Raw genomic sequence first — 110,127 nt, 5'->3', positions numbered from 1 at the left:
GGGACAGATCGTGGCTTGCATCCCTCCCGTCTTTCGAGGATAGATCGGCCGTCAGAAACCCCCAGGAGGAGATCCATGATGTTCAAGACCTACCCCGTCTTCGGCGCGACAGCCGGCGCCGCCGGCGTCGATGTCGACCGCCCGTCCGGTACCGCACGCCACGGACAGGCCGACGCGCATCAAGGATTTCCGACATCCGGGGGAGATAATGAGCTTCTTTGTGTCACTGGGCCGGGGGCCCAAGCTTTACGTTGAGCTGGCGCGCTGGGCCTCCCTGCCGCGCGGCCTTCAGGTCCGCCGGGAGAACGGGGAGTTCCTCGTCTGGCTCGGGCGCCTCCATCTGATCTACACCCCGGCCCGCTGGCGGCCGGTGGCGAGAGGACCGACGGACTATGGCCGTACCCATCAGGGGCGCAGACTGGCGTCCTGAAGCGCTCGACCCGCTGGTCAGGGTGCTGGAGGAACTCCGCACCCTCGACCCGGACCTGCCCATCCAGTACGCGCTGTCCTTCCTGACGATCGCCCAGAACGAGGGGCTGTCGATCCGGGACCTGTCGGAGCGGCTGGGCATCGCCCAGTCCTCCGCCTCGCGCAACGTGGCCGCGCTGTCGCGCTGGCACAGCTTCGGCAAGGAGGGGCTGGACCTCGTCCGCGCCGAGGAGGACCCGCGCGAACGCCGGCGCAAGATCGTGACCCTGACCGAGAAGGGCCGCGCCCTGGCCGGCCGCCTCGCCGACCTGCTGCACCCCACCGCCCCGCAGCGGATGACCCTGCGCAGCGCGTGAGGGGGGGCGGGACGCGACGCCCAGTCCGGGGCACAACGGTCTATGGATGGCGGGGCAGTCGTCGGCTATCGTCATCCGATACCCGATGGTCACGCCCAGAACCGGAATGAAAGCCGTCTTCACGACCAAGGTCGAGCCGACCTACGACGACCTGCCCGAGTTCCGGTATCACTTCCCCCGTACATACTTGAATGTGGCGGAAGCCGCGGTCGGCGATTGGATCATCTACTACGAACCCCGTCGGGCCAGCGGGGAGCTGTCCAGCAGGGGGGGCCGGCAATCCTATTTCGCCACGGCGCGGGTAACGCAGATCGTGCCGGACCCAACCGTGCCCGACCATTTCTATGCCTTCGTGCGCGATTACCTGCCCCTGCCGCGACCCGTGCCGTTCCGGGAAGGCGAGCACTACTACGAAGCCGCCTTGCGCCGGCAGGATGGGCAGACGAACAAGGGGGCTTTCGGCCGGGCGGTGCGCCCCCTTTCCGATGCCGAGTACCTGGAGATCCTGACCGCCGGGATGGCAAGGCTCCTGGATCTGGCCGAGCCGGCCGGATTGGCTGCCGATCCGGCTGCGGCGGTGGCCCCGTTCGCGTTCGCCGACGAACCGGCGGCGTTCGAGCGCCCGATCATGGAGCGGTTGGTGGCCCGCCCGGTGCGCGACGCCGCCTTTGCCGCCGCCGTGAAGTCCGCCTACCATGAAACCTGCGCCGTCACGGGACTGCGCCTGATCAATGGCGGCGGCCGGTCGGAGGTGCAGGCGGCCCACATCCGCCCCGTCGCCGCCGACGGGCCGGACAGCCCGCGCAACGGTCTGGCCCTGTCCTCCACCGTCCACTGGATGTTCGACCGCGGCCTGATCTCCGCCGCAGACGACCACTCGCTGCTTGTCGCCGAGAGGCACGTCCCGGATAGCGCGCGCCGCCTGTTCCTACCCACCGGCAGGCTGCTGCTGCCCGAGCGGAGCGACCTGAGACCGCATCCCCAGTTCCTGAAATGGCACCGGGAGAACGTGTTCAAGGGATGAGCATGGCGTTCGCCCAGGGCGGCGGATATCCCCTCCCGCCCAGAGGACGACGGATATGATCGGAGCCGCCCCGGTTGCCCCCCAGCGCGGGCGGACCGGGATCACAGCAGCCTGTCGAGCGTGACCGGCAGGTCGCGGATGCGGCGGCCGGTGGCGTTGTAGATCGCGTTGGCGACGGCGGCGCCGGTGCCGGTGATGCCGATCTCCCCGATCCCCCGGGCGCCCAGGGGGGCGTGCGGATCGGGGATGTCGGTCCAGATCACGTCGATCTCCGGCACGTCCAGATGCACCGGGATGTGGTACTCGGCGAGGCTGGGGTTCATCACCCGGCCCGTGCGCTCGTCGAACCGCGTCTCCTCCATCAGGGCGAGCCCCAGCCCCATGATGATGCCGCCGCGGAACTGGCTGGCGGCCGTCCTGGGGTTGAGGATGCGGCCGCAGTCGAACGAGCCCAGGAAGCGGCTGACCCGCGGCTCGCCCGTGACCGCATGGACGCGGACCTCGCAGAACATCGCACCGTGGCTGTGCATCGACCAGTGCCGGGTCTCCTGCGGTTCCGGGGCGGATGCCTCGACGGACACGCTGTCGCGCAGGGCGCGCCCGAGGATGGAGGCGTAGCTCTCGTACCGGCCGGGCTCGGCGAGCGCGCACAGGCCCCCGTCGCGGCTGCCGACCTCGTCCGGACCCAGCCCGGCGAGCGGGGAATCGTTGCCGGCCAGGGCGAGAAGCTCGGCCAGCAGGGCGCGGTGTGCCGCCATCACCGACGCACCGATGGCGGCCGTCTGCTGCGAGCCGCCGGCCAGCACCACCCCCGGCAGGGTTGAGTCGCCATAGGTGAAGGTTACCGCCTCCGGCGGCAGGGCCAGCCGCTCGGCGGCGATCTGGGTCTGGACGGTCGCCGTGCCCATGCCCATCTCGTGCGCCGCGATCTCGACCACCGCGCGCCCGTCGCGGGTCAGGGTGAGCCGCGCCGCCCCGCCCGGCATGCGGTAGTAGGGATAGGTCGCCATGGCGCAGCCCATGCCGACCAGCCAGTCCCCGTCGCGGGTCGCGCCCGGCACCGGGTTGCGCCGGCCCCACCCGAACCGCTCCGCCCCCGCCCGCCACGCCTGGACGATGTGGCGGGACGAGAAGGGCAGCCCCGATACCGGGTCCGTCTCCGGCTCGTTGCGGAGGCGCAGCGCCACCGGGTCGATGCCGAGCGCCTCGGCCAGTTCGTCCATCGCCCCTTCCAGCGCAACGGTGCCGACCGACTCACCCGGCGCGCGCATGAAGGTGTTGCTCAGCATGTCCAGCTCGACGACCTGCACGTCGAGCTTCATCGCCGGGGTCGCATAGGCGCTGCGGGTCGGCAGGATGAACGGCTCCGGCATCACGTTGAAGGCCGTCTTGGGCGTCGTCCCCTCGTGGATCAGCGCTGTCAGCCGCCCGTCACGGTCGGCGCCCAGCGCCACCCGCTGTTCGGTCGGGGAGCGGCCGCCGACGATGCGGTAGACGTCCGCGCGCGTCAGCACCAGCCGCACCGGACGGCCGACCAGCCGGGCCGCGGCGGCGGCGATGACCTGGTGCTGCCAGAGGCACTTGCCGCCGAACCCGCCGCCGACGAAGGGCGAGGTGACGACGACCTGCGACTCGTCGATCCCGAACATCCGGGCGATGGACCAGGCCGAATGCGCCACCATCTGCGAGGCGTCGTGGACGCGCAGCGTGTCGCCCTGCCAGGCGCAGGTGACCGCGTGGGGTTCGATCGCATTGTGATTGTGCCGCGGCGTGCGGTAGACGACATCCACGGTGACGGGGGCCGCCGCCAGGGCCGCGTCGGCGTCGCCGACCTCCACATGCAGGGGCCCGCCCATGAACTGCCCGTCGCGCGTGCCCCGAGCCTTGGCCTCCGCGAAGCGCGTCACCGCCGCCTCGGCGTCGTAGCGGACGCGGACCAGGGACGCCGCATGGGCCGCCTGTTCGTGCGTCGCGGCGAGGACGACGGCGACCGGCTGGCCGTTCCAGCGCACGCGGTCGTCCTGCATCACCGGCAGATCGTCGCCGGCCGCGGCCTTGGGCGCGGAGAGGAAGACCGGCGGCGGATGCAGCCGCGGGCAGGTGCGGTGCGTCATGACCGCGACGACGCCGGGGGCCGCCTCGGCCGCGCCGGTGTCGATGACGGCGATGCGGCCCCTGGCCACCGTACTGCAGACGAGCGCGGCATGGACCAGGCTCGCCATCGGGATCTCCGCCGCGAAGGGCGCCCGCCCGGCCACCTTCAGCGGCCCGTCGATCCGCGCGACGGGGCGGCCGATCTGGCCGTGCTGCCGCGGACGCAGGAGCGGGTCGGGGGCGACCGCTCCGGCCCCCGGTTCCGTGCTGCCGGTGCCGCTCATGGCGCCTCTCCCGCAAGCTCTGCGAGCGCCGCGACGATCGTCCGCCGCGTCAGTTCGATCTTGAAGCCGTTGTCCTTCAGCGCCCGGGCGGCGGTGAGTTCGGCGTCCGCCGCCGCGCGGAACGCGGCCGCGGTCGCCGGCTGCCCGCGCAGGGCCTGTTCCGCCCGCCAGGCCCGCCACGGCGTGGGCGCGACCCCGCCGAGGGCGAGGCGCACCTCCCGGACATGGCCCGCCTCGACGGTGAGCACGGCGGCGACCGAGACAAGCGCGAAGGCGAAGCTCGCCCGGTCGCGGATCTTGCGATAGGTCGAGCGGCTTGCGGACAGCGGCGGCGGCAGCTCGACCGCGGTGATCAGCTCGCCGGGGGCGAGCACCGTCTCGATGTCGGGCCGGTCGCCGGGAAGCCGGTGCAGCTCCGTCAGCGGCAGGCTGCGGGCCCCGGCCGCGCCCTCCAGCCGGACGGTCGCATCAAGGGCGGCAAGGGCGACGGCCATGTCCGAGGGATGCACGGCGACGCAGGCGTCCGAGGCGCCGAGGATCGCATGGTTGCGGTTGAACCCGTCGATCGCGTCGCAGCCCTGGCCCGGCGTGCGCCGGTTACAGCGCGACCCCGCGTCGTCGTAGAAATAGGAGCAGCGCGGGCGCTGGAGCAGGTTGCCGCCGACCGTCGCCATGTTGCGGATCTGGGCGCTGGCCCCGGAGAGGATGGCGCGCGCCAGCGCCGGATAGAGCGTCCGCACCAGCCGGTGCTCCGCCACCGCGGTGTTGCGCGCCGCCGCCCCGATGCGGAGACCGCCGTCGGGCAGCACGTCGATCCCGTGCGACAGGCCGGTCACATCGACCAGCGCCGCCGGGCGTTCCACCGTCTCCCGCATCAGATCGACAAGGTTGGTGCCGCCGCCGAGATACTTCGCCCCGGGGCCTGCGGCACGGCGCACGGCGTCCGCCGCATCGGCGGCCCGCGCATAGACGAACGGGGTCATGCCGCGGCCTCCGCGACGGTTCCGGCGATGGCGGCGATGATCCCGTTGTGTGCGCCGCAGCGGCACAGATTGCCGCTCATCCGCTCGCGCAGTTCCTCGGGGGTGGGCGCGATCCTGTCGGCCGCGAGGTCCGCCGTCACATGGCTGGGCACCCCGCGGCGCAACTCCTCGATCATTCCCACGGCCGAGCAGATCTGGCCCGGCGTGCAGTAGCCGCACTGGAATCCGTCCTGCTCGATGAAGGCCCGCTGGAGCGGGTGCAGGGCATCGGGCGTCCCCAGCCCCTCGATCGTCGTGATCGACCGGCCCGCATACTGGACCGCCAGTGCGAGGCAGGAAACGATGCGCTCCCCGTCCGCCAGCACGGTGCAGGCCCCGCAGGCGCCCTGATCACAGCCCTTCTTGGTCCCGGGCAGCCCGAGATGATCGCGCAGCAGATCGAGCAGGGAGACGCGCGGATCGTCGGGCAGGCCGACACTGACACCGTTGACCGTCATGCTCATGGAAGACCCCGTGGTCGTCTGGTCCGCCGGCAGGGCCGGCGCCACTCTCAACCAGGGCGGGGCTGCTTTGTGCCGCCGGAAACACCGATCCGCCGCCAGAGGCGGAAGAACGGCGATGGCCCGGACGGCGGGGGCCCGGACGGCGGGGGCCCGGACGGCGGGGGCCCGGACGGCGGGGGCCCGGACGGCGGGGGCCCGGACGGCGGGGGCCCGGACGGCGGGGGCGGCCCCGCGGCACCGGAACGGCGCCGCGGGACCCCGTCGGTCGGGGATCAGGCCGCCTTGATGGCGGCGAGGAAGCGTTCGACCTCCTGCTTGAGGGACTCGGACTGGCGGGCCAGGTCGCCGGCGGCACCCAGCACCTGGGTGGCAGCGGCGCCGGCCTGCCCGGTCACCTGCGTCACCTGACCGATGTTGGCGGAGACCTCCTGCGTGCCGGCCGCGGCCTGGGTCACGTTGCGGCTGATCTCGTTGGTCGAGGCACCCTGCTGCTCCATCGCCGCGGCGATGGTGGCGGAGATGCTGTTGACCTCCTCGATGATGGTGCCGATGGACTGGATCGCGGTCGAGGTTTCGCCCGACACCTTCTGCACGGCGGCGATCTGGGCGGCGATCTCCTCCGTCGCCTTGGCGGTCTGGCCGGCCAGGTTCTTCACCTCGCTGGCGACGACGGCGAAGCCCTTGCCGGCCTCCCCGGCGCGGGCCGCCTCGATCGTGGCGTTCAGGGCCAGCAGGTTGGTCTGGGCCGCGATCGCCTGGATCAGGGTCACCACCTCGCCGATCTTCTGCGTCGCCGCGGTCAGACCCTCGACCGTGACGTTCGTCTCCCGCACGCTCTGCGCCGCCCGCTGGGCCACGCCCTTGGCGCGGTTGACCTGCCGGTTGATCTCCTGGATGGAGGCGGCCATCTCCTCCGCCGCGGCGGCGACGGTCTGCACGTTGGCCGTGGTCTGCTCCGCGGCCGAGGCGGCGGAGGTGGCCTGACGGCTGGTTTCCTCGGCGATGGCGGCCATGCTCTGGGCGGTGGCGTCCAGTTCGGTGGCGGCGGCGGAGACGGCGCGCAGCGACTCGCTGGAGGTGCCGTCGAAGGCATGGACGAGCGAGTCCACCCGCGCGGCGCGGGCGGCCTTGGCCTTCTCCTCCGCCTTCTGGGCGGCGGTCAGGCGCTCGGCCTCGATCAGCCCGTCCTTGAAGACCTGCACGGCGCGGGCCATGGCGCCGATCTCGTCCTTGCGGTCGGCGCCGTCCACCGGCGCCGTCAGCTCGCGGCGGCTGAGCCGGTTCATCGTATCGGTCAGGCGCAGCGTCGGCCCGGCCACGGTGGCGACGGTCGTCAGACCCGCGGCCACGGCAAGGGCGGCGGCGACGATCAGGGCGATGACGGTGCCGACCATGGCGCTGCCGGTCGCGTCCACGATCATGTCGCCCGCGTCCTTGCCGGCATGCTCATTGATCTCGACCGCTTCCTCCAGCGCGGCGATGGCCTCGTCGATGGCGATGCGCGACGGGCCGTTGTAGATCGCCAGCAGGTCGGCGCGCTTGCCGTCGCGCAGCAGGGTCTCGATCTCCGCCGACATCGGCAGGAACCGGGCCCAGGCCCGGTCGAACTTGCCGAACGCCTCCCGGTCACTGGTGATCAGGACCTCGTAGGCCTGACGGCTGGCCGCGATCTCCGCGATCTGGCCGGCCAGAAGCTCCCGGCGCTCGGCGATCACCTCCGGGTCGGTGTTGAGCAGCATCGCCGCCTGATGGCGGCGGTAGTTGAGCACCCCCTTGAGGATGCCGTTGCTGCCGACCACCGAGGGCAGCGAGTTGCCCGCCACCACGTCGGCCGCCCGGCTGATCGTGGCGAGCTGGGCCAGCCCGAACCCGCCGAGAGCCAGGGTCACCAGCAGGACCAGCCCGAAAGCAGCGAAGATTCGGACGCGTATGGATATATCGACCAGACGTGGCATGGCGCATTCCTCCATTCCGGTGACCAGGAAGCGATCACCTGGAACGAGCTTAGAATGGCGACGAATTCGATGAAAATGCCGAACTTCAATAAACGGTCATCAATAGCGAGATAAAACAGCGCGCCGCCCCAATTCCGGGCGCACGTTTTCACGCAATGAGCATTCTAACATTCATTAGTATGCTAATAATTTACTGTATGAATATTATGTATTAGCGATTAATTATTGATAACTTGTTAACAATCCCTGCCCAAGGCGCACAGGAGCGCAGCCGACCGGGCCTGATGTTTCAGGCATGGCAAATCCGGGCATGACGCCCCAGGGTATGGCGACCGGCTCCTGCGGCCCGGTCCTCGGGGAACGCCGCCCCGACGGGCGGCCGACGGAACAGGGCCCCGGGTGATGCCCAAGGGGGCACCCGCCCGCGGAACAGAACGCAGGAAGGGGGGGATCAGGCGGGAAGGCGGATCGGCAGCCGGCCCGGCGGACCGGTCAGGCGGCGACGTGCGGCGAGGCGCCGAGTTCGGCATCGGGGACGGTCCGTCCGTCCCGCTCGATCAGGCCCACGGTGACGAGCACCTGCCCATCGGCGTGGACGTTCTTCTGGTCGCGGCCCCGCCGCCGGACAAGCACCCGGACGCCGGCTCCCGCCGCAGGTCATCCAGCAGCGCGACGCGGCGGGGCGTGAAGATGGCGGCGACGCCGGCCCGGTCGGCGAAATACAGCCGGTCGGACGGCTCGGCCGGACCGCCCGCCTCCGCCGCCGTCCAGGCCTCGACGAACCCGGCCACAGACGCGCGCGCGGGCATCCAAAGGCAGCAGAAACTTAGCGCCCTAAACAACCATGAGGCGGAAAAGTTCAGATTCCCTGCCGATTTTCTGCATCGCATCAAACATAAGCTCGCCGAAGAGCTTCGAATCGGACATGAGGTTATGAAAGGATTCTCTATCTTCAAATCTTTCTTCGAGAGGAGTTTCCGACTCTCCCGTATTCACCAGAAATTTATCGTACTGAATCAGCAGCCTCTCGATAGTGTCGCGAGATTCGCGAATGCCGTCAACAGTCAACAGGAATTCTAGGCGCTCCGTTGGCGTTTTCTCGGTCATCTTTATCGCGTCTTTTGGCGATACAGTTCCATTTTCCTTAAAAATCGCAAGAAGGTAGAGAAGAGCGGAATAGCATGTGAGCATCCTGCTATGCTTTAACTTATAATTCTTTACTTTTCCGCTTATTTTGTTTTTTTCCGGGATTGTTTTTCTTCGCGCCTCGTAATTAACACAGAAAGTTCTCCAGAGACGCAAAATGTCATTTGCCAGAAATGCAGGTGCAAAATTCTCCTTGTGATCCTCGTAGTCTCTCCAATATGCAGCGGTTACGTCACTTATTACATCAGAATAAACAGAATTGCCAAGCAATGGGCGACTTTCAAGAAACAACAACAAACGCCCCGTCAGGGCATTAGTTGAGTCGTCATCAGGCGCGCCAAGGGTTTTTACAAATGCATCTACAGAATAGTGACCAAGATACTTTCCATCGCCATCAAAATCCGGGATATTAAGCTCACGAATTGCTTTGATCAAATCAGCCTTAATACAAATTTCGTCAAGCCTCTTTAACTGACTTTTCTTAATGCCCTTTTCGTCTTCCTGGTCCTCTTGCGATCGAGCAACAATAAATAAATCAAGATCACTTCTGGAGCTAGCTTCCAATCTTCCAAACGAGCCAGTGGCATAAATGCAAGCCACGTTTCCCAGTAGAGCATTGGCCCCACTAAGCTTGTTCTTTAAGTCACTTGTTCTCGTCAAAGTATATTCACGTCGCTTCTTGATTTCATTCAACACAACGCGCTCATTCATTACAATCTCCATTCAAATACCTTGGCAAAAACCTCTGCCTGCTCGATGGCGTCATCGACTGCATGATGCGTGTGGATACGCTCAGAGCGAAGAGAAGTCGGCAACCGCGATCTACCAGCATGAACAATCGGCAATCCGGTTTTTACCGCAACTGCCGTCTTTATGTCAAAACATTGCGAATACCCAAAGGGCGAGCCGTTTTTCGAAAACCGAATGAAGTACCAGTAGAGCCATGCCCAATCAAAACTCAGTGGGTATGCAACAAGAATTGGCTTTCCATTTTTGGATAAATTCTGCACCCATTCATATGCTTCGTTCATAGCGTCAATGGGATTTGCACCGCGCTCCATTAAGGCCTGGCGATTTAACCCATTAACCTTAAGCGCCTCTTCTTGGTACTGTTCAGATATTGGCTTTAGCTCTTTGTAAAAGTACAAGTCGTATGATTTTGGTTTATGGAATGACACGCCATTATAAGACCCTGCATACACGAGGGCAAAAGACAGAATCGAATATGGCCCAGGAATGGGTCCATCAGTTTCGATGTCTGCCGAGAAATAAATGTCCACATTCCGCTCCGCTTTGCGATACACATCGCTTAATATGGGATCTTTATATGCTCACTGTCCGAGGCCGCAAGCGAGAGGCAACTTAATGAGCTATGGCAAACTGGGCAACGGGGCATTGGTATCTATGCACTCCTCGGCTCCCATGACAGATCCGCATATATTGCACCCCGGGGGAATATTAGATGATTTAACCTTAAAGGAATGCACAGTCATATAGGACGCCAAACGCGCCCCATAGACATGGCCCAAATAATTTTGGATAGCATGCTTAGAATCGCGAATGCCGCCAAGCTTACATCTTGTTGCAGACCACAGTCAAAATTTCCCCCTCACACGTCCAGATTGGCGACCTTCAGCGCGTTCTCCTGGATGAAGTCGCGGCGGGGTTCGACGAGGTCGCCCATCAGGGTGCTGAAGACCTCCTCGGCCTCGTCGGCATGGGAGACCTTGACCTGGAGCAGAGTGCGGTTGGCCGGGTCCAGGGTGGTTTCCCAGAGCTGGTCCGGGTTCATCTCGCCCAGGCCCTTGTAGCGCTGGATCGAGAGGCCGGCGCGGCCCTGTTCGATCACCGCGTCCATCAGGCCGGCCGGGCCGGCCACGGCGGCCAGCCGCTTCACCCGGTGGGTCAGCACGCCCGGCGTGTCGTAGACGGTACGCAGCGCCTCGGCCATGCCGTCCAGCCGGCGGGCCTCCACGCTTTTCAGCAGATCGATGTCCAGCACATGGCGGTGGGTGACGCCGCGGCGGCGGCGGGCCAGCACATAGCCGCCCACCCCGTGCGGGCCGTCCTCGATCAGTTCCGCCGTCCAGCCGCCGGCCGGCACGCCGTCCGTGCTGCCGGTGCCGCTGCCAGTGCCGCTGCCGCCGGCTGCGCTGGCGCTGCCGGGGCTGCCGTCGCCCTCGGCCGCGACGGGGCCGCCGGCCGCCTGGAGCGCCGCCGCGGCCTGCCGCACGGCAAGGTCGTTGAGGCGGCGGGCCACCTCTTCCGCCAGGGTGCGGGCGAGGTCGGGGTTGTCCAGCAGCCGCGGCGTCAGCGCCCCACTGAGGGCGGCCTGTTCCACCACCTCGCGGCTGCCGGCCTTGCGGGCCAGGGTGGTCAGCGCATGGCGGGCAACGCGGGCCTGTTCCACCAGAGCGCGGAGATCGTCGCCGCTGCGGGTCGTGCCGTCGCCCAGCGTGAAGGTCACGTCGTCCGTGCCCTGGGCGATCAGGTAGTCCTCAAGCTGGCGGTCGTCCTTCAGGTAGCGCTCCTTCGCCGTGCCGCGCTTCACGCGGTACAGCGGCGGCTGCGCGATGTAGAGGTAGCCGCGCTCGATCAGGGCCGGCATCTGCCGGTAGAAGAAGGTCAGCAGCAGGGTGCGGATGTGGGCGCCGTCCACGTCCGCGTCGGTCATGATGATGATCTTGTGATAGCGGGCCTTGTCGGGATCGAACTCCTCCCGCCCGATGCCGGTGCCCAGGGCCGCGATCAGGGTGCCGATCTCCGCCGAGGAGAGCATCTTGTCGAAGCGTGCCCGCTCCACGTTCAGGATCTTGCCGCGCAGCGGCAGGATGGCCTGGAACTGGCGCGAGCGCCCCTGCTTGGCGGAGCCGCCGGCGCTGTCGCCCTCGACGATGAAAAGCTCGGAGAGCGCGGGGTCGCGCTCCTGGCAGTCGGCCAGCTTGCCGGGCAGGCTGGCCATGTCCAGGGCCCCCTTGCGCCGGGTCAGCTCGCGCGCCTTGCGCGCGGCCTCACGGGCGGCGGCAGCCTCCACCACCTTGCCGACGATGCGCCGGGCATCGGCCGGATGCTCCTCGAACCAGGTGGCGAGCGCGTCGGCCACCACCGTCTCGACCACCGGCCGGACCTCGGAGCTGACCAGCTTGTCCTTCGTCTGGCTGGAGAATTTCGGGTCCGGCACCTTCACGGAGAGGACGCAGGTCAGGCCCTCCCGCATGTCGTCGCCCGACAGCGCCACCTTCTCCTTCTTCAGGATGCCGCTCTCTTCGGCGTACTTGTTGATGGTGCGGGTCAGGGCCGCGCGGAACCCGGCCAGATGGGTGCCGCCGTCGCGCTGGGGGATGTTGTTGGTGAAGCACAGACAGCTCTCGTGGTAGCTGTCGTTCCACTGCAACGCCACCTCCACCGTCACGGTGGTGCCGAGGTCGGAGACCCGCTCCCCGCGCATGGCGATGGAGGGCTTGTGCAGCGCCGCCTTGGAGCGGTCGAGATACTGCACGAAGGCCTCCAGCCCGCCCTCGTAGAACAGCTCCGTCACCTTCGGCTCTACGCCGCGGGCATCGGTGAAGACCAGCAGCACGCCGGAATTGAGGAAGGCCAACTCGCGGAAGCGGTGCTCCAGCGTCTGGAAATCGAACTCCGTCTTCGTGAAGGTCTGCTTCGACGGCAGGAAGGTGACCTCCGTCCCCGTCAGCGGCTGGCCGGCGCGCGGACCCGACGCCACCACGGGCGCCGCCCCCACATCCGCCAGCGGGGCGACGGCGTCGCCATGGCGGAAGGTCATCTCCCACACCCGGCCCTTGCGCCAGACGCGCAGGAAGAGGTTTTCGGAGAGCGCGTTGACGACGGAGACGCCGACGCCGTGCAGGCCGCCCGAGACCTTGTAGCTGTTCTGGTCGAACTTACCGCCGGCGTGGAGCTGGGTCATGATGACCTCCGCCGCGGAGACGCCCTCCCCCGGATGGATGTCCACCGGGATGCCGCGCCCGTTGTCCCGCACGGTGACGGACCCGTCGGCGTTCAGCGTCACCTCCACCCGGTCGGCATAGCCGGCCAGGGCCTCGTCGATGGCGTTGTCCACCACCTCATAGACCATGTGATGCAGGCCCGAGCCGTCATCGGTGTCGCCGATGTACATGCCGGGGCGCTTGCGCACCGCGTCCAGGCCCTTGAGGACCTTGATGGAGCTGGCGCCGTATTCCTCGGCGGCCGAAGCGGGCGGGGTATCGGGGAGAGCGTCCTGTGCCATCGCGGGAGTTTACCAGATCGGGCGGGAAAGACGTCTGAAAAGAGGGCGGACCATACTAGATTTTGGCGGGGGCGAGACGGGAATCCTCCACCCGCACATGGCTGGCCGCCGCCCCCAGGCCGGCGAAGACCTGGGCGTCGGTGCCGGTCATCCAGGCCTGCGATCCCGTCGCCAGGATCTCCGCGAACAGGGCGGCGCGGCGGTCGGCGTCCAGGTGCGCCGCCACCTCGTCCAGCAGCAGCAGCGGGGCGGTGCCGGTCTCGGCCCGCATCAGCCGGGCGTTCGCCAGCACGATGGCGATCAGCAGCGCCTTCTGCTCGCCGGTGCTGCCCAGCTCCGCCGGCATCTCCTTGGCCCGGTCGGTGACGCAGAGGTCGCTGCGGTGCGGGCCGATCATCGCCCCGCCCGCCTCGGCATCGCGGCGGCGGCTGTCGCGGAGCGCGCGGCGCAGCGCATCCTCCGCCTCCAGCGCCGGGCCGGCGGCGACCAGATCGTCCACCCCGCCCGCCATCGCCATGCCGGGGGCGGGGAACGGCCCCACCCCCAGGGCCGCGGCGGCGGCCAGCCGCGCCACCATGTCGGCCCGGGCCGCGGCGACGGCGACGCCCAGGGTCGCCATGCGGTCCTCCAGGGTGGCGAGCCAGGCGGGATCGGCCGGCCCCTCGCGCAGCAGCCGCGCCCGCTCGCGCAGGGCGGCCTCGTACTGCGACAGGCGGCCGGCATGGGCGGGATCGAAGCCGAACACCAGCCGGTCCAGGAAACGCCGACGGCCGGACGCCGCCTCCAGGAACAGCCGGTCCATCTGCGGCGTCAGCCAGACGACGGCGACATGCCGGGCCAGCGCGATCTGCCCCTTGGCCGGGCGCCCGTCGATCTGCACCAGCCGGCGCTCACTGTCCGGGCCGGCGGCGGGATCGCGGCCGGTGCCGATCTCCACCGGGCCGGCCGGGGTCTCCAGCGTGGCGGCGACGGCCCAGCCGGGTCCGGCCCAGCCCTCGGCCGGGCCGATCCGCTCGATCTCCGCCAGCCGGGCGCGGCGCAGGCCGCGGCCGGGGGCGAGGAAGCTGACCGCCTCCAGCAGGTTGGTCTTGCCCGCCCCGTTCGGCCCGGTCAGCACCACCGGCCGGGCATCGCAGTCCAGCCGCGCCGTCGCGTAGGAGCGGAAGCGGGTCACGGTCAGCCGGGTCACGGCGAGGCGGGCCGGCGTCGGGTCGGAAGACCGCGGGTCCGGGCTGGAAAGGACCGCAGGCGTCAAGACGGAATCCAGGATGAACGGGCGGCCCGTGGCGGGGCCGCCGGACGGGCGGAATATGGGCGGGGCGGGCCGCGAAGGGAAGGCCGGCCGGGCCGGTCAGAGCCCCGGCCCGCACCCAGACCACGCCCTGCCTGCGCCCAGGCCACGCCCGGCCCGGACGGCCGGAACCGGCCGGTCAGACCCGCATCGGCATCAGCACGTAGAGCGCGCTGGCGTCGGCCACGTCGCGCACCAGGGTGGGGCTGCCGGCATCGGCCATGGTGAAGCGGGCGCCGTCGCCCTCGATCTGCTGGGTGATGTCCAGCAGGTAGCGGCTGTTGAAGCCGATCTCCAGCGCCGAGGCGTCGTACACCACCTCCAGCTCCTCCGTCGCGGAGCCGGCCTCCGGCGAGGAGGCGGAGAGCGTCAGCACGCCCCGGTCCAGGCTGAGCTTCACCGCCCGCGACTTCTCCGTGGAGATGGTGGCGACGCGGTCCACGGCGGCGGCGAACAGGCGGGGATCGACCTCCAGCACCTTGTCGTTGCCGGTGGGGATGACCCGCTCATAGTCCGGGAAGGTGCCGTCGATCAGCTTCGAGGTCAGGGTGATGGCGTCGAAGGCGAAGCGCACCTTGGTGTCGCTGAGCTGCACCTCGATACGGTCGGCCGCCTCGTCCAGCAGCTTGCGCACCTCCAGCACCGCCTTGCGCGGGATGATGACGCCGGGAATGCCGGCGGCCCCCTCGGGCAGCGGCATCTCCACCCGCGCCAGCCGGTGGCCGTCGGTGGCGACGGCGCGCAGCACCGGCGTCTCGCCGCCCGCCCCGCGCGAGGTCGAGGCGTGCAGGAAGATGCCGTTCAGGTAGTAGCGCGTCTCCTCCGTGCTGATGGCGAACCGGGTGCGGTCGACCAGCGCCTTCAGGTCGGCGGCGGAGAGCGAGAAGCGGTGGCCCATGTCGCCGCCGGACATGGCGGGATAATCGTCCACCGGCAGGGTGCCCAGCTTGAACTGCGACCGGCCCGAGCGCAGCGTCAGCAGGTCGCCGGTGGAGTCCAGCTCCACCTGGCTGCCGTCGGGCAGCTTGCGGGCGATGTCGTAGAGGGTGTGGGCGGGAGCCGTGGCGGAACCGGGGCGCGCGATGTCGGCCGGCACGGATTCCACGATCTCCAGATCCATGTCCGTCGCGGTCAGCGACAGCTCGCCGTTCTCGGCGCGCAGCATGACGTTGGACAGGATCGGAATGGTGTTGCGCCGTTCGACGACGCTCTGCACATGCCCGAGGGATCGAAGAAGGGCCGCACGCTCGATCGTGATCTTCATCGCGGTATCGCGTTCCGTCTCTTTTTCCGCCTCGCGGCCGCCCGTGCGGGGCGTGCGTGCGCCGTCGGGTGCGGCGCGGCGGGTGTTGCACTTTCTCGCCTCCCCCGCGGAGGGCCGACACCATAGCATAGACCGGGCGCGGGGACAGCGCTTCGTTAACTGCCGGCCGGGCAGGTGGCAGGATCGGCGGCGGATCAGCGGTCCGGAGCGCCGGAACCGCCGGTTGAACGGCGAAGACCTCAGCCATCCGCGCCCGCCCTCCCCCTCTTGCCGCAATGCAGCATGGGGTGGCGCCGTCCCATATGCCGGCCGCGCCCACCGCAGGGCGGGCGCTCCCGGTCCGCGGGCGAGTCCCGCGCCGACCAGGGTCCCCAGCAGAAGGATCGACGCCGCCATGGCTGCACAGAACCAGACCGACGCCCGCACCACCGCCGGTACGTCCCGGACCGACGCGCCGCGCGCCGGCCAGTCCCCGCAGCGCGAGGGCGATGCCCAGCACGACACCCGCAGCACCGGGACCGCCCGGAACACGGCGGAGGATGCCGGGCGCGAGAGCACCGACACCTCCCGCCGGACGGCCCGCGAGGTGGCCGACCGCGTGGCCGACACCGGCCGCGATCTGGCCGACGCCGGCGCCACCATCGCCCAGCGCAACTCGGAGACGACGCGGACGGCCGCGCGCTCCGCCACGGACGCCGGCTCGTCCGTGCTGCGTCAGGTGTCCGAGCAGATGAACCGCATGGTCGATCTCTCCACGCCCGAGGCGCGGGACGCGGTGGAGCGGACCTCCCGCAACATGCGGGTCGTCGCCCGCTGCGGTACCGCCGTCGCCGAGCGGTCGCAGCCGATCGTCCAGGAACTGGTCGCCTATTCGCAGCAGGCCGCCCAGGTCCAGCTCGACGCCCTGAGCCGGATCAGCCGGGCCCGGACCCCGGTCGAACTGGCCGCGGCCCAGGGCGAGTATCTGCGCACGGGGCTGGAGCTGTGGTTCCGCAGCGGCCGCCGCATCGGGGAGGAGATGCTCCGGCTCGGCGAGCAGGTGGAGCAGATGATCCGCGAGGAGGAGCGCGCGGAGGAGCCCCGCACCGGCACGGCGGGCTGAGCACGGGTCCCCTCCGGGTCTGCCGCCGGACGCCTGGAACGTCGGAGCCCGCGGCCCGGCGTTTCCGGTCCGGGGCGACCGGGTCAGAGCCGCTCCACCGTCAGTTCGAAGACGGTGCCGCCGTCGCTGTAGAGGCGGTGGCGACCGCCGACCTGGCGGACCAGGGCGTCGATCAGGGTCATGCCGACGGCGCCGCTGCGGGGCGGGTCCGCGGCCAGACCGGGGCCGTCGTCGCGGATGCGCAGGAACAGGCCGGGAGCGTCTCCGGCACCGTTTCCGGGACCGGCCCCGGAAGCATCCGTCCCCTCGCCCCCGCCGCGGCGCAGGGTGATGCCGATGCGCCCGCCGCGGCCGTCGGCGAAGCCATGCTTGAAGGCGTTGGAGACGACCTCCGACAGGATCAGGGCGAAGGGCACCGCCTTTGCCGGGTCGATCTCCAGCGGCGTCAGGTCGAGGTCGAGCGCGATGCCCCGCTCGGCGGCGCCGTAGGCATCGGCGAGCGCACCGCCCAGGCGCCGGATGTAGCCCGCCAGATCGACCCGCCCCCCCGTGTCGGACTGGTACAGCACCTCGTGCAGCAGGCCGATCGACTGCAAACGCTCCTGGGTGTCGGCGAAGGCGGCCCGCACGGCGGGATCGGTGAACCGGCCGGCCTGGACCATCAGCAGGCTGACCGTGACCTGGAGATTGTTCTTCACCCGGTGGTGGATGTCCCGCACCAGCAGGTCGCGCTCGGCAAGGGCGGCGGAGAGGCGCCGGCCGGCGGCCTCCGCCTCCTCCAGGGCGCGCTCCTCCCGCGCGGCCAGACGCAGCCCGACGATGCCGAGCCCGGCCGTGACGGCGGCGATCACCCCCAGCAGCAGGACGCTCCAGCGCAGGCTGGTATCGAAGGGGGCCAGGATTTCGGCCAGCGGCAGGCTGGCGGCCACCACCACCGGCCAGCGCTCAAGCCGCCGCCAGGAGACCATCATCTCCCCGCCCCCTCTCGGCGGGGCGAAGACGGCCGTGCCCTGCGCCTCCGTCAGAACGGCGGGCGGCAGCAGGTCCGCCGCCGTCAGGCCGAGCTGGTCCGCGGTCAGGCCGGTGCGGGCGATCAGGCGGCCGTCGTCGCCGATCAGGGAGAGCACCAGCCCGCGGCCGACATCGCTGCCCAGCGAGACATCCTGGATGAAGGCGGGGCGCACGGCGACCTGGACGATGCTGTCCAGCGCCCCGCCGGCCCCCCGCACGGCCCGGGTACAGGTGAACAGGATCTCGTGCGTCATGCGGCTGAGGATGGCCTCGCCGATATGGCTCTCCCGGTCGCCTTCGGTATGGGCCCGGAACCAGGGGCGGTCGGAGAGATCGACGGCGGGCGGGACCTCCCAGGCCGAGCCCGCGACCGGCCGGCCTGCGGGATCGACGATCATCAGATAGTCGTTGTTGGCGGTGCGGGCGGCAAGATCGCTCAGGAAGCGGGCCGTCTCCCGGGCTGTCTCCGGCCGGGCGGCCAGCACCTTCGCCCCGCCCTGGGCGGCGACATGATCCACCACGTCCTCGACCACCAGCTCGTTCACGTCGAAGGTGCGGGCGGCGTATTCCTCCAGCACATGCGCCATGTCGCGGGTGGCGGCGGCCCCGTGTTCCAGGGCCTGACCGTATTCGTACCAGAGGAAGGCCGCGCGGGTGGTCACGGCGGCGATCATGAAGAACGCGGCAGTCACGCAGATGACATGCCTTGTCCGCCAGCGCCGATGATCCATCAGGGATGTGCTCCGACAGAACGGAGGGTCCGTTTAGACCAACGGCGAAGCCAACGTCAATCAAACCGACAGAAAAAACACAAATGACACAACCCGAAAGAGAGTATTAGCCGGGTCGGACCGGCCCCTCATCCGATCCTGTCCACGACGACGTCGATCCGGGAGACGGACACTCCGGCCAGATGGGCCAGCCGGCGGCGCAGCGGTCCCAGTTCCCGCCGGGCCAGCTTCTCCAGCGGCTGCACGGTGACGCTCCAGCCCGCAGCGGTGCGCCGGTGCGTCCAGGTCGCCACCACCCGGCCCTGGCGCAGCACCACGGCGCTGATCCAGCCGGCCGTGCGGTAGACCGCCTTGCGGTGACGGTCGTCCAGATACTGCCCGGTGTCGGCATGGGCCAGCAGCCAGGGATCGAACAGGGGCAGCGCCGTCAGGTGGCCGGGCTCCGGCTCGGCCGTGCGCAGCGCCGCTTCGTCCGCGGCCAGGACGAAGGCGCGGCGCCCGGCCAGATCGACGGGCAGCAGCTCCGGCGCCAGATCGGCGAAGGCCTGCGGCACCGTCGCTCCCGGCAGGCCGGTGAACTTGCGGAAGTCGGCCACGCCGGCGGGGCCGTAGACGGCGAGGTAGCGGCGCAGCAGGGCCGCCATCGCCACCCGCCCCTCCGGCACGGGCGGCAGGTCCACCCAGCGCGGCAGGCTGACGAACAGCGCCTCCACCCCCGCCTCCCCCTCGGTCCGGGCGGGGCCGTGGCAGACATGGCCGAGCGCCGCGGCCAGCTTGATGATGCCGCCCCAGCTGTGCTCCAGCCAGGGCCGCGCCCACTCGCCCAGCCGCGGGGTCAGCAGGCGGGACAGGTCCATCCGGCTGTGCGGTCCCGCCGCCACCGCCTCGGCCACGGCGGCGACCAGCCGCTCCACCTGGTCCGGCTCCAGCCCCTCGCGCGCGTACCAGCGATGGTAACCGCCGGAATAGAGGCGGCGCAGGGCCAGGATCAGCCCGAGATCGTCCCGCGCCGTCAGATGGAGGGTGGAGCGCTGCGCCCACAGCTTGACCAGCGTGCGGTCGGCATAGAGCGCCCGCTCCACCGCCGCGTCGGGAAAGCCCGCGGTGCGGGCGCGGAGCTGGAGCACGGCCGCCGACTGCACCTGCGCCTGCGCCCCCAGCAGCGTCCGTGCCACGGCGACAGGATCGGCGGCGGGCGCCACCAGATGCTGGCGGGCGAGGCGGAAGGCCAGCGCCTGCGGCAGCCCGACGACGAGAGGAACGGCGGGGGGACCCTGGGGCGGGGGGGCATCCTCGGACATGCCGGGATGTTGCCTGTCCGTTCAGGTTCTGGCAAGGCGCCGCAGCCGGTGCAGCAACCTTGAAATGCAGCGGGCGGCGGGTCAGAATCCGCCCGTCATGTCCGTATTCGCTCCGGGGCCGGGTTCCCGGCGCCTGGACCGTATCCGGGGAGAGGCCGTGCTGCGGACATCGTGGCTGCAAACCGCGCCGAGGGAAGTGGCCCTGCGGGTCACCGCCATCTATGTGGTGGTCGGCGCCCTCTGGATCGTCGGGTCGGACTATGCGGCCGGGACGCTGCTGGCGCATGCCGTGGCCCCGGATCTGGTGCAGACGGTCAAGGGCCTGCTCTTCATCGCCGTCTCCGCCGGCTTCCTGTTCCTGGCCGTGCGCCACTGGGTCGGCCAGATCGCCGACCGCTCCTCCGCCTCGCTGGCGGAGACGATCCGGGCCGAGCACGCGCAGGAGCGGGCGCGGCTGGAGGCGGAGGCGCTGGCCCGCGCCAAGTCGCAGTTCATGGCCAGCATCAGCCACGAGCTGCGCACCCCGCTGAACGCCGTGATCGGCTTCGCCGAGCTGATGGAGACCATGGCCGGGCAGATGACGCCGGAGCAGATCCGGGACTATGCCGCGGAGATCGGCGTCGGCGGCCGCGGCCTGCTGGCCCTGGTGCAGGACATCACCGCCGTGGCCGAGGCCGATGCCGGTCAGGCCATGCGGATGGAGTCGGTCAACCTGCTGGAAGAGGTGGAGCGGACCCTGCGTCTGGCCGTCTCCCGGCATACGGCCGAGCGCCGGCCCGTGACCGTCCACATCGACCCGGAGACGGTGCTGCGGACGGACGGGACGGCGTTGCGCCAGATCCTGTTCGCGCTGATGGACAACGCCATCCGGCACACGCCGGTCGGCACCGCCGTCACGGTTTCGGCCGTGCCGACCCCCGGCGGCGTCATGCTGGTGGTGGAGGATACCGGCCCCGGCCTGCCGACGGAGGTGCTGGCCCGGCTGGGCGAGCCGTTCCTGCGCGGCGGCGACCCGCTGATCGCGGGGCGCGGGCTGGGGCTGGGGCTCTATCTGGTCTGCCGGCTGTCGCGCCAGCTCGGCGGCGGATTGCAGGGCGGCAACCGGCCCGACGGCGGCGGGGCGCGGCTGACCGTGGTGCTGCCCGACGGCCCGGCCGGCACCCTGCTGAGCCCGCCGCCGCCGGCGATCCCGCCCAATCTGTAGCAGGCCGCGCCGCGGCAGCGCGGCAGGCCCGGGAGTTGCCGGCCGGGGCAGTGTAGCCGGCCGGAGCGGCGTCAGCCCTCCAGCATGCGGCGCAGCAGTTCCACGTCCTCAGCGAAGGCCGGATCGGTGCCGCACAGTTCCTCCACCTTGCGCACGGCGTGCATCACGGTGGTGTGATCGCGGTCGCCGAACTTGCGGCCGATCTCCGGCAGGCTGCGCTGGGTGAGCTGCTTGGCGAGATACATCGCCACCTGCCGCGGCCGGGCCACGGCCCGGGCCCGGCGGGCGCTGCTCATGTCGGAGAGGCGGATGTTGAAGTGCTCCGCCACCTTCTTCTGGATTTCCTCGATCGTCACGCGCCGGTTGCTGGCCCGCAGCAGGTCGTGCAGCACCTCCTGCGTGGATTCCAGCGTGATGGCGCGGCCGACCAGCTCGGCATGGGCGACGATGCGGTTCAGCGCCCCTTCCAGCTCGCGCACGTTGCTGGTGATCTTGTGGGCCAGGAACTCCAGCACCTTCTGGGGGATCTTGGCCCCCATCTGGTCCGCCTTCTGTTGCAGGATGCCCAGGCGCAGCTCATAGGTGGTGGGGTGGATGTCCGCCACCAGCCCCCAGCCCAGGCGGGAGCGCAGCCGCTCCTCCATCCCCTCCAGGTCCGACGGGCTCTTGTCGGCGGAGATGATGACCTGCCGGTTCTGGTCCACCAGGGCGTTGAAGGTGTGGAAGAACTCCTCCTGCGTGGAGTCCTTGCCGCTGATGAACTGCACGTCGTCGATCATCAGCACGTCCACGGAGCGGAACTGCTCCTTGAACGCCATCGTGTCCTTGAAGCGCAGGGCCCGGATGAACTGGTACATGAACTTCTCGGCGGACAGGTAGATCACCCGCCGCGAGGGGTCCTTCCTGCGGATGTGCCAGGCGATGGCATGCATCAGGTGGGTCTTGCCGAGGCCGACCCCGCCATAGAGGAACAGCGGGTTGAAGGTCACGGCGGAGGCGTCGGCCACCCGGCGGGCGGCGGCGAAGGCCAGCTCGTTCGGCTTGCCGACGACGAAGTTCTCGAAGGTGAAGCGGGGATCGAGCGGGGCGGACAGGTCCTCCCGCTCCTCCGACGCGGCCAGGGCGGCCGCGGGCGCCGGCTCCGCCTCGGCGTAGGCGGGGGCCAGGGTCGCGGCAGCCGTCGCCGCACCGTCCGGCATCGCTTCCCCGCCGGCGCGCGCAGCGGCCCGGGGCCGGGCGGCGGCCGGGGTTCCGGACGCCCGGGACCCGGAGGCAGCGATCCCGGAGTCCGGGAGGGCAGAGGTGTCGGCCCCGGCCTTCTGGGGGCCGGGCTTCTGGCTTTCGGACTTCTGGCTGGTGGCGACGACGATCTCCACCGACTGCACGCCGGGATTCTCACCGGACCAGAGGGCGCGGATGCGGTCGGCGTAGTGGGTCCTGATCCAGTCGCGCATGAAGCGCGTGGGCACCATGATGCGGACCTGCCCGCCGTCGAAGTCCCCGACCGTCAGAGGCTTCAGCCAGCTCCGGTAGGCGGTTTCCCCGACTTCGTCCTTGAGCCGCCCGCGGACCTTGGCCCATTGCTGATCGAGCGATCCCTGCTGAACCGACATCTACCCCGCTCCCGCAAGTCCCCTGCCCCGCCCGGCCGCGCGCAGCGCGCGCGCCGGACCAGGGCATCCTACCCGTGCCCCGATACGCAAACGTCAAATCCCGCTGTGACGGCCCCGGCCGGGGTCCGCCCCATGGGATCGCAGCCCTGTCAGTTGCCGACCGGCCACACGATGGAAAATGATCCGCCCCAGGTCATACAGACAGATCAAAGGCTGCCCGACGCCCCTTTTTCAAGGGGCGGCGAATGTCCATGAATACATTTGTAAATCAGAGGAAGAGCGGGATCGCCAGCACTTCAGGATGAAGCCGAATGATCATTCCAGGTCTGCTTCCCAGCCCTTCAGCACAGAAGAGACGAAGGATTTTCTTCGCTTGCGTTTAGCCCCTTCGCGCGTCGGGAGATGCTAGTCGCCCGGCTCCGGACTCGCAACAGGATCGAAAAGGGAACGGCATAAAAAGCAAAAATCGTGCGCCCGGCGGCGGAGTCGCGGACATGCCGGGACTCGCGGCCGGGGCGGCGGGACCTTGCCGCCACCATGCGGGCACAACAAAGGCCGCGCAGCGCAGGACTGCGCGGCCGTCGCCGGGACGGACCCGGTCCGCCGGAGCAGAGGATCAGGCGCCGAGCGCCTTGATCCGCTGGTTCAGGCGGGAGAGCTTGCGCGAGACCGTGTTGCGGTGCAGGACGCCCTTGGTGGCGCCGCGCATCAGCTCGGGCTGGGCCTCACGGAAGGCCTCGTTGGCCGCCGCCTTGTCGCCGCTGGCGATCGCCAGCTCGACCTTCTTCACGAAGGTGCGGATACGGCTGATGCGCGCCCGGTTGATCTCGGTGCGCTTCTTGATCTGACGGATACGCTTTTCAGCGGACTTATGATTTGCCATAGGAGACCCTTCGCGGACACGCCGGTGCCGTTGGAAGCGGCGCTTATAGTTCGGGGACGGGGTGCGCGTCAAGCGAGTCAGAGCGGGGGGCTGCGCACCCGTCCCATGTGCCGCAGCCCCTTGCGGCGGAAACTGATTTCAGCGGTCGCGGAAGTTGGGCTGCCGCTTTTCGACGAAGGCGCTCATGCCCTCCTTCCGGTCCTCCAGTCCGAAGGTGGAATGGAAGACACGCCGCTCGAACAGGATACCCTCGGCCAGGGTCGATTCATAGGAGCGGTTGACGCATTCCTTGGTCATCATCGCCACGGGCAGCGACATGGACGCGATGCGGTCGGCGATCTTCAGCGCCTCGTCCAGCAGATCGGCGGCCGGCACCACCTTGGCCACGAGGCCGGCGCGCTCCGCCTCCTCCGCCGTCATCTGCCAGCCGGTCAGACACATCAGCATGGCCTTGGACTTGCCGACCAGCCGGGTCAGGCGCTGCGTGCCGCCGGAGCCCGGGATGGTGCCGATGGTGATCTCCGGCTGGCCGAACTTCGCGGTGTCGGCGGCGATGATGATGTCCGCCATCATCGCCAGCTCGCAGCCGCCGCCGAGGGCGTAGCCGGCGACGGCGGCGATGGTCGGCTTGCGGCAGGTGCCCAGCCGGCCCCACTTGCGGGTGATGAAGTCGCCCAGATAGGCGTCCATGTGCGACTTGTCCGCCATCTCCTTGATGTCGGCGCCGGCGGCGAAGGCCTTCTCCGACCCGGTGACGACGATGACATGGATCTCCGGATCGTCCTCGAAGGCGTCCAGCGCCGCCTGGAGGTCGGTGACCAGCCCGTCGGACAGGGCGTTCAGCGCCTTGGGCCGGTTCAGCCGGACAAGGCCGACGCGGCCCCGCGTCTCCACCTGGATGTTGTCGTAAGGCATTGTCGCTTTCCTCTCCGGGTTGGATCGTCAGTTCCTGTCCTGCGGCGCCAGGGTGAGGCGCACCAGGGTGCGCCCCTGGGCCCGGTCCAGCCGCAGCTCCAGCCGTTCGCCCTCGCGCAGCCAGCGCCCCGCCCCGGCCGGCTTCCAGCCGAGCTGCGGCAGGGTGCCGTCGTAGAAGGCGCGGACCTCGGCCAGCGGTGCCGGCCCGGCCGCCACCGCCTGGACGATGCGGCCGCCCGGCTTGTCGAACACCACCGTCTCGTCCGCCAGGAGGACGAAGCCGGGCATCAGCGGCAGGTCCTCCGTCCCCGCCACGAAGGCCCCGTCCGCCGCCTGTCCCGTCCGGGTCCAGGGCGCCGGCAGGGCCACCAGACCCGCCAGCAGCACGGCCGTCAACAGCAGGGGGCGGGCGGGGGCGGGCGGACGCATGGGGCTGTCCTACATCAGCGCTGGTGGCGGGGACAATAGAAGGTGGACCGTCCGGACTGGACGATCCGGGCGATGCCCCCGGTGCGGACAGGGTCGCAGTCGCAACCGGGGCAGGGCTCGCCCTCCCGGCCGTAGACCTTGAAGCTGTGCTGGAAGTAGCCCAGTTCGCCGTCCGACTGTACATAGTCGCGCAGGCTGGAACCGCCGGCGGCGATGGCCTCGGTCAGCACGTCGCGGATCGCCGGAACCAGCCGCGCGGCCCGCCGGCCGGCCACCGTATGGGCCAGCCGGCGCGGGCTGATGCCGGCGCGGAACAGCGATTCGCAGACATAGATGTTGCCCAGGCCCGCCACCACCGTCTGGTCCAGCAGCGCCGCCTTGATCGGCGTGATCTTCCCCGCCAGCCGGCGCGACAGCTCCAGGGCGTCGAAACCGTTGCCCAGCGGCTCCGGCCCCAGGCAGGCCAGCATCGGGTGGCTCTCCAGCAGCGCTTCCGGAAACAGGTCCATGAAGCCGAAGCGGCGCACGTCGTTGTAGGTGACGACCCAGCCCTGCGCCTCGCCGGGCGGGGGATCGGTCTCGAACACCAGATGGTCGTGCGGCCCCGGCGGCCCCGGCGGCCCCCGGCGTACGACCAGCGTGCCGGACATGCCCAGATGGACCAGCCAGACCAGCGGCCCCTCGGCGCTGCCCTCCAGCCGGATCAGCAGGTACTTGGCCCGGCGGAACAGCCCGGCCACGCGCAGCCCCGTCAGCCGGGCGGCGAAGCGCTCGGGCAGGGGAAAGCGCAGGTCGGGCCGGTACTGCGCCACCCGCACCAGCACCCGGCCCGCAATCTTCATCTCCAGGCCGCGGCGGACGGTCTCGACTTCGGGCAGCTCGGGCATCGGGACTTCCTCGGGGACGGCGCGGGCGGCATCAGGCAGGCGGCATCAGACGAAGACCGTCTGCCAGCCGGGCCCCGCCGCCGTCAGCAGGGTGACGAGGCCGGCCGTCTCCACCCGCAGATCCGGGCGGGTCGGCGGGGCGGCGTCGTGGCCCAGGCTGCGCCAGCCCAGCTCGCAGGCGATGACGCGCACGCCCAGGGCGCCGCAGGACTCCACCAGTTCCGCCAGGGTGGCGAGGCCGCGCTCCGCGAGATACCGCTCGCGCTCCACCGGCGGGGAGCCGTCGTCGGCCGGGTCCAGGGAATGCCAGCCGGGGTCCGGCGTCAGCACGGGCAGGGCGCGGCCGGTGACGAACAGGATCGCCGGCCGGCCGATGGCCGCCGCCGCCGCGGCCAGGGCGAAGGCGTAATGCACCCGGTCGAAGCCGCCGGACTGCACGACCAGCGCGATCCCCGGGGGGGCGATACCGGGGGGGGCGGTTCCATCAGCCATGGGGGGGCTGCCCCTGCGGCGGCAGGGCACCCGGCAGGTGGTGCGACAGGTCCCGGTAGACGGGATCGCCGCCACAGAGCGGGCAGCCCGGATCGCGCCGGACCCTGACCGTGCGGAAGCTGGTCTCCAGCGCCGCGACCAGGAGCAGCCGGCCGGACAGGCTCTCCCCGATGCCCAGCAGCTCCTTCAGCACCTCGATCGCCTGCATGGAGCCCATCATCCCCGGCAGCGCCCCCAGCACCCCGCCCTCCGAGCAGGAGGGGATGGTGCCGGGCGGCGGCGGTTCGCGGAAGAGGCAGCGGTAGCAGGGATGCGGCTCCCCCAGATGCGCCTTGAAGACGGAGAGCTGGGCATCGAAGCGCAGCATGGCCGCACTGACCAGCGTCCTGCCGGCGAAGAAGCAGGCGTCGTTCAGCAGGAAGCGGGTGGCGAAATTGTCCGAACCGTCGGCCACCACGTCGTAGCGGGAGACCAGCCCCAGCACGTTGGCCGGGGTCAGCCGCTCGGCATGCGCCTCCACCCGCACGTCGGGATTGAGGGCGGCGATGCGGGCGGCGGCACTCTCCACCTTCGGGCGGCCGACCGAGGCGCCGTCATGGATCACCTGCCGTTGCAGGTTGGAGAGATCCACCGAGTCGTGGTCGATCACGCCGATGCGGCCGACGCCGGCGGCGGCGAGGTAGAGCAGCAGCGGCGAGCCCAGCCCGCCGGCCCCCACCACCAGCACGGAGGAGGCCAGCAGCCGCTCCTGCCCGCGGCCGCCCACCTCCTTCAGCATGATGTGCCGGGCATACCGCTCGATCTGATCGTCGGAAAGGGGGCTCGCGGGCGTCATGGCGCGGGATGATAGCGGGGACGGAAAGGCGTGGCGAGGCCCCGTTGCCGACCCGGCGGCCGGGGGCATATAGTCGTTCGGACGAGAAGGGAGGCCGGCATGGCCGTTCGCACGAAACTGCTCCGGTCGAACAGCCGGCAGGCGGTCCGGCTGCCGAAGGAGATCGCCTTTCCCGACGGCGTGCGGGACGTGATGATCCTGAAGCAGGGCGCCGCCCGGCTGATCGTCCCGGCAACGGGAGCCTGGGACGATTTCTTCGATGCCCCGGGCACCGACCTGCCGGAGCGCGGGCAGCCGGGCGAACAGAAGCGGGAGAGCTTCTGAGTGCTTCGTTTCATGTTGGACACGAATGTCTGCATACGGGTCCTTCGGGACCGGCCGCAGGGCGTGCGCCAACGCTTCAACGACGAGGCTGGCAGCCTCTGCATTTCAGTCGTTACCCTGGGCGAGCTTCTGCATGGTGCCGCCCGGTCGGCCCGTCCGGCAGCCGTCAGAGAGGACGTGGAGCGGTTCGCCGAGCGTCTTGATGTTCTGCCCTTCGATGCAGACGCGGCCGGGCATTTCGCGGATATCCGGGCGTCGCTCGAACGAAATGGCCAAGTGATCGGGCCCTATGACCTCATGATTGCGGGACATGCGCGCAGTCGAGGGCTTACGGTCGTGACTGGCAATCTCGGCGAATTCCGCCGCGTTGAAGGACTGATCTCGGAAGACTGGCTGACACCCGAGTAAAGAAGCGTCGCTTCCCGCCCGCCCGCGACCCAGGAGGGACCGCGGGCGGGCGTCAGTGTCGCGTCATTCCAGCCCGTCGAACAGGGCGGTGGAGAGGTAACGCTCGGCGAAGCTGGGCAGGATCACGACGATCAGCCTGTCCTTCATCTCCGGCCGCGCCCCCACCTCGAAGGCGGCGGCCAGGGCGGCGCCGGAGCTGATGCCGACGGCCAGCCCCTCGGTCCGGGCGGCGTCGCGCGCCAGCTCGAAGGCGCGGCTGTTGGAGATGCGCAGCACCTCGTCGATCCGGTCGCGGGCCAGCACGTCGGGCACGAAGCCGGCGCCGATGCCCTGGATCTTGTGCGGCCCCGGCAGCCCGCCGGAGAGCACGGGGCTGTCCTCCGGCTCCACCGCGACGACGCGGAACTCCGGCCGGCGGGCCTTCAGCACCTCGGCCACGCCGGTCAGCGTGCCGCCGGTGCCCACGCCGGCCACCAGCACGTCCGCCCGGCCGGCGGTGTCGCGCCAGATCTCCTCCGCCGTGGTGCGGCGGTGGACGGCCGGATTCGCCGGGTTCTTGAACTGCTGGAGCATGTAGGCATCGGGGGTGGAGGCGACGATCTCCTCCGCCCGGGCGATGGCGCCCTTCATGCCGTTGGGCGCCGGCGTCAGCACCAGCTCCGCCCCCAGCAGCTTCAGCATCTTGCGGCGCTCGACCGACATGCTCTCCGGCATGGTCAGGATCAGCCGGTAGCCCTTGGCCGCCGCCACGAAGGCCAGGGCGATGCCCGTGTTGCCCGAGGTCGGCTCGACCAGCACGGTGCGGTCGGGGGCGATCAGCCCGTCGGCCTCCGCCGCCTCGATCATCGCCTTGCCGATGCGGTCCTTCACGCTGGAGAGCGGATTGAAGAACTCGCACTTGGCGACCACGTCGGCCACCACCCCGTGCTTCGCGGCCAGCCGCGAGAGGCGCACCAGCGGCGTGGCGCCGACCGTGTCGAGGATGCTGTCATAGATGCGGCCGCGGAATTCCGCGGTGCCGTCGGAGTCCGGGGCGGCGGCGAGCGGGGCATCGAGGGCGGGCATTGCACACCTCCATCACTGTGAATAGCGAGAATTTCGCGGTCACAGATGTATATAAGCCCGGATGCCGCCGGCTCAAATGGAGAAATCGAGCTTCGTCTGCGCCTCGCTGCGGATTCCCTCCTGGTGGGCGCGCAGGCAGAGATCCTCGATGCTGGTGCGGTCCAGCCGCTGCATCACCTCCTCCTGCAACTCGGCCCAGAGGGGACGAACGACGCGCATGCCCAGTTCCGACCCCGCCGGTTCCTCGATCGGATCGGTCGCCTGCTCCAGCGAGCGGACGACGCGCACGATCTCGCCCACCGTGATGCGGCGGCGCTCCTTCGCCAGCCGGTAGCCGCCGCGGGGGCCGCGCACCCCGGCCAGCACCCCGGCCCGCACCAGGGCCTGGAGGACCTGCTCCAGATAGCGCTTGGGAATGCCCTGGCGGGCCGTGATCTCCGCCGACTGCACCGGCGCGGAACCGGCGTTGTAGGCGATGTCCAGCACCGTCTCGATGGCGAAGACCAGTTTCTTGGAAAGGCGGAGCATGGTCAGCGGACCTGAACGTCGGGGCGGAGGCGGAAGAGAGGGAAGAAGGGTCTTCGGAGCGGAGGCCGATCGGCCGGATCTGTCAGACCATACCCAAAATCGGATGGCGGGTTGATGCAGAGATTGGAAGCGGGCATCGCGTCGATCGGGCGGTCCTTGCCGGGGGCCGTCGCCCCCATTCCTTTCAGGGCGTCAGTCATTCCAGGGATTCAGCAGCCCAGGGATTCAGCAGCGGCACACCCGTCGGCTCGAAGTCCCTGACGTTCCGTGTCACCACCGTGAGCCCATGCACGAGCGCCGTGGCAGCGATCAGCGCGTCCCGCTCCGGCCGGGGGTCGGGACTGTGGAGGGTGGCGGCCCGGCGGGCGACGGCCAAGTCTACCGCCAGAACCGGATAGGCATCCACGATCCTGTCGATCCACGCCGACAGGCGATCCCCCTGGGCCGCGTCCCGCCGCGCCACCCGCAGCCGTCCAAGGTCGAGTTCCAGCACCGTCACGGCCGACAGGCGGCAATCGGCGACCGGCAGCCGGCGGGCCCAGTCCTGCACGGCGGCGGGCTGCCGTGCAAGCGTCCGCAGCGCGGATACCGTCACGGTGTCCAGAAGGTACATCAGCCGAGGTCCGCCGACCGGAGGCCCGGGGAGACCGCCCCGGGCTCGAAGTCGATGTCGTATCCGGCCGGATCGTCCAGCACGTCCGCCACGCTGCGGCCGGCGCCCGCGAGACGCTGAAACGTCTCATAGGTCATCAGGACGTAGGCCGGTGCGCCCCGATCCGTGACGATGACCGGCCCCCGTTCGGCCAATGACTTGGCGCCGCCGATGTCGCGGTTGAAATCCCTGCCGGTGAGACTGGTCACAGGTTCCATCCGACCCTCCCGGAAGCACTTGTCGTATCAGTACGACATACGCCGCGATGGCGCAAGAGACGGACGTAGTATCGATCAGACAAACGCGGGCGGCGGTGCCGGTTCATCCCCGCGTCCCCGTCGAGCCGAAGCCGCCGCTGCCGCGGGCGCTGGCGGGAAGCGTGTCCACCATGTCCCAGCCGGCGCGGGCGTAGCGGGCGATCACCATCTGGGCGATGCGCATGCCGCGCTCGACCGTGAAGGGCTCGGCGCCGAGGTTGGCGAGGATCACCCCGACCTCGCCGCGGTAGTCCGCGTCGATCGTGCCGGGGCTGTTCAGCAGGGTGATGCCGTGCTTCAACGCCAGCCCGGAACGGGGGCGCACCTGCGCCTCGTAGCCGTCGGGCAGGGCGATGGCGAGGCCGGTGGGGATCAGCCGCCGCTCCCCCGGCTGAAGCGTCACGGGCGCCGCCACCGCCGCCAGCAGGTCCATGCCGGCGGCATGTTCCGTGGCATAGGCGGGCAGCGGCAGGTCGGCCCCGTGGGGCAGCCGGGTGACGGCGATGCGCAGATCGGTCATGCGGGTATTCCGGGCTGGAAGGTGTCGGCGCCGGCGGCCGGGGCAGCGGGCGCGAAACGGGCGGCGACGGCGCGGGCCAGCCGCCGCGCCACCTCCGCCTTGGCCAGGGGCGGCCACGCCTCCTCCCCGCCGTCGCGGCGGATCAGGTGGACCGTGTTGCTGTCGCCGCCGAAGGTGCCGGTGGCGGGGGAGACATCGTTGGCGACGATCCAGTCGCAGCCCTTGCGCGCCAGCTTGGCCCGCGCATAGGCCACCACATCGTTCGTTTCGGCTGCGAAACCGATCACCAGGTGCGGGCGGTCCGGGCCGGCGGCGGCAAGGGTGGCGAGGATGTCCGGGTTCTCCGCCAGCCGCAGCGGCGGCGGCAGGCCGCCATCCTTCTTCAGCTTCCGGTCCGCCTCCCCCGCCACCCGCCAGTCGGCGACCGCCGCCGCGGCGACGAAGATGTCGGCCGGCAGGGCCCGGCGGCAGGCGGCCAGCATCTCCGCCGCCGTCTCCACCTTGATCGTTTCGATACCGGAAGGATCGGACAGGGTCACCGGGCCGGTAACCAGGGTGACGCGCGCGCCCAGATCCGCCAGGGCCGCGGCCACGGCATGGCCCTGCTTGCCGCTGGAGCGGTTGGCGATGTAGCGCACCGGGTCGATCGGTTCGTGGGTGGGGCCGCTGGTCACCAGCGCGTGCCGGCCGGCCAGCGGCTTCGGCGCCGCCTGCGCCGCGAAGAAGTCCGCCAGCGCGTCCACCAGCTCCAGCGGCTCGCTCATCCGGCCGGGGCCGAACTCGCCGCAGGCCATGGCGCCATCGTTCGGGCCGACCAGCACCACCCCGCGGGCGGCCAGGGTGGCGAGGTTGGCCTGCGTCGCCGGGTGGTCGTACATGCGGACATTCATGGCCGGGGCCGCCAGCACCGGCTTGTCGGTCGCCAGCAGCACCGTGCTGGCGAGATCGTCGGCCAGCCCGTGCGCCATCTTCGCCAGGAGGTTGGCGCTGGCCGGAGCGACCAGCAGCACGTCGGCCTGCCGGGAGAGCTGGATGTGGCCCATCTCGCTCTCGTCCGTCAGGTCCCAGAGGTCGCGGTAGACCTTGTCCTCGCTGACCGCCTGGAGCGCCAGCGGCGTGACGAAGCGCGCGCCGCCGTCGGTCAGCACGCAGCGCACGGCGCAGCCGCGCTCGCGCAGGCGGCGGACCAGCTCGGGCGTCTTGTAGGCGGCGATGCCGCCGCTGACGATCAGCAGGACCCGCCTGCCCCGCAGATGGGAATGGTCGGCCACCGGGCCCCCTGAACCACGGTCATGGAATGTGAAATCTAGATAATCGCCCCGCCCCGCCAGCGCAAGCGGACCCTCCCGCATGGCCGCATGGCCGCGGGCCGGACGGGCAGGGAACCGGGCGGCGGGGGCGCGGCCGGATCAGGCGGTGAGGTTCAGCGCCTCACGCGTCAGTTCGTCCGCCGCCTCGAAGACGCGGAGATTGGCCTTGTAGGCGTCCAGCCCCTGGGTCATGGCGACCGTCTCCCCGACCAGATCGACATTGGGGGCGGCCACCATGCCGTCACCGTCGGCGAAGGGGCTGTCGGGGGAGAATTCCGGCACGAAGGCCGGCTGGGTGGCGCGGAAGACGGCGCGGGTGCCCATCCCCTGCCCGTCCGGGCCGGTGACGGCCGCCTGGCCGGAACTGACCGGGGCATAGGGCCGCGGCGCATCGGCACCGGCAGCAGCAGCCCCGGCACCGGCCGCCCCGGCACCGGCCGCAGTGCCGGGCAGCGCGCCGGTGCTGCGGGCATTGGCGATGTTGTCCGCCCCGGCGGCCAGACGCCGGGCCTGGGCTGTCATGCCGCTGCCGGCGATGGCGATGGGATCGACCATGGTTCCGTCCTCTTCCGGACGGAGTATCGGTCCGGACCGCTTCCGGTGCAACTGGCCCGGAGGATAGGGACCTTTGCCGGTCCCCGGCTTCCGGGCCGGGGCGTTTTCCGGTAGTATCGGCGCTTCACCGCGAGGGAAGCGACCATGGTCGAGACACGCCCCACCCTGCCGGGGTCGCCGCGCACCGGCGGTCCGATCCCCGACGGGGAGCGCCGCGCCGGCACCGTCTCCCGCGCCGAGGCGCCGGCCCCGGCCGTCGCCCGCGGCCGGCCCGGCAACCGCTGGCCCAGCGCGCGCGAGCTGGCGGCGCTGATGGTGGACGGCATCCTGCGCCTGCCCGCCCGCTACCGCCGCGGCATGTTCCTGGACGTCATCGTCTGAACCGGCGGCCCGGAGCGGGGCCGGGCCGTGGTCGTTTGACGCCTCCCCTCCCCAGGCCGGCGGCGCTGGGCTAATTTCGCCGGCCACGGAATCCGGAACAGGGGAGGCGACATGGCGATCGAGGTTCCACCGGGATACGAGCCGCTGGGCGAGGAGAAGGTGGCCGCCTTCCTGGCCGCGGTGCCGGCCGTGCCGGAGCGGCTGGGCGGCGGCCCGGCCGACTGGTCGGTGCGGGAGGTCGGGGACGGCAATCTGAACTATGTCTATCTGGTGGACGGGCCGCACGGGTCGGTCTGCGTGAAGCAGGCCCTGCCCTATCTGCGGCTGGTCGGCGAGGGCTGGCCGCTGGGCCTGCAACGGGCGCATTTCGAGCAGCTTGCCACCCATGTGGTGGCGCCGCATGTCGGCCGCGCCGTGCCGCAGATCCTGCACTACGACCCGACGCTGTTCGCCATCGTGATGGAGAAGCTGTCGCCGCACATCATCCTGCGCCGCGGCATGGTGGCGGGCATCCGCTATCCCCGCCTTGCGGCGCAGATCGCCGACTACATGGCGAACAGCCTGTTCCACACCAGCGACCTGGCCCTGCCGGCCCGGCGCAAGAAGGAGCTGATGGCGGAGTTCTGCGGCAACTGGGAACTGTGCGGCCTGACGGAAGAGGTGATCTTCACCCAGCCCTACATGGTCCACCCCCACAACCGCTGGACCAGCCCGCAGCTTGACGCCACCGCCGCCCGGGTGCGGGGCGATACCGAGTGGAAGCTGGCGGCGGCGCGGCTGAAGCTGAAGTTCCTGGCCTCGCCCGAGGCGCTGCTGCACGGCGACCTGCACACCGGCTCCGTCATGGTGACGGCGGACGACACCCGGGTGATCGACCCCGAATTCGCCTTCTTCGGCCCCATGGGCTTCGACGTGGGCGCCATGCTGGGCAATCTCTGGATCAACTTCTTCGCCCAGGACGGCCACGCCACGGCGGAGAGCCCGCGGGCGGAGTACCAGGACTGGGTGCTGGAGACGGCGGAGGCGGTCTGGACCGGCTTCCGCGAGCGCTTCCTGGCGCTCTGGCGCGGCGGCGCCACGGGCGACGCCTACCCGGCCGCGCTTTTCGACGGCGATCCGGACGCCATCCGGGCGCTGGAGGCGGAACGGCAGGCCTACATGGACCGGCTGTTCATCGACTCCCTGGCTTTCGCCGGGGCGAAGATCACCCGCCGCATCCTGGGCATCGCCCACAACATCGACCTGGAATGGATCGCCGACCCGGACCTGCGGGCGCTGTGCGAGACCCGCTGCCTGACGCTGGCCCGCCGGCTGATGCTGGAACCGGGCCGCTTCCGCGGCATCGCCGACGTCAGCGCCGCCTGCCGCTCCATCCGGTCGGAGGTGCGGACGGTGGGGCTCTGAGAGCCTGTTTGAGAACGTCCCTAGATCACCATAAGTAGCATATCGTACGTTGAACGTCGCACTATATGCTGGGCCATATTCCAGTTTTCAAACGGACTCTGAGGGGCGGGGCTCTGAGGGGCGGGGTCCGGGCAGTCCGGCTGCGGCCGTCAGTTCAGCCGGGTGCGGAGCTGCTGCACCAGCGTCGCCGTCTGGTGCAGCAGCTGGGAGGAGGCGCCCAGCCGGCTGCCCAGGTCCATGAAGGTCTCGAAGGCGCGGATGGCGGCGGACAGGTTGCCCGAATGGGCGTTCAGCAGCCCCGCCTCCCGCCACAGGCCGGGATGATCGGGGGCGAACAGCAGCATGTTCTCCACCACCTCCGCCGCCTTGTCGGCGCGGTCGTTGCGCAGGTGGCGGAGCTTCAGGTTGTTCTGAAGCCGCAGCAGCACCTCGCGGTTGGAGACGGTGGCGTAGTGCTCGGGCGTCAGCTCGGCATCCAGCCCGGCGGTCTGCTTCAGCAGCTCGCGCAGGGCGCGCGGCTCCTTCGGCTCGCCCTGGTTGAAGGGGTCCAGGATCACCCGTTCCCCGTCATGGTCCAGCCGCATCAGGAAATGGCCGGGGAAGTTCAGCCCGACGATCTCCCAGCCCTGGGCGCGGGCGGCGTGGATGTAGAGGATGCCCAGCGCCACCGGCAGCCCCCTGCGGCGGTCGATCACCCGCATCAGGTTGGCGTTCTGCATGTCCTCGTAGGTTTCGGTGTCGCCATGATAGCCGTGGCGGTCGGCCAGGACATGGCGCAGCACCTCGACCCGCTGCGCCAGCGTCAGCGGCCGGCCGCTCATGTCCGCCACCTCGGCCGCCAGTTCGGCCAGATGCTGGTGGTAGGGCTCGAAGCCCGCCTCCGGCCGATCGAGCGCCGCCAGCGCCAGCGCCGTTTCGGCGAGGTCGATACGGTCGTCCGGCAGGCGGCCGACGGCGCGGAGAATCTCCAGGGCCTTGGGGCGGGTATTCACGGGCTCCTCGCGGGGGTCCATGACGGATGACGCTCGGGCAGACCCGACATAGCGCAGGATCGCGCCGGGTGTCGAGAGGGGCGGGCGTTCTACCGGCCCGAGCGCCGCACATCTTCCAGATGGACGGGCCAGCGGCCGGGCAGCACGGCCATCAGATCGTAGCGGATGGCGTGCCCGGCCAGCCGCGGCCGGGCGGCGACGTAGCCCTGGGCGGCGCGGGCGATGCGGCGCCAGTCGGCCTCCGTCACGGCGGCGCGCGCGGCCTCCAGGCCCGGCCGGGCCTTCACCTCCACCACCGCCAGCACGCCGCGCCGTTCGGCCAGGATGTCCACCTCCCCCGCCGGGGTGCGCAGCCGGACGGCCAGGATGCGGTAACCCTTCAGCAGCAGCGCCAGCCGGCAGAGCCATTCGGCCCGCCGGCCCAGCCGTTCGGCCGTGCGGTAGTCAGTCCTGCTGCGGACCGGGGCCATGGCCCGCCCCCGGCCGCCGCCCCAGCTCCAGGGCGCGGGCATAGACGGCCTTGCGCGGCAGGCCGGTGGCCGCGGCGACACTGGCAGCGGCGTCGCGCACGCTCATCCCGGCCAGCGCCTCGGCCAGCAGCGCGTCCAGGTCGGCCCCGGCCGGGGCTTCCTCCGGCGCGGGCGGGCCGATCACCACCACCACCTCCCCCTTGGGCGGGCCGGCCTCGGCATAGTGCGTCGCCAGCCCGGCGAGGTCGCCGCGGCGCACCTCCTCGAACAGCTTGGTCAGCTCCCGGCTCACCGCCACCTCGCGCGGGCCCAGCACGGCGGCCGCATCGGCCAGCAGGTCGGCCAGCCGCTGCGCGCTCTCGAACAGGATCAGGCTGGCCCGGACGGGCTTCAGCTCCTCCAGCGCGGTGCGCCGGGCCGCCGTCTTCGGCGGCAGGAAGCCCGCGAAGAGGAAGCGGTCGCTGGGCAGGCCGGACAGCACCAGCCCGGTCAGCGCGGCGCTGGCGCCGGGCAGGTGGGTGACGGCGAGGCCCTGTTCCCGCGCCTCCCGCACCAGCTTGTAGCCGGGATCGGAGACGAGCGGCGTGCCGGCGTCGGAAACCAGCGCGATCGCCTCTCCCGCCGCGACGCGGCCGAGCAGGACAGGCCGCATCCGCGCCGCATTGTGTTCGTGATACTGGAGAAGCGGTGCTGCGATGCCGTAACGGTGCAGCAGCTTGCCGGTGATGCGGGTATCCTCGCACGCCACCGCATCCACGCCGCGCAGCGTCTCCAGCGCGCGCAGGGTGATGTCGCCGGCATTGCCGATCGGGGTGGCGACGACATAAAGCCCCGGCGGCGGGCGCACCGCGCCCGGTTTACGGGCCGGGTCGCTGCCGCTAGGCTCGGGTCCGGTCCCGGAAGCATCGCGGCCGGAATCACCGCTGCCGGAATCGTCGCTGCCGGAATCATCCGTGTCCTGGGGGAGAGGCATCATCGTGAGCAAGGCCAGTGTGAGGCGCGAGGGAGCGGAGCACGGAGAGGCGGCGCGCAAGCAGACCGCGGTGACGCGGGCGGGACGGCTGATCGCCGCCCTTGTCCTGGCGGGAAGCCTGGCCGCCTGCGCCAGCCCGGCAACCGTAGCGCCCCCGCCGCCCCCGCCGCAACCCCAGGCCGCGGCCCCCGAGCCCGTGGCCCCGCCGCCCCCCGTGGCGGTGGACGACGGCAAGGTGCGGGTGGCCCTGCTGGTGCCGCTCAGCGGGCGCGGGGCGGCGATCGGCCAGTCCATGCTGGACGCGGCCCAGCTCGCCGTCTTCGACGTGGCCGACGGGCAGTTCCTGCTGCTGCCGCGCGACACCGGCGGCACGCCCGCCGGGGCGGAGGCCGCGGCGCGCGACGCCGTGACGGCCGGCGCCCGGCTGATCCTGGGGCCGTTGTTCAGCGCCGATGCCGCCGCCGTCCGCACGGTGGCCGCCCCGGCGGGCGTGCCGGTGCTGAGCTTCTCCAGCGACCGCACGGTCGCCGGCGGCGGCGTCTGGGTGCTGGGCTTCCAGCCGCAGGAGCAGGTGGCCCGCGTCGTCGGCTTCGCCACCTCCCGCGGGATCACGCGCTTCGGCCTGCTGGCCCCGGCCACGCCGTCGGGCGAGGTGGTGCAGCAGAGCCTGATCGACGCCGCCCGCCAGGGCGGCGGCACGGTGACACGGATCGAGCGCTACGGCGCCGAGCAGCAGGACCTGACCGACGTGGTGCGCCGCTTCGCCCAGCGTCAGCCCATGCCGGCGCCGGCCGCCGCAGAGCCGGGCGCGGCCGCGACCGGCCTGCCGTTCCAGGCGGTGATGCTGGCGGACGGCGGCGGTCAGCTCCGCACGCTGGCGACGCTGCTGCCGTTCTTCGACGTCGATCCCGGCCCGGTGGCGTTCCTGGGCACCGGCCAGTGGGAGGAACCGGGCCTGGGCCGCGAGGCCGGTCTGGTCGGAGGCTGGTTCGCCGCCCCGCCGCCGGAAGCCCGGCAGGTCTTCGAACGCCGCTACGAAGAAACCTACGGCCAGAAGCCGCAGCGCCTCGCCACCCTGGCCTACGATGCCACGGCCCTGGCCGCGGCCCTGGTGCGCAGCGGTGCCCCGGAGCCGCTGCGGCCGGAGGCGCTGACCGACCCGCAGGGCTTCCTGGGGGCGGACGGGCTGTTCCGGCTGTTGCCCGACGGGCTGACGGAGCGCGGGCTGGCAGTGCTCCAGGTGACCCGCACGGGCTTCGCCACGGTGGACCCCGCACCGCAGACCTTCCCGCCCCGGCCCGATCCGGCGGCCGGTCAGGTGCCCGTGTTCTGATACCCGCCTCCGCCCCCCCTGCCCGTGAGGAAACCCCGTCGCCCGCAGGGGCACTGTCCACAGGGGCGCCGCCCGCAGGGGTGCCGTGCGCAGGGGTGCCGTGCGCAGGGGTGATGCTGGGCGGAACGCGACATCGACCTACATTGGTGGTAGGTTGTTAAGATTCGGATCGTAAGATCGTGTGATGAACATACCTTCGTCGCCAATCCGGCCTTCGTCGTCACTCCAGACGATGCGGACGCACCGTTTTCTCCTGTCCCTGGCCCGACCGGTTCTGCTGGCATTCGCGCTGGCGGTGCTGCTGTCCGGCGCCCTGCCGGCGGGCACCGCCCTGGCGAGCGGCGGCGGGGGCGGCGGGGAGGTGTCGCGCAATATCCGGCTGACGCCCTTCAGCCTGCCGGGCAAGGACCGCTTCTCCTATGTCCAGCTCGTCGCGGAGCTGGTGGTGCGGGAGGGCGACGAGGCCGCCGTCGAGGTGCAGCAGGTGCAGAACCTGCGGCCGCGCATCATCGGCCGGCTGACCGAGGCGCTGTCGTCCGAACGCTTCATGTCGCGCAGCGTGAGCGCGGCGGAGGTGCTGCACCTGAAGGAGCGGCTGCGCGAGCTGGTCAACGACGCCATCGGCACGCCGATGGTCGAGGACGTGCTGATCGTCAGCCTGGTCCTGAGCTGAGCCGCCCGGGCTGATCGTCCCGGGGCGCTGCCCCGGGGCCCGGTCCGGTCAGCCGCGGCGGGCCAGCGCCGCTTCGGTGTCCGCCATGGCCCGGTCCAGCGCATCGCGGCACGGCCGGGCGGAGTCCGCATCCTGCGCCCGCAGCACCAGATCGAGCTGGGCCGCCGCCAGCGACAGCCGGTTCAGCCCCAGATTGGCGGCGAACCCCTTCAGCGCATGGGCGGCCCGCCGCGCCCCCTCCAGATCGCCGCTGGCCAGCGCCCCGTCCACCCGGACCAGCTCGGCCCGCGCGGAATCCGGCACCAGACGCAGCACATCGTTCAGCGGACCGGGGCCCATGGCGGCTTCCAGGTCCATGATCTTGCGCGAATCAAGCACAGGTTGTTCAGGAAACGACCTGTCAGCGGCTTCGGTTGTCATCCGTCGGTCCCCGCATGCTGATGGCTGCACGCTAGCATCCGGAATGCCGTGCCGGCGCGTTCAAAAGGTCAGGGTCGGAGCGGCCCCGGCGCCTCCGCCGCGGCCGCCCGCCACGGCCCGGCAGAGGGCCGTAACACCCTGTTCCGTAAAGACTTTCCGGCCCCGTCCGGACCGGGCCGACGGCCGTCCGCCGCCAGGCCCTGCGACGCCCCGCCGCCGCGGGATGACCGGGCGCGGCGGCGGCGCGGGACGGGAGGCGCTCAGTCCAGGAACAGGTCGGGGAAGAGCGGCTGCGACGGGTCGATGGCATAGGGGCCGAAATCCGTGACGCCCGCCGCGCGCAGCACATCCTCGTCGATGAAGAAGTTGCCCGTGGTGGCCCGCGAGTCCGAGGTCAGGATCAGGTGGGCGGCATCGGCCATGATCGCCACGTCGCGGCAGCCCGGCGGCACCTCGCCGCCGCCCAGCATCCGCATCGCCGCGGTGGCGATGCCGGTGCGCGGCCACAGCGCGTTGACGGCCACGCCGCGGCTGCGGAACTCCTCGGCCATGCCCAGGACGCACATGCTCATGCCGTACTTGGCCATGGTGTAGGCGACATGGCCCTTGAACCATTTCGGGTCCAGGTTCAGGGGCGGCGAGAGCGTCAGGATGTGCGGGTTCGGCGCCGCCAGCAGGTGCGGCAGGCAGGCCTGGGAGCAGACGAAGGTGCCGCGGGCGTTCACCCCCTGCATCAGGTCGTAGCGCTTCATCGGCGTGTCCAGCGTGCCGGTCAGGCTGATGGCGCTGGCATTGTTGACCAGGATGTCGATGCCGCCGAACGTCTCCACCGTGCGGGCGACGGCGTCGGCCACCGCGCCCTCGTCGCGGATGTCCACCTGCAAGGCCAGGGCACGGCCGCCCGCCGCCTCGATCTCGGCGGCGGTGGAGAAGATCGTGCCCTCCAGCTTGGGATGCGGGTCCGCCGTCTTCGCCGCGATGGCGACATTGGCGCCGTCGCGCGCGGCGCGCAGGGCGATCGCCTTGCCGATGCCGCGGCTGGCGCCGGTGATGAACAGGGTCTTGCCGCTCAGGCTGCGGTTCTCGGCCATTCTTCTGCGTCCTCCCGTTTCGGAACGGCGGACGCTAGCCCATCCCCCGCCGCCCCTCAACGCCCGCCATCCGCCCGTTCGGCCTGCGGTCACGGCCCGCCGCGACCGGAGCCCGGGGCGGGCCGGGGGGCGGGCCGGGGGGCGGGCGGCCCTGCGGCCCCGTGGCGCCCCTGGCCGGCCCCGGACGGGCCGTGGTCGGGGCTGTGCAACGGCCCGATCTGTGCTATATGCCCCCCGCCGGACCGATGCCCCGGCGCCGGCCCGCAGCGTCCCCGTAGCTCAGCCGGATAGAGCAAGCGTTTCCTAAACGCTAGGTCGGCGGTTCGAATCCGTCCGGGGACGCCACTTCTCCGCCCGCCGGTCAGCGCAGATCGGGGAAATCCTCCTCCCAGAACTCCTGCGGGTGGCGCCCGTCACCGGCCGCGCGGGCCTGCTCCTCACGGCGCAGCTCGACCCTTCGGATCTTGCCGGAGATGGTCTTGGGCAGGTCCGCGAACTCGATGCGGCGGACCCGCTTGTAGGGCGGCAGCGTCGCGCGGATGTGGCGGAAGATGTCGCGCGCCAGCTCGCCATCCGGTTCGTAGCCGGCGGCCAGCACCAGGAACGCCTTCGGCACCGCAAGCCGGACGGGATCGGGCGATGGCACGACGGCGGCCTCGGCCACGGCCGGATGCTCGATCAGGGCCGATTCCAGCTCGAACGGGCTGATGCGGTAGTCGCTCGCCTTGAACACGTCGTCGGCCCGGCCGACATAGGTCAGATACCCGTCGGCGTCGCGGCTGGCGACGTCGCCGGTCCGGTACCAGTCCCCGGCCGGCGGCTGCACCGGCTCTCCGGCAGCGCTCTGGTATCCGGCCATCAGCCCGGCCGGGCGGGACGCCAGCCGCAGGGCGATCTCGCCCTCCTCCGCCTCGTTGCCGTCGGCATCCAGCAGCACGACGTCGTAGCCGGGCAAGGGGCGCCCCATGCTGCCGGGCTTCACCGGCTGGCCGGGGCTGTTGCCCACCTGGGCCGTCGTCTCGGTCTGGCCGAAGCCGTCGCGGACGGTCAGGCCCCAGGCGCTGCGCACCTGCTCGATCACCTCGGCGTTCAGCGGCTCGCCCGCCCCCACCACCTCGCGCAGGCGCACGGGCCAGGCCTTCAGGTCCTCCTGGATCAGCATGCGCCAGACGGTCGGCGGGGCGCACAGCGTCGTCACCCCGTGCCGGACCAGGACGTCCAGCACCGCCCGCGCCTGGAACCGGGCGTAGTTGTAGACGAAGACCGTCGCCTGCGCGTTCCAGGGCGCGAAGACGTTGCTCCAGGCATGCTTCGCCCATCCGGGCGAGCTGATGTTCCAGTGGACATCCCCCGGCCGCAGCCCGATCCAGTACATGGTGGAGAGGTGGCCGACCGGATAGGAGCGGTGCGTGTGCAGCACCAGCTTGGGCTTCGCCGTGGTGCCGGAGGTGAAGTAGAGCAGCATCGGATCGTCGGGCCGCGTCTCCCCGTCCGGCACGAACTCGGCGGAGGTGCCGCGCGAGTCCTCATAGGCGATCCAGCCGGGCGGGGCGCCGCCGACGGCGATGCGGGTGACGCCGTGCAGATCGGCGAACCGGCCGCACTGTTCGGCCGCGACGACGACGAAGCGGGCGCCGCCGCGGTCCACCCGGTCGCGCAGCTCCTCCCCGGCCAGCAGGGTGGTCGCCGGGATCACCACGGCCCCCAGCTTCATGGCGGCCAGCATCACCTCCCACAGCGGCGGGATGTTGGGCAGCATCAGCAGGATGCGGTCGCCCCGCCGGACGCCCAGACCGCGCAGCCAGGTCGCAGTACGGGCGGACCGGGCCGCCATCTCGGCGTAGCTGACCGTCTCCTCGCTCCCGTCTTCGGAAACCACGCGCAGGGCAGGCTGCGGGTTGTCCCGCGCGACGACATCGAAATAGTCCAGCGCCCAGTTGAAGGAGCCGGTTTCCGGCCAGCGGAACTCCCGCCGTGCCCGGTCATAATCGGTTCCGGCCGCCAGCAGGATGTCGCGGGCGGCCATGAAGGCCCCGGTGCCGTCTGTCATTGGTGGTCCTCCCGGCCATTGTCGTTGGGGACGACGATAGCCCAGGGCGGGCCACCCTGTCGAAAGCGACGGCGGGGCAGGCACAGCGGACCGCCGACCGGAAGGGCGGGATTTCTCCCGTCTCTCGCGCCTGCGCCCGCGCGGCGGTGCTGTCTGGACGGCGCGCCCTGTTAGGGCCAAGCTGCCGGTCTGACAGGCAGCATGCAGAGGGTCCATGAGCACCGGATTGATCGCCCTGCTGGACGACGTGGTCGGACTGGCCAAGGTGGCCGCGGCCTCCATCGACGATGCGGCGGGGCAGGCCTCCCGGGCCGGGGCGAAGGCCGCGGGCGTGGTAGTGGACGATGCCGCCGTCACGCCGCGCTATGTCACCGGCTTCAGCGCCGAGCGCGAGCTGCCGATCATCGGCCGCATCGCCGTCGGCTCGCTGAAGAACAAGCTGCTGTATCTGCTGCCGCTGGCGCTGCTGCTCAGCCTGGTGGCGCCCTGGGCGATCACGCCGCTGCTGATGCTGGGCGGCGCCTTCCTCTGTTACGAGGGGGCGGAGAAGGTGTACGAGGCCGTCTGGCCGCATGCCGGCGCGCACGGACCCGGCGGCGCCGTGGCCGCGACGATCCAGGACGCCCACGCGCTGGAGGAGGAGAAGGTCAGCGGCGCCATCAAGACCGACTTCATCCTGTCGGCCGAGATCATGGCCATCACGCTGAGCACCGTGGCGGCGGAGACCACCTCCTTCTGGGGGCAGGCCGTGGTGCTGGCCGTCGTCGGCATCGGCATCACGCTGGCGGTCTACGGCACCGTCGCCCTGATCGTGAAGGCGGACGATGTGGGCCTTGCGCTGGCGCGCAATCCCCGCCCCGTCTCCACCCTGCTGGGCCTGCGCCGCGCCGCGGCGGCAGACCCGACGGCGACAGACCCGACGGGCGCCGACCCGACGGGGGCCGACCGGGCGCTGGCCGGGCTGACGCAGGGGCTGGGCCGCGGGCTGGTGCGGTTCATGCCCGCCTTCCTGAAGCTGCTGGGGCTGGTCGGCACGGCCGCCATGCTCTGGGTCGGCGGCGGCATCGTCCTGCACGGGCTGGAGGTGTACGGTCTGCCCGCCCTGGGCCACGCGGTCCACGCCGCCGCCCATGCCGCCGGCCACGCCCTGGAGGCGACGTCCACCGCCCTGGCCGCGACGCTGGAATGGCTGGTCGGGGCCGCCGGGGCCGGGCTGTTCGGGCTGGCCCTGGGGGCGCTGCTGATCCCGCTGGTGCACAAGGGCATCGCGCCCCTGGTGGCCCGCCTGCGCGGTCGCACCGGCGCGGGTCAGGAGCCGGCGGCTCCCTGACGCGACGCCCCCACCGGCCGCGTGGCCGGGCGACCCCGGAGCGAGAAGAAAAGCCCATGCCCCACGACCTGTCCGCCGGCCCCGATCATCCCGGCCCCGATCATCCCGGGCATGACCATGCCGGACCCGGCCATCACGGGCACGACCATGCCCCCGTGCAGGATGCCCGCCCGGCCGGCGCGGGAGACGGCTTCCGGCCGCCGCCCTGCGCCGCCGCCCCGGTCCGGACGGCCGCGCCGGGACACGGGCACGGGCATGACCATTCCCACGGACATGGGCATGGTCATGGACATGGGCATTCCCACGGGCTGGAGCCGGGCGGCGGCAACGAGGCGCGGGTGCGCGCGGCGCTGCTGCTGACCGGCGGCTTCATGCTGGCGGAAGTGGTGGGCGGCCTGCTCTCCGGCTCGCTGGCGCTGCTGGCCGATGCCGGCCACATGCTGGCGGACACGGCGGCGCTGGCACTGGCCTGGTACGCCTTCCGGGCCGCCCGCCGGCCGGCCGGAGCCGCCCGCACCTATGGCGGGCACCGCTTCCAGGTTCTGGCCGCCTTCATCAACGGGGCGGCGCTGCTGCTGCTGTCGCTCTGGATCATCGTGGAAGCGGCGCGCCGGCTGTTCGAGCCAGTGCCGGTGCTGGGCGGCCCCATGCTGGCGATCGCCGCCCTGGGCTTGGCGGTGAACATCGCCTCCTTCACCATCCTGAACGGCGGCGACAAGGCGAACCTGAATGTCCGCGGGGCGGCGCTGCACGTCCTGGGCGATCTGCTGGGGTCCGTCGCGGCGCTGGCCGCGGCCGCGGTGATCCTGACCACCGGCTGGACGCCGATCGACCCGATCCTGTCGGCCGTCGTCTCTCTGCTGATCCTGCGCAGCGCCTGGGCGCTGGTGACGCCGGCCTGGCACGTCCTGATGGAGGGAACGCCCGAGGGGCTGGACCTGGACCGGCTGCAACGGTCGTTGCAGGCCGTGCCGGGCGTGGCCGACATCCACCATGTCCACGCCTGGTCGCTGACGCCGGAGCAGCCGCTGCTGACCCTGCACGCCACCGTGGCCGAGGGGGCGGAGCCGGACAGCGTGCTGCGCGCGCTGACCCGCACCCTGCGGGAGGAGTTCGGGATCGGCCACGCCACCATCCAGGTGGAACGCCACCCCTGCGCCGACGGCGCCGCGACACCCGCGGCCTGAGCACGCCGGCGGACGACTGCCCCCCCGGACGCCGCGTCTCATGGACGGGAGGGGCGAAGTCTGCTGCACTGGAACAGGTCCGGCCGCACCGAGGGGGAGAGAGCGGCCGGGCGGAGCGCCGCCGGCCGGCTTCGGGGGAGGCCGCCGGCGGCGTCTCCATGCGCCGGCGCCGTCTCGGCCGAGTCGGGATGCCGCAGATCAGGCGGCCGAGGTCTCCCGGTTGGCGAACAGCGTCAGACCCGGCGGGCCGCCGCCGGCCGGACCGCCGGTGAGGGCCGAGCGCACCGTCACCACGGCGGCGACCAGATCGGCCGGGGAGAAGGGCTTGTGCAGCACCCCCAGCGCATAGGCCCCGACATGGTCGGGCACCTCGGCCAGACCGGTCACCAGCAGCGACGGCACGGCATGCCGCTCCAGCAGCATCTGCGCCAGCATGAAGCCGCTTTCGCCATAGCCCAGCCGGGCGTCCAGCAGGGCGAGGTCGAACTGGATGCGTTCGGCCAGTTCCAGCGCCTCGTCGGCGCCCGACGCCGTCAGGATCTCCGCCCCCGTCGCCCGCAAGGTCTGCTCGACGTCGAGCGCCGTGATGGCATCGTCATCGACGGCCAGGATCTTCATGGGTTGTCTCCCTTTCCGCACCGGCCCGCGCCGCACCGGGAGACTAGCGGCTGGGCCGGCGGCCTGCCGCTGTTCATTGGTGGCATCGGGGATGCCCCCCGATGATCCGGCTCCCTATACCGAAGGGAGAACGTCACCGGCAGCGGACGGGGGTGCGGGCAGGAAGAACGGCGGAGATCAGGCCCGCTTCAGGCGGCGGACCGAGGCCCACAGCTCGGAGGCGTTGCGGTCCAGGTCGGACATGCTGGTCGAGCGCGGGTCGAGGCCCTGGCGCGCGCATTCCAGGATGAAATGGTTGGCGTTCGCCGGGTCCAGGCCGAGCTGGTCGCAGGCGGTCACGAAGGCGATGTTCTGTTCGGTGGTGGTCATGATAGCCCTGTTCTACTGGCCGCGCCGGCGCCCGCACCCGGGCGCCCGGCTGGAGGAAGGAGGACCGCGCGGGTCATCTCCCCCAACAGCGGTTGCTACCATATATCGCAGCGCAAAATGGCCGCAATGCGGCATCGCCCGGTCAGCCCTGTGAAAAAAGGGCGGAACATCCTGGTTTTGCAGCGCAAGCGGTCCGCCCGCGAGAGACCACCACGCCGTCCCTTGCCGCCCTGCAGCATGGAGGGCGTGCCGTCCGGCGGCTGAGGCGAGGCCACCGGCCCCCGGATCGCCCCTGATGGTCCGCGCGACACGCGGCGCCCCGCAGAAACTCGGGGTAACCACTCCGGGGCGAACTGAAGCGCTCTACACCCTTTAAAAGATTCTTATTGCGCGACATTCCATTAACGATCAGAATTTGCGCTGCCGTGCACGGCTTTTTACGCATCGTGCCTGGCAAAAATCAACCAGAATGGGGAAGGAAGATATCATGGAAACCAAAAAGTTCGAGAGCAAGAAGACGGGCATTCTGAGCTACTATGATTCCACCGAACTTTTGTATTCGGCCGGACTGCCGAACGGCATCATTGTTGCCGGCCGCTGCTCCTCCTCCACCACCACCACCTGCGCGGCGACGCTTCAGCAGCAGAAGTAGGACCGTTTCAGCGACGGCATAGGCGGCACCGCCTATGCCGTCTGACTCGGCGTGCTTTTCAGGAGCGGGGGATTCGCGTGAGCAATGGAAATTTTCCTGTCCATCGCATTGATCCACTCGTCGAATGGAATCGACTCGACAATCCTGACAGAATACAGATCCGATTCCCGGATGGCAGTCACATAACATTTGATCTGCATGCAACGGAAATTGCAGAGGCCCTAAGCAGGCTCAGCTCCTCTTCCCCAGGTGAATTCGCAATTGGCGAAATTGACAGGGCACTTGTAGCGCTTCTACAGGCGCGGGGAGCGTTATCTTCCGCCCAAGGCGCCGGGCTTGATTGGGCGGTCGATATGTTGGACTATGTGATGCGGCAGGGCAAAGTCGGCGCCGGACGCACCAGTGTAGAGGTGGCGCGGGCAACACCCGTTGCGATTGTCGGCGGGGGATGGATGCGCGATCGGGTGGAAGCTGCCCTGGATGCATCGTCCATGACGGTTCGATCGGCGCAGGAGGATCTGACGCCAGACAGCCTGATCGTGGCCTGTGCCGATCTGCCGGATCTGACCCTGTTTGCCGAGGTGAACGCGACGGCACAGCACCATGGTGTCCGGTGCACGTTCATTCACCGCATGATCTCGAGACTTATCGTCGGCCCGCTGGTGATCCCCGGGGAGACAGCCTGCTTCAACTGTTATCTGGAGCGGCGCAAGGCAGTCCTTTCCTACCCGGATGAAGACGCCGCTCACCTTCGGGCCGTTGCGGAGAGACTGCGGAGCGGCATCACTCTGCCCAGCCGCCTTGCCGCCGGTCTGGTGGAGAGCCTTGCGGCACGCCATCTCATGGCCGCCGCTGCCGGCGCCTATGATGTTGCCGAACCCGGTGTCCTGCAAAGCATGGACCTGCTGACATTGGCGAGCAGCCGGCAGCCGATACTGAAACTGCCCCGTTGCAGGATCTGCGGCCGGAGCGCCAGCAGACCCGCCCGTGCTGTCCGCACGCTCGCCTGAAGGAGCGTCGGGTATGTCTGCCACCAGACTCCACCATCTTCTGTCAAGGATTCACGATCCTGAGATAGGACTCATCCGCCATATCGTAGAGATTCCGATACAACCCAGCGAACCCGATGTCTTCATCGCCGTCGCCGATGTCCAGGATCCGACCCGTCTGCATCCCCGCAATCTGGCCCCAGGCAACAGCACCACCGCGACACAGGGGAGCGGCGCTGCTCTGGACCGCCTGGGCGCTCTCTGGGCGACGGTAGGAGAGGCGCTAGAGCGGTATGCGGTGCAGGTTTACGATCCTGACAGCATCGTCTATGCCCGCGCCCTTGATCTGGACGGTCCTGTTCTGCTGCCGTCAAGCCTGATCCTCTTCGCGCCGGAGCAGTATGCGGCTCCGGACTTCCCGTTCGCATCCTTCGCCCCCGACAGGCCTATAGGTTGGGTTCAGGGGGTGGATCTCGGCTTCGAGCAACCGGCCTGGATCCCGGCATCCCTTACCTATATCGGCTATCACCATCGTGACCGACATGAGTATTTTGACAGTGGGTACAGCACAGGAACCGCAGCGGGACCCGATTTTGCTTCGGCCGTTCTGTCCGGCCTTCTGGAAGTAATTGAGCGGGATGCATTCGCCCTGCACTGGTATCTGCGGAAAACTCCATTACGCGTTGATGTCAACGGGTTATCGGCAAGAATATCGCCAGAGTTAATGAATATTCTGGAAAGAAGCGCGATCAATCTGGATTTCCGGAACATCACTACTGATCTTGGTGTTCCCGTCGTACTGGCCATAGCCCGCGCATCTGGTTCCGGTGGACTGGCAATTGGCGCGGCCGCACGCTTCAGCCCGGCTGCCGCCTTGGAGAAAGCGGCGATCGAAGCGTTCCATACATACAACTGGATCCTGGATATGCGCCGTAATGGGGTTGGGCCGACGGCACCGCATGAGATAGCAGGGTACAAGGACCATGTCCGGCATTACCTGGACCCGGCAATGATCTGCAAGGCTGAGTTTCTCATGTCCTTCGCCCCTTCAGATCTGATCCAGCCGTTCGCCGGAGGGAATCAGTCCGATTCGAAAAGCTCTCTCAGAAATCTTGTATTACACCTCAAGCAATTCGGACTTGACTGTTATGCCGTTGATTTAACTCCGCCGGAGCTGGATGGACTTGGGATTTTCATAGCGCGAACCTTCATTACAGGTCTTCACCCGCTTGGCTGTGGTCATGGGCGACAGCATCTGGACGACAGGCGCATCAGGCAGTTCCTGACAAATGTCGGCAGTACGCTTCCGGACGCGCTGAACCTGGATCCTCATCCTTTCCCATAACCCGACCAGAAAGGAAAAACGGTGGCGATCAGCAGGAATTCAGATGAATCAGGCTCTTTATGTGAACTGGAAGCGCACATCCGCAAGATCGGCTGGGAAGCTCCGGAGCTTACTGAGATTGAAATTTTCCATGAATTGACCAAACTCCGCCGTTCTTCGATCAGGAAAATGGGGCGCCGCATCGGCGGATACCTTAATGATCCCCGTGCGCTGCGAGAAACGGCTGCCAATTTCAAAACCTACGCCGGAGCGGAGAAGGTTGTCCTGCCGCCCCCTCCGCGACTCACGGCTGCTTTCGATCAGGTGCTTTCGGATCGGCGCTCGACCCGCCTTTTCGATGGCCGCCCGCTGACGGCAGAAGAGGTTTCGGCCGTTCTCTCGTCCTGTCGCGTCACACGCCGTGCACAATCAAGTCTGGCACCGGACCTGGAACTGCGTTTCCGCCCCTACCCGTCTGGCGGCGGGCTGTATCCAACGGAAATTTATGTCGCGCTGACAAATGTGACGGGTCTGCCCGCCTGCCTTGCCCATTATGGCGCTAACGAGCATGCGCTGAGTGTTCTGGCGCCGCTGCCGCCGCTTTCACATCTGGCCGGTACGCTGGGAGACCACAACGGTCATACCGGCGGGATCGGAATGATCGTCTTTGTCTCCATTCTGCCGGAGCGGACCGTTGTGAAGTACGGCTACAGAGGCTACCGGCTGGCGATGATGGAAGTCGGCATGGTTCCTTTCGGTCTTTCACTGGCGGCCACTGCCGCCGGCTTAGCCAACCTGCATTGGGGCGGTTACTTTGACGACGAAGTAAACAGCATGCTGAACCTGGACGGCGTTACTGAAACCGTTTCCGCCTGCTTGTTCATCGGCCGGAGTCCCGAGCATGAATGATCGCCAGTCCCTGCAAGATCACCTCGTGGAGACGGTGCAGGCTTTTCTGAAAGCCGCGAACAACGATGCGAGCGAGGCCAGAAAACTGCTGTCCGGCCTTGCGCCAGTCTTACGGGGACGGGTCCTTTTCGATACCCTGGCAGATGTCGTCTCTGGTGATCGCCATCTGCATTCATTGGCTGCAAATCTTCATGTCATCGGCCCTCTGTCGGAGAGGGGCAATGAAATCCTGGTAGACACCCTCTCCCGTATAGCAAAATTTCTAGACAGGAAATCCCCTTTTATCATTGTCAATATTGGCCAAGACGGAAAACCTGCGCGAATCATACAAGAAGTTGCTGGCATTTCCCTGATCGAATTTTCACCACAGGATCTGTCCGACCCTGGAACGGTCGCCCATGAACTGGCGCATGCCTTCGCCTTGTCTGACCACAGGGCGCTCGATGAAGGATTTGCAACATATGTCGAGTATCTGGTAGCTACCGGCAGCCACGATGCAGCCTGCGCAGAGTTGTCGCGGTCAGCAGCGGAGGCTCCATCTCTGGACAGCCTGCTTGCCCACAGATGGCGCGATCGCCCCTGTTTTGAAGGAATGCCGGGCAGCCACGCTCTGGCCGGATTGTTGGCCGGACGGTTGCTTGAGCGGATGGGCACTTCGGCGTTTCTACAGATGATATCCTCTGTTCGGGAGGCGAAGGTAGAGGATGCGCGCCCCTTGATCGCGAATTCGCTCGGCATTCCGCTCCACGAATTATCCGGGCTATTGGCGTCGGTAGCGACAACAGGGCGGCACGGCACAAAAATCCGACCATCCCCCCTACAGTTCCACAGGATCAGAACATCATTTCTGCTCGGCCAGACGGATGGTCTTGCAGCCGAAATGGGGCCCTGGCGAGAGTATGTGCTGGCAAATCCAGATGATGACGACGCGGCAGTCCATGCCGTGATGCTTGCCCTTCTCGCCCGGACTGTTCCGGACCAGGCGGAAGAGGCTGCCCGCTTTCCGCTGGAAGCGGTCCTGGACGGGCTGCGGCGCCGGCTTCCCCATGACCCCGTGATCTTCGCCCTCTGCCTGGCCTGGGAAGGGGCAAAAGCGCAGACATCCACGTCCTATCTGGCGCTTCGTGACTGTTTCGCCCGCGCTCGTGCCATTGCCGAAGCGGCGTTGGACCAGTTCCCCCGAAGCTGCGATGTCCTGGTGGCCGTTGCAAAGCTGGAGCTACAGACCCCTGTCGAGTATGGCGGCAGCCGGGGACGGGCGGCAAACCTGCTGACCCGGGCCGCAGCCGTGGCTCCCTGGCCGGATGTTGCGGCGATCCTGGCCGGAACGGCGGAAAGGCTGGCATCTCCCCTGGAGATCTCATGAGCGCTCTCCCGACGTCGATGACACCCCTGACAGTCACCGTCGAGCGGCTCTCCGTCACGGGGCGAGAGGGCTTTCGTCTCGATGTGCCTTCGCTTTCGTTTGAGCCGGGAACCATCACTGCCATCATAGGGTGCAACGGTTCTGGCAAGAGCACTCTTCTTGACGCGATCCTGGGGCTTCGTCCGGTTACCGGCGGCTGTTGCAGGATCGCCGGCATCGACCTGGGCAAAGCGGCCCCGCATCATCCGGTACGGCGTCTGCTGGGCGCCCAGATCCAGGGGGCGACCTGGAATCCCGCCATGCTGGTCCGGGAGATCCTGTCGGTCCACCGGGTGGTGTATCATACCCAGAACGCAGCGATACTGGATGCGCTGGGGATCGGCGCGATCTGGCAGCGCTCCTATCGCAGGCTTTCGACAGGGGAGCGACGCCGTGTCGACCTGGCGGTTGCTCTGGCTCATCTGCCGCAAGTCGTTTTCCTGGACGAGCCTGCTTCGGGTCTGGACAGTGCGCGCGAGAAAGAATTCCATCAGATACTTCTGAATGTCCGTCAGCGCGGCGGCATTGTCATCATGGCAAGCCACTCCCCGGCCGATCTTGCGCTGTCGGATCGGATCATCTGGCTGGCAAAGGGGCGGATCGAACGGGACAGCAGTCTTCACGCCCTGCTGATGGATCTGATCGGAGACGTGGTCGGCCAGCTGGAACTGTCGGATGATGCTGACATCGCCTCTGTCCGGAGCGCGATCGGCCCCCTGGCCCGGAGTCTGGTGCAACGCGGCCAGACGCTGATCGTGTCAGGGGGCAGGGAACTCCGGGAGGCGCTGACATCGGAAACCGTCAGCCGGAAAGCCGTCAGCCTGAGCATCCGCCCGTCCACCGCCGCTGATCTTCTTGCCCTGGTATCGGCTGACAGCGCCTCCGCAGATGAGCGATGATCTGGAGTCTTCGATGAATCCACAGCCATCTCCCGCAGACCGCCGGGCCGATCTGAAGCATCAGAATTCGTTTTCCGGACACTCGGAAATCGTGGATTGGCTGAGATGCCTGATCCAAATCGCCTACATTGAAACTGCTGCCTATCTACGCGACAGAACGGCGCTGTTCTGGACATTCCTGTATCCGATCGCATTGCTTGTGCTGCTGATGTCCTTGTTCGGAGCAGGATCGCCTCGTGTCGTCATCGATATTGCGGACGGGACGGGGGCGGGGGCTGCTGTCGTCACCGCGCTTGAGCAGCGCGTCTCCCGGATCGAAGGGGTGGAGGTGGCGTTCAGGCATGTGCGTCCCGACGAACAGACACCGCGGGGCCGCGTGCGGATCGACATCCCGGCCGACTTCGCCTTGGACACAGACCGGGTCAGCAGCATCAGGGTGAGCCTTGACGGCCCACCAGATGCAAGCAGCGGGGCGATGATCGCGCTGGTCGGAGAGACCGTTGAGAGAATAAACCGCGTCCACTCACAAGCGCCTGAGATTGTCCGCCTACAGTATGATATCCGGAACGGTCAGGAAGGACCCCAGAACAGCGATTCCAGCGCCGTATATTTCATTGTCGGGCTTGCCGTTCTGACCGTTGTCTCAACCGCACTGTTCGGTTTCACCGCACCTCTGATAGAATTACGCGCTGCCGGCGGAGTCAAGATGATCAGCATCCTGCCCCTGCGCAGGAGTGCGTTTCTGGCGGGGTTCGCCGTCTGCCGCCTGGTGATCCTGACCGTTTTCGGGCTGTTGTTCATCGTGGGCGGTTTTGCCTTGTATGCAGACATACCTGCGATCGGGCTTCAGGGCTGGCTGACTACAGGCGTTCTTCTGCTGACCGGGTCTTCCGCATTTCTGGCAGCGGGACTGTTTCTGGCGGGAATGACGACAAAGTCCAGTGTGGCAGCCGCGGTCATAAATCTTATCAATCTTCCGATCATGTTCCTTTCCGATCTTTTTATTCCCATCGCGCAGTTACCGGATGCGGTGGCCGCTCTGGCGGAGTTCAATCCGGTTTATTGGCTTGTCGTGGCCATGCGCGATGCCGTGACTGTCGGGTTGACATCGTGGGAACTGGCAACCAGCGCGGGGTGGTTTCTTGCCCTGACCGTGATCGGGCTGAGTCTTGCAGCCCTGACATTCCGCTGGCTCCCCCAGCCCTGAGTTCCGTTCAGGAGGACGTCATGGATTCCGCACGCCACCGCATCATCGGTGTACTGACTGCCGGTGCGCTGATCTTCCCGGCAGGACCTGTCGGCGCGGAAGAGGCCGTGCAGGAGCCCGCAGCCGTTGTCGTCCGGGTAACCGGCATCAGGCACCCGGCAGGCATGCTGTATGTCGGCATCTGCAGCGCCGCGACGTTCCTGAAGCCGACCTGTGATGCGAACCAGGGGCAGCGCGTTGATTCGGTTTCCGATCATGTCTTCCGTTTTGAAGACCTGCCAAGCGGAACATACGCTGTCCAGGTACTGCACGACACGAATGGCGATGGAAAAATGGAACAGGATCAGTGGGGAGCCCCCCTTGAGCCGACAGGTTTCAGCCGGGATGCGATTGGATATTACGGCCCTCCGGATTTTGAGTCGGCCGCCTTTGCATTCGATGGAAAAGAAATCGTGATTTCCGTAAAAATCCGATGAAACATCCGAATTGATCATAGTTCTTGAACCCTTAACGGAGTAAACAGAAAATGCCGGTCGGTTTGTTGTCTCCTGGGACGGGATCGCCACCGATCGAAGTGGGCGACGAGAACATTCTCATCAAAGCTGAACTGGCTCCTGAGATTCTTTCTGTTCCCGACCGCGGGCTGGGCGAGTGGATAGCCCGCCGGTATCTGAAAGAAGTGCGGGACGATCTGCTTCATGCAGATCGCCTGATGCGCAGCTTCGTCCCAGGAAGCCACCGCCCCCCCATCGCCACTTCCTTGATCGAAGATTGCGAGCAGGTCGATCCCACTGCGTTGGTGATCAGCGGCCAACAGGTTATGCAAAGCTGGGAAAGGCCTTACATGGAGGCAATGGCCAGAGAAGCGGGGCGGCAGCGGGGAGATGTGCTTGAAATCGGATTCGGGATGGGAATTTCAGCAACATTTCTACAGGAATACGGGGTGCGATCTCACACGATCGTGGAGTGCCATCCTGATGTGTTGCGCAGAGCAGAATCCTGGCGCGAAAATTATCCGAACCGGAACATAAGCATCATTCCAGGAACGTGGCAGGACACCAGATGCAATTTCGGCGAGTACGACGCAATACTGTTTGATGCCTACCCCTTGACCGAGGGCGAGCAGTTTTCTCACTATGTCAATGATGTCACTTACGCCGCACATTTTTTTCAGACTGCCTCAGAGCATCTCCGGTCGGGGGGAGTTTTCACCTACTACTCCAATGAAATTGACAGCATCGGACGCGGGCACCAGCGGAGTCTGATGAAGTGGTTCCGCCGTGTATCGGTTGAGGTCATCAAGGATCTCACCCCACCTGAAGATTGCCATTACTGGCAGGCCGACAGGATCCTTCTGGTGGTTGCTACGCGATGAGCAGGATGCTTCAGAGATGAACCGGGATAAAACGCATCCAGACCCGCTGCGATGCGGCGGGACGACCGCCCGGCCCTGACAGGCCAGCCTGGCCGGTCAGCCGTCCGGACCACGGCACAGAGGCGCGTTCCGCGGATCGGCCGTCGGCGTTCACAGATACCTGTCTCCGCTGAGCGGCGCCCCTGCCCGCCGTCCACGACATGTCCGGGCGTCGGCTCTGCCGGCGCGGTGTCCAGATCCGGGGCGCAGGCATTCTCACGCGGTCCTGGCCCACGCGGTCCCGGCTGCCCCTGACCCTCTGGATATACCCTTACATTCAACTGGATTTTAACTGTCTTCGATCCAGTCTTCATGCGGTGCGTGGCCTTGCCTTGATTACGGCAGGTCTGGTGCGCACAGCACGGGATGCGTGCCGGAAGCGGGGAGCCTTTCCCTGTCCTTCGCATCCCTGTCTCTGCATCGGGGCGGACGGACATGAAGATCAGATCGCTGCAAATCAAGATCGCCTCGCTGGCGGGCCTGTGCGTCGCCGGCACCATCGCGGTGCTGGTGGGCTTCGGCATCGTCTCGACCAACACGACGAACGCCTTCGTCGGACAGACCGTGTCGAGCATGCTTGAGAAGAAGACGGAACAGAGCATCCAGAACATGGCCTCCACGCAGGCCGGGCTGATCCGCTCCGAATTCGAGACGGCGCTGAATGCCGCCCGCACCATGGCGCACGCCTTCGCCACGATGGTCGATCCACAGAACCCCGGCGCCGTCCCGGTCGAGCAGCGCCGCGAGGCGCTGAACGGGCTTCTGCTGAACGTGCTGAAGAACAATGAGCTGTTCAACGGCACCTACACCGCCTGGGAGCCCGACGCGCTGGACGGCCGCGACGCGGCCTTCCGCAACAGGGCGGACACCGGCACCGACGCCACCGGGCGGTTCATCCCCTACTGGAACCGCGACCAGCGCGGCCACATCGCCATGCAGCCGCTGGTAGAATATGACAGCCGCGACCTGCACCCCAACGGGGTGATGAAGGGCGGCTGGTACATCGGCCCGAAGGAGAACGGCAAGGAGAGCGTGCTCGATCCCCTGCCCTACATCGTGCAGGGCCAGCAGGTCTTCCTCGCCACCCTGTCCGTGCCGATCATGGTGGGGGGCCGGTTTCAGGGCGTCGCCGGGGCGGACTTCAACCTGGACTTCGTGCAGAAGCTGGCGACCCAGGTCAGCAAGTCGATCTTCGACGGCCGCAACGAAGTGGTGATCGTGTCGAACATGGGCCTGATCGTGGCGCACAGCGCCAAGCCCGACCTGATCGGTCAGTCGATCTCGACGATCACCCGCGACTGGGAACAGGATCTTGCCATCGTGCGCTCCGGCCAGCCGAAGGTCGAGACGGACAGCGACGCCCGGATGATGCGGACCTTCGCCCCCATCCAGCTCGGTCAGACCGGCAAGCCCTGGGCGGTGCTGATCCAGGTGCCTCAGGACGTGGTGCTGGCGGACAGCGTCACCCTGGGCGCGGCGCTGGACGAGCGGGCCGGCTCCAGCGTGCTCTGGCAGGCCGGGATCGCCCTGCTGGTCGCGGTCGCCGCGGTGGGCGGCATGTGGGTGATGGCCGGCGGTGTCGCCCGGCCGATCCGCGCCTGCGTCGCCTTCGCCGAAGGCATCGCCGCCGGCCGCTTCGATCAGGCGCTGGAGGTGCGGCAGGTGGACGAGGTCGGGGTGCTGGCGGACTCGCTGCGCACGATGCAGGCCGATCTCGTGCGCCGGAACGCCCAGCGGGCGGAGGACCAGAAGCGGGCCGAATCGGAACGGCGGGCGGCCATGCTCCAGCTTGCCGACGATCTGGAATCCCGCGTGATGAGCGTGGTGGAAGGCGTGGACGGCGCCGCGCGGAGCATGGGCGGCACCGCCCAGAGCATGACGAACACCGCGACCCAGACCAGCCAGCAGGCGACCATCGTCGCGGCGGCGTCGGAGGAAGCCAACGTGAACGTGCAGACGGTCGCGGCGGCGACGGAGGAACTGTCGGGCTCGATCCGCGAGATCGGCCAGCAGGTCAACCGCTCCGCCGAGATCGCCCGCACCGCCGTGGAGGCCGCGCAGCAGGCCAACGGGCAGGTCCTGGGCCTGAACGACGCCGCCATGAAGATCGGCACCGTGGTCCAGCTCATCCAGTCGATCGCCGCCCAGACGAACCTGCTGGCGCTGAACGCCACGATCGAGGCGGCGCGGGCGGGCGAAGCCGGCAAGGGCTTCGCGGTCGTCGCCGGCGAGGTGAAGAACCTCGCCACCCAGACGGCCAAGGCCACGGAGGAGATCGCCGCTCAGGTCAGCGACATGCAGCGCGTGACCAGCGAGACCACCACGGTCATCAAGGGTGTCGGCAGCATCATCGGGCAGATCGACGAGATCTCGACCACCATCGCGGCGGCCGTGGAGCAGCAGAATTCCGCGACGCTGGAGATCGCCCGCAACGTCCAGCAGGCGGCCAACGGCACCCAGCAGGTCACCTCCAACATCGACGGCGTGCGACAGGCCGCAAGCGAGGCCCGGGAATCCTCGTCCCAGGTGCTGAAGGTCTCCGGCCAGCTCGCGGACGAGTCCACCCGGCTGCGTGATGTCGTGACCGCCTTCCTGGCGAAGGTGCGGGCGGCGTGACCGCCGACGGCGCGGAGACCGGGCCCTGTGTCCGGTCCCGCGCCGCGAACGCCCGGCGGCGCCGATGTCCGTACGGCACCTGCATGGCGCCGGGCTTCAGGGGGAATTCCGCGAACACTTTCTCCCAGGAGGCCAGATGGCCGTCCGGCGCGTCGCTGGCGGGGGCGAAGCGGCGGGACATTTTCAAGTCCTGGACCGCCGACAGTCGGGCACAAAGTCGATGCGAGATGTTCCGATGATCGGGGGCCACCCGCGCTGCGGTTGACCGCAGAGCGGCGCTTGCCGGGGCGGGGAAGCTGGGGTCTGCTTGCCGGTGGCGGCCGCACCGCCGCGGCAGGGGCGCCGGCGACAGAAGCGCCCCCTGCGGGACCACCCGGCCGGGACCGGGGAAGACCGGCGCGGCCACGGGGGATGGACACGCCAGGGGAGAAGCCCATGCAGAGCGCCGCCACGGTCCCACCGCCGCCGGGGGAGCCGCCGGGGGGAATCGACGTCACCACGCCCGACCTCTATGCCGACGAGGCGAGGCTGCACGCCACCTTCGCCTGGATGCGCGCCTACGACCCGGTGCGCTGGATGGAGCCGGAGGGCTACAGGCCCTTCTGGGCCGTGACCAGACGGGCCGACGTGGTGGAGATCGAGCGCCAGCACGGCCGCTTCCTGAACGCGCCGCGTGCCATCCTGGCGCTGGAGGAGGTGGTGGAGGCGGTGCGCGCCTTCACCGGCGGCAGCCCGCACCTGGTCCGCACCCTGGTCCACATGGACGAGCCCGAGCACCGGGTGATGCGGGGCCTGACCAACGCCTGGTTCCTGCCGGCCAATCTGAAGCGGCTGGTCGAGCCGAAGCTGAAGGCGCGGGCGCGGCAGAGCGTGGACCACATGCTGGCGCTGGGCGGTGCCTGCGACTTCGTCCGCGACGTCGCCATCTGGTATCCGCTGCGCGTCATCATGGACGTGCTGGGCGTGCCGGAGGAGGACGAGCCCCGCATGCTGAAGCTGACGCAGGAGCTGTTCGGCAACACCGACGCGGAGACCCGGCGCAACCTGGGCGAGGCCGGCGACCTGATCGCCGTCGTGCTGGACTTCTACCAGTATTTCCGGGCGCTGACGGAGGACCGGCGGCGGCAGCCGCGCGACGACCTCGCCAGCGTCATCGCCAATGCCCGCATCGACGGGGAACCGATCGGCGACATCGAGGCGATGGGCTACTACACCATCGTCGCCACCGCCGGGCACGACACCACCTCAAGCTCCACCGCCGGGGGGTTGCACGCCCTGGTGCAGCATCCCGACGAGTTCCGCCGGCTGCGCGACGACCCGTCGCTGATGCCGCTGGCGGTGGACGAGGCGATCCGCTGGGTCACCCCGGTGCGCCACTTCATGCGCACCGCGACGGAGGATTACGACCTGCGCGGCCGCCGCATCCGGGCCGGCGACGACCTGATGCTGCTCTACCCCTCCGCCAACCGCGACGAGGAGGCGTTCGAGGAGCCCTTCCGCTTCAAGGTGGACCGCAGCCCCAACCCGCATGTCGGGTTCGGCTACGGCGTGCATCTCTGCCTGGGCCACCTGCTGGCGAAGATGGAGATGCGGGCGCTGTACCAGGAACTGTTCAGCCGGCTGGACTGGGTGGAGCTGGACGGCGAGCCCGCCTGGGTCGCCAGCAGCTTCGTCGGCGGGCTGAAGCGGCTGCCGATCCGCTACGGCCTGCGCCCGGCCGCGGACTGACCCCCGGCCGGGGGCCGGTCCCCCCGCCCCCGGCGGGGAGGGGGGCCGGTCCGGAAGAGACTGCCGGGAAGCCCCTCAGGGGGCCGGCAGGGCGTCGATGCGCTTCTGGATCTCCGCCCGGGCCGGAGCGTCCTCCGGCAGCAGCCCGATCAGACGCTGCCAGGAGGCGCGCGCCCGGGCCGTGTCGCCGGTGCCGGCCGCGGCCTCGCCCCGGTGCCAGAGGGCCTGGAGATTGTCCGGCTCGATCGCCAGCACCCGCTCCAGCGCCGCCAGGAACTCCGGCGACGGGGCCGCCTTGTCCTCCGGCGCCAGGGTGCCGGCATAGGCCAGCCAGACATCGGCGCGGTCCGGGGCCAGCCCGGTCGCCCGGCGCAGCGCCTCGCGGGCTGCCTCGGGCTCACCCAGCACCTGCCGGGCGCGGCCCAGCCGCAGCCAGCCCTCGACATCGTCGGGCTGCTGCTCCAGACGCGTGGTCAGCGAGTCCACCATGGTGCGGACCATCTTCTCCTGTTCTTCCGGAGAGAGGGCCTGCATCTGGTCCATCTGTTCCTGCGTCAGCGCCGGGGCGGCACCGTCGGCGCCCGCGCTGCCGTCGGCGCTGCCGGCCGGGGGACCGGCGGGGGGCAGCGGCTGCGGCGTGACGGTGGCAGGGTCGATGCCGATCTGCTCGGCGGCGCGGGTGATCTGGCTGATCACGACGCCGACCCAGGGCGCGTCCGCCGGGCTGTCCTTCAGCAGCTCGCCCCAGCGGTCGATGGCGCCGCGCACGTCGCCCGCCTGCAAGCGGGCCACGGCCAGGAAGTAGCGGGCGCGCGGCTCCTTCGGGCTCTTCTCGACGGCCGCCTCGAAGGCGCGGCGGGCCTCCTCGCTGACCACACCGCCGGCAGCGTAGGTGAGCTGCTCGCCGAAGGCGGCCGTCAGCTCGGCGTCGCCCTGGCTCAGCCCGACGGCACGGCGATACGCCTCCGCCGCCTCCGCATTGCGGCCCATGGCGGCGTAGGTGGAGGCCAGCAGGGCCCAGCCGCGCAGGTCGTCCGGGTTCTGCTCCAGGTTCCGGGCCAGTTCCTCGGCGGCCTGGAGCACATTGTCGGGGATCTCGTTGGCGGCGAGATCGGTGCGCGAGGCGAAGGGCTGCGACGGCAGGTCGGGCCGGCCGAGCGGGATGTAGATGGCGAGCGCGGCCACCGGCAGCAGCAGGGTCACCACCATGGCCAGCCGCGGGCTGGGCTGCGCCACGGCGGGCTTCGCCTTGGCCTTGTCGGCCTCGGCGGCGGCGCCCAGCAGGCGGCGTCCGGCCTCGGCCCGGGCGGCCCGGGCCTGATCGGCCGTCAGCACGCCGCGGGCGAGGTCGCGCTCGATCTCCGCCACCTGGTCGGCATAGACGCGGCGGGTGTGCTCGGCGGCGCTGCCGACCAGCCCCTGCGTCGGCCGCGTCAGCGGGCGCAGCAGCATGCCGACGGCGATCGCCGTCAGTACGGCGGCGACGAGCCAGAAGACCATCATGCCCATCAGGAACCCTTCCGGCCGGGGGCGGCCTTATCTTCTTCGGACAACAGGGCCGCGAGCCGCGCCTCCTCCGCCGGGGTCAGCCCGGTCGAGGGGGAGGCGTCGCCGCTCCGGCCCCGCAGATAGCGGGCGGCACCGATGCCGCCCAGCAGCAGCACGACCGCCGGGCCGAACCAGAGCACCCAGGTGTAGGGCTGCACCGGCGGCCGCAGCAGGACGAAATCGCCGTAGCGGTCGTGGACGTAGTTCAGCACCTGGTCGTCATTGTCGCCGGCCACCAGCCGTTCGCGCACCAGGATGCGCAGGTCGCGGGCCAAGGGCGCGTTGCTGTCGTCGATCGACTGGTTCTGGCAGACGACGCAGCGCAGTTCCTTGCTGATCTCCCGCGCGCGGGCTTCCAGGGCGGGGTCCTTCAGCTTCTCGTCCGGCATCACGGCTAGCGCCGGGCCGGCCAGCAGCGCCAGGGACAGGGCAAGGGGGGCGAGCTTCTTCACGGGGGTCTACTCCGCCGCCGGTGGGATGTCGCGGGGGCGGCCGGCGCAGCCGCTCCCGTCTGTCGGGGCCGGCTGCCCGGCCCGGTCGGTCCGCGCTACTTCGACAGCTCGCGCAGGAGCGGCAGGATCTCCTTGTCCACCACCGCCGGCCCCAGCGGGCCCTGGTGGCGGTAGCGGATGCGGCCCTGGCCGTCCAGCACGAAGGTCTCCGGCACGCCGGTCACGCCCAGCTCGATGCCGGCGCGGCCGTCCTGATCGACGCCGATGGTGGTGAAGGGGTTGCCGAACTGCTCCAGGAAGCGGCGGCTGTCCTCGGGCTTGTCCTTGTAGGCGATGCCGCGCACGACGATCCCCTCCTCCTTGGACAGGCGCATCAGCACCGGATGCTCGATCCGGCAGGGCGTGCACCAGGAGGCGAAGATGTTCACGAGCTGCGGCTTGCCCTTCAGCTCGGCCGCACCGATGCCGGGCTGCCCCTCATGGAGGGGGGGTAGCTCCAGCGCCGGCATCGGCCGGTCGATCAGCACGGAGGGCAGCAGGGTCGGGTCGTGCTGCTGGCCCGTGATCTCGGGCTTCAGCACCAGCAGATAGACGAAGACCCCCGCCAGGGCGGCGAACAGGATCAACGGCAGGGCGATGAGGAGGCGCGACATGCGGTCTTCACTCGGCAGGCTGGGCGGCGGCACGGCCGCCGGCGGCGGGGCTGGCGCGGCGGACCGGCACGCCCAGGCGGTAGCGGCGGTCGGACAGGCTGATCAGCCCGCCGATCACCATGACGACGGCACCGAACCAGATCCAGGGCACCAGCGGGTGGTAGTAGAGCCGCACGGTCCAGCCGTCGCCCTCCTCCGTCTTGCCGCCCAGGGCGACATAGATGTCGGAGACGAAGGTGGTGTGGATGGCGGCCTCGGTCGTCGTCATCTTGGCGACGGGGTAGAAGCGCTGCTCGGGATGCAGCGTCGCCACCGCCTGACCGTCGCGCGTCACCGTGACGGTGCCGCGCTGGGCGGCGTAGTTGGCGATCTGCGCCGGCTCCACCGACTCCAGGCGGAACTCGTAGCCCGCGAGGCTGGCGCTGTCGCCCGGCCGCATGACGCGGACATCCTCGCTCATCCAGGCGCTGGTGCCGACCATGCCGGCGATGGAGATGCCCAGGCCGGCATGGGCGATGGCCGCCCCCCAGGCGCTGCGCGGCAGGCCCGCGGCGCGGGACAGGCTGTCGCCCAGCGGGATGCGGAACAGCCGGACGCGCTCGGCCAGCTCGGCGAAGGCGCCGAAGAAGGCCCAGGCCGCCATGCCGATGCCGACCAGCGCCATCACCGGGCGGAAGCCGTGCGCCCACAGCGCCCAGAGCACGCAGACCACGACCAGCACGGCGGCGACCCAGAGCCGGCCGATCGCGCCGGGCAGGTCCGCCCGCTTCCAGGCCAGCATCGGCCCGACCGCCATGGCGGCGACCAGCGGCACCATCAGCGGCACGAAGGTGGTGTTGAAGAAGGGGGCACCGACCGAGATCTTGGAGCCGCCCACGGTGTCCAGGAACAGCGGGTAGAGCGTGCCCAGGAACACCGTGGCGCAGGCCGTGGAGAGCAGCAGGTTGTTCAGCACCAGCGAGCCTTCGCGGCTGATCGGGGCGAACAGACCGCCGGCCTTCAGCGACGCGGCGCGCATCGTGTAGAGCAGCAGCCCGCCGCCGGTGGCCAGCGCCAGCAGCAGCAGGATGGCAACGCCGCGCTCCGGGTCCACCGCGAAGGCGTGGACCGAGGTCAGCACGCCCGAGCGGACCAGGAAGGTGCCCATCAGCGAGAGCGCGAAGGTCAGCACCGCCAGCAGGATGGTCCAGGTCTTCAGGGCGTCGCGCTTCTCCACCACGATGGCGGAGTGCAGCAGCGCCGTGCCGGCCAGCCAGGGCATCAGGGAGGCGTTCTCCACCGGGTCCCAGAACCACCAGCCGCCCCAGCCCAGCTCGTAATACGCCCACCAGCTCCCCAGCGCGATGCCCAGGGTCAGCGAGGCCCAGGCGACCAGGGTCCAGGGCCGCACCCAGCGGCCCCAGGCGGGATCGACCCGGCCCTCGATCAGGGCGGCGATGGCGAAGGAATAGGCGATGCTGAAGCCGACATAGCCCAGATAGAGGAAGGGCGGGTGGAAGGCGAGGCCGGGGTCCTGCAACAACGGGTTCAGGTCGCGCCCGTCCGCCGGCGCCGGGTCCAGGCGCAGGAAGGGGTTGCTGGTCAGCAGCGTGAACAGCAGGAAGCCGACGCCGACCAGCCCCTGCACGCCCAGCACCCGCGCCTTCAAGGTCGGCGGCAGGTTGCCGCCGAAGGCCGCGACGGCGGCGCCGAAGGCGGCCAGCATCAGGACCCAGAGGACCATCGAGCCCTCATGGTTGCCCCAGACGCCGCTCACCTTGTAGAGCATCGGCTTCAGCGAGTGGCTGTTCTCCACCACGTTCTGCACGCTGAAGTCGGAGACGACATAGGCCCACATCAGGGCGGCGAAGGCGACCGTCACCATCAGGAACTGGGCGTAGGCCGCCGGGCGGCCCACCTCCATCCAGGCGGCATTGCCGCGGGCCGCCCCCAGCAGGGGCAGCGTGGCCTGCACGGTCGCCAGCAGCAGGGCCAGCACCAGGGCGTAATGGCCGATCTCGGGGATCATGGCTTCCTCTCGCCGCTCAGGGCTTCGTAACGGGGCCGGGGGCGGCCGGCATCGCGTCGATCAGGTCGGTGGTGTCGTCCTGGTAGGGGACGGCCGGCTCCGGGCAGTGCTCCACGCGCTCGGGGCGGCCCCGCTTCGCGCGCGTGTCGCTGACGTAGCATTCGTCGAAGACGGAGCAATAGCAGAGTCGGGACTGGAGCTGGACCGCGAATCGGATGATCGGCAGCCGCCAGGCTTCGGAGTCCGAGGGCGTGATCGAGAGCAGGGCGCTGTCCTCCCGCGCCCCGATCACGGTGCCGACGAGGCTCCTGGCCTCCAGCCGGGCGGACAGCGAGGGGATGGCGGGCTTGCCCGCGGTCGCCAGCGCGTCGATCAGGGCGCGCGCGTCGGACAGCGGGGTGCCGTCGTGCCAGATCTCCAGCGTCTCCAGCCGGGCCGGACCGACGCCGGTGTTGGAGACGGCGATGCCGAGACGCGCCGTTTCCGGCACGCCCTGGTCGCCGACGGTGACGTTCGCCTCCAGGTTCGGCCAACTGGCGGCCGCGACCATCTTCTCCATGGTCTCGCCATGGTGGACGGCGACGTAGAGCGAGATGCCGGACACCAGCAGGGCGGCGCAGGCCATGGCGATGTCCAGCCAGCGGTGGCCGGTGTGTCCGGCGTGCGGCGCGTGTACTTCGGGGGAGTCCAAGGATGCCTGCCTGGGTCTGACTGCCTGGGGGGGTCCTGCGGGGGCCGGCCCTGCCCGGGCCGCGGCGGGAGCCACGCCCCCGCGGCATCCCGGCGCTAGGGCTTCAGCGTGGTGGTCGCGTGGACCTTGTCGTCCGAGTCCGCCGGAGCGTAGATGGAGCGGCCGGGCACCTCGGTCTTGACCGCGCCGGCACGTTGCAGCGCATCGTGGACCTCCGGCGGCATGTAGTTCTCGTCGTGCCGGGCCAGCACCTCGCGGGCGACGAACACGCCGTCGCCACCCATCCGGCCCTCCGCCACCACCCCCTGGCCCTCGCGGAACAGGTCGGGGACGATGCCCTTGTAGGTGACGGGGACGGTGTTGGCGGTATCGGTCACGCGGAAGGTGATGGTCAGGCCGTCGGCCTGCTTCTCGACGCTGCCGTCCTCGACCAGACCGCCCAGCCGCACCGAGCGGTCGCCCGGCGGCTGCGCCACCAGATCCGAGGGGCTGTAGAAGAAGACGATGTTCTCCTCGAACGCCGACAGGGTCAGCGCCGTGGCGGTGCCCAGGCCCAGCAGCGCGAGGCCCAGCATGTAGAGGCGACGCTTCTTGCGGGTCATGCCGCCCCCCCTTCCCCGGCGGCCTCGCCGGCGGTCAGCGGCAGGGCGCCGGCGGCACCCCGGGCGCGGCGGCGTTGCGGCCGCGCCTGCTCCAGCGCCTTCAGCATCGTCTCGGTGGAGCGCAGGTAGCGCATGCTGGCGACCAGGATGCCGACCAGCACGATCAGCGCCAGCCCGTAGCTGCCCCAGACATAGGCGGCATAGCCGCCCATCGAGAAGAACTCGCTCATCTCCCTATCCCATCCGCCCGGCTGTCATTGTCTGCCGACTCTGCCCGGTCGCCCTCTGCCGGTCACCGGACCGGGTTACCCGGTCCGGTCGGCTGGCGCTCCGGCTGCCCCGATGTGGCCCGCCGGACGGCCGTTGTGAAGACCGTCCGGGACCCATGCCCGTCGATCCCGCCCCATGGCGTCACTCCGCCGCAGCGGCCGCCTGGGTCAGCCGGATCGCCTGGATCTTGCGCGCCGTCAGCTCGCCGCGCATGCGCAGGATCAGCACCACCACGAAATAGGCGTGGAAGGCCCCGGCCATGATGAAGAGGGGCCACAGCATCTCCGACGAGATCGTCGGCCCGTCGGCCCGGAAGACGCTGGCCGGCTGGTGCAGCGTGTTCCACCATTCGACGGAGAACTTGATGATCGGCACGTTCACCGCGCCGACCAGCAGCAGCACGTTGCCCGCCTTCGCCCCCCGGTTGGGATCGTCGAAGGCGTTCACCAGCGCCATGAAGCCCAGATAGAGGAAGAACAGGATCAGCACGCTGGTCAGGCGCGCGTCCCAGACCCACCAAGTGCCCCACATCGGCTCCCCCCAGAGGGAGCCGCTGACCAGGCACAGGAAGGTGAAGCCCGCCCCGATGGGGGCCGCGGCCCGGGCATAGACCTCGGCCAGCGGATGGCGCCAGACCAGCGCCACGAAGGCCGTGATCGCCATCGAGCTGTAGACGAACAGGGACATCCAGGCCGCCGGGACGTGGATGTACATGATCCGGACCGTGTCCCCCTGCTGGTAGTCCGGCGGGGAGGCGACGAGCGCGAACCACAGGCCCACGGCGAAGGCCAGGACGGTGAGGCCGATCGCCCAGGGCTGGACGATGCTGGCGATGCGCAGGAAGCGCGCAGGATTGGCGTAGCGGTGCATGGCCGGGGAATTTAGCATGGGGCGCCGGCGAATCACACCCGATCACGGCGCCGCACCGGCACGGCCGCACGATTTGACCCAGATCACGGGCCGCGGGTCCCGGCAGGGCCGGGACCCGGACAGCAGCAGCCTAGCGGACGCCCCAGAGCCGGGTGCGCGGCGGCGTCGGCGGGGAGTCCGGCTCCGTTCCGTCCGCGGCCGGCGGCGCGCCGGAAGCCGGGGCGGCGGGCTCCTCCTGCTCGTTGGCGGCGACCGGCGGAACCTCCGCCTCCGGGGCGGCGGCGGCCGGAGCTTCGGCGACGGGGGGAACGGCCGGGGCCGGGGCCGGAGCCGGCGCGACCGCCTGCGGCTCCGGACGGGGCTCGGGAGCGGCCGGGGCGGGCGCATGGATCACGGCCGGACGGCCCGGCTGCGCCGGAGCGGGAGCGGCCGGGGCGGGAGCCGGCGGCGTGGGGGCGGGCAGCGCCGCGGGCGGGGCCACCTCTTCGCTGCCGCGGCGGCGGACCGTGCCCTCGAACAGCGCGCCGGGGGAGATCTCCAGCGACGCCTGCACGATGTCGCCGATGGTGTGCGACCCGCTCAGCAGGAACACCTCCTCGGCCCGGATCGACCCTTCGACCCGGCCATGGACGCGGACCGATTCCGCGCTGACGGCGCCATGCACGGCGCCGGTGGCCCCGACGACGAGGCGCGCGCAGGAGACGTCGCCGTCGATCCGACCTTCCACATGGACCTCGCCCGGGGTGGCGAGATTGCCGGTCACCACCATGTCCGGCCCGATGATGGAGGGCATCCCGGGCGCCGTCGGCGGCGGGCCGCTGCGCCGCTGCGGTGGCCGCGCGACCGGCTCGACGGTTTCCTTACCCTTCGCAAACATGCCGCCCTCTCTCCATGAAACGCAGCGGGTTGACCGGGCGCCCGTCCACGAGCACCTCGTAATGCAGATGCGGGCCCTGGCTCCGGCCGGTGTTACCCAGCGTGCCGACAGTATCGCCCTGATTGATGCTTTGTCCCGCTTTCACCATCACCTTGTCCAGATGGGCGTAGCGGGTGTTGATCCCGAATCCGTGGTCCACCAGCACCATGCGGCCGTAGCCGCCGCTGTCCCAGCCGGAGAAGACGACCTCTCCCGGTGCGGTGGCGGTGACGGGGGACCGGAACTGGGACACCAGATCCAGGCCGGTATGCATGGCCCATTCATTGGTGAAGGGGTCGAGCCGCTTGCCGAAGTTGCTGGAAACATAGAAGTCGTTCAGCGGGGCGGCGAGCGGCAGCAGGGTGAACAGGGCGCGCAGCCGGGCCTGCCGGTCGAGCAGGCCCTCCAGCCGGCTCATGGCCTCACCGGCCGCCGGGGCCATCGCCAGGGCCGCCGCCTCGGGGATGTCCACCAGCGGACCGCCGCGACCGAAACGGTCGCTCTCCAGATCCGCCAGCACGGCGTTCAGGTCGATTCCGGTCTCGCGCAGCACCGACTCGATCTCGCCGATGCGCAGCTCCGCCCGTTCGCTGAGCTGGCCGATCAGGGCCACCTGACCGTCGGTCACGGCGGCCATCCGGCGCTCTGTCTCCGCGGTCTTCTGCTCGGCCTCGTCGCGGCGGGCATCGGCCACCGCGACCGCCATGCGGAGCTGGCGGACCTCCGCCCGCGTCTCCGCCAGCACGCTCATCAGCCCGCCGTCGCCGACCGTGCCGTCGCCGGTCGTGGCGCCCAGCCGGTCCGCGGCGGCCATCTCCAGCGCGGTGAGCGCGGCCTGGGCGCGGCGGGTGGCGGCCTCCAGGCTGGCCTGACCGACCTGCTCCAACGAGCGGCCGGCAGCGGCGAGGTGTTCGCCCGCGCCGAGGGCCAGCGGCTCCAGCCCGGCGCGCGCGGCTGTCAGGGCCTGGCGCAGCCCCTTCCCCGTGGGGTCGGCGGCGGCGGTGTCCAGCGTCGCCAGCACGGTTTCCAGCGTCCCCCGGAGTTCCGCATCGCCGGCCAGAACGCCGGCCAGCGCCTCGCGCGCCGTGTCCAGCTCCCCGCCCAGGACGGCCAGCCGGGAGCGGCTGTCCGCGAGCTGGGCCGCCAGAGTATCCCCGGTGTCCGCCAGCATGGCGACGCTGCGCCGGGTGTCGCGCAGTTCCACGACCGTCAGCAGCCAGCCGGCCAGCAGACCGACACAGACCGCACCGGCGGCGGCCAGATGAAGAGCAGGTCGCAGCCGCTGCTGCGGACCGATGACGACGGACCGGACACGGTCGTCCTCGACGATGATGATGCGTTCGCTTCGGGTGATGGAACTCAGCACCGCGCCCCCCGGACAGTCTCCCCGATCCCGTCGGAACCGCATGAATCCAACGGGTTAGATGAACTTCTTCATACGGCGGGAGAATTATTCCCACCGCGGAGAATAAACCTCCAGTTGGAGGCGAATTTCTCCTCAATTCGAGGTAAATCTTATGGTATCCGGGTCCGAGCGACAAGTCATGATTCACGGCGGGGACATTCAGGCGTCCGACTTCAACCGCGGCGAAGAGCCACGGTGACCGTCGGTAACGTCAGAAAAGCGCCAGAAGCATTGCTGCGAATGCGTTGCTCAATCCAGAGCGGTGCGCAGCGCCGCGGCCGAGGCGAACGGGGCCAGGGTCACGCCCGCGGCCAGCAGACCGCCCAGCAGCAGCAGGTGCGGGCGCGGGCTGAGCCCGGCCAGCGAGGCGTCGATCGCCGCCGCGGCGAAGATCAGCACGGGAATGTAGAGCGGCAGGATCAGCAGCGGCAGCAGCACGCCGCCACGCCGCGCGCCCAGCGTCAGGGCGGCCCCGACGGCGCCGATCAGGCTGAGCAGCGGTGTCGCCAGCACCAGCGTCAGCAGCAGCACGCCGAAGGCCCCGGCCTCCAGGTTCAGCAGCAGCGCCAGCAAGGGCGCCGCCAGGATCAGCGGCACGCCGGTGATCAGCCAGTGCGCCGCCACCTTGGCCAGGGCGACCGCCTCCAGCGGCAGCGGCGACAGGGCCAGCAGCTCCAGCGAGCCGTCCTCGTGGTCGGCCTGGAACAGCCGCTCCAGCGACAGCAGCGAGGCCAGCAGCGCCCCGACCAGGATCACGCCCGGGGCGATGCGGGCCAGGATGTTCGGCTCCGGCCCGACGCCGAAGGGGAACAGCACGACACAGAGCACGAAGAACAGCACCGCGGTGGCGGCATCCGCCCCCTGCCGCAGGGCGAGGCGCAGGTCGCGGCGGATCAGGCGCAGGAAGATGCTCATGCCGCGGGCTCCTCCGCGTCGTCGGGCGCCACGGCGAAGCGCGAGACGTCCAGCACGACGGGATCGGTCAGGTCCAGGTCGGTGTGGGTGGACAGCACCACCATGCCGCCGTCGCGGCGGTGACGGGCGATCTCCGCCGCCAGCCGGGCCACGGAGGCGCGGTCCAGCGCGGTCGAGGGTTCGTCCAGCAGCCACAGGGCGGCCGGCGCCAGGGCCAGCCGCGCCAGATTCACCCGGCGCTTCTGCCCGGCGGAGAGATATCGGCCCGGCACCTCGGCCAGATGCGCCAGATCCCAGCGCTCCAGCGCGGCCGCGGCCACCGCCATGGGATCGGCGGCGCCGTGCAGCCCGGCCCAGCCGGCGAGGTTCTCCTGCGCCGTCAGGGCCGGCTTCACCGCGTCCAGATGGCCGACATAGCGGACCCGGCCGCGATGCCCGTCCGGATCGTCGGCGACCGGCCGGCCGTCCCACAGCAGGGTGCCCGCGAACGGCCTGGACAGGCCGGAGAGCAGCCGCAGCAGGCTGGACTTGCCGCTGCCGTTGGGCCCCACGAGCACCAGGGCGCCGCCGGCCTCCAGCCCGAAGCACAGGCCGGAGAAGACGACGCGGGCGCCGCGCAGGCAGATCAGATCACGACCTTCGAAGAGCATGGGGCCGAGGGGATTGGAGGGCCAGGGAGCGTGGACGCCGGACAGGCGCGCGGCGGGGCCGCACCATGCCACGCCCGACCGGCGCTGTGAACCGGGCACGACCCGGCCGGCAGGCCGCAGGCCACGCCGCTTTGCCGCAGGCCGGATGATCGGCCCGCATGGCGCGTTGGTGACTGTGATTCCGTCACCGGGATCCGATGCGAGGATGAAGGGAGCAGGCCCCCGGGGCCGGCACAGAAAAAAACGGTCCCCGCGGCAGGCTGGCTGCGGGGACCGGAAAAAAGAAACGGCCACCGCGGGGGGCTGGCTGCGGTGGCCGTAAAATCCGCCAGCCGGGGCAAGGCTGGCCGGGGTGTCCGTCATCGGGGCCCCTGGAAAGGAAACCCCGGGAGAAGGACCGTGAGACGGGGAGTCTCGTGCGCACCGTGGCGACCCCTGCGAAGGATGAAGCCACCGTCCTATGTCCTAATTTGACCGGGAAAGTGGCAAAAATGTGATTTCGGCCTGCGGTGATTTGACTGTCCGCCGCCCTCCGGGTCCCTGCCGGTGCTGCCGACGACTTCGGTTTTCCTGGAGAGGCCGGCATCAGATTCTGGACCCCGGTCCGCACCGCGGACCCGGCGCTCCGCGCAGGGTCCGTCTGCGCTGCCGTAGCCGAAAAATCCCTTTTGCGCCGCCGGGGCTTGCCCTATATAGCGCGCAGTCGCAGCGCACGTGCCTATGGCCCCCACTCCCGCCCCCGCAACGGGCGGCGCCGTCAGCCCGGTGGGGTTATGCAACGACGCAACGCGTACCCCCGACCGTCCCTTAAACAAGGCGGCGAATTGGAGGCTACGATGGTTGATGTTGTTGTCGGTGGGCCGGTCGCGCCCGCCTGTCTGCTTTATCCCGCCTTCCTGTCTTTCCATCTCCAGCCCGCACCGACGGGCTCCGCAGGTCAGTCTCCGGATTCCGGCAGCAAACCCTGTATGTGACCCGCTCCGGCCCGCCGTAAGGCCTGCCTGAGCGATCCCGGGCCCGCGAGGCCCGGCGTTTCCCCGTTTCCCTCACATCCCGGCCGCCTGCCGCCTCGGAGTCCTGAGATGACCGAGAAGATCGCCCGATTCTTCGCCGAGAACCGTCCTGCCACGCCCTGCCTCGTGGTCGATCTGGACGTCGTCGCCCGCAATTACGACCGGCTGTCCGGCGCCCTGCCGGACGCGAAGATCTACTACGCCGTGAAGGCCAACCCGGCGCCGGAGATCCTGCGTCTCCTGACCGGCCTGGGCTCGTCCTTCGACACGGCCAGCGTGCCGGAGATCGAGGACTGCCTCGCCGCCGGCGCCACGCCCGACCGGATCAGCTACGGCAACACCATCAAGAAGGCCGCCGACATCCGCCGCGCCTACGAGCTGGGCGTGCGCCTGTTCGCCTTCGACAGCGAGGCGGAGCTGGAGAAGATCGCGGCCAACGCCCCCGGCAGCCGGGTCTTCTGCCGCATCCTGACCTCCGGCGAGGGGGCGGACTGGCCGCTGTCGCGCAAGTTCGGCTGCGAGCCGGAGATGGCGCACGACCTGCTGCTGCGCGCCGCCGCCCTGGACGTGGTGCCCTACGGCGTCTCCTTCCATGTCGGCAGCCAGCAGCGCGACGTCGCCCAGTGGGACGCCGCCCTGGCCACCACGGCCGCGATCTTCCGCGACCTGGAGGAGAAGGGCGTGGCGCTACGCATGGTCAACCTGGGCGGCGGCTTCCCGACCCGCTACCGCAGCGACGTGCCGGGCGCCGAGGACTACGGCTTCGCCATCGACGAGGCGCTGCGCCGCCATTTCGGCAACCGCATCCCGGAAACCATCGTGGAGCCGGGCCGCGGCATGGTGGGCGATGCCGGCATCATCCAGTCCGAGGTGGTGCTGATCTCCCGCAAGTCGGCCAACGACCTGCGCCGCTGGGTCTATCTCGACATCGGCAAGTTCGGCGGGCTGGCCGAGACGATGGACGAGGCGATCCAGTACCCGATCGAGACGGAGCGCGACGGCGGCCCGGCCGAGCCGGTGATCCTGGCCGGCCCGACCTGCGACAGCGCCGACGTGCTGTACGAGCGGGCGGAGTACCGGCTGCCGGTGGATCTCCGGATCGGCGACCGCGTGGCGATCCGCGCTACCGGGGCCTACACCACCAGCTACTCGGCCGTGAACTTCAACGGCTTCGCGCCGCTCCAGGCCTACTACATCTGACCCCGGCCGGGGGACGGTCTCCGCACCGTCCCCCTGCTGCCACGCCTTGCCGCACGCCCTGCCGCCGCCCCTCCGACGGGCCGCGGGCGCAACCGGGAGCGGTGCTTCCGTGCGGATTGCGAGCGATCCGCATTATCAAGACAAAGCCCGATGAAGACGCCCGGCGGGCCGCTTCCCGCGGGACCGGCGCCGTAGCCGGCTGAACTGGCGCTGCCCGATCTGGCTGCAACTGCGTATTTTTTCTGCAACACTTCTGCGCAAAGTCACACCGGACGTCCCCTGCGTCAGGGCAAACCCTTGCAAATCAGACGCTTCGGCGGCTTCATCAGCGCGGACGCCGCTGGCACCCTTGTTGCTGCGGCGCAGAACACAAAAAAAGCCTCTTCGAAACGAATAAGCCTCAAAGGAGCGGTTCCATGCGTATGAGCCGGTTGTTCGCTACCACCGCCGCCGCGGCCCTGCTGTTCGGCGCCGCCGCCGCCCAGGCCCAGGATGCCCCGTTCACCATCACGGGTTCCGCCGCCCTGACCACGGACTACGTGTTCCGTGGCATCAGCCAGACCGACGAGGGCGTCGCCGCCCAGGCCGGCCTGAACCTGGAGACCAACTACGGCGTCTTCGCCGGCATCTGGGGCTCCAACGTCGATTTCAACGACGGTGACGAGGCCAGCGCCGAGCTGGACTACTTCATCGGCTACACGAACACCATCGGCAACTTCGGCTACACCGCCCAGGTTCTGTACTACACCTATCCGGGCGCCGACAGCGACCTGGACTACAATTACTGGGAAGTGGGTCTGAACCTCGAGTACACCATCGGCAAGTTCACTCCGAAGGCCTCGGTCTACTACTCGCCGGAGTACTTCGGCAACACGGGTGAGGCCTGGTACATCTCCGGTGGTCTGGCCGCCGCGGTCACGGACAACCTGGGCGTGGACGTCAATGTCGGCCTCCAGACGGGCGAGGCCTGGAACGACGACGTGGTCGACTGGTCGTTCGGCGTGACCACCAGCCACTTCGGCCTGGACTTCGCCCTGCGCTACCACGACACCGACCAGAACGCCGACCTGTCCGACGAGCGCGTCGTGTTCACGGTGTCGAAGTCCTTCTGATCCGGTCCCCATCCGGTTCGTGCGACGGCCGGCGCCCCAGGCGCCGGCCGTTCTCATATCCGGCCTGCATTTCACCGGGCCTGCCTTCATCGGGGCCGCCTTCATCGGGGCTGCCGGATCAGGCGCTGTCCCCGGTGCCGGGCGCGAGCGCCTCCAGGGCCGGCACCAGCCGCGCCATCGCCGCGTGCAGCCGCTCCGCGGAGCTGGCGAAGCACAGGCGCAGATGCCCCTCCCCGCCCGGGCCGAAGGCGCAGCCGGGCGCCAGCCCGACGCCGCAGCGGTCCAGCAGATCCTTGGCGAAGGCCAGCGTGTCCGTCACCCCCGGCACCGCCAGGAAGGCATAGAAGGCCCCGGCCGGCGGCAGCAGCCGCACCCCCGCCAGCGGCGCCAGCGCCGCCATGACGATCCCCCGCCCGGTACGGCAGCGCTCCAGCGTCGCCGCCAGGAAGTCCTCGCCCCGTTCCAGCGCCGCCAGCCCCGCCATCTGGATGAACTCCGGCGTGCCGGAGGTATTGATCTGCACCAGCTTCTCCAGCACCCGTCCCAGCTCCGGCGGGGTCACCAGCCAGCCCAGCCGCCAGCCGGTCATGGCCCAGTTCTTGGAGAAGCTGTTGAGGACGATCAGCCGGTCCTCCGGTCCCGCCAGTTCCAGGAAGGACGGCGCGACGGCGCGCTGCCCCGGCGCGCGGTCATAGACCAGACGGCCGTACACCTCGTCCGCGATCAGCCAGATCCCCGTCCGCCGGGCCAGCGCCCAGAGGTCGCACAGGCCGTCGCGGTCCAGCACCCAGCCGGTCGGGTTGCTGGGCGAGTTGACGAACAGGGCCTTGGTCCGCGGCCCGATGGCGGCGGCGACCCGGTCGGGGTCCAGGCGCCAGCCGTGGGGTCCGGGCTCCAGCGGCACCGGCACCACCACGCCGCCCAGCAGCGCCACCGCCGACATCACGTTCGGCCAGACCGGGGTGACCACGACCACCTCGTCCCCCGGCCCGACCAGCGCCTGCAAGGCCAGCATGATCGCCTGCATGCCGGAGGAGGCGACGGTGATCCGCTCCATCCCGACCGCCGCGCCATGGTTGCCTGAAAGATAGGCAGCCAGCCCCTCGCGCAGCTCCGGCAGGCCACGCTGCCAGGTGTAGAAGACCCGGCCCTCGCGGATGGCACGGTCGCAGGCCTCGCGGATGAAGTCGGGCGTGGGCACGTCGCCCTCCCCGACCCAGAGCGGGATCAGCCCCTCCCGCCCGCGGCCGTACTGGACCATCTGGACGATGCGGGTCTCCTCCAGCCCGGCAACGACGGGGCGGAGACCGGGGAGGTCGTGCAGGATCGGCATGGCGGGCTTCCGGGCGGTGGCGGCCCCGGCGGAAGAGGCGCGGGGCACGGCGGGGCAGGCACCGCCACGATAGCATGCCGCCGTCGGAGCGGAAGCCCGCGCCCGGGAAGCCCCGTGCAGGGAAGCGCGTGCGGGGCTAACCCCGCACAGGGCAGGGTGCGTGCGGGGCTAGCCCCGCAAAGGGCAGGGGGCGTGCGGGGCTAGCCCCGCACGTCGGCCAGATCGGCGGTCAGCAGCCGCGACGGCGGCAGCCGCAGGGTGGCGGTGGTGCCCTCCCCGAACACGCTCTCGATCGAGAGCTGGCCGCCATGCAGCTCCGCCAGCCCGCGCGACAGGGCCAGCCCCAGCCCGGTCCCCGGATTGATCCGGGCATAGATGTTGTCCACCTGGTTGAAGGGGATGAAGACCTTCTCCAGATCCTCGGCCCGGATGCCGATGCCGGTGTCGCTGACGGCAATGGTCAGGCCGCGGGCCGGGTCGGCCTGCACCTTCACCCGCACCGAGCCGCTGGGGGCGGTGAACTTGATGGCGTTGGACAGCAGGTTCAGGACGATCTGCTTGAACTTCACGTCGTCCACCAGCACCGGCGGCAGGCCCGGCGGCACCTCCAGCCGGAGGTCGATGCGCCGCTCCATGGCGCGCGCGCGGACGATGCGCTCGCAGCCGGCCAGCAGTTCGCCCGGATCGCAGATGCGCTCGCGCAGCTCGACCTTGCCCGCCTCCATCTTGGAGACGTCCAGGATGTCGTTGATCAGGTTCAGCAGGTGCCGGCCGCTGGCGGCGATGTCGCTGGCATAGCCGGCCTTGGCGATCGGGCTGCCCTGCTGCTTCAGCTCGCTCTCCAGCACCTCGGCGAAGCCGATGATGGCGTTCAGCGGCGTGCGCAGTTCGTGGCTCATGTTGGCCAGGAACTCGCTCTTGGTGCGGCTGCCCAGTTCGGCCGCCGCCTTGGCCTGCTCCAGCAGGCGCTCGGCCTCATGGCTGGCGATGGCGATGGCGGCCAGATGGCTGGCCCGCCGGGCCATCTCCATCTCCCGCTCGTCGGGACCGCGGGCGCTGGTGTGGTAGACGGCGAAGGCGCCCAGCGGCTTGCCGTCCGCCGTCAGGATCGGCAGCGACCAGCAGGCCCGCAGACCCGATCCGGCCAGGGCGGGGCGGAAGCTCTGCCAGTTGGGATCGGCCTCCATGTCGGTGGTGACGATCGGCCGCCGGTCATAGATGGCCGGACCGCAGGAGCCGACGCCAGGACCGACGGCGACTCCGTCCACGGCGGCCAGGAAGCCGGTCGGCAGGTGCGGGGCGGCGCCGATGCGCAGATGGATGCCGTCCGGCTCCAGCAGCATGATGGAGCAGGCGCTGCCCTCCACCTGCCGCTCCACGCCCTCGCAGACGCTCTGGAGGATGCGCTCCTGCGGGGCGCGGCTGGCGGTCAGCTCCAGGATCTCGCGCTCCACCGTCAGCATCCGCTCGGCGCGCTCCCGTTCGCGGTTGTCCACCGCGAGCTGATGGGCGTTGCGCTTGAAGACGGAAACGGCCCGCGCCATCTCGCCGATCTCGTCATGCCGGTCGGGGACCGGCACCTCCGCCTCCAGATCGCCGTCGGCAAGCTGGCGCATGCTGCGGGTCAGCCGCACGATCGGGGCCAGCACCCGGAAATGCACCACGCCGACGGCGATCAGCGTGGCCACGAAGGCGGCCAGCATCTCCAGCGCCGACATGCCCAGCAGGCGCACCGACTCGGTCTGCCGCGCCAGCGCCGCCTTGTCGGCGCGGTCCATGGCGGCGCTCAACAGGTCGGTGACGGCGTTCAGCCCGGCGGTGGCCGCCGCCGGCAGCGTGCCCGGCTCGCCCGGCACCTGGGCCAGAAGCCGGGCGCGTTCCGCGAAGTAGCTGGTCAGGAACAGATTCTGCGCCCGGTCGAAGGCATCGGCCAGCAGCGGATCGCCGGTCTGTTCCACCAGTTCGCGGGTGCGCTCGAAACGCAGGGTCAGGCGCTGGCCGGCCTGATCCAGGGCGGCGCGCCGGTCCGGCGTCAGGATCGGCGGAAGGGCTTCGGCCCGGATCAGGGTCAGGATGTCGCGGCCGGCCTCCTCACGCAGGCGCAGCCCCTCCGCGATCAGCAGCTCCAGCGGCACGGCCTGGCCGCCGCGGGCCAGCGCCGGCTGGTTCAGCGCGATCAGGATGCGGTGCATGGACTCGGCCTGGGCGTTCACCGACTCCAGCCAGATATCGCGCAAGCCCGGCTCGCGCTCGGCCGCCGGCAGGGTGATCGCCGCATCCAGGCGGCGGCGCACCGCCTCCACCCGCCCGAAGGCTGCCGCCAGCTCGTCCGCCAGCGCCGGCACGGCGCCGTCGGTACGCTGGCGGAGCTGCGACAGCGCCTGTTCGATGTGCAGGTTGACGATGCTGCGGTGGTCGGCCAGCGTCCGCTGCACCTCGGCCGACACGGGGTCGGGCGAGGTCAGGGCCGAGAGACCGACCGAGCGCTCCAGGGCGAAGTCGCGGATACCCAGCAGCAGATCGGTGCTGATGCGTTTCAGCTCGATCACCGACCGCGCCGCGCGCCAGTCCCGCAGCTCCGCCTGGATATCGGACCCCGTGCCGATGAACTGGAGCGTCGCCAGCATGATCAGCGCCCCGAACAGGGCTGCGCGCATGCATCCCTCCTGACCGGTCCCCGGATTTCCCCACCCGGCCGGACCGCCCCTTGCAATAAAGCCACCCCGAATGACCAACCAATTTAGGCGACAGCACCCCTGTTCTGCAAACGGAAGAATGAAAAATATCGGAGGGATATATTCGGAACATTGGAGAACCGCCCCTCCGACCGCCGTTCGATGAATATTCAACAGTTCAAGCGCATGCAGAGGGGGACGCGGAGGGTCGGAATGTCCTATCCTTAAGTTGGGATTGCCCCCCGACGCCACCGCAGCAACCTTTCAGCGATGACCGACAGCGACGCTTCCGCAACCCCCGGTACCGCCGAGGACCGGCCCGAGGACCGTGACGGACTTGTCTTCGACGACGAGTCGCGGGACGCGCTGCACATCCTGCCGCTGGGCATGCTGCCGATCGCCACGCCCGGCCTGCGCCGGGCCAAGCTGATCAAGAACGCGCGCCTGGAAACGGTGGTCGAGCTGTTCCACGACCGCCAGTCCGGCAGCGGCCAGGTCAGCACCGACCATCTCGGCTCGCTGTTCCCCACGCACAAGAAGGAGCTGCGCACCGATCTGGTGCAGGTCGGCAAGCTGGTCCGGCTGAACAGCTTCGACATCTACACCCTGCGTAAGGAGCTGCGCCGGATCGGCATCCCGGTCAACGACGAGCGGCACCTGCGCCTCTCCGAGAGCAAGCGGTCGGAACTGACCGGCTACATGAAGCATTTCACCCGGCCCTTGTTGCAGCAGGTCTATGGCGGCGAGGAGCGGAGCATCGACGACGTCTCCGACATCCTGAAGATGCTGGCCAACCCCGACCGGGACGAGGCGCTGCGGAACCTGCGGATGCTCTCCGACAAGCTGAAGGTCGGCTTGCAGGACATCCCCGACTTCCTGGAGGAGTACGGCGACACCTTCCTGTCGCTGGCCTATTTCCGGAGCTGCCTGGACGGTATCGTGCCGGACGTGCAGCGGTTCATGAAGTGGGCCCTGGACGCGGCGGACAGCGAGCTGATCTCCCGCGACCGGCAGATGATGAAGATGCTGTCGGAGGTGCAGTCGAAGCTGACCGGCATCACCACCTCCATCACCGGCCGGTTCGAGGCGTTCGACCGCCGCAGCAAGGATTTCTGGACCGACATCAGCGCCGACAGCTTCCGCACCGTGCGGCACCAGATCGAGAGCCACCATGTCACCATCGGCGGCGTGCTCTGCGGGCTGGCGGTGAAGATGGCGCTCTGGCGGGACCGCTTCCCCCACGGCGGCGGCGGCCCGCAGAAGCGGGTGGAGTTCGTGCGCTCCGAGATCCTGCCGGGCCTCGACCACATCAACGCCATCGAGCGCAGCGCCGGCGCGGCCTGATCCGGCCCGGCGGCGGGGACGGCCCGGCGCGCCGGACGGCTCGGGCGGCCCGTTTTGGTCGTTGCGTATGAGAATAATTATCACTATAGCCCCTGCCGTGAGGCGGGCGGCCGCAGCCCCCGCGTCGATCCAGGAATGGACGATCCGAGAATCCCGGAGGGGGAGAGATGCAGAAGACCTGGTGGCTGGGCGCCGCGTTGGCGGTGCTGGCGGCGTCGGCACCCGCGTCGGCGCAGGAGACGGCGGCGACCGGACAGGACAGAGCGGCCGACCGCGCGATCGACGAGATCATCGTCACCGGCGCACGCCAGCGCAGCGGTGCCGCGACCAAGACCGACCTCCCCGTGATCGAGACGCCGCAGCCGATCAGCATCGTCCCGGCCGAGCTGTATCAGGCGCAGGGCGCGCTCTCCGTCGCGGACACGCTGCGCTATGTCGCCGGCGTGCAGGCCAATCCTTACGGGCCGGACAGCCGGGTGGACAGCGGCTTCATCCGCGGCACCAACCCGTTGCAGTTCCGCGACGGCATGCGCGACCTGTTCAGCTACTACGCCAGCATCCGCGCCGACCCCTACACCTTCTCCCAGGTGGAGGTGGTGCGCGGCCCGGCCTCGGTGCTGTTCGGCACCACCTCGCTGGGCGGGCTGGTCAATCTGGTCTCCAAGACGCCGCGGTTCGAGACGGGGGGCGAGGTGTCGCTGCGCTACGGCTCCTTCGACCGCAAGGAGGCGCTGGCCGACGTGACCGGGACGCTGGCCCCCGGACTGGCCGGGCGGCTGGTGGCCCGCGTCCGGGAGTCGGGCACCCAGACCGACCATGTGCCCGACGACCGCACCCTGCTGGCGCCGTCCGTGCGCTGGCAGCCGGGGCCGGACACCGACATCACCCTGATCGGCCTGTACCAGGAGGATGACGGCGGCTCCACCTCCCAGTTCCTGCCGGTGGTCGGCACCCTGCTGCCGAACCCGAACGGCCGGCTGCCGGACAGCCTGTTCATCGGCAAGCCGGGCTGGGACCGCTATGACGGGCGGCTGCGCCAGGGCACCGGCATCGTGGAGCACCGCTTCACCGACCGGGTCCGGATGAACCTGCGCGCGCGCTACGTGGACAGCGACCTGACCTATCTGACCCACTATCCCGACAGCTACGCCAACCCGACAAACCCCTACCTGGACCCCGCCCGGCGCCTGATCGGGCTCTATGCCGACGGCAGCAGGGCGCGGATGGACATCTTCTCCACCGACAACAATCTGCGCGTCGATTTCAACACCGGCGCGGCGGTGGAACATGTCGTCCTGGCCGGCGTGGACTACAGCTGGAACCATGTCCGCAAGACGGGCGGCTACGGCTACGAGATCATCGACATCTACGCTCCGGACTACGACGCCCTGTCCGACTTCGGCGGCGGCCTGCCCGCCTCCGACAGCCGCGAGGACGTGGCGCAGAAGCAGCTCGGCTTCTATGTGCAGGACCAGATCCGGCTGTGGGACCGGGCCTCGGTCGTGCTGGGCGGCCGGCGCGACCGGGTCCGCACGAGCAACGCCGGCAGCCCGACGGAGGAGGCGGAGGCCACCTCGCTGCGCGCCGGGCTGATCGTGGAGGTGCTGACCGGCGTCTCCCCCTTCGTCAGCTACACGGAATCGTTCGAGCCGATCTCCGGCACCGCCAGCGACGGCGGGGCCTTCGATCCCAAGCGCGGCCGCCAGTACGAGGCCGGCATCAAATTCCACCCCGACGATGCCACCCTGCTGACCCTGACCGGCTACCACATCAAGGAGAGCAACCGGCCGGTGGACGATCCGACGACGCCGGACCCATTCGACCAGACCCAGGCGGGCTCGCTCACCTCCAAGGGCTTCGAGGTGGAGGCGAGCCGGCTGCTGCCGGGGAACTACGAGATCATCGCCAGCTACAGCTACACCAAGGCGGAGATCGAGGAGGAAGGCACCCAGCTCGAAAACGTGCCGAAGCACAACGCCTCGCTCTGGGCGACGAAGACGCTCGACCTCGGCAACGAGGCCAGCCTCCGGCTGGGCGGCGGCGTGCGCCATTCGGGCGCCAGCCGCTCCTACGGGGCGGCCTTCCCCGACGGCCTGCGCACCCCCTCCTACACGCTGGTGGACGCGCTGGCCGAGGTGACCTGGCGGAACTGGCAGCTCTCGCTGAACGCCACGAACCTGCTGGGCAAGGACTACTATTCGTCCTGCCTCGCCCGCGGCGACTGCTTCATGGGGGCGGAGCGGACCGTCTTCGGCACCCTGAGCTACCGGTTCTGAGCGGGCGGACGGCGGCCCGCCGCGGGGCCGCCGCTGTCCGGCGCCCGCCTCACGCTGTCGGGGCGGCGGGCGCCACCGTGCGCGGCAGCAGCAGCCAGTAGCGGCCCGGGCTCTTCATGCGGCCGGCGCGCAGTTCCGCCTCCGCGCCATGGCCCCAGAAGACGTCGCCGCGCACGGGGCCGCGGATGGCGCCGCCGGTGTCCTGCGCCACCAGCAGCCGTTGCAGCCGCCGGGCCGGGTCCAGCGGGTCCTCCGCATCCAGCCAGAGCGGCGTGCCGTAGGCCACGAAGCTGCGGTCCACGGCAAGGCTGCGGCCCGGCGTCAGGGGCACGCCCTGGGCCCCGACCGGGCCTTCCCCGTCCAGCAGGCGGAAGAAGACGTAGGAGGGATTGCGGTTCATCACCTCGGCCGCGCTGGCGGGGTTGGCCTCCAGCCAGGCGCGGATCGACTGCATGGTGACCTCGTCCTTCGCCATCGCGCCGCGCGCCACCAGCTCGCGCCCGATGGCGACGTAGGGATGGCCGTTCTGCCCGTCATAGCCGACGCGCAGTTCCGTCCCGTCCTCCAGCACCACCCGGCCGGAGCCCTGGATCTGGAGGAAGAATGCCTCCACCGGATCGTCCACCCAGAGCAGTTCCAGGTTGCGCCCCTTCAGCGCGCCGGCCTCGATCTTCGCGCGGTCCTCATAGGGGCGCAGCCGTCCGTCCACGACCCGGCCGGCGATGCGCTCGCCCTTCAACGCCTCGCGGAACTCGCCCAGATCGACCATCACCAGATCGTCGGGGCGGCGCAGCAGCGGGGTCTGGAACGGCCCGTGCTGGCGGCGAGAGCCGCGCAGCAGCGCCTCGTAATAGCCGGTGAACAGGCCCTCTTCCGCGCCGTTGTTGCCGGCCAGCCAGGGCCGGAACCAGGTTTCGAAATAGGCGCGGGCGGCCCCTCTGTCGCCCGGCGGCACGGTGGCCAGGGCGGCGCAGGCCGGCTTCCAGTCGGCGACGCGGCCCAGCATGCCCTGCGGCCCCAGGGTGCGCCCGTCCGGCTGCGGCGCCAGCCGGGCGCAGGAGCGGGCCAGCACCGGCAGCGCCGCCGCATGATCGTCCCCCGCCCAGCCGGGCAGGGCGCGGAAATCGGCGGCGGCGAGCGTCAGGCGGGCCGGCGGCGGCTCTTTCGGCGGGCGCGGGGCGCCGCAGCCGGCGAGCGCGGACAGGAGAAGGGCGGCCAGCACGAGGCGGGCGCGGGTCGGGCGTGTCTGTCGGGGCATGGCTCGGGCGGGGTCGCGGGAAGGATGTCCCTTAGCTACCCAAGCCCGGCGCGGGGGGAAAGCGGCAATAGCGGGGCAGGACCGGCAGCCGGGGCAGAGCTGGAACCGGAAGGCCGGCCCCGGCGCGCGCCGGATGCCCCGTCAGGGCACCCCGTTCAGGGCACCCGGGTTTCGACCAGCAGCCAGTTCGGGTCCGTCGAGCGGGTGTTGCGGCTGAAGGTCCAGATGTCCACCACCTCGATCGCCTCGTCCGGATCGCCGTCCACCACGTCGCCATCGGCGTTCAGCGTGCAGTCGATCTGATGGGTGACGAACTTGATGGTGACAAGGGCGTGGCGGCCGTCCAACCGCGCTTCCTTCAGGTCGATGGACTCGAAGGCGGTGATGCGGGTCTCCCGCGTCTCCCCGGCGGCCTGACGCTTGCGGATCGCCTCGGCGAAGCCGTCATAGACATCGTCCGCGAGCAGCGGCCGCAGGGTGGCGGTGTCGCCGTCGGCGAAGGCCTTCACGATCATCTCGAAGGCGGCCTTGGCCCCTTGCAGGAAATACTTCTCGTTGAAGTTCGGGTCGGCCGCGCGGATCTGCCGCACCCCTTCCTCCAGGGAGATCGGACCCGTCTCCACCGGGGGCGGAGCCTCGGGCGGGCGGCCACGGTCGGGCAGCGGAACCACGTTGTCGGACTCCGCCGGGGCGGGAGCCTGACCGGCCTTCGGCGGGGGCGTGAAGGGGTTGGGGCGCTGCCGCTCCTCACCATGGCGGCGCCCGAGGACGCTGCGCAGGCGATAGACCAGGAACGCGGCGACCATGCCGAAGATCAGGATGTCGAAGAAATAGAAACCTTCACCCATGCGCGTGTCCTGCCACCTTCGGTTCTGCGGGACGGCCCCGGCGGGGACCGCTTGCCCGGTGGTCGGGCCCCTGGTGGTCGGGCCGGTGACCGGCCGGAGGCCGAGCATGCCGGGGACCCGTCCCCCTTTCAACCTGCCCGTCCGATCATTAACTCCTGATGGACGTTCCGTGTTGCCGTCCTGTCCCCGATCCCCCGGTGCCGGTATCCTGGCGCCGTTTCCCCGGCACCGGACCCCCGTGCCGCGGACCATGACCCGGAAGGGCATGGCCCCGCAGCGGGTGGAAAGGTCGGGGCGGGTGCGGCGACCGGGGCGGAATACCGCCTGCCAGCCCGACCGGCTTTCCGGTTAGATAGGCCGTTTCCCATAATTGAGCAAGGACGCCCATGCGCTTCCTTCTTTTCTTCCTGCTTCTTCCCCTGGCCGAGATCGCGGGCTTCGCCTGGGTCGGCAGCGCCATCGGCGTGCTGCCGACGGTGCTGCTGGTGGTGCTGTCGGCGCTGGTCGGCATCGGGCTGCTGAAGCGGCACGGCATCGACACGCTGCGCCGCGCCCAGGACCGCCTGGACCGCGGCGAGCCACCGGTGCAGGAGGCGTTCGACGGGCTCTGCCTCGCGCTCGCCGGACTGCTGCTGGTGATCCCCGGCTTCCTCTCCGACATCGCCGGCCTGCTGCTGTTCCTGCCGCCGGTGCGGTCGTGGCTGTTCGGGCGGATGAACATGGTCGTCGTCACCACGGGCCCGGCCGGGATGCGGCCCGGCGGCCCGCTGGACGGCGCCGGCCGGCCCGGCGGCCGCGCCCATGGCGGCCCCGACGTGATCGAGGGCGACTGGGTCGAGGTGCGCGAGGAGCGCTACCGGCTGGAGGGCGAGGGCGGCGACGATACGCCGCCGACCGAAAGCCGCTGGCGCCCGCCCGGACGCTGAGCCCCGGATGCTGACGCCGGGGCGCTGAAGCCGGGGCCGGCCGCTATTTCGGCGGCCGGCGGTTGGCGAGCTTCCACTGGCTGGCCTGGCTGAAACGCCGGGCCAGGAAGTGGTAGGTCTTCTTCAGCAGCGCATCCAGCGCCGGGCCCTTGTCGAGCGGCGGCATCTCCGCCCCTTGCAGGGCCTGCCAGTCCTCCAGCAGTTCCTCCCAGGGCATCAGGCACTGGTGCAGGTCGTCGCGCATCTCCCGGATATAGGCGATGTTCTGCTCGAACTTGCGCAGCATGACCAGGATCTCCCCGGTCTGCGCATCGACCTGGGCGAAGCGCGCCTCCAGGTCCGCCAGCGGCGGCAGGCAGAGGGTCTGCATCCGCACGATCTCCTCCCGCATCGTGCGCTCGGCCTTGTAGATGCGGTGCGCCGTCTCCAGCCCCTGGCGGATCATCGCCAGCAGGTGCATGCGCTCGCGCAGCCCCTCGATGTAGGCCAGTTCCTGCGCCAGCAGGTCCACCCGCTTCTCCACCTCCTGCTCGACATCGCCGGAGAGCGCGAGCCGGTCCGCGATCATCCGGAAGGCGTCATGGACGCGGGCCTTGGTGGTCGGGTCGCCGACCACCTGTTCCAGATGCTCCAGGCTGGTGATGACCGTCTCCCCGCCCGTCATCCAGGTGACGAGCTGCACCGTCAGCCGGGCGCGGGCGATCTGGTAGTGCTTCTCATCCACCCGCCAGGAGGCGGTGCCGTCCAGCAGCTCGTTCGGGATGCTGTCGCCGGGCTTGATCTGGCGGACGTATTTCAGCCCGCGCGCCGCCATGTCCAGGAGCTGGCCGTCGAAGCTCTTGGGGTCGATGTTGAACTCCGCACAGAGCTTGTCGAGCGCGACCTCCGCGTCGTTCTTGCCCAGGCGGAAGCGCATCACCGGCTCCTCCGTCGTGGCGGACAGGATGAAGCGCGCGCCTTCCAGGGTGAAGACCTTGTGGTCGAACAGGAAATGGGTGGCGCGGTTGGGGCCGGGCTGGATGCCTTGGCTCATGGCTCGGGATCGGGGTTGCGGGCAAGGAGGCGTGAAGGCGGATCGTGCCACGGATCGGCGCCGGCTTCCGGCGTCTACCGGGACCCGGGATGATACCACGTCCGAAAAGGCCGAGCAGGGCTTTGCCAACATGGCGCCGGCGCGCTAGCCTCCGACCCCGGTCACAGCAACCGGACAGTCCCATGCCGCACCCGCCCGTTCCGCCCGATGCCCGCGAAGCCATCCGCATCGAGGATCTGCACAAGAGGTTCGGCGATCTGGAGGTGCTGAAGGGCGTGTCGCTGACGGCGCGGGAGGGCGACGTGATCGCCCTGATCGGCTCGTCGGGCTCGGGCAAGAGCACGCTGCTGCGCTGCATCAACCTGATGGAGGTGCCCGACGAGGGCCGCGTCTCCATCCAGGGGGAGACGATCCGGATGACCCGCGACCGCGCCGGTGCCGCGCGCCCGGCCGACCGCCAGCAGGTGGACCGCATCCGCCAGCGCCTGGGCATGGTGTTCCAGAGCTTCAATCTCTGGACCCACATGACCGTGCTCCAGAACGTCATCGAGGCGCCGGTGCATGTGCTGCGCCAGCCGAAGGAGGCGGCGGTGGAGCGGGCCCGCGCCCTGCTGGCCAAGGTCGGGCTGGCGGACAAGCTGGACGCCTATCCGGCCCAGCTTTCCGGCGGTCAGCAGCAGCGCGCCGCCATCGCCCGCATGCTGGCGATGGAGCCGAAGGTGATGCTGTTCGACGAGCCGACCTCGGCCCTGGACCCCGAACTGGTGGGGGAGGTGCTGCGCGTCATCCGCACCCTGGCGGACGAGGGCAACACCATGCTGATCGTGACGCACGAGATGGCCTTCGCCCGCGACGTCTCCAGCAAGGTGGTGTTCCTGCACCAGGGCCGGGTCGAGGAGGAAGGCACCCCCGACGAGGTGTTCGGCAACCCGCGCAGCGAGCGCTGCCGCCAGTTCCTGTCCCGCGAGACGGCGTACTGACCGCCCGTCAGGCGCCCGCCTCCCCGGCGGTGCCACCCTCGATCGCCTCCATGTCGGCGTCGGAGAAGCCGAAATGGTGGCCGATCTCATGGATCAGGACATGGCGCACCAGATGCGTCAGGTCCTCCCCCGTCTCGCACCAGTAGTCCAGCAGCGGCCGGCGGTAGAGATAGATCATCTCCGGCCCGCGCGGCAGGTCGGACACGCTCTGGAACGGCAGGCCGACGCCGCGGTAGAGCCCCAGCAGGTCGAACGGGCTTTCCAGGCCCATCTCCTGCTCGGTCTCCTCGTCGGGGAAGTCCTCCACCCGGATCAGGACGTTGCGCACATGCCGGCGCAGCTCCTCCGGGATGGTGTCGAAGGCACGGGCGGCGATCGCCTCGATCTCCTCCAGCGTGGGGGCGGTCGTGAAACGGCGCAGGGACGCCATGGGGTTCCTCTCGTGGTGCGGACCGGAGCTTGCCGCGGCCGCTTGACGTGGGCAAGCGTCCGGGCCACGTCAACGGCGGCGGGGCCGCCGCGATGCCGCGGGGTCTCCGGACAGAAACGACGGCAGGGAGGAGAGCATGGCGACGGCACTGACAGGGGCACTGACGGGCGCGGCACGGGCCGAGGCGCTGGCGGGGCTGGCGGCGTGGCGGGAGGTGGACGGGCGCGACGCCATCCGGCGCAGCTTCGTCTTCCCCGACTTCAACGCCGCCTTCGGCTTCATGACCCGGGTGGCCCTGCTGGCGGAGACGATGAACCACCACCCGGAATGGTCCAACGTCTACAACCGGGTCGAGGTCACGCTGACGACCCACGACGCCGGCGGCGTCACCGCGCTCGATGTCCGCATGGCCCGCTTCATGGACGACCTCGCCGGCTGACCGGCGGCGGGAACGCCCCCGGTGCCGCTCAGTCCGCCGGGAAGTACCGGCGGGTGCGGTTCGCCAGCGCCACCAGCGACAGCATCACCGGCACCTCCACCAGCACGCCGACGACGGTCGCCAGCGCCGCCCCGCTGTCCAGCCCGAACAGGCTGATGGCGACCGCCACCGCCAGCTCGAAGAAGTTGGAGGTGCCGATCAGCGCCGCCGGGGCGGCGATGGCGAAGGGGATGCGCCAGATCCAGGCCCAGGCATAGGCGATCAGGAAGATGCCGTAGCTCTGCACCAGCAGCGGCGCCGCGATCATCGCGATCAGCAGCGGCTGCGCCAGGATGCGTCCGCCCTGGAAGCCGAACAGCAGCACCACCGTGGCCAGCAGCCCGACCACCGTCCAGGGCTTGCAGCGGGCGGTGAAGGCGGCCACGGCGGCCGCGCCGCCCCGGCGTTCCAGCCGCCGCCGGGTGGCGTAGCCGGCCGCCAGCGGGATCACGACATAGAGCAGCACTGCCAGCAGCAGCGTGTCCCACGGCACCGCCACCTCCGTCACCCCCAGCAGCAGGGCGACCAGCGGCGCGAAGGCCAGCACCATGATCAGGTCGTTCACCCCGACCTGGACCAGCGTATAGGTGGCGTCGCCGCGGGTGAGCTGGCTCCAGACGAAGACCATGGCGGTGCAGGGCGCCACCCCCAGCAGGATCAGCCCGGCGATGTACTGCTTGGCGTCGGCCGGGTCCACGAAGTCGCGGAACAGCCCCTCGAAGAACAGCACGCCCAGGGCCGCCATGGTGAAGGGCTTGATCAGCCAGTTCACCACCAGCGTCACCGCCAGCCCCTTCGGCTTGTCGCCCACCCGGCGCAGGGCGGCGAAGTCCACCGACACCATCATCGGGTAGATCATCACCCAGATCAGCAGGGCGACGACCAGATTGACGTTTGCCACCTCCAGCCCGCTCAGCAGCCCGAACAGGCCGGGCGCGACGCTGCCCAGGGCGATGCCGCCGGCGATGCAGAGCGCCACCCAGAGCGACAGCCAGCGCTCGAACAGGCCGAGCGGAGCGGCCCCGCGGTCGTCGGCGACGGCGGTCATGCCGCACCCCCGGCCGGCGTCGCGCCTTCAAGCGGTGCCGCGCCGATCTCGTCCAGCCGGCGCTTCAGGCTCAGCCGGTCCAGGGCACGGATCGGCAGGTTGACGAAGATCTCCAGCCGGCGGTGGATCATGCGGTAGACGTCCGCCGCCACGGCATGCTTCTCCGCCTCCGGGCCGGTGACGGCGGAAGGGTCGGGGAAGCCCCAGTGCGCCGTCATCGGCTGCCCCGGCCAGATCGGGCAGACCTCGCCGGCGGCCTGGTCGCAGACGGTGATGACGAAGTCCAGCGCCGGTGCGTCCGGACCGGCGAACCCGCTCCAGTCCTTGGAGCGGGCGCCGGACAGGTCGTACTTCAGGCTGGTCAGCAGCGCCCGCACGGTCGGGTTCAGCTGCCCCGACGGATGGCTGCCGGCGCTGTAGGCGCGGAAGCGGCCGCCGCCGATCCGGTTCAGGATGGCCTCGGCCATGATGCTGCGGGCGCTGTTGTGGGTGCAGAGGAAGAGCACCGAATAGACGCGGGTGCTGTCGGTGTCGGCCATGGTGGTCCTCTCCTGGCTGGCAGTCGCTGGGGCTGGCGGTCCCTGGGTGGTCCGTGGTCCGGTGCGGGGATCAGCCGCCTGGCGGGCGGCAGGAAGGGTCCGGGCAGCCGGAACCGGCGCCCGGCGAACCGGTGCCGGGAACGGCGCACAGCTCCGGCCGGCCCTGGCAGCAGTCCTCCAGCAGGAAGGCCATGAGCCGCCGCGTGCCGTCCAGATCCGTGGCGTAGAAGACCTGCCGCTGCACCCGCCAGGAGCGCAGCAGCCCCGCCCGCTCCAGCGCCGCCAGATGGTGCGAGAGGGTGGACGCCGCGACGCCTGCCACCGCCGCGATGTCCCCCGCGCTCAGCCCCTCCGGCCCCCGGCGCACCAGCAGGCGGAAGACGGTCAGCCGGGTATCCTGGGCCAGGGCGGCCAGCGCCTCGACGGCCTTTCTTGTTTCCATGTTTCGACGATAATCGAATTATCGAAGCGTGTAAAGGCCCGGGAGGAAACCAATCCGGCCGCCGGCGGTTCTTCCCGGATCGTGACCCGATCCCCGAACCGGAGACCGACCATGTCAATGCGCGAGATGATCGCCGCCCATCCCGATGTCCGCGACGACCTGAACCCCGCCCTGGCCGCCTGTATCGAGGAGACGCTGGCCTGTGCCCGGACCTGCACCGCCTGCGCCGACGCCTGTCTGGCGGAAGGCATGGTGGCCGAGCTGCGCCAGTGCATCCGGCTGAACCTGGACTGCGCCGATCTCTGCCTTGCGGTCAGCGCCGTGGCCAGCCGGCGGACCGGCGGCAACGTGCCGGTGCTGCGCGCGGTGCTGGACGCCTGTGCCCTGGCCTGCCGCCGCTGCGGCGAGGAATGCGCCCGCCACGCCGGGGCGCACGCCCACTGCCGCCTCTGTGCCGAGGCCTGCACCCGCTGCGAGACGGCCTGCCGGGAGGCGCTGGACAGCCTGCCGGCCTGATCCGTCCCGACAGGGCGGGCCGGCTGGAGCGGCCGGCAGGGAGAATCAGGCGGCGCGGGGGGCGCCGACGGCCAGCAGGTCGGCCAGCGCCTCCGGCTCGGCCGCGTACCGGCCGAAGGGGGACGCCGCCCCGCCCGTCAGGCGCAGGATCAGGCCCGCCAGCGCCTCGCGCGCATCCTCCCAGGAGATGCCGGAGAGGAAGCGCAGGCGCAGCGTCTCCGTCCGCGGCGGCTCGGCCAGCCGGGCGTAGAGCCGGTAGATCACGCTGCCGTCGGGGTCCTTCGGCAGGCCAGCGGGGCGCCCGTCGTCGTCCAGCGAGGCGACGAAGGCGCGCACGGCCCCGGCCTCGGGAAACAGCGGCAGGGCGGCCAGCAGGCCCGCATCGTCATCCCCCTCTGCCGCGTCGGGCAGCCGCAGGGCCGGCGCGCCGGCCGGCCCGACCCGCAGGCGGGCATCCTCCGCCAGCCCGAAGGCCAGCAGCGCCGCGGTGAAGCGGTGCAGGGCAGTGTCCGGCAGGGACGGGGCGGGCGGCAGCAGCGCCACCAGGGTGCGGCAGCGGCGGGAACGGGCGACGGCTGGATGGATCAGGCGGGGCAGATGGGAGAGGTCCAGCGTCTCGGGCACGGCCACCTCCACCGCGGCGGCGGTGACCGGAGGCGATATCCCGCAGACCAGCGGGGAAACGGCGAGCGTCATGGTGCAGCCCTTGCGGTTGCAGGGTCGCCGGAGTGCGTGTCGGGGGTCTGGACGGGCCGCGGGGAGCGGAGGGAAGCGACCAGGACCACCGACTTGCGCCGGCGGCCCTTGGTTCATCGTCAGAAGCGCGAACGGTGGGCCGCCATGTCGGTGGTCCACCAATAAAACGAAAAGGATGGAAAGCTCTTCGTCATCGACGCGCAACTCCGTAAGGCCGACAGGGGTATCACGGTCCGGCGGCCGGCGCAACCGGGTGCGGCACCGTTGCCCTGCCCCCCCGGATGCGCGCCCCGCCGGCGCCCCTGCCCCGCGGCATTGCCGGCGCGTCCGGCGGCTCAGACCGGCTCGAAGTCCAGCCCGATGTCGAAGTTCCGCACGCTGTGGGTCAGCCAGCCGAGCGAGATCAGGGTGACGCCCGTCTCCGCCACGGCGCGCACGCTTTCCGGCGTGATGCCGCCCGACGCCTCGGTGATCATGCGGCCGCCGACCATCGCCACCGCCTGGCGCAGCGTGTCCGGGGCCATGTTGTCCAGCAGCACGGCGTCCACCGGCAGGGTCAGCAGCTCGGCGAGCTGCTCCAGCGTGTCCACCTCGACCTCGATCTTCACCATGTGCCCGGCACGGGCGCGGGCGCGCTGCACGGCGGCGCGCAGGCCGCCCGCGGCGACCAGATGGTTGTCCTTGATCAGCACCGCGTCGTCCAGGCCGAAGCGGTGGTTCTGGCCGCCGCCCACGCGCACCGCGTACTTCTCCAGCGCGCGCAGGCCGGGGGTGGTCTTGCGGGTGCAGACGATGGCCGCCCCGGTGCCGTCGATCGCCCGGACCAGCGCCGCCGTCTGGGTGGCGATGCCGCAGAGCCGGCCCAGCAGGTTCAGCGCCGTCCGCTCGGCCGAGAGGATCGGTCGCGCCGCCCCCTCCACCACGGCCAGCACGCCGCCCGGCTCCACCGCCGTGCCGTCCGGCGCCTCGATGCGGACGGCGAGCGTCGGGTCCAGCAGGCGGAAGGCCAGCAGGGACGGCTCCAGCCCCGCCACGATGCCGGCCTTGCGCGCCCGCAGCGCGGCGCGCGCCCGGGCCCGCGTGGAGACGCAGGCCTCGGCCGTGATGTCGCCGGCGGGCCCCAGATCCTCCAGCAGGGCGCGGCGGACCAGATCCTCGTAGAGGAGCGGATAGGGCGGGGAATGGTACATCGGAGGGTCCCGGTGGAAGGCGGCGCCGCCGCCCGGTTGTTTCGGAAATGGAATGAACTGGGGCGGCTCTCAGTCGGAGCCGGCGAGCGCCAGCTCCGGCGGTTCCGCCGCGGCAACGGTTCCCGCATCCGCGGGGCGGTCGAGGGTCAGGGTCTGGTGCCGGCGCCAGACCTCGCGCGGCTCCGGCCAGTCGGTGCGGCAGTGGGCGCCGCGGCTTTCGCGGCGGGCCAGGGCCGCCTGCACGATCAGGCGGGAGACGATCAGGCGGGAGCGCAGCTCCGCCGCCGCCCGCACCCGCTCCCCGGCAGCGCCGGCCGGCCCGGTCATGGCGGCGCGCGGCAGCCCGTCCGCCTCCCGCTGCACCCCGGCCAGGGCGGCGGCCGCGGCCTCCAGCCCCGCACCGTCGCGCACCAGCCCGCAGCCGGCGGACATGACGGCGCGCGCCCGGCCCGACAGCGCCTCCAGCGCCGCGGCGTCGGCCGGCAGCGCCGGGACCCGGGGCACCGGCACGGGCGGCAGCGCGGGCACCGGGCCGGCCAGGATGGCGGCGGCGGCGCGCTCGGCGAAGACCAGGGCCTCCAGCAGCGAGTTGGAGGCCAGCCGGTTCGCCCCGTGGACACCGGTGCCGGCCACCTCGCCGCAGGCCCAGAGGCCGGGCACGTCGCTGCGCCCGTCGCGGTCGGTGGCGATGCCGCCCATGTGGTAGTGCGCCGCCGGCGCCACCGGCACCGGCCGGCGGGCCGGGTCGATCCCGGCCTCGGCGCAGATGCCGGCCACGGTGGGGAAGCGCGCCGCGCCGCCCGCCGCCCAGATCGCGCGCAGGTCCAGGAGGACCGGCTCGCCGCGGGCGATGCGGCGGCCGATGGCGCGGGCCACCACGTCGCGCGGCGCCAGCTCGGCCAGCGGATGCTCCGCCGGCATGAAGCGGCGGCCCGCGCCGTCCAGCAGCAGCGCCCCGGCGCCGCGCAGCGCCTCCGTCAGCAGGGGCGTGCGGCCCGGCGCGTCGCTGGCGAGCGCAGTCGGATGGAACTGCACGAACTCCAGATCGCGCAGGCCCGCCCCGGCCAGGGCGGCCAGCGCCAGCCCGTCGCCCGTCGCCTCGGCCGGGTTCGTGGAATGACGGTAGAGCTGGCCGATGCCGCCCGTCGCCAGCAGCACGCTGCCGCAGCGGTGGAAGACCCAGCCCCCGCCGTCCCCCCCATCCGCGTCGGCCCCGGCATGGAAGGCCAGCAGGCCGCAGACCCGGCCGCGCGCCCGCACCAGCTCCCAGGCCACGGCCCCGGTGCGGACCGTGATGTGCGGCGCCTGCCGCACCCGCTCCGCCAGCCAGCCGACCACGGTGCGGCCGGTGGCGTCGCCGCCGGCGTGCAGGATGCGCGGGGCGGAATGCGCGGCCTCCCGCCCGACGGCGGGCCGGCCCTGGGCGTCGCGGTCCACCGGCAGCCCGGCCGCGATCCAGGCGGCCAGCCGTTCCGCCCCGTCGCGGGCCAGCAGGTCCGCCAGGACGGGATCGGTCAGGCCGGCGCCGGCCTCCACCGTGTCGGCGGCGTGGGCCTCGGGCGTGTCGTCGGCGCCCAGCGCCGCGGCGATGCCGCCCTGCGCCCACAGGCTGGAGCCGCCGGGCAGCCCTTCCGTCTTGGTCAGCAGCGTCACCCGGCGCGGCGCCAGCCGCAGCGCCGCGACCATGCCGGCAAGGCCGGAGCCGACCACCAGCACGTCGGTGCAGGACACGGCGACGCCGTCCATGATGCTCCCTCCTCCCGCCGCGCGGGTCAGCGGCTCAGCTCCAGCATGCGGTCCACGGCGCGGCGGGCGCGCGCGGCCACGGCCGCATCGACCTCTACCCGCGGCTCCAGCGTCGTCAGCGATTGCAGGATGTTGGACAGGGTGATGCGCTTCATGTGCGGGCACAGGTTGCAGGGCTTCACGAACTCCACCGCCGGGTTCGCCGCCTCCAGATTGTCCGCCATGGAGCATTCGGTGACCATCAGCACCCGCTTCGGCTGCTGTGTCTCCACGAAGCCCTGCATCTTCGCGGTGGAGCCGACGAAATCCGCCTCCGCCAGCACGTCGGGCGGGCATTCGGGGTGGGCGATGATGATCAGGTCGCCATGGAACTGCCGGCGGTAGGCGGCGAGCTGCTCCCCGGTGAAACGCTCATGCACCTCGCAGTGACCCTTCCAGGCGATCACCTTCTTGCGCGTCTGCGTCGCCACCCACTGGGCGAGGTATTCGTCGGGGATGCAGAGCACGCTGTCGCCGGGCAGCGCCTCGATCACGTCCACCGCGTTGCCCGAGGTGATGCAGACATCGCTCTCCGCCTTCACCTCGGCCGAGGTGTTGACATAGGTGGCGACCGGCACGCCGGGATAGCGCTCGCGCAGCAGGCGCACGTCGGCCGCCGTGATGCTTTCGGCCAGGGAGCAGCCGGCGCCCGCGTCCGGGATCAGCACCGTCTTCTCCGGGTTCAGGATCTTGGCCGTTTCGGCCATGAAATGGACGCCGGCCAGAACGATCACGTCCGCGTCGGTCTTCGTCGCCTCGCGCGCCAGGGCCAGGCTGTCGCCGACGATGTCGGCCACGCAATGATAGATCTCCGGCGTCTGGTAGTTGTGCGCCAGGATGACGGCGTTGCGCTCCCGCTTCAGCCGGTTGATCGCCTGCACCAGCGGCGCGTGGAACGGCCATTCCACCTCCGGAATGACGTGGCGGACGCGGTCGTAGAGCGGCCGGGTCGCCGCGGCGACGGCGGGGGTGTAGGCAAGGTCCATCTCGGCGATGGCCATGGGGACGTCCTCCGGTTCCGGCCCGCGTCCGGCCGGCGGGAAGCGGCGGACGGGACTTATGCTCGAATTGAGCATTTATGTGGTTATGCTCCCCCAGAGTAAAAGGGGGAGTCAAGCCGGACCTGCACGCTGCGTCACAGCGCCGTCATATTTTCTTCCGGGTGTCGCTTTCCGATCGGGGAAGCGGCACGGGCAACGCCCCCGGACGGGCGGTTCTCCGGCGCCTTGGAGACCCCTGTCGGTATGGTTTGACAAGTGAAACGATGAGGCCCATGGTTGTCCGTACATTTACCGGACAAAGGGAACGGCGATGTCAGCAGTGACGGATCTGGGGCGGCTTCCCGATACCCTGGCGGCCGCGGCCGACGAACGGCGGAGCGACCGGATGGAACAGCGCGTGCGTCCCTCGGTGAAGCGGACGATCGAGGCGGCGGCGCTGCTGGCCGGGCAGGACACCTCCGACTTCGTCACCAAGGCCGCCTTCGACCGGGCGCTGGCGGAGCTGGAGACGCGCTTTTCCACCCGTCTGCCGATCCAGCAGTTCGAAGCCCTTGCCGCCGCCCTGGACACCCCGCCCTCGCCCAGCAGCGCCCTGCGCGATCTGATGGACGTCTATGAGCGGGTGGTGGATGAACCGATCTGCTGAGACGCTGCCGCGCCTCCGCATCGAACCGCTGGGACCGGAGCATGTGACGGCCGGCTTCGACGCCGGGATGCCGCTTGTGAACGCATACCTTGCGGACGCGCTGGCCTTGCAGGCCGTGCATCTGGGCCGCGCCTTCGTGGCGGTGGAGAGCGGGGACGCGCGGGTGCGCGGCTTCTACACCCTGCACGGCCACCGCATCGACGGCTGGCGGACGGGGGCGGCGGCGAAGCTGCGCCCCGACGCCGCGGCGGGCGCCATCCGGATCGCCGGCTTCGGCGTGGACCGGCGCTACCGCGGGCGGGGCATCGGCACCCTGCTGTTCGCCGACGCCCTGCGCCGGGCGAAGCGCGTCAGTTCGGAGGTCGGCATCCAGGCCGTCGTTCTGGATGCCACCGACGAGCGGGCGGAGGCGTTCTACCGCGGCTACGGCTTCAGCCCCGTGGGGCCGCCGGACGAGGCCCCGCCCGGCCGTCTCTGGCTGCGCATCGCCGACGTACCCTGAGGGCGCGCCGCCGTCAGTCCAGCGCCAGCACCATGGCCTTCAGGTACTGCGTCTCCGGCAGCAGCGGGTGTACCGGATGGTCCGGGCCGGCACCGGCGAAGCGCAGGATGCGGGAGTCGCGCCCCGCCTCGGCCACGCCGCGGGCGACCTCCTGGTGGAACAGCGGCGGCTCCATGTTGTGCGAGCAGCTCGCCACCAGCAGCAGCCCGCCGGGGGCGGTCAGCCGGGCCGCGGCCTTGGTCATCTTGCGGTAGGCGCGGCTGCCGACGGCCAGATCCTTGCGCGACTTCACGAAGGCCGGCGGATCGCAGATCACCACCTCCCAGCGCTGCCCCTCGGCCACCAGCTTCTCCAGCTCGTGGAAGGCGTCGGCCTTGCGCGCCTCCACCCGGTCGGCGCAGCCGTTGGCCGCGGCCGCCTTCTGGGCGATGTCGAGGGCGGCCTGCGAGCGGTCCACCAGGGTGACGTGCGCGGCACCGCGGGCCGCGGCCAGCACGCCGAAGCCGCCGGTGTAGGTGTAGAAGTCGATGGTGCGCTTGCCGCGGCAGAGGTTGGCGATGAAGGAGCGGTTGTCGCGCTGGTCGAAGAACCAGCCGGTCTTCTGCCCGCCCGAGAGGTCGGCGAAGAAGGTGGCGCCGTTCTCCTCCACCGGGATCAGGCCGGAGACCTCGCCCTTGGCGACGCGCACCTCCTCCGGCAGCCCCTCGTAGGAGCGGGCGGCGCTGTCGTTGCGCAGCACGATGGCACGCGGCGCCAGCACCGTGTCCAACGCCTCCAGGATCTCCGGCAGGCGGGCGTCCATGGCGACCGTGTTGGCCTGCACCACCAGCACGTCGCCGTAACGGTCCACGATCAGCGCCGGCAGCCCGTCGCTCTCGGCATGCACCAGCCGGTAGAAGGGCCGGTCGAACAGGCGCTCGCGGATTTCCAGCGCGCGGCGGATGCGGGCGGCGAAGAAGCCGGCATCGACGCGCACGGCCGGGTCGCGCGACAGGAAGCGGCAGGAGATCAGGGTGTGCGGGTTGAAGGTGGCGATGCCCAGGAAGGCACCGCCGGCATCCAGCACCCGCACGATGGACCCGGCCGGCAGCGCCTTGGCCGCCGTGTCCATCTGGACCTCGTTGGAATAGACCCAGGGATGGCCGTGCTGGGCGCGCTTGTGGCGTCCGGCCTGGAGACGGAGAACGGGATAGTCCTTGGCGGACGCGGGGGCGGGGGCGATGTCGGTCATGGGCGCGGAAGATAACGCCGCCGCGCCGGCTTGCAACGGTCCGCCGCGCATTGCCGCCGCGCATTGCGACGGACGGAGCCGCGACTCAGCCCGCGGCTTCCGCCGGGGCGAGGGACTTGCACAGGCGCACGCCCTCGCTGACGAGGCCGAGCTGGAGGATGCGGTCGTACTGGGATCCGGCCGGCGGCTTGGGCAGCGACAGGTGGATGGCGTCGCAGCGGAGCTGGCGGGCCAGCCGGTCCATCTCCGCCAGCAGCGCCTCGGCGATGGCGGCGGGGTCGAACATGTCCGCCGCGACCATCAGGTCCACCTGGAGCACCTTGCCGTGGCAGAGATTGGGCAGCACCGTATAGGCGAACAGACCGTGGATGTAGCCGTGGCGGAGCTGGGCCACGATGATCCCGGTCGGCTGCGCGATCGGCAGCTTCACCACCTTGCCCGGGGCGGCCCCGATTTCCGCCGGAGTCGCCCCGATCATCTCGGCCGCATAGGCGCGCCACCGCTCCAGCCCCAGCCGGGGCAGGACGGTCTGAACGACGGGGAAGGCCTGGTCGATGCGCCGGGCGTCCAGCGGCTTGGCAACATAGCTGTCAGGCATGGTGCTTCCGGTATTCACGCCGGTCCAGACTGGCCCGCCGCCCCGGAAAAGACCTTGACTTGGATCAAGACCAGTTCCCGGAGACCCGCCCGTTCGGGGTAACTCCCTGCCTGGACAGTCCAGATTAGACATTACGAGAGATGCCGCGGCTTTCTGAAGCAGCCGCGCCGTCACGACTGCGCAAGACCCTTGAAAACTTGTGAGTATCGGGAGGTTCTGCTTGCCCGCGACCTGCCTGTGGCGGGTCCACCGCCAATGTGCGCAACTGCCACAACGGCCGCGCACCTTAGGGCGGTTGCCAATTTACAGCGTTGGGCGCATTATTCGCCCGCAACATGGGTCGTCGGGAGTCGGCAATGCCTCCGTTCGATATGGGGAGGGTCAGGGACCTGAATGCGCATGCCGACATAAACCCGTGCGGCGCCTGCCCGGTCCGTTCCCTGACGGTCTGCGCCGCCCTGGAGGTCGAGGAGCTGCGCCGTCTGGCCGAGATCCTCCAGACCGTGCGGCACGAGGCGGGGCACACGATCTTCGCCGAAGGCGATCCGGCCGAGACGCTCTACAACGTGACCGCCGGCACCATGAAGCTCTACAAGCTGCTGCCCGACGGGCGGCGGCAGATCACCGGCTTCCTGCTGCCGGGGGATTTCCTGGGCCTGTCGGTCAACGACACCTATGCCTATTCCGCCGAATCCGTCACCCCGGTGACGCTCTGCCGCTTCCCCCGCCGGCGCATGGACGCGCTGCTGGAGGAATTCCCCAAGATGCAGCGGCGGCTGTTCTCCATGGCCTCGAACGAGCTGGCGGCGGCGCAGGACCAGATGCTGCTGCTCGGCCGCAAGACGGCGAAGGAGAAGATCTGCTCCTTCCTGATGATGCTGTCGCAGCGGGCGCAGCGCCGCGGCCACAAGGAGAACCCGGTGCATGTGCCGATGAGCCGGGCCGACATCGCGGACTATCTCGGCCTGACGACGGAAACCGTCAGCCGCACCTTCACCCAGCTCAAGACCAGCCGGGTGATCTCCCTGCTCGAAGGCAACAAGGTCCAGATCCACGACATGGACCAGATCTTCGACCTCGCCGAGGGGGCCTGATCCCCCGGCGCGCGCGCCGATCCGCCCCCTGCCCCGCCCCTGGCGGCCCCGCCTTTCCCTCCGATATCCCCGGCGTCCGTTCTTTCGCCCATTCATTCTGCGGCGGAACCGTTTACCCATTCTTCACGGGTGACGCGCCATCCTGTCCCCGTTGTCCCGACGGACGGCCCCCGACCGGAAAGAACGGCCGCGGCATGCCCGTCCCTGTCCGCCGGTCCGCACACGGCCCGGCCGGGAAGAGTCCGCGCCCCATGGGACGGGCGCCGGTATGACAAGTGATGGCACAGTCTGCGGAACCGGACGGGACCAGGGAGCCTGGGGCCGGATCGCCTGTTGGTCTTTCCGGATGCAACGGCGCAAGGAGAGGACGACCATGCCGGGCAGGACCGCCCCGCCGCTTTCGCCCCCCCAGGACCCGCACGACCTTGTCGGCCGCGATGTCTTCGTGGACGGCATGGGCATGATCGGGCGCTGCACCGCGCTGGAGGGGCGCTGGGCCATCATCGAGGATGCCGGCGGCCAGGCGTCGGCGGTGCCGGCGGGCAACTGCCTGCTGCTGCCGTCCCCGCCCCCGCCGGAGAGCGGGCGCGCCGCGGCCTGACCCCGCGTCAGCCGTGACAGACTCTCACACCGAATCCATGAAGGCCGCCAGATCGGCGGCGAAACGGTCCGGCCGCTCCTGGAAGGGGGCATGCCCCACCCCGTCATAGAGATGCAGCCGGGCCTGCGGCAGCAGCCCGGCCAGATGCCGCGCCAGATCGGGCAGGACCACCGGGTCCTCCGCCCCGTGGACGATCAGGGCCGGCCCGCCATAGGCCGCCAGCACCGGGTCGAAATCCGCCTCCCGCCGCATCATCCCCCAGCGCACGGCCGGCGGCACGCTCATGGTCGCGGCGATGCCGGTCTCCAGATCCTCCGCCGCCACGGGCGCCACCGTCATGCCGTGTGCCAGCGCCCGGCAGGCCGCCACCTGGGCCGCGAAGTCGCCGCCCATCAGGGCCGGGAAGTGCTGCCGGCCGAGCGGCCCCATGAAGGGCCGCGCCGCCGGTCCCAGCCGCGGGCAGGCCCCGGCCAGCACGATGCCGGCCACCCGGGCCGCGCCGTGCCGGCGCAGATGGTCGGCCAGCACCGCCCCGCCATAGGACCAGCCGACCAGCACCGCCTTCTCCACCCCCAGCCCGTCCAGCGCCCCGGCCACGTCGTCGGCCCAGAGGTCGCCGTCGGCATAGGGACCGGGGGCACCGCCCGTCGCCGACGGCCGGTCGGAGCCGCCATGGCCGCGCAGGTCCAGGGCCAGCAGGCGGAAGCGCGCGGCCAGCGGCCCCTGGAACAGGGGACGCCAGGCCAGCGCACTCTGGCAGAATCCGTGCAGGAACAGGATCGGCGGGCCGGCGGGATCGCCCGCCTCCAGCACCGACAGACCGATGCCGCCACCGCCTTCGACGCGATGGGCCACCGGATGGGCCCGGACCGGGTCCTGCGTGTCCGTCATGGCGACTGCCCCCCTCACGGCGATACCGGAACCGGGGTAGCGCGCCCGGACCCGGCGGCCAAGGGCAATGGCCGGATCCGCCCGCCGGGCGGGCAGCCGGGGATCAGGAGCGGATGAAGGGGTTCAGCAGCCGTCCGAACGGGCCGGTCAGGCGCAGCGGGGCGTCGGTGACGGCGATGCAGATGCATTCCCCGTCGCTGTCGGCCACGGGGCCGTGATCCACCTCCGCATCCGTCGCGGCGAAGTCGCCGCGCAGATAGTGCAGCCCGCCGTCGCGGTAGCCGCCCTGGAGCACCAGGGTCAGTTCGCTGCCCCGGTGCGTGTGCCGCGGCACGGCGATGCCGGGGTGGATGCGCATCAGCTTGACCTTGGCGTCGCCGCCGCAGGGCACCATCACCTCTTCCACCCCGCGGACGATGCGGGTCCAGGAGAGGCCGCCCAGGTCGCGGCCGACATAGCTGCGCAGCGGTTCGGGCAGCACCGGGGCGGTGGCCGTGCGCCGGATGGCGCCGGCCGCGGCGCTGCGGGTGGCCGTGGCACGGGTGCCGCGCAGGCCGGCGGCCGGCGGCGGCGCCAGCAGCGTGTCACCGCCGGGCGCGTCCAGCCGGGCCATCACGGCGTCCAGCAGGGCGTCGGAGACGGGGGCCGCCGGCATCTCCTCCAGCAGCGCGCCGCCCACGGCCTCCAGCCGGCGCACCTCGGCGCGGCAGTGCGGGCAGAGCGCCAGGTGCGTGGCGACGATCAGGCTCATCGCCTCCGGCAGGGACCCGGCGGCATAGGCGACCAGCAGGTCGTCCCCCGGATGGTACTGGACCGGGGACGCGCCACCGCGCCGCCGCTCCATCCCGTCCCGCTGCATCTGGAACTGATCCGTCATCGCTCGTCCCCCATGGCGGTCCGCAGGCGGGCCAGGGCCAGCCGCAGCCGGGACTTGACGGTTCCCAGGGGCAGGTTCCTCTCGGCCGCGATCTGGCTGTGCGGCTTGTCCTCGAAATAGGCCATCATCAACAGGTCCGCCTGTTCTGCCGGCAACTGCCGGATCGCCCGGTGCAGCCGTTCGTTCCGTTCTTCCGCCTCGTGCGCGCGGTCGACCGGTTCAACCTCGGTCTCCGGCACCAGGGCCGGGTCGTCCGGGTCGATCTCCGGCCGCCGCTCGCGGCGCAGCAGGTCGATGCGCCGGTTGCGGGCGATGGCGAAGATCCAGGTCGAGGCCGTCGCCAGCGCCGGATCAAAACTGTCCGCCCGCCGCCAGACGCTGACCATCACCTCCTGCACGATCTCCTCGGCCGCGCCGGCCTCCATCCCCTGCCGCAGCAGGAAGGACTTCAGCCGCGGGGCGAAGTACTGGAACAGCATGGCGAAGGCGCCGCGGTCGCGCTCACGGCCGACCCGGAGCAGCAGGGCCCCCAGCCGTTCCGCGACGGCGCCGTCCACCGGCGCACGCCGCACCGCCGTCCGGTCGCCGCCCGCCGGCACGATCCCGTCCATCGGACCGATTTCGTCCATCGAGCCGATTTCGTCCATCGAGCCGACATCGTCGGCCGGCACGACTTCGTCCATCGGTATCGTGTCCATGGCCTTTCCCGCCCGGGAATCGGTCCGGAAACCGGGGAATATTCCCGGATCGAACCGTCCGAATACCGGACTATAAAGGGCCATCTGGTCCATCGCCACCTGATACGGGCGCGTCCGCAAAATGGATCACAGCCGCGCCGGGATAATTTGCGCCTTCGATCCGCCACGCTTTTCCGCTACAGAACTAGGATGGATTCCGGTTTCCGCCAGGCTTGCCCATGCGACTTGCCGAACGTCTGACCGCCGCCATCGCGCTGGCCTCCCTTTCCCTGGCCGGGCTGACGCTGCCAGCCGGCACGGCCCAGGCCGCTGAACCGCGCCTTCTTGGCACGTACCGCGACTGGAACGCCTTCACCATCGAGGAGGGGGGCGGTCCCGTGTGCTGGATGGCGAGCAAACCCAAGAAGCAGGAAGGCGACTACAGCCGCCGTGACGACGCCTTCGCCCTGGTCACCCACCGCCCGCAGGAGAAGGTGGTGGACGTGGTCAGCTTCGTGGCCGGCTATGCCTTCGCCGAAGGCAGCGAGGTGACCGTCCAGGTCGGCGGCCAGAGCTTCAAGCTGTTCACCGACGGCGATACCGCCTGGGCACGCGACGACCAGACCGACCGCGCCCTGGCCCAGGCCATCCGCCAGGGCACCACCATGGTGGTGCGCGGCACCTCCTCCCGCGGGACGCGCACGGTGGACACCTACAGCCTGTCCGGCACTTCCGCCGCCTATCAGGCGATCAACAAGGCCTGCGGCATCTCCGGCGGCTGATCTCCCGACCGCCTGCGCCTCTGCCCGCCCTCCCCTGCCCGCCCTCCCCTGTCCGCCGCTCCCCAGCCGCGACGGGGGGCGACCGGCGGGCGCTGTTGAGGGCACCGCCGACGCGCATCGTTCACGAGCGCCGTTGACTGCGGCGCCGGGGTGCTTATCTTTGCGGCTCGGCGTGGCCCGCGCGATGCGGGCCGCGCCTTCCGTGCTACCCTGCGGGGCGCCACCCTGCGGGGCGATGGCGGGCTGCCGGCGCGCGGGACTTGGCCCGGACCGCCGGGACGGCTGGGGACAGGCTTGAAGAAGAAGCTCTACATCAAGACCTACGGCTGCCAGATGAACGTCTACGACAGCGGCCGCATGGCCGATGTCCTGGCGCCGCTGGGGTACGAGCCCACCGACGCGCCCGACGGCGCGGACATGGTCATCCTGAACACCTGCCACATCCGGGAGAAGGCGGCGGAGAAGGTCTATTCCGACCTGGGCCGGCTGCGCCCGCTCCAGGCCGCCCGCGCGGCCACGGGCGGCCGCATGATCGTCGCCGTCGGCGGCTGCGTCGCGCAGGCCGAAGGGGCGGAGATCATGATGCGGGCGCCGCATGTGGACATGGTGTTCGGCCCGCAGACCTATCACCAGCTTCCCGAGATGGTGGCGCGCGCCGTGCGCGGCACCGGCGGCGTCGTCAACACCGACTTCCCGGTGGAGAGCAAGTTCGACAGCCTGCCCGAAGAGGGGGCCTCCCCGTCCGGGCCGTCCGCCTTCCTCTCGGTGCAGGAGGGCTGCGACAAGTTCTGCACCTACTGCGTCGTGCCCTACACCCGCGGCGCCGAGTTCTCCCGCCCCGCCGCCCAGGTGCTGGCGGAAGCCGCGCGGCTGGTGGCGGACGGCGTGGTCGAGATCACCCTGCTGGGCCAGAACGTCAACGCCTACCATGGCGACGGGCCGGACGGCACCCCCTGGGGCCTGGGCCGGCTGGTCCGGGAGCTGGCGGAGATCGACGGGCTGGCCCGCATCCGCTACACCACCTCGCACCCCAACGACATGGACGCGGAGCTGATCGCCGCCCATGCCGAGGTGCCGCAGCTCATGCCCTTCGTGCATCTGCCGGTGCAGTCGGGCAACGACCGCATCCTCCAGGCGATGAACCGCAGACACACGGCGGACGACTATCGCCGCGTGGTCGAGCGCATGCGGGCGGCGCGGCCGGATCTGGCGCTCAGCAGCGATTTCATCGTCGGCTTCCCCGGCGAGACCGACCAGGAATTCGCCGACACGCTGCGGCTGGTGACGGAGATCGGCTACGCCCAGGCCTACAGCTTCAAGTACAGCGCCCGGCCCGGCACCCCGGCCGCGGCGATGGACGGGCGGCAGGTGCCGGAAAGCGTGAAGGCCGAGCGGCTGGAAGCGTTGCAGCAGCTCCTGACGGCGCAGCAGACGGCCTTCAACACGGCCTGCGTCGGCCGCGTGCAGCCGGTCCTGTTCGACCGCCGCGGCAAGAAGCCGGGCCAGCTTCTGGGCCGAGGGCCCTGGATGCAGGCCGTGCATGCCGAGGCGCCGGAACGTCTGCTCGGCCGGATCGTTGAGGTGCGCATCAGCGACGCCCACGCCAACAGCCTGTCCGGCACGGTCGTGGTCGGCGAGCACGTCCACGCGCATCCCGTCGCGCCCGAGACGGCCAGTGCGGAGGCAGGGGTTTGACGCCGGGTTCCCCCGCGCCCACGGGCGACCGCCGCATCGACCTGACCTTCGACGACAACCGCCTGTTGCCGCTGCTGTTCGGTGAGCATGAGCAGCATCTGAGCCGGATCGAGAAGCGGCTGGGCGTCAGCCTGATCTCCCGCGGGAACCTGCTGACCATCGCCGGCCCCGAGGACGAGGCGCAGGCCGCCCGCTCGGTGTTCGAGGCGCTGTGGGAGCGGCTTAAGGCCGGCATGGCGGTCGGCGTGGCCGAGGTGGACGCCGCCATCCGCATGGCCGGCACGGCCGACGCGGCGCTGCGCGACCAGGTGCTGTCCAGCCTTTCCAACCCCAATGCCGGGCTGCGCACCAAGCGCCGGGTCATCGCCCCGCGCTCCCCGACCCAGGCACGCTACCTGGAGGCGCTGGCGGAGAACGAGCTGGTCTTCGGCCTGGGGCCGGCCGGCACGGGCAAGACCTATCTGGCCGTGGCGCAGGCCGTCTCGCTGCTGATCACCGGGCAGGTGGACCGCATCGTGCTGTCCCGCCCGGCGGTGGAGGCGGGCGAACGGCTGGGCTTCCTGCCCGGCGATCTGAAGGACAAGGTCGATCCCTATCTGCGCCCGCTCTACGACGCGCTCTACGACATGCTGCCGGCGGAACAGGTGCAGAAGCGCCTGACCACGGGGGAGATCGAGGTGGCGCCGCTGGCCTTCATGCGCGGCCGCACCCTGGCGAACTCCTTCATCATCCTGGACGAGGCGCAGAACACCACGGCCATGCAGATGAAGATGTTCCTCACCCGGATGGGCGAGGGCAGCCGCATGGCCATCACCGGCGACATCACCCAGATCGACCTGCCGCCGGGCCAGAAGTCCGGCCTGAAGGACGCGCTGGCGATCCTGCGCGACATGCCCGGCGTCGCCTTCGTCACCTTCACCGAGGCCGACGTGGTGCGCCACCATCTGGTCGCCCGCATCGTCCGCGCCTACGACGCCGCTGCCCGCGAGGACGCGGCGCGCAAGGCGGGCGGCCCGGGGACCCCGCCATGAGTCCCCTGCCATGACCGATACCCTGACCCCGGGCGCGGCCGCCCCGCATGCCGTGGACATCTTCGTCGCCGTGGAGAGCGGCGGCTGGGAGACGGACCTGCCCGATCCCACCGCCCTGGTCCTGACCGCGGCCGAGGCGGCGCTGGCGCGCGGCGAGGGCGTGCCCGACGGCCCGGCCGAGCTGTCCGTCGTGCTGGCGGACGACGCCACGGTGCAGACGCTGAACCGCGACTACCGCGGCAAGGACAGGCCGACCAACGTGCTGTCCTTCGCGCTGCACGCCGACGGCGGGGACGGTCAGGACGACGATCCGGAGGGGGATCTCCCCGATGGGGAAGACCTCGACGGGGAAGACCTCGACGGGGAAGACCTCGACGGGGAAGACCTCGACGGGGAGGCCCCCGGAGATGACGACCCGGAAGATTCACTGGCGCAAGTGACCGCACCTCCCGTATTGTTGGGTGATGTGATCCTTGCCTACGAAACCGTGGTGCGTGAGGCGGGCGAACAGAACAAGCCCCTGGCGGACCACCTGACCCATCTGGTCGTCCATGGAGTCCTGCACCTGCTGGGCTACGACCACATCACCGATCCCGATGCGGAGCGCATGGAGCGCCTCGAAACGGAGATTCTCGCCGGACTCGGCATTTCCGATCCCTACGCCGGGCAGGAGGGCCATCGTGCGCCCGACGACCCCGGCCGGGACCCCGCCGATCCGGCCCCACCACCGCCGAAATGACGATGGCCGACCTCAGCGACAGTCGATCGCCCCGCGATGACGGGGCCGACGACAACACTTCCCTCTCCCACCATTTCCGGGGCTGGCTGCGCGCCATCCTCGGCGGGCGTGGCGACAACACGCTGCGCGAGACGATCGAGGAACTGATCGAAGAGAACGGCGATGCCGCCGAAGGCTCGATCGGCGCCAGCGAGCGGACGCTGCTGGCGAACATCCTCAAGCTGCGCGACCGCACCGTCGTGGATGCGATGGTGCCGCGGGCGGACATCGTCGCCGTCTCGGCCGACATCGGCCTGCCCGACCTGATCCGGCGGTTCTCGCTGGAGGCGCACAGCCGGATGCCCGTCTACCGCGAGACGCTGGACGATGTCATCGGCATGGTCCACATCAAGGACGTGCTGGCCTGCGTCGCCAACCAGAAGCCCTTCGACATGGCCGCCATCACCCGCGAGGTGCCGATCGTGGCCCCCAGCATGCCGGTGCTGGACCTGCTGCTGCACATGCGCCAGACGCGCCAGCACATGGCGCTGGTGGTGGACGAGTTCGGCGGCATCGACGGGCTGGTCACCATCGAGGATCTGGTCGAGGAGATCGTCGGCGAGATCGAGGACGAGCACGACGAGGACACCGAGCCCCGCGTCGTCGCGCGGCCCGACGGCAGCGTCATCGCCGATGCCCGCGTGCCCATCGAGGATTTCGAATCCCAGGTCGGCCGCGTCTTCCAGGAGGACGAGCTTCAGGACGTGGACACGCTGGGCGGTCTCGTCTTCTCCCTTGCCGGCCGGGTGCCGGCCCGGGGCGAGCTGCTGAAGCACCCGTCGGGCCTGGAGTTCGAGATCGTGGACGCCGACCCGCGCCGGATCAAGCGGCTGCGGGTGCGCAATCTCCAGGTCGTCGCCCCCGGGCCGGCGGCCGCCACCGGTGCCACCGCGGGAGCCGCCATCTCGTGACCGACCGCCTGACCGTCCCGGCCGCCGGCGCCCCGCTGGGCGACCGGGCGGTCCGCTTCGTGCGCGCGCTGCCGGCGCTCGCCGGCTGGCGCCGCTACGCCATAGCCTTCGCCGCCGGGGCCGCGGCCGTGCCGGCGCTGCCGCCGGCGCATCTCGTCCCGCTGCTCTGGCTGGCCTTCCCCGTCCTGGTCCTGCTGCTGCGCGGGGCGGAGCGGGACGGCGGGCTGCTGCGCGGCCGCGCCTTCTGGACCGGCTGGTGGTTCGGCTTCGGCCATTTCGTCTTCGGCCTCTACTGGATCAGCGTCGCGCTCTGGACCGACATCGGCCGCTGGTGGTGGGCCGTGCCCGTCGCCGTCTGCGGCCTGCCGGCGCTGCTGGCCTTCTTCCCCGCCCTGGCGGCGCTGCTGCACGGCTGGCTCCGGGTCCGCCTGCGCCTGACCGGCGTGACGGAGGCGCTGGCCTTCGCCGTGGCCTGGGCGGTCCTTGAGTGGCTGCGGGGCCATGCCGCCACGGGTTTCCCCTGGAACCTGACGGGCTATGCCTGGACCGGCGTGCTGCCGGTGCTGCAATCCGTCTCGGTCGTCGGCATCTACGGGCTGAGCCTTCTCACAGTGGCCGCCGCGGCCGTGGCCACGACCCTGGCCGAGGGCCGCTGGCGTCCGCCGGCGGTGGCCCTGCTGCTGCTGGCCGTGCTGGCGGCCTGGGGCGGCTGGCGCATGGCCGGAACGGAGGGGCGCCGCGTCGAGGGCGTGGTGCTGCGGCTGGTGCAGCCCGCCATCCCGCAGACCCTGAAATGGGACCGGGAGGCGCGGGAGGACAATCTGCGCCGCCACCTGGAGCTGTCCGCCGCCCCCGGCCGGGAGCGCGTGACCCATGTCGTCTGGCCGGAGACGGCCGTGCCCTTCTTCCCCGAGCGCGACGGCTGGGTGACCCAGGTGATCGCCCGGGCAGCGCCGCCGGACGGGCTTCTGCTGACCGGCATCCCGCGCCTGGGCATGCGCGACGGCGCCTACACGGTGACGAACAGCATGGTCGCCGTCGATCCCGCCGGGGCCATCGTCGCCAGCTTCGACAAGTTCCATCTGGTCCCGTTCGGCGAGTACCTGCCCTTCCGCTTCCTGCTGCCGGCAGGCATGCAGGCGGTGGCGGCGGTGGGCATGGACACCAGCCCCGGTCCGGGCCCGCGCACGCTCGCGCTGCCCGGCCTGCCGCCGTTCAGCCCGCTGATCTGCTACGAGGTGATCTTCCCCGCCGCCGTGACGCCCGCCCCCTCGCTTCCGGGGCCCCGGCCGGCCTGGCTGCTGAACCTGACCAACGACGCCTGGTACGGCGAGACGGCCGGGCCGCACCAGCACTGGGCCATCGCCCTGACCCGGGCGGTGGAGGAGGGCGTGCCGCTGGTGCGCGCGGCCAATACCGGCATCTCCGGCGTGGTCGACCCCTATGGCCGGACGGTGGGCCGGCTGGCGCTGGGCAGCGCGGGTGTGCTCGATGCAGCCCTGCCCGCAGCGCATGAAGGACCCACACCTTACGTACAGTACGGGGACTGGTTTTTCGTCTTAACCATCCTGTCCATGCTGATCCCCATTGGTTTTTTCGCCCGGAAGACGTAGAAGTCCAGCAGGATTGCCCATGCTGGCATGCCGCCTTCTGCGGCCCCGCTCCCTTGACGCATACGATCGTGTGGGCTAGCTTCCGGTTGACCATTCACTGGAGGTTGAGGCGATGCAGACCGCAACTCGGGGCCGTCGTGGTGGCGGCGGCCGACCCAAACTAGGCAAACCCAATCCTGTGGACGTCCATGTCGGATCGCGCGTGCGCCTGCGGCGTACCCTTCTCGGCATGAGCCAGGAAAAGCTGGGTGAAGCCATCGGGCTGACCTTCCAGCAGGTCCAGAAGTACGAGCGCGGCGCCAACCGGATCGGCGCTTCCCGTCTCTACGACCTGTCGCGCGTGCTGGACGTTCCCGTCTCCTTCTTCTTCGACGACATGCCCTCGGACGATGCGCCGCGCCCGACCGAGCAGGCCCACGCGGACGGCGAGCCCGATCCGATGGCCAAGCGCGAGACGCTGGAACTGGTCCGCGCCTACTACCGGATCACCGAGCCGGCGGTGCGCAAGCGCATCTTCGAGCTGACCAAGGCCGTCGCCCACGCATCGGCCGAGACCGCCTGAGCCGCGCTCCGGCGCGGACCGTGGACGGGCAGGCCGGCAGGGAGCAACACTCCCGCGCCGAAGGCGCGCACCGCTTGGCCCTTGACCGCCTTTCCCAAGATTGCGAGAACAGCCCGCCCGGGTCATTTTCCGGGCGGCGGTTCCCATCGGCGGCGCCCGCCACAACAGCAAAGGTCGAGACACCCGTGGCCAAGTCTAACTACGTCTTTACCAGCGAGTCCGTGGCGGAAGGGCATCCGGACAAGGTCTGCGATCGGATCTCTGACGCCGTTGTCGATCTCTTCCTGACGCACGACCCCTACGCCCGCGTCGCCTGTGAGACGCTCGCCACCACGAACCGCGTCGTGATCGCGGGCGAGGTGCGCGGCCCGAAGGCGGCGCTGGACCAGGTGGAGACGGTCGCGCGCCACGCGGTGAAGGACATCGGGTACGAACAGGACGGCTTCCACTGGGAGAAGTTCGAGTTCACCTGCCACCTGCACCAGCAGTCGGCCGACATCGCCATGGGTGTCGATGCCGGCACCGACAAGGACGAGGGCGCCGGCGACCAGGGCATCATGTTCGGCTACGCCTGCGACGAGACGCCGGCGCTGATGCCCGCCCCGCTGTTCTACAGCCACTCCATCCTGAAGAGCCTGTCCGAGGCGCGGCATTCCGGCGCACTCGCCTGGCTCGGCCCGGACGCCAAGAGCCAGGTCAGCCTCCAGTACGTGGACGGCCGCCCGGTCCGCGCCACCTCCGTCGTCGTCTCCACCCAGCACGCCGAGAGCGTGCCGCAGGAGGAGATCCGCGAGGCGGTCCGCCGGCATGTGCTGGGCGTGCTGCCGGACGGCTGGATGTGCCCGGAGGACACGTTCTACGTGAACCCCACCGGCCGCTTCGTCATCGGCGGCCCGGACGGTGATGCCGGCCTGACCGGCCGCAAGATCATCGTCGACACCTACGGCGGTGCCGCCCCGCACGGCGGCGGCGCCTTCTCGGGCAAGGACCCGACGAAGGTGGACCGCTCGGCTGCCTACGCCGCCCGCTATCTGGCGAAGAACGTGGTGGCCGCCGGCCTCGCCCGGAAGTGCACCATCCAGCTCAGCTACGCGATCGGCGTCTCCTATCCGCTGTCGGTCTACATCGACACGGCCGGCACCGGCCAGGTGGACGAGGACAAGCTGTCCGACGTGCTGCGCCAGTTGATGAACCTGTCGCCGCGCGGCATCCGCGAGCATCTGAAGCTGAACCGCCCGATCTACGCCCGCACTGCCGCCTACGGCCATTTCGGCCGCGAGCCGGACGCGGACGGCGGCTTCTCCTGGGAGAAGACGGATCTGGTGGACGCGCTGCGCCGCGCCTTCTGATCCCGTCCCCGGGACTGTCTTGGACGGCCCGCCGGTCCCCCGGCGGGCCGTTCGCGTTTTCTGCCCGCGCTTGCGCCCTGTCCCGACGCACGGCTAGAGCATTTCCGTTTTATACGGAAGCATATCCTGAGTTGCTGAGATAGTTGGCGCAT

Annotated in this window: 108 protein-coding genes and 1 tRNA gene; 45 read left to right on the top strand and 64 right to left on the bottom strand. The window is 70.2% G+C overall.

The window, feature by feature from the left end:
• Positions 1 to 75 precede the first annotated feature (75 nt).
• The 3 genes from ACFQPS_RS04560 (at position 76) to ACFQPS_RS04550 (ending at position 1,809) form a co-directional block, all read left to right on the top strand.
• Positions 76 to 255: a hypothetical protein gene (locus ACFQPS_RS04560; protein ID WP_377356823.1), complete on the top strand. Its 180-nt coding sequence runs from the start codon at positions 76 to 78 to the stop codon at positions 253 to 255.
• A gap of 137 nt (positions 256 to 392) precedes the next feature.
• Positions 393 to 785: a winged helix-turn-helix transcriptional regulator gene (locus tag ACFQPS_RS04555; RefSeq protein WP_377356821.1), complete on the top strand. Its 393-nt coding sequence runs from the start codon at positions 393 to 395 to the stop codon at positions 783 to 785.
• A 106-nt stretch (positions 786 to 891) separates the two neighbouring features.
• The gene (locus ACFQPS_RS04550; RefSeq protein ID WP_377356820.1) at positions 892 to 1,809 is read left to right on the top strand and encodes an HNH endonuclease; all 918 of its coding nucleotides are present in this window, start codon (positions 892 to 894) and stop codon (positions 1,807 to 1,809) included.
• A gap of 101 nt (positions 1,810 to 1,910) precedes the next feature.
• On the opposite strand, the gene ACFQPS_RS04545 is transcribed toward ACFQPS_RS04550, so the two are convergent.
• The 10 genes from ACFQPS_RS04545 to dnaN form a co-directional block, all read right to left on the bottom strand.
• A complete protein-coding gene (locus tag ACFQPS_RS04545) occupies positions 1,911 to 4,187 on the bottom strand; it encodes a xanthine dehydrogenase family protein molybdopterin-binding subunit (protein ID WP_377356818.1) in 2,277 nt (758 codons plus the stop codon).
• Complete coding sequence (locus ACFQPS_RS04540; RefSeq protein WP_377356816.1) at positions 4,184 to 5,170, bottom strand: FAD binding domain-containing protein; 987 nt, start codon at positions 5,168 to 5,170, stop codon at positions 4,184 to 4,186. Before ACFQPS_RS04540 ends, ACFQPS_RS04545 begins: the two co-directional genes overlap by 4 nt.
• The gene (locus tag ACFQPS_RS04535; RefSeq protein ID WP_377356814.1) at positions 5,167 to 5,673 is read right to left on the bottom strand and encodes a 2Fe-2S iron-sulfur cluster-binding protein; all 507 of its coding nucleotides are present in this window, start codon (positions 5,671 to 5,673) and stop codon (positions 5,167 to 5,169) included. Before ACFQPS_RS04535 ends, ACFQPS_RS04540 begins: the two co-directional genes overlap by 4 nt.
• A gap of 272 nt (positions 5,674 to 5,945) precedes the next feature.
• On the bottom strand, positions 5,946 to 7,628 hold the full coding sequence (locus tag ACFQPS_RS04530; protein WP_377356812.1) for a methyl-accepting chemotaxis protein: 1,683 nt from the start codon (positions 7,626 to 7,628) through the stop codon (positions 5,946 to 5,948).
• A gap of 492 nt (positions 7,629 to 8,120) precedes the next feature.
• Positions 8,121 to 8,261 (bottom strand): hypothetical protein, encoded by a 141-nt coding sequence (locus ACFQPS_RS04525; protein WP_377356810.1) that lies wholly within the window; start codon positions 8,259 to 8,261, stop codon positions 8,121 to 8,123.
• 201 nt (positions 8,262 to 8,462) lie between these two features.
• Complete coding sequence (locus ACFQPS_RS04520; RefSeq protein WP_377356808.1) at positions 8,463 to 9,485, bottom strand: nucleotidyltransferase family protein; 1,023 nt, start codon at positions 9,483 to 9,485, stop codon at positions 8,463 to 8,465.
• Entirely contained in the window at positions 9,485 to 10,054 is a 570-nt protein-coding gene (locus ACFQPS_RS04515; RefSeq protein ID WP_377356806.1) for a 3'-5' exoribonuclease domain-containing protein, read from the bottom strand. Before ACFQPS_RS04515 ends, ACFQPS_RS04520 begins: the two co-directional genes overlap by 1 nt.
• A gap of 329 nt (positions 10,055 to 10,383) precedes the next feature.
• Entirely contained in the window at positions 10,384 to 13,023 is a 2,640-nt protein-coding gene (gyrB, locus tag ACFQPS_RS04510) for a DNA topoisomerase (ATP-hydrolyzing) subunit B (protein ID WP_377356804.1), read from the bottom strand.
• 55 nt (positions 13,024 to 13,078) lie between these two features.
• Positions 13,079 to 14,212: a DNA replication/repair protein RecF gene (gene recF, locus ACFQPS_RS04505; protein WP_377356930.1), complete on the bottom strand. Its 1,134-nt coding sequence runs from the start codon at positions 14,210 to 14,212 to the stop codon at positions 13,079 to 13,081.
• A gap of 241 nt (positions 14,213 to 14,453) precedes the next feature.
• Positions 14,454 to 15,578, bottom strand: a complete 1,125-nt coding sequence (gene dnaN, locus ACFQPS_RS04500) for a DNA polymerase III subunit beta (RefSeq protein WP_377356802.1) — start codon at positions 15,576 to 15,578, stop codon at positions 14,454 to 14,456.
• Positions 15,579 to 15,972: 394 nt separating this feature from the next.
• Here dnaN and ACFQPS_RS04495 point away from each other — a divergent pair, with 394 nt between their 5' ends.
• Positions 15,973 to 16,680: a phasin family protein gene (locus ACFQPS_RS04495; RefSeq protein ID WP_377356800.1), complete on the top strand. Its 708-nt coding sequence runs from the start codon at positions 15,973 to 15,975 to the stop codon at positions 16,678 to 16,680.
• An 83-nt stretch (positions 16,681 to 16,763) separates the two neighbouring features.
• Here the strand turns inward: ACFQPS_RS04495 and ACFQPS_RS04490 are convergent, their stop codons facing one another.
• Complete coding sequence (locus ACFQPS_RS04490) at positions 16,764 to 18,383, bottom strand: sensor histidine kinase (RefSeq protein WP_377356798.1); 1,620 nt, start codon at positions 18,381 to 18,383, stop codon at positions 16,764 to 16,766.
• 167 nt (positions 18,384 to 18,550) lie between these two features.
• On the bottom strand, positions 18,551 to 19,723 hold the full coding sequence (locus ACFQPS_RS04485) for a winged helix DNA-binding domain-containing protein (RefSeq protein ID WP_377356796.1): 1,173 nt from the start codon (positions 19,721 to 19,723) through the stop codon (positions 18,551 to 18,553).
• A 157-nt stretch (positions 19,724 to 19,880) separates the two neighbouring features.
• On the opposite strand from ACFQPS_RS04485, the gene ACFQPS_RS04480 reads away from it, so the two are divergent.
• Positions 19,881 to 20,927 carry a sensor histidine kinase gene (locus ACFQPS_RS04480; protein ID WP_377356794.1) on the top strand — a complete coding sequence of 349 codons (1,047 nt, stop codon included), beginning with the start codon at positions 19,881 to 19,883 and terminating at the stop codon, positions 20,925 to 20,927.
• A 71-nt stretch (positions 20,928 to 20,998) separates the two neighbouring features.
• Here the strand turns inward: ACFQPS_RS04480 and dnaA are convergent, their stop codons facing one another.
• The 7 genes from dnaA to ACFQPS_RS04445 all read right to left on the bottom strand — a co-directional run bounded on the left by dnaA (position 20,999) and on the right by ACFQPS_RS04445 (position 26,981).
• Positions 20,999 to 22,540 carry a chromosomal replication initiator protein DnaA gene (gene dnaA / locus ACFQPS_RS04475; protein ID WP_377356792.1) on the bottom strand — a complete coding sequence of 514 codons (1,542 nt, stop codon included), beginning with the start codon at positions 22,538 to 22,540 and terminating at the stop codon, positions 20,999 to 21,001.
• A 616-nt stretch (positions 22,541 to 23,156) separates the two neighbouring features.
• Positions 23,157 to 23,423 (bottom strand): 30S ribosomal protein S20, encoded by a 267-nt coding sequence (gene rpsT / locus ACFQPS_RS04470; protein WP_012568201.1) that lies wholly within the window; start codon positions 23,421 to 23,423, stop codon positions 23,157 to 23,159.
• Between the two features lie 138 nt (positions 23,424 to 23,561).
• On the bottom strand, positions 23,562 to 24,338 hold the full coding sequence (locus tag ACFQPS_RS04465; protein ID WP_377356790.1) for an enoyl-CoA hydratase: 777 nt from the start codon (positions 24,336 to 24,338) through the stop codon (positions 23,562 to 23,564).
• Between the two features lie 27 nt (positions 24,339 to 24,365).
• Positions 24,366 to 24,767 carry a hypothetical protein gene (locus tag ACFQPS_RS04460; RefSeq protein ID WP_377356789.1) on the bottom strand — a complete coding sequence of 134 codons (402 nt, stop codon included), beginning with the start codon at positions 24,765 to 24,767 and terminating at the stop codon, positions 24,366 to 24,368.
• 14 nt (positions 24,768 to 24,781) lie between these two features.
• Positions 24,782 to 25,654, bottom strand: a complete 873-nt coding sequence (gene mutM, locus ACFQPS_RS04455; protein ID WP_377356787.1) for a bifunctional DNA-formamidopyrimidine glycosylase/DNA-(apurinic or apyrimidinic site) lyase — start codon at positions 25,652 to 25,654, stop codon at positions 24,782 to 24,784.
• 45 nt (positions 25,655 to 25,699) lie between these two features.
• Complete coding sequence (locus ACFQPS_RS04450) at positions 25,700 to 26,146, bottom strand: hypothetical protein (protein ID WP_377356785.1); 447 nt, start codon at positions 26,144 to 26,146, stop codon at positions 25,700 to 25,702.
• On the bottom strand, positions 26,139 to 26,981 hold the full coding sequence (locus tag ACFQPS_RS04445) for a HesA/MoeB/ThiF family protein (RefSeq protein WP_377356784.1): 843 nt from the start codon (positions 26,979 to 26,981) through the stop codon (positions 26,139 to 26,141). Before ACFQPS_RS04445 ends, ACFQPS_RS04450 begins: the two co-directional genes overlap by 8 nt.
• A gap of 99 nt (positions 26,982 to 27,080) precedes the next feature.
• On the opposite strand from ACFQPS_RS04445, the gene vapB reads away from it, so the two are divergent.
• Both vapB and vapC read left to right on the top strand, forming a co-directional pair.
• Positions 27,081 to 27,305, top strand: coding sequence for a type II toxin-antitoxin system VapB family antitoxin (gene vapB / locus ACFQPS_RS04440; RefSeq protein ID WP_377356782.1), 225 nt, complete (start codon positions 27,081 to 27,083; stop codon positions 27,303 to 27,305).
• Positions 27,306 to 27,713 (top strand): type II toxin-antitoxin system tRNA(fMet)-specific endonuclease VapC, encoded by a 408-nt coding sequence (vapC, locus tag ACFQPS_RS04435; protein ID WP_377356780.1) that lies wholly within the window; start codon positions 27,306 to 27,308, stop codon positions 27,711 to 27,713.
• A 63-nt stretch (positions 27,714 to 27,776) separates the two neighbouring features.
• Here vapC and cysK read toward each other — a convergent pair whose 3' ends face one another.
• From cysK to ACFQPS_RS04400, 7 genes are all read right to left on the bottom strand, one after another.
• Positions 27,777 to 28,778: a cysteine synthase A gene (gene cysK, locus ACFQPS_RS04430; protein WP_377356778.1), complete on the bottom strand. Its 1,002-nt coding sequence runs from the start codon at positions 28,776 to 28,778 to the stop codon at positions 27,777 to 27,779.
• A gap of 72 nt (positions 28,779 to 28,850) precedes the next feature.
• Entirely contained in the window at positions 28,851 to 29,306 is a 456-nt protein-coding gene (locus ACFQPS_RS04425) for an RrF2 family transcriptional regulator (RefSeq protein WP_012568192.1), read from the bottom strand.
• Positions 29,307 to 29,502: 196 nt separating this feature from the next.
• Positions 29,503 to 29,919, bottom strand: coding sequence for a type II toxin-antitoxin system VapC family toxin (locus tag ACFQPS_RS04420; RefSeq protein ID WP_377356776.1), 417 nt, complete (start codon positions 29,917 to 29,919; stop codon positions 29,503 to 29,505).
• Complete coding sequence (locus tag ACFQPS_RS04415) at positions 29,919 to 30,176, bottom strand: type II toxin-antitoxin system prevent-host-death family antitoxin (RefSeq protein WP_377356775.1); 258 nt, start codon at positions 30,174 to 30,176, stop codon at positions 29,919 to 29,921. The genes ACFQPS_RS04420 and ACFQPS_RS04415 overlap by 1 nt, the downstream gene beginning before the upstream one ends.
• 103 nt (positions 30,177 to 30,279) lie before the next feature.
• Positions 30,280 to 30,735, bottom strand: a complete 456-nt coding sequence (gene dut, locus ACFQPS_RS04410) for a dUTP diphosphatase (RefSeq protein WP_377356773.1) — start codon at positions 30,733 to 30,735, stop codon at positions 30,280 to 30,282.
• Positions 30,732 to 32,006 (bottom strand): bifunctional phosphopantothenoylcysteine decarboxylase/phosphopantothenate--cysteine ligase CoaBC, encoded by a 1,275-nt coding sequence (gene coaBC / locus ACFQPS_RS04405; RefSeq protein WP_377356771.1) that lies wholly within the window; start codon positions 32,004 to 32,006, stop codon positions 30,732 to 30,734. The genes dut and coaBC overlap by 4 nt, the downstream gene beginning before the upstream one ends.
• Positions 32,007 to 32,144: 138 nt before the next feature.
• Positions 32,145 to 32,600 (bottom strand): flagellar basal body rod protein FlgC, encoded by a 456-nt coding sequence (locus ACFQPS_RS04400; RefSeq protein ID WP_377356769.1) that lies wholly within the window; start codon positions 32,598 to 32,600, stop codon positions 32,145 to 32,147.
• A 144-nt stretch (positions 32,601 to 32,744) separates the two neighbouring features.
• Between ACFQPS_RS04400 and ACFQPS_RS04395 the strand changes: the two genes are divergently transcribed.
• Positions 32,745 to 32,981 (top strand): hypothetical protein, encoded by a 237-nt coding sequence (locus ACFQPS_RS04395; protein ID WP_377356767.1) that lies wholly within the window; start codon positions 32,745 to 32,747, stop codon positions 32,979 to 32,981.
• 111 nt (positions 32,982 to 33,092) lie between these two features.
• Positions 33,093 to 34,385 carry an S-methyl-5-thioribose kinase gene (mtnK, locus tag ACFQPS_RS04390; protein WP_377356766.1) on the top strand — a complete coding sequence of 431 codons (1,293 nt, stop codon included), beginning with the start codon at positions 33,093 to 33,095 and terminating at the stop codon, positions 34,383 to 34,385.
• 149 nt (positions 34,386 to 34,534) lie between these two features.
• On the opposite strand, the gene ACFQPS_RS04385 is transcribed toward mtnK, so the two are convergent.
• The 3 genes from ACFQPS_RS04385 to rsmI form a co-directional block, all read right to left on the bottom strand.
• Entirely contained in the window at positions 34,535 to 35,377 is an 843-nt protein-coding gene (locus ACFQPS_RS04385) for a SirB1 family protein (protein WP_012568184.1), read from the bottom strand.
• Between the two features lie 89 nt (positions 35,378 to 35,466).
• Complete coding sequence (locus tag ACFQPS_RS04380) at positions 35,467 to 35,847, bottom strand: YraN family protein (RefSeq protein WP_377356765.1); 381 nt, start codon at positions 35,845 to 35,847, stop codon at positions 35,467 to 35,469.
• Positions 35,822 to 36,694, bottom strand: coding sequence for a 16S rRNA (cytidine(1402)-2'-O)-methyltransferase (gene rsmI, locus ACFQPS_RS04375; RefSeq protein WP_377356763.1), 873 nt, complete (start codon positions 36,692 to 36,694; stop codon positions 35,822 to 35,824). The genes ACFQPS_RS04380 and rsmI overlap by 26 nt, the downstream gene beginning before the upstream one ends.
• 130 nt (positions 36,695 to 36,824) lie before the next feature.
• On the opposite strand from rsmI, the gene ACFQPS_RS04370 reads away from it, so the two are divergent.
• A complete protein-coding gene (locus ACFQPS_RS04370; RefSeq protein WP_377356762.1) occupies positions 36,825 to 38,153 on the top strand; it encodes a penicillin-binding protein activator in 1,329 nt (442 codons plus the stop codon).
• Between the two features lie 232 nt (positions 38,154 to 38,385).
• A complete protein-coding gene (locus ACFQPS_RS04365) occupies positions 38,386 to 38,826 on the top strand; it encodes a flagellar basal body-associated FliL family protein (protein ID WP_377356761.1) in 441 nt (146 codons plus the stop codon).
• 48 nt (positions 38,827 to 38,874) lie between these two features.
• Here the strand turns inward: ACFQPS_RS04365 and ACFQPS_RS04360 are convergent, their stop codons facing one another.
• A complete protein-coding gene (locus tag ACFQPS_RS04360) occupies positions 38,875 to 39,204 on the bottom strand; it encodes an Hpt domain-containing protein (RefSeq protein ID WP_377356759.1) in 330 nt (109 codons plus the stop codon).
• A 302-nt stretch (positions 39,205 to 39,506) separates the two neighbouring features.
• Positions 39,507 to 40,337, bottom strand: coding sequence for an SDR family oxidoreductase (locus tag ACFQPS_RS04355; protein ID WP_377356758.1), 831 nt, complete (start codon positions 40,335 to 40,337; stop codon positions 39,507 to 39,509).
• A gap of 268 nt (positions 40,338 to 40,605) precedes the next feature.
• Between ACFQPS_RS04355 and ACFQPS_RS04350 the strand changes: the two genes are divergently transcribed.
• A tRNA-Arg gene (locus tag ACFQPS_RS04350) sits at positions 40,606 to 40,682 on the top strand.
• Between the two features lie 16 nt (positions 40,683 to 40,698).
• On the opposite strand, the gene ACFQPS_RS04345 is transcribed toward ACFQPS_RS04350, so the two are convergent.
• Positions 40,699 to 42,387, bottom strand: a complete 1,689-nt coding sequence (locus ACFQPS_RS04345; RefSeq protein ID WP_377356756.1) for an AMP-binding protein — start codon at positions 42,385 to 42,387, stop codon at positions 40,699 to 40,701.
• A 214-nt stretch (positions 42,388 to 42,601) separates the two neighbouring features.
• On the opposite strand from ACFQPS_RS04345, the gene ACFQPS_RS04340 reads away from it, so the two are divergent.
• Positions 42,602 to 43,717, top strand: coding sequence for a DUF808 domain-containing protein (locus ACFQPS_RS04340; protein ID WP_377356755.1), 1,116 nt, complete (start codon positions 42,602 to 42,604; stop codon positions 43,715 to 43,717).
• Between the two features lie 56 nt (positions 43,718 to 43,773).
• Positions 43,774 to 44,904, top strand: coding sequence for a cation diffusion facilitator family transporter (locus tag ACFQPS_RS04335; RefSeq protein WP_377356753.1), 1,131 nt, complete (start codon positions 43,774 to 43,776; stop codon positions 44,902 to 44,904).
• Positions 44,905 to 45,102: 198 nt separating this feature from the next.
• On the opposite strand, the gene ACFQPS_RS04330 is transcribed toward ACFQPS_RS04335, so the two are convergent.
• Together ACFQPS_RS04330 and ACFQPS_RS04325 are read right to left on the bottom strand one after the other, a co-directional pair.
• A complete protein-coding gene (locus ACFQPS_RS04330; protein ID WP_377356752.1) occupies positions 45,103 to 45,522 on the bottom strand; it encodes a response regulator in 420 nt (139 codons plus the stop codon).
• Between the two features lie 177 nt (positions 45,523 to 45,699).
• Positions 45,700 to 45,891 carry a hypothetical protein gene (locus ACFQPS_RS04325; RefSeq protein ID WP_377356751.1) on the bottom strand — a complete coding sequence of 64 codons (192 nt, stop codon included), beginning with the start codon at positions 45,889 to 45,891 and terminating at the stop codon, positions 45,700 to 45,702.
• 487 nt (positions 45,892 to 46,378) lie between these two features.
• On the opposite strand from ACFQPS_RS04325, the gene ACFQPS_RS04320 reads away from it, so the two are divergent.
• The 11 genes from ACFQPS_RS04320 to ACFQPS_RS04270 all read left to right on the top strand — a co-directional run bounded on the left by ACFQPS_RS04320 (position 46,379) and on the right by ACFQPS_RS04270 (position 59,034).
• Positions 46,379 to 46,543, top strand: a complete 165-nt coding sequence (locus ACFQPS_RS04320; protein WP_377356749.1) for a hypothetical protein — start codon at positions 46,379 to 46,381, stop codon at positions 46,541 to 46,543.
• Between the two features lie 77 nt (positions 46,544 to 46,620).
• Positions 46,621 to 47,553: a TOMM precursor leader peptide-binding protein gene (locus ACFQPS_RS04315; protein ID WP_377356748.1), complete on the top strand. Its 933-nt coding sequence runs from the start codon at positions 46,621 to 46,623 to the stop codon at positions 47,551 to 47,553.
• A gap of 13 nt (positions 47,554 to 47,566) precedes the next feature.
• Positions 47,567 to 48,877 carry a YcaO-like family protein gene (locus tag ACFQPS_RS04310; protein WP_377356745.1) on the top strand — a complete coding sequence of 437 codons (1,311 nt, stop codon included), beginning with the start codon at positions 47,567 to 47,569 and terminating at the stop codon, positions 48,875 to 48,877.
• Between the two features lie 21 nt (positions 48,878 to 48,898).
• Positions 48,899 to 49,765 (top strand): SagB/ThcOx family dehydrogenase, encoded by an 867-nt coding sequence (locus tag ACFQPS_RS04305; RefSeq protein ID WP_377356743.1) that lies wholly within the window; start codon positions 48,899 to 48,901, stop codon positions 49,763 to 49,765.
• Positions 49,758 to 51,131, top strand: a complete 1,374-nt coding sequence (locus ACFQPS_RS04300) for a PNPOx family protein (RefSeq protein ID WP_377356741.1) — start codon at positions 49,758 to 49,760, stop codon at positions 51,129 to 51,131. The genes ACFQPS_RS04305 and ACFQPS_RS04300 overlap by 8 nt, the downstream gene beginning before the upstream one ends.
• On the top strand, positions 51,128 to 52,069 hold the full coding sequence (locus tag ACFQPS_RS04295) for an ATP-binding cassette domain-containing protein (RefSeq protein ID WP_377356739.1): 942 nt from the start codon (positions 51,128 to 51,130) through the stop codon (positions 52,067 to 52,069). The genes ACFQPS_RS04300 and ACFQPS_RS04295 overlap by 4 nt, the downstream gene beginning before the upstream one ends.
• Entirely contained in the window at positions 52,059 to 53,276 is a 1,218-nt protein-coding gene (locus tag ACFQPS_RS04290; RefSeq protein WP_377356737.1) for an ABC transporter permease, read from the top strand. Before ACFQPS_RS04295 ends, ACFQPS_RS04290 begins: the two co-directional genes overlap by 11 nt.
• A 20-nt stretch (positions 53,277 to 53,296) precedes the next feature.
• Positions 53,297 to 53,752 (top strand): DUF2141 domain-containing protein, encoded by a 456-nt coding sequence (locus ACFQPS_RS04285; RefSeq protein ID WP_377356736.1) that lies wholly within the window; start codon positions 53,297 to 53,299, stop codon positions 53,750 to 53,752.
• A 50-nt stretch (positions 53,753 to 53,802) separates the two neighbouring features.
• Complete coding sequence (locus ACFQPS_RS04280) at positions 53,803 to 54,651, top strand: class I SAM-dependent methyltransferase (RefSeq protein ID WP_377356734.1); 849 nt, start codon at positions 53,803 to 53,805, stop codon at positions 54,649 to 54,651.
• A gap of 474 nt (positions 54,652 to 55,125) precedes the next feature.
• Positions 55,126 to 57,306 (top strand): methyl-accepting chemotaxis protein, encoded by a 2,181-nt coding sequence (locus ACFQPS_RS04275; RefSeq protein WP_377356732.1) that lies wholly within the window; start codon positions 55,126 to 55,128, stop codon positions 57,304 to 57,306.
• A gap of 435 nt (positions 57,307 to 57,741) precedes the next feature.
• The gene (locus ACFQPS_RS04270) at positions 57,742 to 59,034 is read left to right on the top strand and encodes a cytochrome P450 (RefSeq protein WP_377356731.1); all 1,293 of its coding nucleotides are present in this window, start codon (positions 57,742 to 57,744) and stop codon (positions 59,032 to 59,034) included.
• A gap of 75 nt (positions 59,035 to 59,109) precedes the next feature.
• Here ACFQPS_RS04270 and ccmI read toward each other — a convergent pair whose 3' ends face one another.
• The 12 genes from ccmI to ccmA all read right to left on the bottom strand — a co-directional run bounded on the left by ccmI (position 59,110) and on the right by ccmA (position 70,014).
• On the bottom strand, positions 59,110 to 60,543 hold the full coding sequence (gene ccmI, locus ACFQPS_RS04265) for a c-type cytochrome biogenesis protein CcmI (protein ID WP_377356729.1): 1,434 nt from the start codon (positions 60,541 to 60,543) through the stop codon (positions 59,110 to 59,112).
• The gene (locus ACFQPS_RS04260; RefSeq protein WP_377356727.1) at positions 60,543 to 61,034 is read right to left on the bottom strand and encodes a cytochrome c-type biogenesis protein; all 492 of its coding nucleotides are present in this window, start codon (positions 61,032 to 61,034) and stop codon (positions 60,543 to 60,545) included. Before ACFQPS_RS04260 ends, ccmI begins: the two co-directional genes overlap by 1 nt.
• Before the next feature lie 95 nt (positions 61,035 to 61,129).
• Positions 61,130 to 61,687 (bottom strand): DsbE family thiol:disulfide interchange protein, encoded by a 558-nt coding sequence (locus ACFQPS_RS04255; protein WP_377356726.1) that lies wholly within the window; start codon positions 61,685 to 61,687, stop codon positions 61,130 to 61,132.
• Positions 61,688 to 61,694: 7 nt separating this feature from the next.
• The gene (locus tag ACFQPS_RS04250; RefSeq protein WP_377356724.1) at positions 61,695 to 63,695 is read right to left on the bottom strand and encodes a heme lyase CcmF/NrfE family subunit; all 2,001 of its coding nucleotides are present in this window, start codon (positions 63,693 to 63,695) and stop codon (positions 61,695 to 61,697) included.
• A 16-nt stretch (positions 63,696 to 63,711) separates the two neighbouring features.
• Positions 63,712 to 64,386, bottom strand: coding sequence for a hypothetical protein (locus ACFQPS_RS04245; protein WP_377356722.1), 675 nt, complete (start codon positions 64,384 to 64,386; stop codon positions 63,712 to 63,714).
• Between the two features lie 95 nt (positions 64,387 to 64,481).
• Positions 64,482 to 64,988 (bottom strand): cytochrome c maturation protein CcmE, encoded by a 507-nt coding sequence (ccmE, locus tag ACFQPS_RS04240; protein WP_377356720.1) that lies wholly within the window; start codon positions 64,986 to 64,988, stop codon positions 64,482 to 64,484.
• The gene (ccmD, locus tag ACFQPS_RS04235) at positions 64,985 to 65,218 is read right to left on the bottom strand and encodes a heme exporter protein CcmD (RefSeq protein WP_377356719.1); all 234 of its coding nucleotides are present in this window, start codon (positions 65,216 to 65,218) and stop codon (positions 64,985 to 64,987) included. The genes ccmE and ccmD overlap by 4 nt, the downstream gene beginning before the upstream one ends.
• A 181-nt stretch (positions 65,219 to 65,399) precedes the next feature.
• Positions 65,400 to 66,128, bottom strand: coding sequence for a heme ABC transporter permease (locus tag ACFQPS_RS04230; protein ID WP_377356928.1), 729 nt, complete (start codon positions 66,126 to 66,128; stop codon positions 65,400 to 65,402).
• Positions 66,129 to 66,258: 130 nt separating this feature from the next.
• Positions 66,259 to 67,005, bottom strand: coding sequence for a bactofilin family protein (locus ACFQPS_RS04225; protein ID WP_377356718.1), 747 nt, complete (start codon positions 67,003 to 67,005; stop codon positions 66,259 to 66,261).
• Positions 66,989 to 68,410: a peptidoglycan DD-metalloendopeptidase family protein gene (locus ACFQPS_RS04220; protein ID WP_377356716.1), complete on the bottom strand. Its 1,422-nt coding sequence runs from the start codon at positions 68,408 to 68,410 to the stop codon at positions 66,989 to 66,991. Before ACFQPS_RS04220 ends, ACFQPS_RS04225 begins: the two co-directional genes overlap by 17 nt.
• A 288-nt stretch (positions 68,411 to 68,698) precedes the next feature.
• Positions 68,699 to 69,364 carry a heme exporter protein CcmB gene (gene ccmB, locus ACFQPS_RS04215; RefSeq protein WP_377356715.1) on the bottom strand — a complete coding sequence of 222 codons (666 nt, stop codon included), beginning with the start codon at positions 69,362 to 69,364 and terminating at the stop codon, positions 68,699 to 68,701.
• Positions 69,361 to 70,014 carry a heme ABC exporter ATP-binding protein CcmA gene (ccmA, locus tag ACFQPS_RS04210; protein ID WP_377356713.1) on the bottom strand — a complete coding sequence of 218 codons (654 nt, stop codon included), beginning with the start codon at positions 70,012 to 70,014 and terminating at the stop codon, positions 69,361 to 69,363. Before ccmA ends, ccmB begins: the two co-directional genes overlap by 4 nt.
• A gap of 1,082 nt (positions 70,015 to 71,096) precedes the next feature.
• Between ccmA and ACFQPS_RS04205 the strand changes: the two genes are divergently transcribed.
• Together ACFQPS_RS04205 and ACFQPS_RS04200 are read left to right on the top strand one after the other, a co-directional pair.
• The gene (locus tag ACFQPS_RS04205) at positions 71,097 to 72,227 is read left to right on the top strand and encodes a type III PLP-dependent enzyme (protein ID WP_377356711.1); all 1,131 of its coding nucleotides are present in this window, start codon (positions 71,097 to 71,099) and stop codon (positions 72,225 to 72,227) included.
• A gap of 416 nt (positions 72,228 to 72,643) precedes the next feature.
• Positions 72,644 to 73,339 (top strand): TorF family putative porin, encoded by a 696-nt coding sequence (locus ACFQPS_RS04200; protein ID WP_377356709.1) that lies wholly within the window; start codon positions 72,644 to 72,646, stop codon positions 73,337 to 73,339.
• Positions 73,340 to 73,457: 118 nt separating this feature from the next.
• Here the strand turns inward: ACFQPS_RS04200 and ACFQPS_RS04195 are convergent, their stop codons facing one another.
• Both ACFQPS_RS04195 and ACFQPS_RS04190 read right to left on the bottom strand, forming a co-directional pair.
• On the bottom strand, positions 73,458 to 74,672 hold the full coding sequence (locus tag ACFQPS_RS04195) for a pyridoxal phosphate-dependent aminotransferase (RefSeq protein ID WP_377356708.1): 1,215 nt from the start codon (positions 74,670 to 74,672) through the stop codon (positions 73,458 to 73,460).
• Between the two features lie 200 nt (positions 74,673 to 74,872).
• A complete protein-coding gene (locus tag ACFQPS_RS04190; RefSeq protein WP_377356706.1) occupies positions 74,873 to 77,329 on the bottom strand; it encodes an ATP-binding protein in 2,457 nt (818 codons plus the stop codon).
• A gap of 288 nt (positions 77,330 to 77,617) precedes the next feature.
• Between ACFQPS_RS04190 and ACFQPS_RS04185 the strand changes: the two genes are divergently transcribed.
• Both ACFQPS_RS04185 and ACFQPS_RS04180 read left to right on the top strand, forming a co-directional pair.
• Positions 77,618 to 78,691, top strand: coding sequence for a hypothetical protein (locus tag ACFQPS_RS04185; protein ID WP_377356705.1), 1,074 nt, complete (start codon positions 77,618 to 77,620; stop codon positions 78,689 to 78,691).
• A gap of 167 nt (positions 78,692 to 78,858) precedes the next feature.
• Entirely contained in the window at positions 78,859 to 80,967 is a 2,109-nt protein-coding gene (locus ACFQPS_RS04180; protein WP_377356703.1) for a TonB-dependent siderophore receptor, read from the top strand.
• A gap of 49 nt (positions 80,968 to 81,016) precedes the next feature.
• Here ACFQPS_RS04180 and mltA read toward each other — a convergent pair whose 3' ends face one another.
• Positions 81,017 to 82,225, bottom strand: coding sequence for a murein transglycosylase A (mltA, locus tag ACFQPS_RS04175; RefSeq protein WP_377356702.1), 1,209 nt, complete (start codon positions 82,223 to 82,225; stop codon positions 81,017 to 81,019).
• A 155-nt stretch (positions 82,226 to 82,380) separates the two neighbouring features.
• Positions 82,381 to 83,073, bottom strand: a complete 693-nt coding sequence (locus ACFQPS_RS04170; RefSeq protein WP_377356700.1) for a Tim44/TimA family putative adaptor protein — start codon at positions 83,071 to 83,073, stop codon at positions 82,381 to 82,383.
• A 386-nt stretch (positions 83,074 to 83,459) separates the two neighbouring features.
• Here ACFQPS_RS04170 and ACFQPS_RS04165 point away from each other — a divergent pair, with 386 nt between their 5' ends.
• Positions 83,460 to 83,999 (top strand): FxsA family protein, encoded by a 540-nt coding sequence (locus ACFQPS_RS04165; protein ID WP_377356698.1) that lies wholly within the window; start codon positions 83,460 to 83,462, stop codon positions 83,997 to 83,999.
• A gap of 43 nt (positions 84,000 to 84,042) precedes the next feature.
• On the opposite strand, the gene ACFQPS_RS04160 is transcribed toward ACFQPS_RS04165, so the two are convergent.
• Complete coding sequence (locus tag ACFQPS_RS04160; RefSeq protein ID WP_377356697.1) at positions 84,043 to 85,032, bottom strand: hypothetical protein; 990 nt, start codon at positions 85,030 to 85,032, stop codon at positions 84,043 to 84,045.
• 182 nt (positions 85,033 to 85,214) lie between these two features.
• Here ACFQPS_RS04160 and ACFQPS_RS04155 point away from each other — a divergent pair, with 182 nt between their 5' ends.
• Positions 85,215 to 86,012 carry an ABC transporter ATP-binding protein gene (locus tag ACFQPS_RS04155; RefSeq protein ID WP_377356695.1) on the top strand — a complete coding sequence of 266 codons (798 nt, stop codon included), beginning with the start codon at positions 85,215 to 85,217 and terminating at the stop codon, positions 86,010 to 86,012.
• Positions 86,013 to 86,019: 7 nt separating this feature from the next.
• Here ACFQPS_RS04155 and ACFQPS_RS04150 read toward each other — a convergent pair whose 3' ends face one another.
• Positions 86,020 to 86,442 (bottom strand): metallopeptidase family protein, encoded by a 423-nt coding sequence (locus ACFQPS_RS04150; protein ID WP_377356693.1) that lies wholly within the window; start codon positions 86,440 to 86,442, stop codon positions 86,020 to 86,022.
• 136 nt (positions 86,443 to 86,578) lie between these two features.
• Here ACFQPS_RS04150 and ACFQPS_RS04145 point away from each other — a divergent pair, with 136 nt between their 5' ends.
• Positions 86,579 to 86,881 carry a 4a-hydroxytetrahydrobiopterin dehydratase gene (locus ACFQPS_RS04145; protein WP_417715164.1) on the top strand — a complete coding sequence of 101 codons (303 nt, stop codon included), beginning with the start codon at positions 86,579 to 86,581 and terminating at the stop codon, positions 86,879 to 86,881.
• 28 nt (positions 86,882 to 86,909) lie between these two features.
• On the opposite strand, the gene arsB is transcribed toward ACFQPS_RS04145, so the two are convergent.
• From arsB to ACFQPS_RS04130, 3 genes are all read right to left on the bottom strand, one after another.
• Positions 86,910 to 87,968, bottom strand: coding sequence for an ACR3 family arsenite efflux transporter (gene arsB, locus ACFQPS_RS04140; protein ID WP_377356691.1), 1,059 nt, complete (start codon positions 87,966 to 87,968; stop codon positions 86,910 to 86,912).
• Positions 87,965 to 88,507 (bottom strand): arsenate reductase ArsC, encoded by a 543-nt coding sequence (locus ACFQPS_RS04135; RefSeq protein ID WP_377356689.1) that lies wholly within the window; start codon positions 88,505 to 88,507, stop codon positions 87,965 to 87,967. Before ACFQPS_RS04135 ends, arsB begins: the two co-directional genes overlap by 4 nt.
• A gap of 70 nt (positions 88,508 to 88,577) precedes the next feature.
• Positions 88,578 to 88,949 carry an ArsR/SmtB family transcription factor gene (locus tag ACFQPS_RS04130; RefSeq protein WP_377356687.1) on the bottom strand — a complete coding sequence of 124 codons (372 nt, stop codon included), beginning with the start codon at positions 88,947 to 88,949 and terminating at the stop codon, positions 88,578 to 88,580.
• A gap of 111 nt (positions 88,950 to 89,060) precedes the next feature.
• On the opposite strand from ACFQPS_RS04130, the gene ACFQPS_RS04125 reads away from it, so the two are divergent.
• Positions 89,061 to 89,465, top strand: coding sequence for a four-helix bundle copper-binding protein (locus ACFQPS_RS04125; protein ID WP_377356685.1), 405 nt, complete (start codon positions 89,061 to 89,063; stop codon positions 89,463 to 89,465).
• A 45-nt stretch (positions 89,466 to 89,510) separates the two neighbouring features.
• Here the strand turns inward: ACFQPS_RS04125 and ACFQPS_RS04120 are convergent, their stop codons facing one another.
• The 4 genes from ACFQPS_RS04120 to nadA all read right to left on the bottom strand — a co-directional run bounded on the left by ACFQPS_RS04120 (position 89,511) and on the right by nadA (position 94,137).
• Positions 89,511 to 90,161 carry a nucleotidyl transferase family protein gene (locus ACFQPS_RS04120; RefSeq protein WP_377356684.1) on the bottom strand — a complete coding sequence of 217 codons (651 nt, stop codon included), beginning with the start codon at positions 90,159 to 90,161 and terminating at the stop codon, positions 89,511 to 89,513.
• Positions 90,162 to 90,496: 335 nt separating this feature from the next.
• Positions 90,497 to 91,351 carry a carboxylating nicotinate-nucleotide diphosphorylase gene (gene nadC / locus ACFQPS_RS04115; protein ID WP_377356682.1) on the bottom strand — a complete coding sequence of 285 codons (855 nt, stop codon included), beginning with the start codon at positions 91,349 to 91,351 and terminating at the stop codon, positions 90,497 to 90,499.
• A 69-nt stretch (positions 91,352 to 91,420) separates the two neighbouring features.
• Complete coding sequence (locus ACFQPS_RS04110) at positions 91,421 to 93,097, bottom strand: L-aspartate oxidase (protein WP_377356680.1); 1,677 nt, start codon at positions 93,095 to 93,097, stop codon at positions 91,421 to 91,423.
• 26 nt (positions 93,098 to 93,123) lie between these two features.
• Entirely contained in the window at positions 93,124 to 94,137 is a 1,014-nt protein-coding gene (nadA, locus tag ACFQPS_RS04105; protein WP_377356679.1) for a quinolinate synthase NadA, read from the bottom strand.
• Between the two features lie 310 nt (positions 94,138 to 94,447).
• Between nadA and ACFQPS_RS04100 the strand changes: the two genes are divergently transcribed.
• A complete protein-coding gene (locus ACFQPS_RS04100) occupies positions 94,448 to 94,783 on the top strand; it encodes a type II toxin-antitoxin system TacA family antitoxin (RefSeq protein WP_012568136.1) in 336 nt (111 codons plus the stop codon).
• Positions 94,767 to 95,285, top strand: coding sequence for a GNAT family N-acetyltransferase (locus ACFQPS_RS04095; protein ID WP_377356678.1), 519 nt, complete (start codon positions 94,767 to 94,769; stop codon positions 95,283 to 95,285). The genes ACFQPS_RS04100 and ACFQPS_RS04095 overlap by 17 nt, the downstream gene beginning before the upstream one ends.
• Positions 95,286 to 95,298: 13 nt before the next feature.
• On the opposite strand, the gene ACFQPS_RS04090 is transcribed toward ACFQPS_RS04095, so the two are convergent.
• Both ACFQPS_RS04090 and ACFQPS_RS04085 read right to left on the bottom strand, forming a co-directional pair.
• A complete protein-coding gene (locus ACFQPS_RS04090; RefSeq protein ID WP_377356677.1) occupies positions 95,299 to 96,516 on the bottom strand; it encodes a class I SAM-dependent rRNA methyltransferase in 1,218 nt (405 codons plus the stop codon).
• An 85-nt stretch (positions 96,517 to 96,601) separates the two neighbouring features.
• Positions 96,602 to 97,114, bottom strand: a complete 513-nt coding sequence (locus ACFQPS_RS04085; protein ID WP_377356676.1) for a hypothetical protein — start codon at positions 97,112 to 97,114, stop codon at positions 96,602 to 96,604.
• 356 nt (positions 97,115 to 97,470) lie between these two features.
• On the opposite strand from ACFQPS_RS04085, the gene ACFQPS_RS04080 reads away from it, so the two are divergent.
• Together ACFQPS_RS04080 and ACFQPS_RS04075 are read left to right on the top strand one after the other, a co-directional pair.
• Complete coding sequence (locus tag ACFQPS_RS04080) at positions 97,471 to 98,208, top strand: Crp/Fnr family transcriptional regulator (RefSeq protein ID WP_377356674.1); 738 nt, start codon at positions 97,471 to 97,473, stop codon at positions 98,206 to 98,208.
• A 373-nt stretch (positions 98,209 to 98,581) separates the two neighbouring features.
• Positions 98,582 to 98,809, top strand: a complete 228-nt coding sequence (locus ACFQPS_RS04075; RefSeq protein ID WP_377356673.1) for a hypothetical protein — start codon at positions 98,582 to 98,584, stop codon at positions 98,807 to 98,809.
• Positions 98,810 to 98,833: 24 nt separating this feature from the next.
• On the opposite strand, the gene ACFQPS_RS04070 is transcribed toward ACFQPS_RS04075, so the two are convergent.
• From ACFQPS_RS04070 to ACFQPS_RS04060, 3 genes are all read right to left on the bottom strand, one after another.
• On the bottom strand, positions 98,834 to 99,700 hold the full coding sequence (locus tag ACFQPS_RS04070; RefSeq protein WP_377356671.1) for an alpha/beta fold hydrolase: 867 nt from the start codon (positions 99,698 to 99,700) through the stop codon (positions 98,834 to 98,836).
• A 103-nt stretch (positions 99,701 to 99,803) separates the two neighbouring features.
• Positions 99,804 to 100,577 (bottom strand): ChrR family anti-sigma-E factor, encoded by a 774-nt coding sequence (locus ACFQPS_RS04065; protein ID WP_377356669.1) that lies wholly within the window; start codon positions 100,575 to 100,577, stop codon positions 99,804 to 99,806.
• On the bottom strand, positions 100,574 to 101,275 hold the full coding sequence (locus ACFQPS_RS04060) for a sigma-70 family RNA polymerase sigma factor (RefSeq protein WP_377356667.1): 702 nt from the start codon (positions 101,273 to 101,275) through the stop codon (positions 100,574 to 100,576). Before ACFQPS_RS04060 ends, ACFQPS_RS04065 begins: the two co-directional genes overlap by 4 nt.
• Before the next feature lie 218 nt (positions 101,276 to 101,493).
• Here ACFQPS_RS04060 and ACFQPS_RS04055 point away from each other — a divergent pair, with 218 nt between their 5' ends.
• From ACFQPS_RS04055 to metK, 8 genes are all read left to right on the top strand, one after another.
• Positions 101,494 to 102,036: an invasion associated locus B family protein gene (locus ACFQPS_RS04055; protein ID WP_377356665.1), complete on the top strand. Its 543-nt coding sequence runs from the start codon at positions 101,494 to 101,496 to the stop codon at positions 102,034 to 102,036.
• Between the two features lie 294 nt (positions 102,037 to 102,330).
• The gene (gene miaB / locus ACFQPS_RS04050) at positions 102,331 to 103,731 is read left to right on the top strand and encodes a tRNA (N6-isopentenyl adenosine(37)-C2)-methylthiotransferase MiaB (RefSeq protein WP_377356663.1); all 1,401 of its coding nucleotides are present in this window, start codon (positions 102,331 to 102,333) and stop codon (positions 103,729 to 103,731) included.
• On the top strand, positions 103,728 to 104,762 hold the full coding sequence (locus ACFQPS_RS04045; protein WP_377356661.1) for a PhoH family protein: 1,035 nt from the start codon (positions 103,728 to 103,730) through the stop codon (positions 104,760 to 104,762). Before miaB ends, ACFQPS_RS04045 begins: the two co-directional genes overlap by 4 nt.
• A gap of 10 nt (positions 104,763 to 104,772) precedes the next feature.
• Entirely contained in the window at positions 104,773 to 105,501 is a 729-nt protein-coding gene (gene ybeY, locus ACFQPS_RS04040) for an rRNA maturation RNase YbeY (RefSeq protein WP_377356659.1), read from the top strand.
• Between the two features lie 2 nt (positions 105,502 to 105,503).
• Positions 105,504 to 106,451, top strand: a complete 948-nt coding sequence (locus ACFQPS_RS04035; protein WP_377356657.1) for a hemolysin family protein — start codon at positions 105,504 to 105,506, stop codon at positions 106,449 to 106,451.
• A complete protein-coding gene (gene lnt / locus ACFQPS_RS04030) occupies positions 106,448 to 108,064 on the top strand; it encodes an apolipoprotein N-acyltransferase (RefSeq protein ID WP_377356656.1) in 1,617 nt (538 codons plus the stop codon). The genes ACFQPS_RS04035 and lnt overlap by 4 nt, the downstream gene beginning before the upstream one ends.
• Before the next feature lie 112 nt (positions 108,065 to 108,176).
• Complete coding sequence (locus ACFQPS_RS04025) at positions 108,177 to 108,626, top strand: helix-turn-helix domain-containing protein (protein ID WP_377356654.1); 450 nt, start codon at positions 108,177 to 108,179, stop codon at positions 108,624 to 108,626.
• Between the two features lie 185 nt (positions 108,627 to 108,811).
• The gene (gene metK / locus ACFQPS_RS04020; RefSeq protein ID WP_377356652.1) at positions 108,812 to 109,975 is read left to right on the top strand and encodes a methionine adenosyltransferase; all 1,164 of its coding nucleotides are present in this window, start codon (positions 108,812 to 108,814) and stop codon (positions 109,973 to 109,975) included.
• Positions 109,976 to 110,127 lie beyond the last annotated feature (152 nt).

Origin of the sequence: Rhodocista pekingensis, from assembly GCF_042665545.1 — a bacterium.
GTDB lineage: Bacteria > Pseudomonadota > Alphaproteobacteria > Azospirillales > Azospirillaceae > Rhodocista > Rhodocista pekingensis.
Note: the sequence above shows the minus strand (reverse complement) of the source record. Positions and strands in the feature narration are given on the sequence as shown.

Excerpts from the sequence above, each read along its gene's own strand:
- ACFQPS_RS04560 (WP_377356823.1), top strand. The coding sequence starts at position 76 with ATGATGTTCAAGACCTACCCCGTCTTCGGCGCGACAGCCGGCGCCGCC.
- ACFQPS_RS04555 (WP_377356821.1), top strand. The coding sequence starts at position 393 with ATGGCCGTACCCATCAGGGGCGCAGACTGGCGTCCTGAAGCGCTCGAC.
- ACFQPS_RS04550 (WP_377356820.1), top strand. The coding sequence starts at position 892 with ATGAAAGCCGTCTTCACGACCAAGGTCGAGCCGACCTACGACGACCTG.
- ACFQPS_RS04545 (WP_377356818.1), bottom strand. The coding sequence starts at position 4,187 with ATGAGCGGCACCGGCAGCACGGAACCGGGGGCCGGAGCGGTCGCCCCC.
- ACFQPS_RS04540 (WP_377356816.1), bottom strand. The coding sequence starts at position 5,170 with ATGACCCCGTTCGTCTATGCGCGGGCCGCCGATGCGGCGGACGCCGTG.
- ACFQPS_RS04535 (WP_377356814.1), bottom strand. The coding sequence starts at position 5,673 with ATGAGCATGACGGTCAACGGTGTCAGTGTCGGCCTGCCCGACGATCCG.
- ACFQPS_RS04530 (WP_377356812.1), bottom strand. The coding sequence starts at position 7,628 with ATGCCACGTCTGGTCGATATATCCATACGCGTCCGAATCTTCGCTGCT.
- ACFQPS_RS04520 (WP_377356808.1), bottom strand. The coding sequence starts at position 9,485 with ATGAATGAGCGCGTTGTGTTGAATGAAATCAAGAAGCGACGTGAATAT.
- gyrB (WP_377356804.1), bottom strand. The coding sequence starts at position 13,023 with ATGGCACAGGACGCTCTCCCCGATACCCCGCCCGCTTCGGCCGCCGAG.
- dnaN (WP_377356802.1), bottom strand. The coding sequence starts at position 15,578 with ATGAAGATCACGATCGAGCGTGCGGCCCTTCTTCGATCCCTCGGGCAT.
- ACFQPS_RS04495 (WP_377356800.1), top strand. The coding sequence starts at position 15,973 with ATGGCTGCACAGAACCAGACCGACGCCCGCACCACCGCCGGTACGTCC.
- ACFQPS_RS04485 (WP_377356796.1), bottom strand. The coding sequence starts at position 19,723 with ATGTCCGAGGATGCCCCCCCGCCCCAGGGTCCCCCCGCCGTTCCTCTC.
- dnaA (WP_377356792.1), bottom strand. The coding sequence starts at position 22,540 with ATGTCGGTTCAGCAGGGATCGCTCGATCAGCAATGGGCCAAGGTCCGC.
- rpsT (WP_012568201.1), bottom strand. The coding sequence starts at position 23,423 with ATGGCAAATCATAAGTCCGCTGAAAAGCGTATCCGTCAGATCAAGAAG.
- ACFQPS_RS04465 (WP_377356790.1), bottom strand. The coding sequence starts at position 24,338 with ATGCCTTACGACAACATCCAGGTGGAGACGCGGGGCCGCGTCGGCCTT.
- ACFQPS_RS04460 (WP_377356789.1), bottom strand. The coding sequence starts at position 24,767 with ATGCGTCCGCCCGCCCCCGCCCGCCCCCTGCTGTTGACGGCCGTGCTG.
- mutM (WP_377356787.1), bottom strand. The coding sequence starts at position 25,654 with ATGCCCGAGCTGCCCGAAGTCGAGACCGTCCGCCGCGGCCTGGAGATG.
- ACFQPS_RS04450 (WP_377356785.1), bottom strand. The coding sequence starts at position 26,146 with ATGGCTGATGGAACCGCCCCCCCCGGTATCGCCCCCCCGGGGATCGCG.
- ACFQPS_RS04445 (WP_377356784.1), bottom strand. The coding sequence starts at position 26,981 with ATGACGCCCGCGAGCCCCCTTTCCGACGATCAGATCGAGCGGTATGCC.
- vapB (WP_377356782.1), top strand. The coding sequence starts at position 27,081 with ATGGCCGTTCGCACGAAACTGCTCCGGTCGAACAGCCGGCAGGCGGTC.
- cysK (WP_377356778.1), bottom strand. The coding sequence starts at position 28,778 with ATGCCCGCCCTCGATGCCCCGCTCGCCGCCGCCCCGGACTCCGACGGC.
- ACFQPS_RS04425 (WP_012568192.1), bottom strand. The coding sequence starts at position 29,306 with ATGCTCCGCCTTTCCAAGAAACTGGTCTTCGCCATCGAGACGGTGCTG.
- ACFQPS_RS04420 (WP_377356776.1), bottom strand. The coding sequence starts at position 29,919 with ATGTACCTTCTGGACACCGTGACGGTATCCGCGCTGCGGACGCTTGCA.
- ACFQPS_RS04415 (WP_377356775.1), bottom strand. The coding sequence starts at position 30,176 with ATGGAACCTGTGACCAGTCTCACCGGCAGGGATTTCAACCGCGACATC.
- dut (WP_377356773.1), bottom strand. The coding sequence starts at position 30,735 with ATGACCGATCTGCGCATCGCCGTCACCCGGCTGCCCCACGGGGCCGAC.
- ACFQPS_RS04400 (WP_377356769.1), bottom strand. The coding sequence starts at position 32,600 with ATGGTCGATCCCATCGCCATCGCCGGCAGCGGCATGACAGCCCAGGCC.
- ACFQPS_RS04395 (WP_377356767.1), top strand. The coding sequence starts at position 32,745 with ATGGTCGAGACACGCCCCACCCTGCCGGGGTCGCCGCGCACCGGCGGT.
- mtnK (WP_377356766.1), top strand. The coding sequence starts at position 33,093 with ATGGCGATCGAGGTTCCACCGGGATACGAGCCGCTGGGCGAGGAGAAG.
- ACFQPS_RS04380 (WP_377356765.1), bottom strand. The coding sequence starts at position 35,847 with ATGGCCCCGGTCCGCAGCAGGACTGACTACCGCACGGCCGAACGGCTG.
- ACFQPS_RS04365 (WP_377356761.1), top strand. The coding sequence starts at position 38,386 with ATGCGGACGCACCGTTTTCTCCTGTCCCTGGCCCGACCGGTTCTGCTG.
- ACFQPS_RS04355 (WP_377356758.1), bottom strand. The coding sequence starts at position 40,337 with ATGGCCGAGAACCGCAGCCTGAGCGGCAAGACCCTGTTCATCACCGGC.
- ACFQPS_RS04345 (WP_377356756.1), bottom strand. The coding sequence starts at position 42,387 with ATGACAGACGGCACCGGGGCCTTCATGGCCGCCCGCGACATCCTGCTG.
- ACFQPS_RS04340 (WP_377356755.1), top strand. The coding sequence starts at position 42,602 with ATGAGCACCGGATTGATCGCCCTGCTGGACGACGTGGTCGGACTGGCC.
- ACFQPS_RS04335 (WP_377356753.1), top strand. The coding sequence starts at position 43,774 with ATGCCCCACGACCTGTCCGCCGGCCCCGATCATCCCGGCCCCGATCAT.
- ACFQPS_RS04330 (WP_377356752.1), bottom strand. The coding sequence starts at position 45,522 with ATGAAGATCCTGGCCGTCGATGACGATGCCATCACGGCGCTCGACGTC.
- ACFQPS_RS04325 (WP_377356751.1), bottom strand. The coding sequence starts at position 45,891 with ATGACCACCACCGAACAGAACATCGCCTTCGTGACCGCCTGCGACCAG.
- ACFQPS_RS04320 (WP_377356749.1), top strand. The coding sequence starts at position 46,379 with ATGGAAACCAAAAAGTTCGAGAGCAAGAAGACGGGCATTCTGAGCTAC.
- ACFQPS_RS04310 (WP_377356745.1), top strand. The coding sequence starts at position 47,567 with ATGTCTGCCACCAGACTCCACCATCTTCTGTCAAGGATTCACGATCCT.
- ACFQPS_RS04300 (WP_377356741.1), top strand. The coding sequence starts at position 49,758 with ATGAATGATCGCCAGTCCCTGCAAGATCACCTCGTGGAGACGGTGCAG.
- ACFQPS_RS04295 (WP_377356739.1), top strand. The coding sequence starts at position 51,128 with ATGAGCGCTCTCCCGACGTCGATGACACCCCTGACAGTCACCGTCGAG.
- ACFQPS_RS04290 (WP_377356737.1), top strand. The coding sequence starts at position 52,059 with ATGAGCGATGATCTGGAGTCTTCGATGAATCCACAGCCATCTCCCGCA.
- ACFQPS_RS04285 (WP_377356736.1), top strand. The coding sequence starts at position 53,297 with ATGGATTCCGCACGCCACCGCATCATCGGTGTACTGACTGCCGGTGCG.
- ACFQPS_RS04280 (WP_377356734.1), top strand. The coding sequence starts at position 53,803 with ATGCCGGTCGGTTTGTTGTCTCCTGGGACGGGATCGCCACCGATCGAA.
- ACFQPS_RS04275 (WP_377356732.1), top strand. The coding sequence starts at position 55,126 with ATGAAGATCAGATCGCTGCAAATCAAGATCGCCTCGCTGGCGGGCCTG.
- ACFQPS_RS04270 (WP_377356731.1), top strand. The coding sequence starts at position 57,742 with ATGCAGAGCGCCGCCACGGTCCCACCGCCGCCGGGGGAGCCGCCGGGG.
- ccmI (WP_377356729.1), bottom strand. The coding sequence starts at position 60,543 with ATGGGCATGATGGTCTTCTGGCTCGTCGCCGCCGTACTGACGGCGATC.
- ACFQPS_RS04255 (WP_377356726.1), bottom strand. The coding sequence starts at position 61,687 with ATGTCGCGCCTCCTCATCGCCCTGCCGTTGATCCTGTTCGCCGCCCTG.
- ACFQPS_RS04250 (WP_377356724.1), bottom strand. The coding sequence starts at position 63,695 with ATGATCCCCGAGATCGGCCATTACGCCCTGGTGCTGGCCCTGCTGCTG.
- ccmE (WP_377356720.1), bottom strand. The coding sequence starts at position 64,988 with ATGACCCGCAAGAAGCGTCGCCTCTACATGCTGGGCCTCGCGCTGCTG.
- ccmD (WP_377356719.1), bottom strand. The coding sequence starts at position 65,218 with ATGAGCGAGTTCTTCTCGATGGGCGGCTATGCCGCCTATGTCTGGGGC.
- ACFQPS_RS04230 (WP_377356928.1), bottom strand. The coding sequence starts at position 66,128 with ATGCACCGCTACGCCAATCCTGCGCGCTTCCTGCGCATCGCCAGCATC.
- ACFQPS_RS04225 (WP_377356718.1), bottom strand. The coding sequence starts at position 67,005 with ATGTTTGCGAAGGGTAAGGAAACCGTCGAGCCGGTCGCGCGGCCACCG.
- ccmB (WP_377356715.1), bottom strand. The coding sequence starts at position 69,364 with ATGAGCATCTTCCTGCGCCTGATCCGCCGCGACCTGCGCCTCGCCCTG.
- ccmA (WP_377356713.1), bottom strand. The coding sequence starts at position 70,014 with ATGCTCTTCGAAGGTCGTGATCTGATCTGCCTGCGCGGCGCCCGCGTC.
- ACFQPS_RS04205 (WP_377356711.1), top strand. The coding sequence starts at position 71,097 with ATGACCGAGAAGATCGCCCGATTCTTCGCCGAGAACCGTCCTGCCACG.
- ACFQPS_RS04200 (WP_377356709.1), top strand. The coding sequence starts at position 72,644 with ATGCGTATGAGCCGGTTGTTCGCTACCACCGCCGCCGCGGCCCTGCTG.
- ACFQPS_RS04195 (WP_377356708.1), bottom strand. The coding sequence starts at position 74,672 with ATGCCGATCCTGCACGACCTCCCCGGTCTCCGCCCCGTCGTTGCCGGG.
- ACFQPS_RS04190 (WP_377356706.1), bottom strand. The coding sequence starts at position 77,329 with ATGCGCGCAGCCCTGTTCGGGGCGCTGATCATGCTGGCGACGCTCCAG.
- ACFQPS_RS04185 (WP_377356705.1), top strand. The coding sequence starts at position 77,618 with ATGACCGACAGCGACGCTTCCGCAACCCCCGGTACCGCCGAGGACCGG.
- ACFQPS_RS04180 (WP_377356703.1), top strand. The coding sequence starts at position 78,859 with ATGCAGAAGACCTGGTGGCTGGGCGCCGCGTTGGCGGTGCTGGCGGCG.
- mltA (WP_377356702.1), bottom strand. The coding sequence starts at position 82,225 with ATGCCCCGACAGACACGCCCGACCCGCGCCCGCCTCGTGCTGGCCGCC.
- ACFQPS_RS04170 (WP_377356700.1), bottom strand. The coding sequence starts at position 83,073 with ATGGGTGAAGGTTTCTATTTCTTCGACATCCTGATCTTCGGCATGGTC.
- ACFQPS_RS04165 (WP_377356698.1), top strand. The coding sequence starts at position 83,460 with ATGCGCTTCCTTCTTTTCTTCCTGCTTCTTCCCCTGGCCGAGATCGCG.
- ACFQPS_RS04160 (WP_377356697.1), bottom strand. The coding sequence starts at position 85,032 with ATGAGCCAAGGCATCCAGCCCGGCCCCAACCGCGCCACCCATTTCCTG.
- ACFQPS_RS04155 (WP_377356695.1), top strand. The coding sequence starts at position 85,215 with ATGCCGCACCCGCCCGTTCCGCCCGATGCCCGCGAAGCCATCCGCATC.
- ACFQPS_RS04150 (WP_377356693.1), bottom strand. The coding sequence starts at position 86,442 with ATGGCGTCCCTGCGCCGTTTCACGACCGCCCCCACGCTGGAGGAGATC.
- ACFQPS_RS04145 (WP_417715164.1), top strand. The coding sequence starts at position 86,579 with ATGGCGACGGCACTGACAGGGGCACTGACGGGCGCGGCACGGGCCGAG.
- arsB (WP_377356691.1), bottom strand. The coding sequence starts at position 87,968 with ATGACCGCCGTCGCCGACGACCGCGGGGCCGCTCCGCTCGGCCTGTTC.
- ACFQPS_RS04135 (WP_377356689.1), bottom strand. The coding sequence starts at position 88,507 with ATGGCCGACACCGACAGCACCCGCGTCTATTCGGTGCTCTTCCTCTGC.
- ACFQPS_RS04130 (WP_377356687.1), bottom strand. The coding sequence starts at position 88,949 with ATGGAAACAAGAAAGGCCGTCGAGGCGCTGGCCGCCCTGGCCCAGGAT.
- ACFQPS_RS04125 (WP_377356685.1), top strand. The coding sequence starts at position 89,061 with ATGTCAATGCGCGAGATGATCGCCGCCCATCCCGATGTCCGCGACGAC.
- ACFQPS_RS04120 (WP_377356684.1), bottom strand. The coding sequence starts at position 90,161 with ATGACGCTCGCCGTTTCCCCGCTGGTCTGCGGGATATCGCCTCCGGTC.
- nadC (WP_377356682.1), bottom strand. The coding sequence starts at position 91,351 with ATGTACCATTCCCCGCCCTATCCGCTCCTCTACGAGGATCTGGTCCGC.
- ACFQPS_RS04110 (WP_377356680.1), bottom strand. The coding sequence starts at position 93,097 with ATGGACGGCGTCGCCGTGTCCTGCACCGACGTGCTGGTGGTCGGCTCC.
- nadA (WP_377356679.1), bottom strand. The coding sequence starts at position 94,137 with ATGGCCATCGCCGAGATGGACCTTGCCTACACCCCCGCCGTCGCCGCG.
- ACFQPS_RS04100 (WP_012568136.1), top strand. The coding sequence starts at position 94,448 with ATGTCAGCAGTGACGGATCTGGGGCGGCTTCCCGATACCCTGGCGGCC.
- ACFQPS_RS04095 (WP_377356678.1), top strand. The coding sequence starts at position 94,767 with ATGAACCGATCTGCTGAGACGCTGCCGCGCCTCCGCATCGAACCGCTG.
- ACFQPS_RS04090 (WP_377356677.1), bottom strand. The coding sequence starts at position 96,516 with ATGACCGACATCGCCCCCGCCCCCGCGTCCGCCAAGGACTATCCCGTT.
- ACFQPS_RS04085 (WP_377356676.1), bottom strand. The coding sequence starts at position 97,114 with ATGCCTGACAGCTATGTTGCCAAGCCGCTGGACGCCCGGCGCATCGAC.
- ACFQPS_RS04080 (WP_377356674.1), top strand. The coding sequence starts at position 97,471 with ATGCCTCCGTTCGATATGGGGAGGGTCAGGGACCTGAATGCGCATGCC.
- ACFQPS_RS04075 (WP_377356673.1), top strand. The coding sequence starts at position 98,582 with ATGCCGGGCAGGACCGCCCCGCCGCTTTCGCCCCCCCAGGACCCGCAC.
- ACFQPS_RS04070 (WP_377356671.1), bottom strand. The coding sequence starts at position 99,700 with ATGACGGACACGCAGGACCCGGTCCGGGCCCATCCGGTGGCCCATCGC.
- ACFQPS_RS04065 (WP_377356669.1), bottom strand. The coding sequence starts at position 100,577 with ATGACGGATCAGTTCCAGATGCAGCGGGACGGGATGGAGCGGCGGCGC.
- ACFQPS_RS04060 (WP_377356667.1), bottom strand. The coding sequence starts at position 101,275 with ATGGACACGATACCGATGGACGAAGTCGTGCCGGCCGACGATGTCGGC.
- ACFQPS_RS04055 (WP_377356665.1), top strand. The coding sequence starts at position 101,494 with ATGCGACTTGCCGAACGTCTGACCGCCGCCATCGCGCTGGCCTCCCTT.
- ybeY (WP_377356659.1), top strand. The coding sequence starts at position 104,773 with ATGACCGATACCCTGACCCCGGGCGCGGCCGCCCCGCATGCCGTGGAC.
- ACFQPS_RS04035 (WP_377356657.1), top strand. The coding sequence starts at position 105,504 with ATGGCCGACCTCAGCGACAGTCGATCGCCCCGCGATGACGGGGCCGAC.
- ACFQPS_RS04025 (WP_377356654.1), top strand. The coding sequence starts at position 108,177 with ATGCAGACCGCAACTCGGGGCCGTCGTGGTGGCGGCGGCCGACCCAAA.